Below are 98,329 nucleotides of genomic sequence, written 5' to 3'. Positions count from 1 at the left end.
GGATGGCGTTTCCGACACTGTACTTCCTTATAAGGTCAAGCGAATGATTGATGACGATGTGCGCCAGCCGTGGCAGCTATAAAGAGATTGCATTCGCAGAACAATCTCCGCATAGCGCGGGGATGCGGAGTGAAAATCCGCGGTGGATAAATTCTTGTAATTTCCACAAGACGTCCACCGGAACTCCACTGAACTTTCCACAACTGGTTTGCGGCTTTGACCGCGTATTCCACAGAGTTTTCCACAGCTGTGGAAAAAATCCACGTCGACTCACTGTGAAAAGTTATCCACATTTTATTTTTCACACTGTGGATAAAATTTTATTCCCAAAAAACATGCCACTACCTGCGGGAATGTAATTTTTGTGGAAAAACCGGTGGAAAAATAAAAAAGTTATCCACAGGTACGGTTTTTCACAGTATGTGATTTTTTCTCACAGGTAGTGTTACTCGGTTGTCTTTTTCGGTGTCCAACTTGTGAAAAATGCTACGTGGGGTGTGGGGGTGGCTGGGCATGATGTGCTGACTGCGAAAAACATCGATTTTTGTCATTTTGCTACCCGTGACCGGCCAACGTGAAGAAAACCAAAGGTGAAATTACATATTTGCGATTACAGGGGTAAGTGTGACTTATTGGTGTGTCGATTTGTTGAAGTGGGGCAAACTCACGTACTCTATTCGTTGTCTGTCACTGCAACGGGCGTACCATATACGTCAATCGCAAGTGCTTTAACGAGAGTGCCGCCAGGAACGAAGGGACTCAGCACACACATCGTGTTCATCGGTGTGACGCTGTTGAGATCAAGACTTTCATCGCTAGTGAGACTATGACTAGCGCGGCGTGTGACTCTCTATGTTTTGATAATCATCCAAATCAAGGGTGATACCGCGGCCGATATTCGGTGGCGATGTTGCCTTGTAACAACTTAGAGGAGTGTTCACCGTGGCTAAGGGTAAGCGGACGTTCCAGCCGAACAACCGTCGTCGCGCACGTAAGCACGGCTTCCGTATCCGTATGCGTACCCGTGCCGGTCGCGCAATCGTGGCTGCACGTCGTAACAAGGGTCGTAAGAGCTTGACCGCTTAAGGTCACTCTTACAAGCTCGAAAAGAACGACGGTGCTACCTTCACAGCACAAGCTCAGCAATTCCGAACAGTTCCGTGCAACGATTCGGAAGGGCAAGCGTGCTGGAAGGAGTACCGTCGTTCTTCATTTTTACGCTGAGGCAACTGCTGGTGAGCTGGCTACGGTTGGCGGTCCGCGGTTCGGTCTCGTTGTGTCCAAGGCTGTTGGAAATGCTGTGACGCGTCATAGGGTTTCTCGGCAGTTAAGGCATGTAGTAATCGCTATGAAAGATCAGTTCCCGGCGTCATCCCATGTTGTTGTGAGGGCGTTACCGCCGGCGGCAACAGCAAGTTCTGAGGAGTTGCGGGCAGATGTGCAGGCAGCACTCGACAAGCTCAGCCGCAAGTGATAGCGCGGTTACGCGCCCGCACGGGCTGGTCAGTCGCGCGTTGTTTGATTCGGTGCGGTTCTACCAAAAGTACTTATCACCCCTTAAAATGGGTTCCACCTGTCGTTTCGACCCAACCTGCAGTGCATATGCGCTGGGGGCTTTTTCACGCCATGGGGCTGTGAAAGGTCTGGTGTTGACGGTTGTGCGACTTGCCAAGTGCGGACCATGGCATCCCGGCGGCTACGATCCTGTGCCGGTACGGCGATCTGAGGTTCCACGTACCACTTCGACCACCAAGGAGTTCTGACTCACAGTGCTCAACTTCATTTATTGGCCAATCTCGGCCATCTTGTGGTTCTGGCATAAAGTTGTGAGCTTTGTGCTTGACCCAGGTTCTGGCCTGTCATGGGTCCTGGCCATCGTGTTGCTGACCTTCACCATCCGAGCTTTGTTGGTCAAGCCGATGCTCAACCAGATGCGTTCCATGCGCAAGATGCAGGAACTGCAGCCGTTGATGCAGGAGATCCGTAAAAAATATCCCAATGATCAGCAGAAGCTGATGGAAGAAACCCGCAAGCTGCAAAAAGAAATGGGAGTTAACCCCATTGCCGGTTGCTTGCCGGTTTTGGTTCAGATGCCAGTGTTTATTGGCCTGTTCCACGTGCTGCGTTCGTTTAACCGTACCGGTACGGGTACGGGTCAGCTGGGCCTGAGTCCAGAGGTTAACCGCGAAACCGCTAACTACATCTTTAGTGCTGCCGATGTGCAGTCCTTCTTGGATGCCCGCTTGTTTGGTGTGCCACTGTCGGCGTTTATTTCCATGCCGAAGGGAATGTATGAAGCATTCCAGCCGGTCGACTTCACCCGCACTGATATTGCGCTGGTGGCAGCACCACTTATTGTGATCATTGTGCTGGCTACACACTTCAACGCTCGGTTGTCTGTGGACCGTCAGAAGGCTCGTCGCGAGTCTGGCTTGCAGAAGCCACCGGCGAATGATCAGATGCAGATGCAGATGGACATGATGAACCGCATGATGTTGTGGTTCATGCCGTTGACTATTTTGTTCACTGGTGTGCTGTGGCACCTCGGCCTGTTGTTCTACATGGTGTCGAATAACATCTGGACGTTCTTCCAGCAGCGTTGGATCTTTGACAAGATCGACGCAGAGGAAGCTGCTGAGATTGAGGCTAAGAAAGCTGCCAAGCGTGCTACTGCCCCTCGCCCAGGTCAGCGTCCGCAGCAGGGTAAGAAGAAAAAGAAGTAACAGCTAATCTCCTGCTTATTAAGCCGCCTTCCAGTTTATCCGGGGGCGGCTTTGTGCTGCTGGGGGTAGGTGTTGGGTGCTCGTGCTAGCGTTATTGCGAAGTATATGAACACGCGTGAGTAGTGTGGGGATACACCGTAGGAAAAGGGATGGTTTCACGTGAAACATGAAGAAATTGAGTCGATAGCGAGCCAGGTGTTCGGAGAAAACGTCGATAAGGCGTATGTCTATCATGAGCTTTTGGCTACCGACGGCTCCACACGTGGCTTCATTGGCCCACGTGAGGTTCCCAAGCTATGGTCACGCCACCTCCTTAACTGTGCGGTGATCGGCGAGGCTATGGATGAAAACATTCGCGTTGCCGATATCGGCTCCGGTGCCGGGCTGCCAGGCATTCCCCTAGCTATCGCCCGCCCAGACCTCACCATCACTTTGATTGAGCCGCTTCTTAAGCGCTCGGCATTCCTCTGTGAAGTGAAGGAAAAACTTGAACTCGACAATGTCACCGTTATTCGTGGACGCGCCGAGGAAAAAGCGGTGCGCGAGCAGCTCGGGCTTGTCGACGTCGCAACATCTAGGGCGGTTGCGCCTCTCGGGAAACTTGCCGGGTGGTCACTTCCTCTCGTTCGTCTCGGCGGAAAAATGATCGCCATGAAGGGATCCTCTGTTCATGAGGAGCTCGAACGTGACGAAAAAATGATCTGGAAAGCTGGTGGCGGAAAAGTGAAAATCTTTAGTGTCGGTGAGGTTTTGGACGAGCCCACCACACTGATTTCCATTCGTAAGGTGCGCTAGCAACCGCATGTGGAACCGAGTGCGGTACACGCACTAAGGTAGAAACGTACACACTGTGGGGCTCTTTACTTATATAAAGACCGAAAAGGACCCCTTGAATAGTCTGAGAAGGGACGCATGGACGACCAGAGCTGGGACGACACCCCGATTGCTGCGGCGGCACGGCGAGCAGCCCAGGTGATGACGCCGAACACTCTTCACCTGCCGCGTCCAGAGCGCACCCGTCGCCTAACGGTTGCCAACCAAAAAGGCGGCGTAGGAAAAACCACATCCTCGGTAAACTTGGCGGCGGGGCTGGCTCTTGGAGGACTAAAAGTCCTCGTCGTAGACCTTGACCCACAGGGCAACGCCTCCACCGCATTGGGGGCGGATCACCGCGCGGGCACCCTATCAAGCTACGAGATGCTCATCGGTGAATGCACGGCAGAAGAAGCGCTCCAGCAGTCCACTGCCTCGGAAAACCTCTTCTGTATCCCCGCCACCATCGACCTAGCGGGCGCGGAAATTGAGCTGGTGAGTCTCGTGCGCCGCGAGTATCGTCTCGCCGACGCGCTCCACGATGACTTCATCAAAGAACACGGCTTTGACTACGTCTTTATTGACTGCCCACCATCGCTCGGTCTACTGACCATCAACGCCATGACCGCAGTAGACGAGGTCCTCATCCCTATCCAGTGCGAATACTACGCACTCGAAGGTGTGGGGCAGCTGCTCAACAACATTGGCATGATTCGACAGCACCTCAACCAAAACTTACACATATCCGCCATTTTGCTCACCATGTATGATGGCCGAACAAAGCTGTCGGAACAGGTTACCGAGGAAGTGCGTGGGCACTTCGGCGACGTGGTACTGCGCACCAAGATTCCACGCTCTGTGAAGGTGTCTGAGGCGCCAGGCTACGGCCAGACGGTATTGGACTATGATCCAGGTTCTCGGGGCGCTATGGCCTACCTTGACGCCGCTCGCGAGCTAGCTCAGCGCGGCGACTACCTCCCTATTGGGGCATCGGGTGCAGTCGGAATGTCTCCGGAATCGGCGCGACGCCTCCAGGAACAGCTCGATGCTCAAGACGGCGAAGGTGACCAACCGGACGTTGCTGACGTGATCAACCTAGAAACATCGAAGGAGTAATGCTTTATGGCTCAAGAAACTCGCAAAGGTGGACTAGGGCGCGGCCTTGCCTCACTGATTACTAGCAGCCCTTCTGCTGGCTCCCGCATCGGTGACACCGCCGCAGACGTAGTCTTTGGTGGCCCCACCACTACTCCCAAACCTGGGGAAAAGAAGAAGCCAGAAGCCCCCAAACCGGCACCCAAACGGCACCGCAGTGGTGGAAACATTAACCCCATCTTGGCTGATGTTGTAGAAAGCCACGAGCGGGAAGAAAGCGCCGTCCGCGAACGACGCTCCCAAGAACAACTCGAAGAGTTCGGCGCCACCTACCGTGAGATTCCCGTGGGCATGCTCGTACCCAATGAGAAAAACCCACGCAGTGTCTTCGATGAAGATGATCTCTCCGAGCTCGTCCACTCCATTAAGGAATTTGGACTCCTGCAGCCCATCGTTGTGCGTAGGGTCAAAGACGCCCCCGATGAGCGTTACGAGATCATCATGGGTGAACGCCGCTGGCGGGCATCGTCGAAAGCCGGTCTGCCCACGATTCCAGCAATCGTGCGACAAACCGACGACTCCGACATGCTGCGCGACGCCCTGCTGGAAAACATCCACCGCGTCCAACTCAACCCCCTCGAAGAGGCAGCAGCCTACCAGCAGCTGCTTGAAGAGTTCGGCGTCACCCAAAACGAGCTCGCCGATCGTCTCGGGCGCTCACGGCCAGTAATCACCAACATGATCCGCCTGCTCGGGCTGCCTATCGACGTGCAACGCAAAGTCGCCGCCGGAGTTCTTTCCGCAGGCCACGCCCGTGCACTACTCGGTGTGAAAGCCGGCGAAGATACCCAAGCGGAACTAGCACAGCGAATCATCGCCGAAGGGCTATCGGTACGCGCCACCGAAGAAGCCGTCACCCTGCTCAACCGTGGTGAGAAAACCGCACCGAAAAAGCGTGAGAAAACACCAACACCGGAGTTTCTTACCCACGCAGCTGATCGCCTCGCCGATGACCTCGACACCAAAGTGTCCGTCAGCATGGGCAAACGCAAAGGCAAAATCGTGGTGGAATTCGGAGGCCGTGAAGACTTCGAACGCATCATGGGCCTTTTAGGCGGCGAACACTAAAGCATACTAAAAGGGAGCCTCCTAGGAGAGGCTCCCTTTGCTATGTACTGTGCGGGGCTACAGTAAGCCTTGCTCTAGCATCTCAGAGAAACGATACGTGCCCGTGGGTTGGTCATCGTCGTCAAGCAAATAAAGGCGCTTAACAGCAACCACAATGGCTTCCGCGATAGCGTCACGCTGCTCAGGATCGGTCAAAATAGCCACGTCGTGAGGGTTGGTCAGATAGCCCAGCACAACCTCCACAGTAGGCATCTCTGTAATGCGGAGCAGATCCCATGTGCGACCATGATTACCGCAGTTAACCAGATCCGTGCGTGCGGAAATTTCGCGCTGAATAAAGCCAGACAACATCTCGCCCGTCAGGGAACTAGAACCCATCTCAGAACCGAAATAGAAGCTAGCAACGCCATTGGCCTTATCATTCGGGTACTTATCGCACTGCAAGGAGATCATCACATCAGCACCAAAAGCATTGGCAATGTCTGCGCGATCTTTCAGCGAAGGACTATCCTGGCGCGGACGCGACACGATAGTTTCCATACCAGCGGCAATCATGCGGCCCTCGATACGGCCCGCTAGATCCCAAATGATCTCTTCTTCCGTGATGTCGCCATAAGGACCACGAACAACCTGGCCCTTATCCGCTCCGCCAAAGCCTGGGTCGATGACCACACGCTTACCGGCGAGCATTGGGCCGGCATCACGAACACGCTCGCGCTCTCGCAGAGCGTGCGGTGAACCACCCGTGATACGGCGGCCTAGGCGACCGAACGCACGGATGGTTTCTGGGCCACAGATGCCATCGGGGTTAAGGCCGTAGTTGAGCTGGTAGTTTACTAGCGACGCGTACGTCAGCTCGCCGAAGCGGCCATCGACACGATCAGTGTAAAAACCCAGCTCTTGGAGCTGATGTTGCAGCTGAACAACATCATCGCCCACGAAAATGTTGTTGGGCTCAAAACTCAACACACGTGCACCGAGGCTATAGGAAGCTTCGCGTAGGAGCTTCAACGTGATCTCGTTGATCTCACCGCTGGCAATAATGCCACGAGCCTGCTGGAATCCCTGTAGCGTCAGCGCTAGGTCCTCATCAAACAGAGTTTCGCTATCGGTGAAAGTATCACTTTTGGTTTGCTCGAGGTTCTTGGTGGTTCCCTCAAGCAAACCAAGTCGCGTCAGTGCAGTTCTGACTTCGGCGATGCGTGGGCTACGGTCGCCGACTCTCAACGTGCCAGACACACTGCTCCTTTCCTTCGCTAAATGCATAACTTAGGAAAGTTTAGCAGTCATAGAAAAGAACGCAGCTTTGCCACGATTTCAGATTTCGGACGAACTCCCACGAATTCGGAAACCTTCTGGCCGTCCTTGAAGATCAAAACCGTGGGAATAGACATGATCTGGAACATTGCACCGAGATTGCGTTCCGCATCAACGTCAACCTTGGCTACCACGACTTCGTCGCCAAGCTCTTCCGCGATCTCGTCGATGATAGGACCGAGCTTCTTGCACGGCCCGCACCACTCTGCCCAAAAATCAACCAACACTGGCTTATCCGAGTCAATAACAGTGCTCTTGAACGTGTCCTGGGTTAAAGCAATAGCGTTTGACATGAGTAAATGCTCCTTTAAGAATTCAGTGCTGCCAGGTAGTGTTCGGCGTCGATGGCTCCGCGGCAACCGGAACCAGCCGCAGTGATTGCCTGCTGGTAGTGGTTGTCCACGAGGTCACCGACGGCGAACACACCTGGCACATTTGTCTTGGTGCTGGGGTGTTCCACTACGACGTAACCAGCGGCATCGGTGGTGACAACATCGCGGAACATTGCCGAACGTGGATCGTGTCCAATAGCAACGAACATGGCGGTGGCGTCGAGAACTGAAGTCTCGCCGGTGACGGTGTCAGTAAGCTCAAGACCACTAACAGTGGTATCTCCCAAAACCTTCGACACTGTTTTATTCGTAACAAACTCAATCTTTGGATTGTTCTTCGCGCGCTCCAACATAATGGCCGAGGCGCGGAACTCGTCACGACGGTGAACAATCGACACCTTAGAGCCGAACTTGGTCAAGAAGTCCGCCTCCTCCATCGCAGAGTCGCCGCCGCCAATCACAGCAATGTGGTGGTCACGGAAGAAGAACCCATCACAGGTTGCACATGCCGACACACCGCGACCCAACAAAGTCTGCTCCCCTTCCACGCCGAGATAACGCGGTGCAGAACCCGTGGCCAAGATGACGGCGCGAGCCTGGAACTCCTGATCATCCACCCAGATCTTTTTTATATCGCCTTCCAGTTCAACCTTGGTCACCAGCTCCATGCGCAGATCAGCACCGAACCTCTCAGCCTGCTCGCGCATATTCTGCATGAGCTCAGGACCCATGATGCCGTCGGGGAAACCTGGGAAGTTTTCTACCTCGGTGGTGGTCATCAGCGAACCACCGTATTCGATGCCCTCGAACACAATGGGCTTAAGTTCGGCGCGAGCTGCATAAAGCGCTGCGGTGTAGCCGGCTGGGCCTGATCCGATAATGGCAACGTCGTGGATTGTTCCAGCGGTGGTGTCAGTCATGGATGTGGTACTCCCTTTTGTCGGTGTTGATATATGACCACAGTGTAATCAGTAGTCGCTGTTTGATGAGCACAACGCCTGCTTGGTGGGATTCATTCCATATGTGAGGCAGAGCGCACTGATATGCGCTGCGTTGCCTAGCTGTCCGTCATAAGTGGCTCCAGCATGGCCTGCAGCTGGGTTTTCGCCCGTGCCCGCCGCGATTTAATAGTGCCAGGTTTGACCCCCGTGATCGCCGCGGCGAGGTTGATGTCGTAACCCATGAAGTCGACAAGCTCAATGGCGGTGCGCTGATCGGGTGCTAATTGCTGAACGGCGCGGGAGACGGACATGGTTGTTTCGTGGGCGTCGAGGGGATCGTGGGAGCTGGGGTGGCCGCTGGCGATGGCGGCTTCGTGGTAGTCGTCGACAAAGATGAAGTTGCGTTCACGACGGCGGTGAACATAGTCGTAGGCGGTGTTGGCAACAAGCTTGTAGAGCCACGTGCTCAGCGCCGCGTCACGACGATACCGGTGCAGGCTGTGGCTGGCTTTCAGCAAGGATTCCTGCATGATGTCGTCAGCATCCGTTGCTGATTGCGTGTACTTTTTAGCAAGCCACCACAGCTTTTTATAGTGGCGGCGTGTGATCTCGTGAAACGCTTGGCTATCGCCTTCAAGATAGAGCGTGACCAACTGGTCGTCGCTGTAACTGGCGTGTTCCACTATGCCGACGCAGGGGTCGGCTATCCCTCCCACCATGATCAATCCCCCTGTTATGAGTCATGTGCTTGGACAACATAGTGGACGGAGCATGGGAGGCCTTCGAGTTTTAGCTTCACAATGTATTGGGTGTGCTACATGCAAAAGGCCCCCGCCTTTCAGCGGGGGCCGCAATGCTGCGACAAGCAGCGGGTTTGCTAAGTTTTTGCCACCAGTTTCACGTCGTTGATTTCTGGGGACACACCATCTGGGACACCCACCACGCGGATACTCAACGAGGTGACCGCAGGAGCTGGCGTCACCGTGATCTTGGTGCGCGACTTGGTGACAGTGCCCGTGCCCACCACGGTGTCCCCGGCGCGAACCTCGACCGTCATGTCCTTCGTGGGGGAATCAAGAATCACGCGGCTAATCACGTAGGGCTGGGTGAAGTTAAGAACCAAGGTATCGCCCTTGGCTGGCTGCCACGCGCTTTCTAAGGCAGGGTCGATAGCCATAGGGGCGGTGTCCGGCATATCGGGATCAGCATTGCCTGCTGCATGGGAAGTTTCGGCACTGATAATCGGCACCACAATGCCTGGCATGGTGGAGTTCGCAGACTGGCTTTGGCCACCCGCAATCGAATTCTTCGTAATCGGAGCCTCCTGTTTATCCCCGCCGAGAACACTGGTCACATAGGCGGTGATAATGGCCAGTACCACCACAAGGAGCATCGCGGTGGCCGCAATAAATACGCGGCTACTGCGGCTAAATCCACGGCTACCAAAGCCTGGGGTGTTGGTTGGCTTCGGGGTTTCCTCCGCAGTGACGTTGAGGTGTTCCTCGTGTGCGTCGTCAGGGTCAGGGAGATCAGCGATAGCCTGTGGCAACTCGGCTGCGTCTTTTTGCAACAACGCGGTGATGGTCTTCGGCGCAGTGTCGACGTCGATAAGCGTGCCCAAGGCAGTACGCAGCGACCGCAGATCGCGCTCATAAGAAGAATCCGACAACACCGCAGGAAACGCCAAAACTGCCATACCATCGGTGTTAATGCGAATACGCGCATGGTTATCAATACCCAGCGGCGTGTGAGCCTGCTTCGCCGCCGCACTCGCCTGAGCCAACGGCTCAAACGCATACACCGCCGCATAAGGATTCACCGTAGAATCCGCCACCGCCGACAAATTAGAACCACGCACCCAGTCCGCCACCACAAGGCAACCATTGCGGTACGACAACACCTCAATATTCGGCGCAATCGCAGGATGCTTCAGACCCGCTAACGCACGCGTACGACGCGCAATCTCGGCGGCCTTACCCGCAGCCGCAGCAGGGCTTGCGGGGGCCTGTGGGGCGCTTCCCGACGTATCCACGAACACCAAGGCCACGTCCCTACCCGTGGCCTTTTCGCGGGCATGCCAGAAGCGGGCAGTCGAGACTGAACCGTGGTCGGCAAGCAGACGGAAACGACCATCCGACACCTGCGCACCCGGCACCAAACGCGGGCCACGAACAATACCAGCAGACATCGGCGCAGGGATCGGGGTGGCATTGAACGTGTCGTCGAAAGTAAGCGCCTGAGCCGCAAGAGCCTCGTTCGTAGGAACCGTATCGGCAGGCTGTTGCGCCTTCATCTTGATCACACGACGCATGCCAGGGATCCGCTGCAACGCGTAACCCAGGCTGACAACCTCTTCCAACCCAGAACGCGACAACACCAGCGCAGTGACCACAAGGAACACCACGCCCACAATCGCCAAATGAATCAGCATGCCCACGCTGCCGAAGAACTCAAAAAAGCCCCCAGCAACACGATCCATACCCATGCTGAGGCCCAAAGCAACCACAATGCCCACCAGCGATGAACCCAGCGCCCACACACTGGTCTTAGTCACTTCCCTGCTGCCCAAATTGCCCAACTTACGACGCAACAACATCGCACCAATCAGCGCACCGGACACAAAACCGAAACCATTGGCAGCACCCAGCAAAATAACCACACGGCTAGGATCCGACGCCACCAACGGAGCCAACATCGACAACACCACCTTGGTGCCTGTAATGCCAGCAATAATAAACGTAGGAGTCCACGCCTCCTCACGGGCATAGAACACACGCAAATGCAACAACACCAACGCATAAGGCAACAACGTAAAAGCCGAATAGGCCAGCGTTAAACCAAGGATAGAAGCGGACTCCACATCGAAACGTCGATAAGCAAACAACCCCACTCCAATGCGCTCACCATAAGCGCTAAAGAACACCACAATCGGAATCAGAGCAATAAACGTCAGCTTCGAGCCCACCACCAAATCGCGGACCACAGCTTTATCATCACCATCAGCCGCATTACGCGACAACCGCGGCATAATCGCCGTCAACAACGTCACGCCGATAATGCCATATGGCACCTGCAATAACAGCCAATGCTGCTGATAAATATTCGGCGCACCCGCATCCGCATGCGACGCAATACGCGTCGTAATGATGTAACCCCACTGCGAAATCGCCACATAAACGATAATCGCCAACGCCATGCCACCGAACTGCTTCAACCGGGCATCAATACCCCACAACGGCTTCAGCGACACCCCAGCACGACGAATCGGCGGAATCATAATCAGCAACTGCACCACAACACCCAGCGTTGTACCCAAACCCAGCAACAACACATGCGGATCCGTTACCTTCGACGGCGCATCTGGATCGATCTCCCCTGGCAGCAACATATAAGCAACCAACACCACAATGGTGATCACGTTGTTCGCCACGGGAGCCCATGCACCAGGCTTGAAAATCTGCTTAGTGTTCAGCACTGCCATCAGCAGCGCAAAAATGCCATAGAAATAAATCTGCGGCAACAATAGATATGCAAAACTCGTGGTCTGGAACAGGTTGACCTTGCCGTCGGAACGCAACATCAACCGGCTCAACCACGGTGCCGACACCACCGCAATGATCGTCACCGCGATCAGCAACGTGGACGCCAACGTGAACAACCGGCGAATAAACGCCTCACCACGATCGGGGTCTTCCTTCTCCGCGCGTACCAACACAGGTACCACCAGAGATGTCAACACCGCACCCAACACGATCTCTGTGATCAAGTTCGGCAACGTATTACCGGTGTTAAACGCCGACGCGATCGCACCACCTAGGGTGGTAGTAATCAACACCGTGCGCAAAAAGCCGGTAATACGAGACACCAACGTAGCAATCGCCATCGAGCCGGTAGAACGCACCACATCGCTATCGCTCGTCTCCTGAGTGTCGCTTTCCGACGTTGCAGTAGCCGTCGCAGTAGCCGCTGCCGTTGTAGCCTCCGCAGGCTCCTTCGTCGACTCCTCTGCTACTGCCACCGCAACCGACGTATCAACGGCAGCCACCGCAGCTTCTGGCTGCTTGTGACGAACCGGAACACGATCGAGCTTGGAGCGATCGTTCGATGTCTCCTTTGCTGCCTGTGGGCGGGCTGCCGGCACAGGTGCAGGGGCGGCAGGGGTAACAATGCGATGTCGCGTGCCACGCTGCGGATTGGGTGTGGGATTCGTGGGATTCAACGAAGTGTCCTACTTTGCAAAACTTGAGATACCTGAGGGAGCTGGGAACACAAAAGGGGCCGGAAATGACAGGCCCCCTCTTAGCGAATGCGCTGAGCATGTGGAACTACGGTGAGTCATCACTCAACCTATGTTGTGGACGGTGTCTACTGGTGTGTGGCACCGGCGTATCGATCACCGCCGTCGCATCGATATTCTCAGGCTCGACCTGAGCTAACTCCTGAGCTTCTCGGCGCTTCTTTTTAAAGAACCGCAAGAACAAAAACGCAAACAGCACCAAAATTGCTGCAGATACCGCACCACCCGTGCTCAACAAGCCGCGCCGGGTTTGCACACCAATGTCGACCGGATTAGAGATCGCAGCCCCAGAGGGTGTAGCGAGCCACAACTTGAGGTCGGTGCGGGAATCGTCGCTAGGCAGATTGGCTGTCATCTGAAGAGTGATGGAGCCCTTGGCCGGAATGACCACATGGTCGTCCAGCTTTAACGACGCTCCCTGCGGCCCCGTGAACCGGATGCGTGCATCCACGGGGAGCGGCAGACCGTTTTTCGCCGCGATCAAAAGCGGTGAGGAATCAGAAAAGCGGGTGTACACGTTGCCAGGTGGCAACAATGTGACCGATCTGCGCAGCTCCGTTAAGGTATCGCGGTTCTCGTTGGTAATTGTGTGGGAATCGGCTACGGATTTATCAAAGGTGACCATTGACCTGCGCGTTGTCATTCCAATTGCGCGCAATAGATCTTGTCTTAGTGGTGCGGTGAAATTATAAGGTGTCACCGCAATAGCAGGATCCGACACCATCAACCGCGTGAGATCATTGGTGTAATCCGACTGCTGACGCACACGAAGAATCTCCGTATCCGATACCACCGTCGGATCTCTATACGGCGCACCAAAGCCGGCAGCCTGCCCATTGCTGAAGTCGCGGGCGCGTGCCCCCAGCTCCTCTTCCTGCCGTGCAGACGTGGACACATAATCCTTCAACGTCATCGGCACCGCAGCATGACTATCCAACGCCGCTGCAGCAGACTCCAACCACGCGCGTGGTTGCGACTGTCCCGCTGGCAGCATCATAAGCAGTGGATCCGCTGATACCTCGTGGGACTGCTCAAGGGTGTCATCGCCGGTATCTACTGATTCGGCAGCAGGTGAAGGCAACTCTTGACGATTCGCTGCCACCGCCAGCGTTACTGCCGACGCAGCCGTCGCCGAACGAGTAGCGGCACTATCCAAGGAATAATTAAAACGCGCCGCCTCATTGCCATAACCCACCGTAATAGGACGTATAGCCGCCTGCGCCAACGTTGCCGCCAATGAACCCTGATAGGTCACCGAACGAATACCCGGCGCGAGCATGCCAAATCGGCCCGATTGCGGAACCTGCCACACCGTATTATCTGCTACGAGTACGGAAACTGGAACACTAGGCGTAGGTGCTGTTGCTGTGGGAGCGGAGCTGTTCACACTGTCCAAGGAAGCCTGTGAATCTGGGGTATTCGGTGAGGCGTCGACAGGAGATGGTCCTTGGGTGCTTGCTTCCCATGCGGCGTTGATGTCCCCGCCGGTTCCTTGCGATTGGTCCGCCCACCCTAAGCTTTTGGCTGCATCTGGTGATACATAGCCCGAGCCTGGGATGACGATATTGGGTTCTGGTTGGACACCGAGGACGCCTTCGAGCACCGCAGAGCCCCGCTGGACGGCCTCGCGCATAAGCCACGAGTTGTTCGTTTTAGCTACCGCATCGAGGTCCGCGTTGGCCCACGGCATGGCAACGATGCAGGTATCGCGGGCGAGGGCACGCACTTTGTCCAACCATTGCGTGGCATCCTGCACGCCCTGACCTGGAGTCAATGAGGCCTTCGTATCGTCCTTAGACCACGAATCGCGTAGTCGCCTTTTATCCGACACGGAACTCGGGCGATTATCGCCTACCGAATAACCATTGCTCATCCGGGAGGCGACGTCGATAAGCTGCGGGTCAAGCGCAACACACGTCGCACGACGCAGAGCCTCATTGTCGGTGGCCACGCTGAGGGCGTCGACAAGCTCGGCAAGCTCACCACCAGCACGCATCGACTCCGCCAGCTGCTCCGAACGCAAAATCAACGGCGCACGCTCCGGTGCCTCCCCCGTCTCACCGCCCACTATGTCCACATCTGCCGTCACCGGGGCCACAATGCTCAACGGGCTCGACGAACGCGTCACCGCCTCCGCATGCGGATCCTTGACATTCAACAAAAAGCGTTGCGAGGACAACTGCTCCCCCGATGCAGTAGTCAACCCAACCCACACCGGATAAATGCCAGACTGGCTAATCCGCAAACCATCCGCCGTCGTCGACGACACCGGAACCTGCACCTTAACCTGTATGGACTCCCCAGGCGCCAACGAAGAATCAATACGATCCACCAAGGCACTCGGGCCAAACGCACCAGAATCACCCGCCAACACCGTGCGTGCCGACGCCACATCCGCCACCGCAGCCGCATTACGCGCCGCAATAGATACCGACCCCGCCGACAACATATCAGTACTGTTATTGGTCACTGTTAGCGACAACTCAACCGCAGCGCCCAATTCCACCTGGGAATCCACGTGCGTGACCTCGAAGGTCACCGGCGCATTGCTATCCACCGTTCGCAACTCAGGGTTGACCCACTGATCCCGCCACGTATCATCCGACGGCGACGCGGGGAGGACGTCGGCACGCGCCTGCGGAGCAGAAACAACCGGCACCATCGCAGGAGCAGCCAACGCGGCGACACTCGCCGCAGCCAGACTCACTGTGCTCGTTGCCAAACGAAGGTTGCGGGACATCACCGTGGAGTAACCCTCCCTGCTTCCTTCTCCTTGATCGCATACTCAGGAAGCACATTATGGGCAATACGCGCCAATTTACGCTCATCCGCATACGCAAAATGCTCAATCAACTCATCCGCAGGAATCCACGCAACTTCCGTCACCTCAGGATCCTCATCATTGAGATAACCATCCACATAGCGCAGCAGATGATGATGCACCGTCTTGTGAATACGCACCCCCTCAGACACAAACCAATAATCAATCGTGCCCAGCTGCGTAATCACCTCACCATGGATGCCGGTCTCTTCCCACACCTCACGCTCAGCGGTGGCAGCAGTCTCCTCGCCGGGTTCCACATGGCCCTTCGGCATTGACCACAGCAATCGCCCGCGACGATCCAAGCGACCAATCAACGCGACGTAGATACGAGAAAGATCCACGTTGTTGTTCTCGTCCACGGCCTCCGCTAGGCCGGAGATAACAAGACCGCCTGCCGACGTCTCATCGCGGGTAGTGATCCGCGAGGACCTATTGTTTTGACGGCGCGATTGATTGCCACGGTTCTTACTGGCCATGTGCCGACGTCGCTTAGTGCCCGAGCTGGAATGAGACGAGTCCCCACCGCGGGAACCACGCTGGGTAGAACGGTGTGCTGGGCGACGTTTACGCCTCGTGTGCTTATTCTGCTTGTCTTTATCTTCCCCATGGCTGCCGCGCTCCCCGTGAGAACCGGAAGTGCTCGAACTGAGTGCAGCAGACTTTGAGGTGCCACCACCTTGATTAGAAGCACCTGAATTCATACGCCTGCGCGGCTTGCCACGACGGCGGCGCGTGCGCTGTGGCGACGCGGAAGCATGACCCGCATGAGCCCGTTCGTTTTCAGTCATCCCGCTGATCGTATCCCGTTCACGCTAAAGAAGGTATCTACGAACCACATTTGGAACAAGATTTGCATAAGATTGTGATCCCACGAATGAAATCTCTAGGTACTTCATCGGGCTTTAGCGCGTTGAAGAATGTAGACTCATGCGGGTGAACCCACAGAGTAACCATGATGTTTCCCCCGCCTCTTCCGGTGTGGCCTTAGACGTAGCCGATCCAGCACAGCTGTTGGTCCGCGCACAGAAAACCCTAGGCTTACTCTCTCCGCTATTGAGTCCACTGGCTCAAGCGTTCCACGATCGTGGGCACCGCCTCTACCTCGTAGGTGGTTCGGTGCGTGATGCCCTGCTTGATGAGCTTGGGCATGATCTGGACTTTACAACGGATGCCCGTCCCGACGTGGTATCTGCAATTTTGGAAGAGTACGCCCCCGTGGTCTGGGACACCGGTATCGAGTTTGGTACCGTTTCGGCAGAAAAAGATGGCCAACAAATCGAGATCACCACGTTCCGTTCGGATGTCTATGACGGGCAGTCCCGTAACCCCGAGGTGCAATTCGGCGACACTCTTGAAGGGGATCTAATTCGCCGCGACTTCACTGTCAACGCTATGGCAATGGAGATCCTGCCGGATGGCTCGATGCAGTTCTATGACCCTGTGGGTGGCATGGAAGATCTAGCTGCGGGTCTGTTAGACACTCCAGCGGCTCCCCAGCAAAGCTTTAACGACGACCCCCTGCGTATGCTGCGTGCTGCTCGTTTTGTTTCCCAGTTGGGCTTTGATCTTGCACCACGAGTGCGCCACGCCATAACGGAAATGGCGGATCAGATCATGCGGATTACCGCTGAGCGTGTGCAGGTGGAGCTGGACAAGATGATCTGCGGTAAAACCCCGTGGGATGGTATCGATGTGATGGTTGATACCGGATTGGCGGATATTATCTATCCGGAAATCTCTGCGCTGCGGCTTACCCAAGACGAACACCATCAACACAAGGATGTGTATGCTCACTCCCTGACGGTGTTGCGCCAGGCGATGGATCAAGAAGAAGACGGCCCTGATGTGGTGCTGCGCTGGGCTGCCCTCATGCACGACTGCGGTAAGCCAGATACGCGCGAGTTCTCCCCCGAGGGGCGCGTGAGCTTCCACCAGCATGAGATCGTGGGTGCCCGCCTCATGCGTCACCGCATGCGTGCGTTGAAGTACTCCAAGCACATGATCCGTGACGTTAGTGAGCTTATTCGCTTACACATGCGGTTCCATGGTTTTAGTGAGGGCGAGTGGACCGACTCGGCGGTGCGTCGATACGTCACCGATGCCGGCGACCTACTTCCCCGCCTACACAAGCTCGTGCGAGCTGACTGCACCACGCGAAACAAGAAGAAGGCGGAGTGCCTACAAAAAACCTACGATCACCTAGAAGATCGCATTGCAGATATTGCTGCGAAGGAAGACCTAGCCAAGGTGCGCCCCGACCTAGATGGTAACGAGATCATGGAGATTCTCGCCATCAAGGCAGGACCCCAAGTGGGACAAGCATGGAAGTTCTTAAAAGAACTGCGCTTAGAGCGCGGCCCCCTAGAACGTGAAGATGCGATTTTGGAATTGAAGAAATGGTGGTACGAGCAGTAAATGTTTGCCGATCGACTTTTTAACGCCATGGAGCGTAATGAACCCGCGCCGGGCATGGTGTTAGTTGCTGCTCCTTCGATGGAGTCGGAGGATTTTGCGCGCAGTGTCATTTTGATTATCGAGCACAGCGAATATGCCACCTTTGGCGTCAATCTTGCCTCACGTAGCGACCTCGCCGTGTTCAATGTGATGCCTGAGTGGGTGCCATGTGTGACTAAGCCACAGGCGCTGTACATCGGAGGTCCGTTAAACCAGCAGTCTGTGGTGGGTGTTGGTGTGACCTCGCAGGGCGTAGATGCTGTTCATGCGGAGAATCTGACTCGCCTTGCCAACCGGTTAGTGATGGTGAATTTGGGTGCAGATCCAGAAGAGATAAAACCGTTGGTATCGGGTATGCGCTTGTTTGCCGGCCATGCGGAATGGGCGCCTGGCCAGTTGGATCAGGAGATTGAGAACGGTGACTGGTTTGTGGCTCCGGCGCTCCCCTCGGACGTGACGGCTCCAGGAAGCGTTGACGTGTGGGGCGATGTGATGCGTCGTCAGCCCATGCCACTGCCGTTGTATTCAACGTTCCCGGCCAACGTGGGAGAAAACTAAGTGGTTTCACGTGAAACATTGAAAAAACGAACGGAGATTCTCGGCGGAATAAAAGACTCATGGGCGGTTGCCCTCGGTCTAGCCCCCCCCTCGGTCTTGCCTTCGGGCTCGTCGTAGGACAATCCGGTTTTGCATGGTGGTGGGCCCCCATTTTCTCCATCATTATCTACGCGGGGTCCATGGAGTTCCTCGCGTTGAACCTCATTCTTACCGGTGTTGGGCCGATCTCAGCAGCGATTACCGGCTTTATGGTGAACTTCCGTCATATCTTTTACGGACTTACCTATCCCCGCCATGTGGTTCGTTCCCGCCTCGGTCGCGCATATTCCACGTACGCACTCACCGATGAGTCTTATGCAATCGTCTCGGCGCGCCCCAACATGCAGCGTATCGATGGCTCTCGCGTGCTCGCCATCCAAGTGTTCTGTCACGCAATGTGGGTATTCTCCGGTATTCTCGGTGCCGTTGCTGGTAGTGTGATCCCCCAAGGTCTCAAGGGCATGGAGTTCGCGTTGACCGCACTGTTTATCGTGTTGGCGTGGGAATCCTTCCGTAACAACCAAGACTGGTCATTGGTATTTTTTGCCGTTGCTTTCTCACTCATCGGCCTAGGGCTGGTGCCACACCAGATGCTGATTTTTACTCTCGTGGCGTACTTCCTCTTGTTGCTGGTGCGTAACGCCTCCCCGCGTATCGACGCCCGATTGACATGGAAGATCGGAGATCGCCGGTGAACTGCCCTACCAACCCCTTAGTCCTCGCTGGCTCCGCAGGACTTCCAGATGGGGTAAGTCTTCTGTCGGTTTTTGCGGTGATTATCCCCGTCGCCATAGTGACCGTGCTGCTGCGGCAAATCCCTTTTGCTGCGGTGCGCCTCCTTAACGGAAGCCCTTTGATGGGACTGTTGGCTATGACCATGCCTGTGGGGGTTATGGTCGTGCTGGTGATGTACACCCTCTATGGTTCCCTTGAAGCTCCCGGCGGGCTTGTGGCGGCGTTGATTGCCTCTATTGGAACGTTGGTGTTGCACTGGTGGCGGCGAAACCCAGGGCTTTCCATCATGGGCGGAACGGCACTGTATATGGTGCTGGTAAACCTCGTCTGGTAGCTCGTTGTAAACGCACTAAAAAAGTGGGTAGTTCGGGACATGGTGTTGTCTCAAACTACCCACTTTTTCAGTGGTAGCGCTGTAGCACTGAGGTGCTGGGCTAGCGCAGTTCCGAGAACTTAGCTACGGCTTCTGCCCACAGCACTTCAAACTCTTCTTGGAGAAGATATGAGGCGGTGATGTCGGGGAAATGGGAGTAAGAGTTGGGATGCGGCACGGTACGCTCCGGTGCGGCGGCCATTCCGGCCACTGCCTTACCGTGCGCTGCTCCGCGGATCGTGTTGGAAGGATCGAGCTCAAGGATGCGGTGCAGAGTGCAGTGTGTTGCGCTTGTGGGCTCGAGCTCGGCGACGTGAATACTTGTGCCCACTCCTGGGATGGTCATCTCGGTGCGAACATAGAGGAGCTGTTTGTCAGTTGTGGTCATGCTGACATTTTAGATGCATGTTGTGCATAGTGGGATGCTAGCCAGGAGCACATCATGAGTTGGACTTGATGGAAGATCATGAGCGGAAGGATGAGCAAGCCGAGGTTGGAGCCGCCGAAAATCACTGCTGCCATGGGGAGTCCGGAGGCGAGGGATTTTTTGGTGCTGCAGAATTCGATGGCGATGACGTCGCCACGCGCAAAGCCGATTTTTTGGGCGCTCCAGCGGGTGAACCAGAGCATGAAACCCACCAAGATGATGGAGAATGCGACGAGAAAGATAATTTCGCCGAGGCTGACAGTGGACCAGATTCCGGCGACCATTCCGGCGGAAAAGGCAGAGTACACCACCATGGTGATGGATCCCCGGTCGACGATTTTAGTGGCTTTGTTGGCAGCGATGTCTTTAACCCAGCGACGGCAAAGTTGCCCTGCGATGAAGGGGAACAGCAGTCGGACGGCGATGTTGAGGAATACGCTGGTATCTACGTGGATGCTGCCGTTGTCGGTCATAAGGAGCATGGCGAGGACGGGGGTTGCTACCACTCCGATGAGGTTGGAAGCGGAGGCACTGACAATGGCTCCGGCGACGTTTCCGCCGGCTATTGACGTAAAAGCTATTGAGGATTGCACCGTTGATGGTACCAAGGTGAGGTACAAAATACCGAGGTAGAGAGTACTTGAAATCACCATTTCTAGTGGTTTGAGTGCGATACCGATCAGTGGGAATGCTACGAAGGTGAACACCAAAATGGTGAGGTGGAGTTTCCAGTTTTTGAGCCCTTCGAGGGCTTCGTGTGTGGAAAGCCGGGCACCGTAGAGGAAAAATAGGAGGCCGATGGCGATGTTGGTGGCCAAGGAGAAGTTGTGGGCGAAGGCTCCGCGGGCGGGCGCGATGATCGCGATGATCACCGCAAGGATGATCAACACGATCAAGGGGTCGAGGTTTTTGATTCTTCCTACCATTCCTCGAGTTTAAAGCAGAATTAGGAAGTAATGGTGGCGGTATCGCCTGCGACGTTCACGGTGGCGGTTTTAAGGGGGTCGCGGGCAAGTCCGCTGACCACGGAACCGTCTGTGATGTCGAATATGGATCCGTGTGCCGGGCAGATCACGTGGGAGCCGTCAACTTTGGTGATCTTGGCGCGCTGGTGGGTGCAGACTGCGGAGTAGGCTTTGTACTCCCCTGCGGTGGGTTGGGTGAGGATGAAGTCGCCGACGATGACGGCACTGCCGACGGGGACTTCGCGTACGGCTATTTCTTTCGCCTTGGAAGCATCTCCTCCGCAGGCAGCTAGGACTACTCCGGCGAGTGTGGTTGCCGACCCGAGAAGGAACATGCGGCGGGAACATGGATGTGTCATGCCTTCCAGTATCACACATCCATGTTCTGTCACAGTGACTTAATGGGTTGCGGCTTTCATGTCTTTAACAAACGCGAAAATTTCTTCGGTGAGTGCCTCAAGCTCTGTCACTTGGGCTGGTTCTGGGTGCGTGCCAACGGTGTGGCGCTCGATGATCGACGTGAGAGCAGAGCCCGTAATGGCACCGCTGGCTCCTGCCGCGATGGCGTCTCTCACGTGATCGGGTGTGGAGATACCGAAACCGAGCAGGATGGGTGCGCCACCGAAGCGTTTCACATTTGCCACCACTTGCTCTAGTCCCCTCGTGGAGGATTCCCGCTCGATGCCGGTGACACCGTCACGGGAGATGGCGTAGATGTATCCGCTGGAGTGTTGCGCTACCCCTTCCAAGGTTGCCTCTGCAGCTTGTGCGGGTGCGATGAATATGGGGTCGATCCCAGCTTTTTTGGCGGCTGCGATGAAGGGTTTGCCTTCGCGGACGGGTACGTCGGGAAGCAGTATGGAGTCTACGCCGGCGTCGGCGAATTCTTGATAGAACTCGGTGACCCCGCGGGTGAATGCGACGTTGCCGTAGATGAGCATGCCGATGGGAATTTTGGCGAATTCTTTGCGAATCTGTCGGATCAGTTCCAGTGAGCTGTCTACGGTGGCTCCGTTGTCGAGGGCGCGGAGGTGGGAATGCTGGATTGTTGGGCCGTCTGCTACTGGGTCTGAGAAGGGGACGCCGAGTTCGAGGGCGTCGGCACCCGCGGCAACGACGGTACGGATGATGGCTAACGACGCCTCTGGAGTGGGATCCCCCAGCATGATGAAGGGGACGAATGCTCCTTCGTTTTTGGCGCTGAGTGCGGAGAATAATTTGGTGTAGCGAGTCATGTTTTTAGTCCTTTATAGCCAGCTCTGGGTGGGCGGAAAGAGTACGGCGGATATGGTCGATGTCTTTGTCACCACGGCCAGACAGCGATACTACGATGGTGATATCTTCGTTGTTTTCTTCAGCGAGGGCGGCACGTTTGAGTGCATAGGCAAGAGCATGGCTGGACTCCAAGGCTGGGATGATGCCTTCCTCGCGGGAGAGCAATTGGAATGCTTCGAGTGCTTCCGCATCAGTGATGGCGACATAGCGGGCGCGCCCGGACTTTGCTAGATGGGCGTGTTGTGGGCCGACACCTGGGTAGTCGAGGCCGGCTGAAATGGAATAGGACTCCTCGACTTGGCCATCGGAGTTGCGCATGAGATAGCTTCTGGCGCCGTGCAAAATGCCGATTTGGCCGTTGTTGATGGTAGCGCCGTGCTTTCCGGAGCTTAGTCCCATTCCTCCTGGTTCGGCGCCGACGAGTTCTACTGAGGGGTTGTCGATAAAGTCGGCGAACATGCCGATGGCGTTGGATCCGCCGCCTACGCAGGCGACCACCACATCTGGCAGTGCGCCGGTTTGCTCAAGCATTTGGGTTTTGGTCTCTTCTGAGATTACGCGGTGGAATTCGCGTACAATCGTGGGAAATGGGTGTGGTCCGGCGGCGGTGCCGAGCAGATAGTGTGACTCGTGGAAGGTTGCGGTCCAATCGCGCAGTGCTTCGTTGACCGCATCTTTGAGGGTGCCGGACCCGGAGTCGACGGGGACAACCTTGGCGCCCATGAGTTCCATGCGGTACACGTTGGGTTGTTGGCGTTCCACGTCTTTAGCACCCATGTAAATCACGCAGTCGAGGTCCAGTAGTGCACATGCGAGTGCGGTGGCGGTTCCGTGCTGGCCAGCTCCGGTTTCGGCAATAATGCGGGTTTTGCCCATGCGCTTGGCTAGGAGTGCTTGGCCGATTACTTGGTTGGTTTTGTGTGCGCCACCGTGAACGAGGTCTTCTCTTTTGAGAAAAATCCGCGCGTGCCCCTTCCCTTTTCCGGCTTGGGGAAGTTTAGAACACAGCGTCAGTGGTGTGGGGCGACCGAGGTAATCCTTGAGATAGCCGGCGAGTTCGGCTCTAAACTCGGGGTCGTTTTGCACTTCGACGAAGGCCGCTTCTAATTGGTCAAGGGCTGGGATAAGGGATTCGGGTACGTATTGCCCGCCGAATTCTCCGAAGTATGCCGGTAGCAGTGTGTGTTTCATAAGGATATTCCCTGTGGTTGATTGTTGTTTCGGTTTGCGATTGGTTGAGCGTATCGCAGGGAATATACGAAAAAAGCCCGCGATACGCGGGCTTGTGTTTCCAAAAGTTGTGGTGGTGAATGCTCACACAAAAGGGGCCCGCCTGCTAGGCGCGCCACCAGAACTTGAAAGCTGCATTCATCATCGTTGGCTCACTATACCAGCATGAGGTTGTGATGGCTAGAGGGGATGGGCGATGTTTTTGGCGATGTTTCACGTGAAACCACCCCCTTGGGTGCCCGCGGGGCGACGTTGTTGATGGTCGCAGATTAGAGTAGTCGCAACTCTTGCTCAACTTTGTAACTACTGAAAGGTGCCGCTGTGACCCGTCCCATCCGACTGCAAGACTTGCGCGACTACAAAAAGAACAACCGTCCGTGGGCCATGCTGACCACCTACGACTACTCCACCACTCGCGCATTTGTGGACGCGGGTATCGAGGTTTTTCTCGTAGGAGATTCCGCGGCCAACACCATGCTGGGGTACTCCGGCACGAATCAGGTGAGCTTTGAGGAGATGGTCATGCTCACGGCGGCGGTGGTGCGCGGTGCGGGTCCTGCGATGGTGGTTGCCGACCTTCCGTTCGGCACCTATGAGGCGAGCGATGAGCAGGCGGTGCGCAGTGCCACGGAGATGGTGCGCCGAACTGGTGCTCACGTGGTCAAGCTTGAAGGTGGCGTTCGGATGGCGTCGCGAATTCGCGCTATTACCGACGCGGGGGTTCCGGTGTGCGCGCACCTAGGTTTTACTCCGCAGTCAATGAATCAGCTTTCTGGTTTTAAGGTGCAGCGCGGCGCGGAGAAGCTGACGGCTGATTTGGATGCTGTCGTGGAGGCGGGTGCGGAGATGGTGGTGTTTGAGATGGTTCCGGCGGATCTTGCGGCGGAGCTTACTGCCCGCTCCCCGATTCCGGTGATTGGAATTGGCGCCGGCAATGCTACCGACGCCCAGGTGCTGGTCTGGCACGATATCGCGAATCTTCCTAAGGGTGATCATCGTGCCCGTTTCGCTAAGACGTATGCGGAGGTTGGTTCGCAGCTTACTTGCGCGGCGCAGTTCTATCGGAAGGATGTAGAGGCGCGTCGCTTCCCCGCGGAGGAGCATACGTTCTAAGCGTTTGGCTTTTCGATGTTCACCGCCATGTTATCCAGCAGTCGGGTGTTTCCTACCTTGACGGCGGTGATAATTCGCGCATCGCCGTGGAGCGCATCGCCGGCTGTGGGTTCTTGGAAGTCGGGTGTGACAACATCGATATAGTCGATGTCCATTCCGGCCATTGCGTGGGTGGCGGCTGCAATAATGTCATGTTTCACGTGAAACATTGCGGCGTGGCGTAAGGCTGCTGAGATGCGTCGCGCTTCGACTCGTTCCGCTTCGCTGAGATAGGCGTTGCGGGAACTGAGGGCTACGCCATCGTGGTCGCGTATGAGAGGGCTGCCGTGCACGTGGACAGGAAGGTTGAAATCTGCCACCATCTGACGGATCAGGGCGAGCTGTTGGAAGTCCTTTTCGCCGAAGATGGCGTGCTGGCACTGTGTGATCTGGAAGAGCTTGTTCACCACGGTAAGGACACCCGCAAAGTGTGTGGGGCGAGTAGCACCCTCAAAACGAAGTGCTGCGGCACCTGGTGTGATGGTGGTGCGCGGCCCTAGCGGATACATCTCGGCTGGACTTGGTGCAAAGATGGCATGAACCTTGTGGGGATGGGCGGCAAGCTTTGCGGCGTCGGCATCAAGAGTGCGTGGGTAGGAATCCAAATCCTCCCCTGCCGCAAATTGGAGGGGGTTAACAAAGATGCTCATGACCACGAAGGGATTGTCGAGCTCTAAAGAATAGGCGGTATCCACGAGCGAAAGGTGGCCTTCGTGGAGGGCTCCCATGGTAGGAATTAAGACGACGGGGCGGCCGTCGGCAATAGCTTGATGAGTGAGCTTGTGGAGCTCGCTAATAGTGTGCGTGATCGAGGTCATTCCTCAACCATAGCGGGATTCATCCGCGAAATATGGAGAGTTGCTACACAAGCCATGAGAGGCAACACGATGGCGGGAATGATCGTCTCGAGGGTGATATAGGTGATCGTTGCGGAGCTCAACATGCTGACCCAGATAGCAGCTACTGTGCGCACTTTGTCTTTGTAGGTCATCTGGCGATTGCGCCAATTGTGAATGTACGGGCCTAGTATGCGGTGTTCCATGAGCCAGGTGTGGAACCGGTCGGAGCTTTTGGCAAAGCAGACCCCTGCGAGAAGAAGGAATGGTGTGGTGGGAACCAAGGGCAGAACCACTCCTGCGACACCGAGTGCTACGCTGACACAGCCGATGGCTAGTAGAAGTGGTTTGATCATGCTTTCTAGGATTCCTTATTCTCCGGCGGAACGCTATACCATATGCTACTTAGGTTAGCGTTAGTAATGAAACCCACGTATTTGAGTGAAAGTGGAGTGGATCGCAGCAGTGTCCTTGTGTGTTGCCCACCTCCCCGCTTCGGCTGGATACTCTAGGCCGGAGTTGAGATCGAGTCCCGCGCAGCCAACGGTGAGCGCTTCGGTGACATTGTCTGGTCCAATGCCACCGGCGAGAAGGGTCTTGCCTTTTACGGCTTCTGGGATGCTTGCCCAGTCGAAGGCGGTGCCGGTTCCGCCGTTGCCGGTATCGAGGACGAGTCTGTCTACCGTGGGTGCGAGTGCCTCGGCAATAAGTGGTCCGTCGACATGCGTCATGGAGACCGCACGCCAGATCTCTACTTTGTCCCCCACCTCGCTGCGGACGTGACTGATGAGTTCTTTTTCGGCCGCGATGGATCCTTGGTATGGGCTGTGGATCTGGGCTACCGCAATGTTGTGATCCATTAGTTCGGTCCAACCGGTGGTGCGCCGTGAGACGGCAACATAGGTGAGGTCAGGTTCCGTGCTCATGATTTTTTGTGATGTTTCACGTGAAACATTACGCGGGCTGGATTCCTCGAAGATCAATCCGCCGTAGATCGCACCCGATGCCCGAGCCGCCTGGGCCTCGGTTGGCGACTGCAAACCGCACACCTTATTGTGGCCATACACAAGCTCACGGGCCGCGCGGTCCACATCTAGCTGAGAAGTAAGTTGCGAGCCCACGAGGAACGCACTGGAGTGTCCACTGAGTTGGCGAACCGTCTCATTGTCCCGAATCCCCGACTCGGAGACAATCACCGCACTATCTGGAATCAGCTGCGCAAGACGTGCAGAACGGTTCAGATCAATGCTCAAGTCATGCAGATTACGGTGATTAATGCCAAAAATCTTGGCCCCTAGCCGAATAGCACGTTCCACCTCGGCTTCGTCGATAACCTCGGTGAGAACGTCGAGCCCCAAGCGTTCCGCCTCCTGGCTGAGCTCGGTGTAGGTGGCGTCGTCAAGCACGCTCAGCATGAGCAAAATCGCATCTGCCCCAAAATAACGGGCCGCATGAACCTGTGCGGGGTGGATAATAAAATCCTTGCACAACACCGGAAGATGCGTGGCAGCCGCCACCGTGGCCAGATGGTTGTAGTCGCCACCAAAGCGATCCGGTTCGCACAACACCGAAATGCCAGCCGCATAGCGGGAATACACCCGCGCGATGTCGCCAGGACGATAGTCCTCACGAATCATGCCAAGCGACGGCGAAGAGGACTTGCACTCCATGATGAAGCGCGCACTCCCCCGCAACGCCGGACTGCCATCGCTACGACCTCCCAGCGATTGAAACAGTGAGCGGGTGGAACGCGGCAGCCGCGCTGGATCCACGTGAGAAATCCGCGCCTGGATTTCGGGTAGGTGGGATCGTCGGCCCGAAACGATGGATTCTAGGACGGTGGCCATGGGGCTTGTCGACGAATCATTCTGCATAGTTTGCCTCCTCGTGGATAGCTAACCAGCGCTCCACGGAGCCGTCGGCAAGCATTGCTTGTGCCTTAGCGACTCCCTCGGCGATGGTGGGTACGTGATTCGCAGTGTAGAACATTGCACCGGCGGTGGCGCTAATAGCATCGCGGTGTGCGGCGGGACCGCGGCCGGCAAAGGTTTCGCGCATCAGGTGTGCGTTTTCTACACCGTCGCCACCGGCGAGCTCGCTTAGCGCGTAGCGCTCGATACCGATTTCTTCTGGGGTGATGGTGTAGGTGCTGATCTCGCCATCGCGAAGTTCCCACACCGTGGTGGGGCCATGGACTGCGATCTCGTCGGTGCCGGATCCGTGAACAACCAAGGCGTGGCTGCGGCCTAATTCGCGGAATACCTCGGCGATAATCTGACCGAGCTTGGGGTTGGCAACGCCCATGACCTGAAATTCGGGGCGGGCCGGCGCCAAGATCGGGCCGAGGGTGTTAAACAACGTGGGTACTTTGAGGGCCTTGCGCACTGGTTGCACGTGGGCCACTGCGGGGTTGTAGGCGGGCGCAAAGAGGAACGTGAAATTGGAGGCGTTGAATTGGCGTACGGCGCGGTCGGGGTTGAGATCTAGTGGGATGTTGAGTGCTTCGAGTACGTCGGCGGATCCGGATTTGGAGGATACGGATCGGTTGCCGCATTTGACCATCTTCACTCCCCCAGCGGCTGCAACAAGGGACGCCGCGGTGGTCACGTTGATGGTATTGGCGCCATCGCCGCCGGTTCCTGCGGAGTCCATGAGGCCTGCGCCGGTGATGGGAAATGGTCGTCCGGCGGCGAGGAATGCTTTAGCGGCACCGGCGATGTCGGCGTAGGTTTCGCCGCGGGTGCGGATGGTGGCGAGCAGTGCTGCGATGTGGACGTCGTCGTAGTCGCCGACGGTGAGTGGTGTGAATACTTCAATGGCTTGTTCGACGGTGGGGTGTGGGTTGTCGAGGTAGGCGATGAGGTTGTTGAGTGTTTTGTCGCTTGTCATGGTTGTGGTCTTTCTTATCTATTTGGCTAGCAGCTTATCGACGCATCGCTCAAGGATGATGGGCCCGCTGGGGCTTAGTACGGATTCTGGGTGGAATTGCAATCCGATACTGGTGGTCTTCCCCTCGCTGTCGTGGGTTTCGGCGGCCATGGTGACAGGTCCGATAGCGGAATCGCAGGTTCCTAGGCTCACCATGTTGTGCGGGATGTCGGTGCATCCTAAGGAGTGGTAGCGTGCGATTGGCACCTGTGTTCCGTGGAAATTGTTGTTGGGTGTGGCGTCGATGCTAAGTCCTGCGAACAGTGGATGGTCTGGGTCGGTGAGCGTCATAAGGTCGGTGGTGCCGTGGACGGGGCCGCAGGGGCGGACTTCCCCACCGTAGTATTCGAGGAGTGCTTGGAAGCCGAGGCAGATGCCGAGGATCGGGATGGTGCCTATCGACGCCCCGATGAGGTCCATCATGCAGCCGGCTTCGCGGGGGTGACCAGGTCCTGGGGAGAGGCAAATGAGGTCGGGTTCTAGGTCAAGAACTTCTGTCACTGTGACGCTATTGCGTAGGACTGTGCGGCGGTAGCCGGCGACGGCAAAAGCGTCCACCAGGTTATAAACAAACGAGTCATGGTTATCAAGGAGTACGACATGGGCTTGCCGAGCTTTCATTAGCGAATCACCTCCAGATCCTTTCCTGCCGCCAAAGCAATGGCATGCAAAACGGCATAGGCCTTATGGAGTGTTTCATCGGCCTCTGATTGTGGAATAGAATCCCGCACCACTCCGGCGCCGGCCTGCACTATCGCTACTCCATCCTGAATAAACGCCGAGCGAATCACGATGCAGGTGTCCATCGACCCATCGCCTTGAAGGTAACCAACCGCACCGCCATAGGAACCGCGACGTTTAGCTTCCACACCTCGCAGCAATTCCATTGCGCGCAATTTTGGTGCACCGGTTAGTGTTCCCATGTTCATACAGGCACGGTAGGCGTCAATGGCATCGAACTCTGGATCTAGGGTAGCCACCACGCGGCTAACGAGATGCATCACCCGGGAGTAGCGATCTACCTGCAATAACTCTGCAACGCGACGTGTTGTGGGCAATGAAACACGTGCAAGATCATTGCGCGCAAGATCAACCAGCATGGTATGTTCGGCGATTTCTTTGGCGTTAGTTCGCATATCCAGCTCGGCACGAATATCGAGTTCGTGATTAATGGTCCCATCGGGATTAAGTCCCCGCGGACGAGTACCGGCGATCGGATATAATTGTACCTCGCGTGTGCTGGAATCAAACTTGAGATTAGACTCCGGCGATGCTCCTATCAGCTCATATGTTTTATTTAAATTGCATGCAATTGGAGTAATGCCGCGCACGTAAAACATATAGGGACTAGGATTGGTTGCGCGCAAGTGTCTATAAGTAGCATAAGCACTTTTGCAGGGCGCGCTAAAGCTGCGTGCCGGAACCACCTGATAGATGTCTCCCGCCTGGATATTGTCCTGCAGAGCGCTTACGCTCTGACAAAAATCCACATCAGAAATATCGGCGCGCACAGTCAATGTCCCATTAGTTGCAGTGGTCGCGGGATCTTCCTCGGCTGTTTCATGGCTGTTAATCGTGGCTGCCAAAGTATCTAATCGCCTGTCCAGCTCGCTTGGATCAATGGACACGCCCTCGATAACCGCACTACGCTTGAGGTGATCGGTGGCCAACACCGTCTCTGCCACTATGAACTGATAATCGGGATAAGAATTATCCCCCACCGGCACAGAAGGTAATTGCTCAAACGTCTCCATGTAATCAAAGGCGAAACCGCCGGCAAGAAGTGGTAATTGCTCACCGGAATAGCCGGCCTCGCACTGTAGAAGGCGAAGAATTTCAGCATTATTGGTGTCAAGGAGGCGCTGGCGTTCGTCGTGAATCTCAGAGCGATGAAAGCTGAACTCCGTGCCGCTCGTGCCAAAGTGCTCCTGTAAGCGCGCCACCATTGCATGGCCTGTAGGTGTTAGGGGTGTGGCTGTCACGGTTTGCCCCATGCATGTCACGCGAACCGCTGCTTGAAGCACCGCCATGGACGTAGTGTTCTTCTTGGATTCAATGTCTGCGGACTCTAAAAGAACGGAGTCGCTAGCAGAGGTCCCTCCAAGATGATGGAAGAGGTCGGCGGCATCCTCGTGATAGCGCACGGGGCGGGCGGATATATGGAAATTTGCCATGTTTAGACTCCCTCTCGTGTGTTGGACTCAGCGATCATCGTGGCAAGGGTTTCGGCGATATGAGGATCCGTGATCGGCGAGGTTGCTGGATCCTCGGTAGCGAGGTCGCCCAAGATATTGCGAACATAGTCCACATCTTTATCGCCACGACCCGAAAGATTGACCACAATGTTAATGGGGGTATCGGTTTCCTCGGCATTTTCTGCCATCTTTAACGCATATGCTAGAGCGTGGCTAGACTCCAAAGCTGGAATAATTCCCTCGTAGCGACTGAGCATTCTGAATGCCTGAAGTGCCTCAGTGTCGGTAATTCCATAATATTGTGCACGACCAGATTCCATGAGGTGGGCGTGTTCTGGACCCACGCCTGGATAATCAAGACCAGCCGATACAGAATAAGAATGCAGCGGATTGCCCTGCTCATCAGCCAAGATGAACGACTTGAAACCGTGCTGCACACCAACCTTGCCACGCTGCAGCGGTGCACCATGTTTACCGGAATCAAGACCCTCGCCTGCTGGTTCCACACCAATCAAGCGCACGGACTCATTACCTGGCTTATCCGTGAGATAATCAGCAAACGCACCAATAGCATTCGAACCACCGCCCACGGCAGCAACCACTGCGTCGGGAAGCTTGTTGGTCAGCTCTAACATCTGTTCGCGAGATTCCCGCGAAATAACTGCCTGAAACTCTTTCACCAGCGTGGGGAATGGGTGCGGTCCCACCGCAGAGCCAATCAGGTAGTGCGTGGTATCTAGGTTTTCTACCCAGTCCATAAGCGCTACGTCGATAGCATTCGACATGGAATCACCATGCTCGTTGGTTACTGGCACCACCGTGGCGCCCATCAACCGCATGCGGTACACATTGGGCTGCTGGCGGGCCACATCTTTAGCACCCATATAAATAGTGCAGTCCATTCCCATCAAAGCCGCCACCATCGCAGTAGCGGTACCGTGCTGACCGGCACCGGTTTCAGCGATCAAACGGGTCTTGCCCAATCGGCGAGCAATCAGTGCTTGGGCAAGCACTTGGTTGCCCTTATGTGCGCCGCCGTGAACTAGATCCTCGCGTTTGAGGAAGATCCGCGCCTTGCCTCGCCCTTTGCCTGCTAGCGGGAGGTTGGCGCATTCGGTAATAGGGGTGGGACGACCAAGATAGTGCTTTTCTAGCCGAGCAAGTTCCTGCGAAAACTCTGGGTCGTTGAGCGCATCCACATAGGCTTGCTCTAGTTCATCGAGAACCGGCAGGAGCGCATCGGGAACGAACTGTCCGCCGTAGTTACCAAAGTAGGCGCTGATCAACGTCTTGCGGATGGTGGAGTCAGTCATGGGGTTTCTAACCTCTTTCGCTAAAAAACAAATGGTTGTTGTGTTTAAGCGGTGGGCCGAAACTCTGGTGAGCTTGTTGGTGGCTAACAAAAAGGCCCGCTGCTTGTTGGACAAGGCGAGCCTGTTGAAATGAATGCGTGAAAACGGCCCGCGATTAAGCGCGCCACCACCAATTATGTGCATTCATGTTCGTCATGGAAAACGAGAATACGCATCTTGAGTGGCACACGCAACAGCAGGCCGGCACATTATTTAAGAATCAGAGGTGTTATCAGCCGAATGCGCTGCACGGCGCATAGCATCCACATCGACTGCAGGTGCAGGGTTATTACCGCTTGAGCAGCACGTTGACTCGGCGGCATCCTCGACGTCTTGCTGGGCGTCGATAAGCGACGCGGCGCGTGCCCCCACGTTTGCCCCCACACTCACCAACAACAACCCCGCGATCACCGCAAGCGCTGCGACAGCATATAACCAACCGCTGCCTTTAATAAACAACATCGAACCCATCAACATGGCAACGCCACCAATGGTCCACAACGGCCCCGCCACCAAATGCGCCGACTGCCACACCTCTTGGGACTTGCGCACCTCCGGAACCCGAATGCCGATATAAGGATTGCCCGGCAATCGACGCGTCCACGCCAACGAACCCGACACGATCACAACCACAGCCACCGCAGCCAGCACAACACCAAGAACAGTCATGTACATCACTCTAGCTAATCCTAGGGGGGCGCTGAAAGACTCGACCATCCCACCCTATATATGTGTGTATGTGAAAAATATGAAATCTGCTGTTGACCGCGTAAGTTATTTCTCAACTCCTTGAATGGCCCAGCACCCAGTGGGACACGATCAAGGGCACCCCATAATTTGAACTACTAACGAAATATTTTAGGTAACCCCACATGGACATCAAGCGTCTCTCCTCGTCGCTGCTCTTCAGGATCATCGTCGCGATCATCCTCGGCATCGTATGCAGCTTTTTCTTCCCCGATGGGCTTGCCCGCGTCTTTGTCACCTTTAACGGACTCTTTGGCAACTTCCTCGGCTTCTTCATCCCAGTCCTGATCTTTGCCCTGATTACCCCAGCCATCGCAGGCCTTGGTCGCGGTGCCGGCAAATGGCTCGCCATCACCACTGGCATCGCCTACGGCTCAGCTCTGGTATCCGGCCTCATCTCCTGGGGCGTTGCCACCGCGTTGTACCCATGGTTGCTGGCAAGCCAAACTAGCGTTGCAGCTGCAGACATTGAGGAAGGCGCTCTGAGTCCTTACATCTCGGTAGACATGCCAGCCCCAATGCAGGTGATGACGGCCCTCATCCTCGCCTTCGTTGTAGGCGTGGCTATGACCACCGTTAAGTCCGACACCCTCTTCTCCGGCGTTGCCGACCTCCGCCGCGTGGTTATGAAGGTGATTTCCTCCTTTATCGTCCCCCTGCTACCGATCTACATCTTCGGCATGTTCCTCTCGCTCGGTATGAACGGTAACCTCGCATCGGTACTTACTGCCTTTGCCAAGGTTCTCCTCCTTGCCATCTTGATGAGCTTCGTGCTGCTGATCCTGCAGTTCCTGTTCGCCGGCACCCTAGCTACCCGCAACCCCTTCACCTCGCTGAAGAACATGATGCCCGCATACTTCACCGCACTGGGTACTTCTTCTTCCGCAGCAACCATCCCAGTGACCTACGAATGTGCACGTAAAAACGGTGTCAGCCAGTCTGTTGCTGGTTTCGTAATTCCATTGTGCGCCACCATCCACCTCTCCGGCTCGATGATGAAGATTACATTGTTCGCCTTCGCCATTATGTTTATGGACGGCATGGACATTCCACTTGCTACGGCACTTGGCTTTATCCTCATGCTCGGTGTGACCATGGTGGCAGCCCCAGGTGTTCCTGGTGGCGCAATCATGGCAGCTGTTGGCCTACTGTCCTCCAACCTCGGCTTCAATGACGACCAGGTGGCGCTGATGATCGCCGCTTACATCGCCATCGACTCCTTCGGTACCGCCTGCAACGTCACTGGCGACGGTGCTATCGCCATGGTGGTAGACAAGTTCGCCAAGGGCGCGATCTCTCGCCACGATCTTGATGATGCCGACGACCTCGGCCTTGCTACCGCAATCGCTGGTATTGACGACAAAGCCTAGCGCGATACATTTCTAACGCCCCCGCGAGGGGCGTTTTTTTGTTTAGCCGATGAGCAATTTTTGTACCCTAAGCCAGCAAACCCGCAGGACGCCCTTCCAAAAATCGGTCTTAAGGTACAAAAATTGCTCACTTTTGCCGTAGAGCAGCCCAAGCGTGCTACCTTGTGCGATTATGGGGGAATTTCGGGGAAATATTTCGTACGCAACGAGGACACGTCGCCTCAAAGCAGGATCGCTCATCCGTGTTATCAGCGGGATCTACTGGGAGGGTGAATTGGAAGGCCCCGCTGCGATCAAGGAACTTCTAGCGGCGTTAACGCGACATAGGTCGGTGTCGCTGTATCAGTTCTATGACTCCCAGCCGATCAGCCTTCCTGTGCATATCAGCACCGAACGCCGCATAGCATCCACTCACTATGTGGTTGCTCATCATGTAAAACGTTTGCGCGCGGTGGCGGTTCGCGGGGTGCTTACAGAGTGCGGAGTTGATGCGGTGAAACACCTGCCGGATAACCAGGCTATTGCCCTTTTGGATCTTGTCTATTCCGGCCGGCATGGCAGCGCGGTACTGCGACGGGAGTCTCCGATGCGGGTATCAGCGCGGGTGAAAACACTGGTGGATCGGGCGGCTGTTGGTGCGGATAGCGTGCCGGAGCGAATACTGGTCAGAGCTCTGCGGGAGGCGGGGCTCGAGTGTACGAGTAATTTTCGGGTCGGAGTATATTTTTGGGACGTTAAGCTGCGGGATTACAACATTGTGATCGAGGTTGACGGCTATTTTTATCACAATGCGGGTGCGGAGAATAAGAACACTTTTGTTAATGATCGTTGGAAGATGAACGATGCGGCGGTGCGGGGTTATTTGGTGCTGCGGTATCCAGCTTCGAGTGTTTTTGAGGAGCTGGACACCATCGTGGGGCAGGTGGTGTGTGCCACCAGTGTGGCGCGGGAGGAGTTGGTTGTGGTGGATTCTACGCGCCGGTGGCATCGGGGGCCGTGGGAGTGGTTGCCACTTGATAGTTGGTAGAAACAGGTGTTTCTAACTGGGGTTATAGCACTTTGTTGATGTTCGTTGCTATGCTGAAATTCCATGGTGAATACGATCGGTTTCGACCGCGAGAAGTACATTGAAATGCAGTCCCAGCACATTCGGGAACGCAGAGAAGCTTTGGGTGGGAAGCTCTACCTCGAAATGGGCGGCAAGCTCTTCGACGATATGCATGCATCTCGCGTATTGCCTGGTTTTACTCCAGACAACAAGATTGCGATGTTGGATCGCATCAAGGAAGAAGTAGAAATTCTTGTCTGCATCAACGCTAAGGATCTGGAACGTCACAAGATTCGTGCCGATCTAGGCATCTCCTACGAAGAAGATGTGTTGCGCCTTGTCGACGTCTTCCGCGACCGCGGTTTCCTCGTCGAGCACGTGGTGCTCACCCAACTGGAAAATGACAACCGACTGGCGCTCGCTTTTATCGAGCGCCTTCAACGTTTGGGCATCAAGGTATCACGCCACCGTGTGATTCCTGGCTACCCCACCGACATGGATCGCATTGTGTCGGATGAGGGCTTTGGCCTGAATGAGTATGCGGAAACCACCCGTGATTTGGTGGTTGTCACCGCGCCGGGCCCTGGTTCTGGCAAGTTGGCTACGTGTTTGTCGCAGGTGTACCACGAGCATAAGCGTGGTGTTGCTGCGGGGTATGCAAAGTTTGAGACGTTCCCTATTTGGAATTTGCCGCTGGAGCACCCTGTGAACTTGGCGTATGAGGCTGCCACGGTGGACCTCAATGACGCGAATGTGATCGATCATTTCCACTTGGCTGCTTATGGTGAGCAGACGGTGAACTACAACCGCGATGTGGAGGCATTCCCACTGCTCAAGACGCTTTTAGAGCGCTTGATGGGTGAGTCTCCGTACCAGTCCCCTACGGACATGGGTGTGAACATGGCGGGTAAGTGCATTTCCGATGATGCTGTGTGCCGTCATGCGTCGGAGCAGGAGATTATTCGCCGGTACTTCAAAGCATTGGTGGAAGAGGCTCGCACGGGTAAGGACTCCACACAGTCGGATCGTGCGGCTGTGGTGATGGCTAAGGCTGGGATCAAGGCGCTACAGCGCGTTGTGGTGGAGCCGGCACGTCAGGTTGAGGAGCGTACGTCGCTTCCTGGTTGTGCGATTGAGCTTGCCGACGGTTCCATCATTACGGGTGCTACCTCGGATTTGTTGGGTTGTTCTTCGTCTATGTTGCTGAATGCGTTGAAGCATTTGGCGGGTATCGACGATGCCATTCACTTGTTGTCACCAGAGTCGATTGAGCCGATTCAGACGCTGAAGACGGTGCATTTGGGTAGCTCGAACCCTCGGTTGCACACCGATGAGGTTTTGATTGCGTTGTCGGTGTCGGCGGCTACGGATAGCAATGCGCAAAAGGCGTTGGATCAGTTGAAGAACCTGCGCGGTTGCGACGTTCACACCACCACCATTTTGGGTTCGGTGGATGAGGGGATCTTCCGCAACCTTGGCGTGCTAGTGACTTCTGATCCGAAGTTCCAGAAGAACAAGCTGTACCAGAAGCGCTAGGTTCTCGTTATTGTAGTGGTCCCATGGCCATGAATTGATGCCACATGGACCACTCGGGATCGTTTGCTTGTCGACGCACCTCGGTGGGCGTGATCACCGTTCCATCGTCGAAGAATAAGCCCCCGTGGCCCGTTGCTCCGTAGCGGATCACGGGGGTTAAGTTCATGCCGTCGAAGGAGAGCTGTGCGTTGGGGCGAACGTCGTAACCTGCGATGGCTGCGAGGGTGGGTGCGATGTCGAGGGTGGAGACGAGTTCGTTGCAGGTGACAACGCCGTCGATAGTGTCGTGCGGCAGGTTGGTGTCGGTGACCCCTGGCCATAGCAGGGACATGCGTACGCGGTGGTCGTCGATAGTTGGGTGTCCAACGAAGAAGGTGGCCGCGCCGCTGTCGTGGGCTTGGGTGATCAGCTCTGGGGTGATCTCGGCGCGCTCGATGATGTGGACGTCGGCGGGGCTGAAGTCTTCTGCTACGGTGCCGATGAGGGAGGAGAAGCGTGTGGCCGGCTGGCGTTGGGGATACTGGCCTGTGAGGAGTCCGAGGCGGGCGGAACGGAAATCAGTGCTGGGCGCGTATGCGCGGGAAAAGTTCAGGCCCGGCAGGGTGCGCTCGGGGGCGATTCGACCGGATACGACAGCGATGTTCATGGTCAATTATTGTTCCACGTTGCGATGTTTCACGTGAAACGTCGCGGGTGGGCGGTCAAATTGCGGACGCGCTGCTCAATATCGTTCAAGATAAGTTCCATGTGGGGGCATCCCCCACTACCGTCTGCATGTGCGACCTCACCGCTGCACTCGATCTGCAACAGCCCACCGTATCCCATCGCCCGCACGTCGGGGCTATCCTTACAAGAATGAGCACCGTTGTAGATATGCCTGAGACTCGCGGACATTTGGTATCTGCGATCACTACCGCCAGCGATCCTGGCGAGATTCTTTACTTATCCAGTCGCGCGGATTTTTCCGAGGGTGGTTCGATCCGTGGCGGTGTCCCGATCATCGCACCGTGGTTTGGAAAGAACTTGGGGCACGATGAGTTGCAGCATGGTTGGGCGCGCCGGGTGGAGTGGGAGACGATCCCTACTAATGGCGGTATCGACGCCCGCACGAGCCACGATGATTGGGATCTGCGCCTTGGCACGCAGGTACTTCCTCATGGTTTTGCCATGATGTTAAAGGCCCGCAACGCTTCCCCACTGCGTCGTGATTTTCAATCCGCGTTCCACCCGTATTTCCGCGTTGCTGATGTGCGCACCACCACCGTAACGGTGGGCGATCACGAGTTTCGTTTCGACGGCACCGCCGTCGACCAAGCAGTTCCTCTGCCGGAATGGACGCCACTGGTTATCAAAGATTCCCAGCGCACTATTACCGTCACCTACCAGGGTGCCGATCATGCTGTGGTGTGGAATCCTGGCAGCGAGCTTGCCGCACAGATGACAGATGTGGGCGAAGGCGAATGGACCGAGTTCGTCTGTGTAGAACCAGCATTGTTGGGTGACCAAGCCCAAGGTATTTCCGTTCCCCCATGGGATTGGGTAGAGATCGGCATGACAGTGAAGGTCACACCGGCTCAGCAATCATAGGCACCTAGATACGTATCTCGGCGGTGCTTACCGCCTGCGCGTAGCGAGCATCGTGGCAGGTAAACAGCACCGCCGGGTGGTGACCTCCTAGGTCGAGGTCCGCCATGCGGTGGAATTCGCCTGCACAATAGCGGTGCATGAGGAGACTTAAGCGGCCGTGGTTGGGGGCGTCGAGGTTCACCGTGGGCTCGTCGAGAAGCAATAGGTGCGGTCCGCGAACGAGAGCTGCGGCGATGAGTACGAAGCGTCGCCACGCGGCCGGAACATCCAAGGGGTGCGTGTCTGCCCACTGCTCAAGCCCCATGAACTCGATTGCAGCGCGCGCCAGCTCTGGGGTAGCGCCCACGGTAAGCTCCGTCGCCACGGTGCGCCGCGACAACGCCGAATCCATATCGGCCGGCGCCCACCCCATGGTCACCCCATCAGCTACCTGCAGGGTGCCTGTCGACGCCACCAACCCCAGCGCAGCCAAGAAAAAACTCGTCTTCCCCGTACCATTTAACCCCGCCAGGTGGGTGACACTACCTGGGGAAACCTCAAAACTAATCGGTCCCACAGTCGTAGCACCACGCGGAATGCGCAGGTCCCTCGCACACAGCAACGGGTCATGATCGTGAGAAAGATCAACTGGGGTGAAGCGCACTGGGACGGTGGCCACGGGGTCCGGTGCGGGCTCGGGGACCAGATCACCGCTGCTTGTCAGACGCAGCTGCTCGGCGGCGGTGGTGGCAAGGGCCGTATGCATGCGGTCGTAGACGGTCACGTTACCTGGGAAAGAATCGACGATTCGGTGCAGGATCTCAATAGCTTCTGCGTCGAGCCCATCGGTGGGGCAATCCAACACGAGGGCTTCTGGGCGGGTAATCAACGCGCCTGCGATGGCAAGCCTGCGTGTTTGCCCGCTTGATAACGTCATGGGATCCTGCTCGGCTTGTCCGCGTAGCCCCCATGTGTCGATTGCCGTATCCACGGCCCGCTGCATGGTCGCCGCGTCCATTCCCGCTTGTTCCAAAGGGACGGCGAGTTCTTCGGCCACCGTGGAGCGCAGCAAGGAAATATGTGAGGAGGCATCGTTGCCGACCCACGCGGCCCCCGTGCTTTCCGACGTCGCCCACGCGTGCTCAGACAAACCGGTGCCGCTTGGCGACCAAATAAACTTAGTGATCGGCATACAACGCTTCTCCCCCTGTTAAAAAATCGACCAGATGCACACCGCGATCGTGGCACACACAGCAAGTAATTGGATAATCACATCGTGGGTCCTCACCGGCACCGGACGCAAGACCGTGCGTGGCCCAGGGTGACCAATGCCAGTGCGCTGCAGGGGACGTGCGCGTTGCGCCGCATTGTCTACCAGCCCCACGACGAGCGGCAGTACCAAACCCCAGCGGCCACGAATACTGTGCACATCGATTCCACGTGTGATGTGTGTTTGGCGGATGATCTCCAGTCGCGCCTTAGCCAGCGGGTACAACCGCAGCGTGGAGGCGATAACATACAACAACTTGGGGTTGACACGTGGCTGCACGGCACGCATCAACTCATCAGTATTAATAGTGCTGCCCACGCACAAAGCGGCGGCGGTCGCCCCCAGCAAGCGCATGCCGAGCAGAAGTGCAGTGTGGGTGCCGTCGATAGTAAAAAACCACCAACCGGGCACCTCGCCAAACGGTGCGTACATCACCATCAGGCCCGCAAACACCGGCACGGACAGCAGCGTAGTGGTGAGAAAAACGCGGCGTATCGACGCCCCCACCAGCGCGAGCACACCCGCGCACAGCCACGCGCCCACCGATACCTCTAGGCGATTAGCCACCAACACGGTCACGACCGCGCAGGCGGATATCACAAAGAGAGTGACCGGATTAAGACGTGCAGCCATAAAAACTAATCAGCAACCTTGTAGTCGGGGGAAAATGTGCGGCGGGTGCGCTCCGGCAATGAGCGGTACACAATCCAAATGACCGTAAACACAATCACCTTATCCAAAGGATCGGACGTCCACGACTGCAAGAACACCGCAAACAATGGATCCGCGCCCAAGGAACGGTAGAAAGACACCAACAAGCCCGTGCCAGTACCTGCGGTACCACCGAAAATGAAGGAAGCAATTGGTGCCGAGAGCAATGCCGTAATAAAACCAATCACCGCAGCGGATGCGCCAATACGCCACCAGCCCTTAGTCCAGTTTTTACCCAAAATGCCAGCCGAAAAACCCACGAAAGCATAAGCGGCAGCAAAAGGAACGACGGTGGGGTTAAAGGTTCCCCAGACCAGTGCGGACAAAATGCCCGTGGTCACACCCGCGGCAGGACCCGCCAGCGCACCCACCAACACGGTGCCGAGGGAGTCAATATAAAGCGGCAGCGGCAAGCCCATGGTGCCCACTATCTGCCCCAAGATGATGTTAAGTGCCAACGCAACCGGCATGAGGGCCAAAGTACGCACGGGAAGTTTAGGAAGAGTAACAGACAAAAGCATTAATGCCGGTACGCAGAAGCCCACGAGTGCAATGGTGGAGCTGCGAGAATCTGCGAGTTGGTTCCATTGGGAATCTTGCGGCTGCCACACCACGAGGGTGAGCCAAGTGGCTGCGATGATGGCAACGGCACAACCAATAATGATGTTGTTACGTGACAAATGCATAGGTATTCCTAGGAGTGTCGAAGGGGTACAAAGCAAAGCGCTGCAAAAGGGGCACTCCTCCTATGTCACCTCGGAGCAGTGCTGGCAAAAGCAGTTAGTACTCTAATACAACCCGTTCGAACTCTGCGAACACATCCTCCGATTGGAGGGTCGTGAGAATCTGAGCGTTGGCAGGATGATCGCCATAGTTGCTGTCCCAATCCACCACGGTGGTTCCGCGGGTCAGTTCTGCGTTTGCTTCCACATCCACAAATCCTGGGCGGGTGGTGTGCGGGACGCGATTGAGAAGTACCATCGCGGCGGCGAGATCATGGATTTGGGCCATGTACCCCACCCCAACCGATTCGTGAAATTCGAAGTAGAAGCGGAGGGCGTCGCTAAGTATCGGAAGGACTGGTTCCTGGCTGCGCTGGCACCATTGCTTAAGGCGTTGTGGGGTAAGGAGCACGGATTCCGTAACGTTGAGTGGGCATATCGTGGGCCGGACAGCGTGGCCGCGGTAATGTGTGAGCGCCTCTTTGAGTGCGTGTGGATCAACCCACGCATTCCACTCGGCGGTGGGTGTGGTGTTGCCTGGGTAGTGGAAAGCGCCCGTCATAAAGGTCACGTGCGGGATGGCGTTGAGAATATCAGGGGCGTTTTCCGCCGCCCACGCGACGTTGGTGGCAGGGCCCGCTACGAGGAGATAATCGGCGCCTTTCCACAGCTTAACGGCGGCCGCTGCGCTACCAGACTGCGGTATGGGCGCGTGGGTGGTGTGATAGCCCAAGCCTGTGGGGCCGTGGGTTTCTGGCGTGGTGGTTAGTGGCAGCACGCGCGGTTGTGGGGAACCGGACGTAATTGGTACGTCACTAAGCGTGAGTGAGTTCATGACCTCCGCTGAGTTGGCTGCGGCTTGCTCCGCGGTGCAATTGCCGGCCGAGGTGGTAATACGTAGCTCGATGAGGCCGTGTCGGTGCAGGTGGCCGAGGTATGTGATGGCGAGTGCGTCGTCAATGCCGGTATCAACGTCGGCAACAACCACTGGGCGATGTGCTGGGCTATTCATGGTTTCCAACATAGTGACTGGGGTGAATTTTACGTGAAACATTACGGTTTTGCTATCGAACCCATTAGGATTCTTTGCATGCGATTCCCCTCTATTTCTTCCAGCGTGCGCCGTGCCTGTGCCACAGCCACAGCAGTCATTGCGCTTGCCGGAGTGGCCGCACCTTCTGCCACCGCCCAGTCTTCAAACCCCATCGAGGCGGGTTCCTCCGCCCTTAACTACGGGGCTAACGCTCTGCTTGCGGAGTGGTCAAAAAACCCACACCTAGGTGAAGACATCAACTCCTTCTACCGTGGAATGCACATGTATTCTCCATGGGCACAATTCCCACTCTGGAACATGTGGGGATCCCCAACCCCCTACCCCATCGAAGCAGAGCGTGACTTTGCCGCACCACGCCTCGTTAAAGTAGAAAAAGACGAGCGTTTCGACGTCGACCGCCTCTTCATCGAGTCACCCGCTATGCGACGCATCGTGCAGGTGCAAGTGCAACACCCCAAAGACCGCACCACCCCAGCGCCCATGCTGTACCTTCTCGACGGTGTCTCCGCCCCATCCCAGTCCGGATGGTTGCGCAAGGGTGACGTGCAAGGAGCAATGGCCAACGAACATGTCACCGTGATCATGCCAACCGAGGCCGGCGGCACCAACTACACCGACTGGAACGAAACCGACCCATATATCGGCCGTTCTATGTGGGAAACGTTCCTTATCAAGGAACTGCCTGGTGTGCTAGTGCAGCCCGAGACAAAGATTGCGTACAATGGAAAATCCTATATCGGTGGACTCTCCATGGGTGGCTCCGCTGCCGTGCGCCTAGCAAACCTCTATCCGGAAAAATTTGTGGGCACCTTCGGAGTTTCCGGCTGCTACTCCCCCGTGAACACCAGTGGACGTGAACTGTTTAACCTCGCGGCCCGCGTGATGGGCGGCAACCCGGACCTCATGTGGGGACGCGACATCACCGAACAGCGTCGCCGTAATGACGTAGTAGCCAACCCCTCTGGTATCGCCTCTATGGATACCTATATCTATGTAGCCAACGGCGTGGCCACCCCATCTGATGTAAATGCACCAAAGGAAGACGGGCCATTCACCCTCTTTGGCAACATCGTATTGGAAAAAATGACCTACCGCTGCACCCAAGAGCTCGAAGCCTCTGTACGTGAAAAGATTGCCGACCCTTCCCGTATCACCTTTGACTACCATGATCAGGGTGTTCACGCATGGCCGTACTACCGCCAGCAGCTCCCCGTTGCATGGGCAAACGTAAGCAAGGGGCAGTATACCTATCACTAGGTTTGAGCTGACCTTAATGCACTATCCCGCACCCGAAGTCCTGTGACGTAGCTTCTGGGTGCGGGATTTTTGTTGGTTTGTGTGGGGTGGGGGTTTGAGATTGTTTTAATTGTGTGCAATGTTGTTAAGTGGTGGAGGTGTTAATCCCTAGACGTTCACAAACCCGATCCCCCATGAAAGAATTTTTAATGCTAACAGTTTGCAAATTCTTTTTTTAGGGATAGGGTAGCCGAATAAAAAACGTGCGATTCCAGTTGTTGTACTGTCGGCAGCGATGATCTTGTCGACTGCCCTTCCATTATCAGCGGAGGCTGAAACTAAAACAGCAGAATCGGTCATTGATGCGGGTGCTGCCGCTTTGTCCCCTTCGCCGCAAATCGAGCAAACCGTTGAACTTGAATCAGAATTTCTAGTGACCGTGGACGCTCCAGAAAAGAATGTTTCCATTCTTAGCGTTTTAAATGCACACTTTGAAAATCTAGATGGGGATGTGGTCGTATTTTTCAGAGACAGGAACTGTTATAGAGAACTTGTCAGCTACCATCAATTCTACTCTTGGCGCTAGTATCGAGATACTGAATGATAGTCAGGTCCGGACGACGATTGATCCGAATTAATTCCCAGAATTACAACTGAAGTGTGGAATATCTGCGCTTTCCGGCGGGGTCGCAGGATTGGTAGCGACAGGAATCGGTCTTGCTGATGCTGGTATGGATTCGTGATAGTTGCTGCAGCCAAACTCGGTGAGGTAGCGAACATTGGTGTGCATGGTTTAAGTGACTACTACGATTAGTCGGCCGGTGTCAGTGACGCGGTTATAGATCATTAAGTTTCATCGCTTGGGATGGAACTGTTTACAACGTAAACGGGGGAATTTAGACAAAGGTATAAGCCTTAAGACCGCTTAGGTTGCTGTATTTACTGGAAGGATTTTTTGTTAGAGAGATCCAGATTGTTCCAATAAATAATGTAACGATAGGAAAATCTACGCCGAGTATTTTCTTACAAGTCTCGCCTTTGCGTGGGCGTTGGGTACGAAATCCCCTGCGTTGAAGATCTAGGGTCGCTTCAGTTTCAAAAGAAACATCATTCTAAGCCCACATTTTGCAGTTTTATGCCAAATAGTTTCCGAAAATCTGCTCCGCCCATGACTCCCCTGTCATCTGCAATGTGTTCGATAACTTCGCTATCTGCATGACTGCCGGCAACTATGATTTGCCGCGAATACTCACCTTCCGGCACCGGGTTAGCAGGAGTCGCAGGTGAGGTAAACGAGACAATGGCCCCACGGGCAGCTGGTGCCACATCGGCGATAGTAGCCTTTACAAAGGGGGCCTCGACAAAGACCACGTTTGGGTCGTCGGTTGTATCCACGACCATCTCTAGTCATTTGGCCAGCTAAATCCGCCAACCCCTCGTCGGCGCGGTCAGCGCCTTAGACGCACGCAGAAACACCGTGCCCAACAGTGGACAACGTCTGTGCGGTGATCTTCAAAACATTCGCCGGGGTGGTGCTTAGGTCCACCGCGCCCTTATGTGCGGTCACGAAACCCGCAATGGTTTCCGTGACCACATCATGCGGAGTAGTACGTTTTCACAGCTGTGGTTGGCGGGCGTTGGCGGGCGTTGGCGGGCGGACCACCCCCGTTTACCCCTGAAAAGGCGGCACTTCACACCAAATCTGCATAAACGGCCGGTTTGGAAGTGATTTGGTGTGAAGTTCTGTGCAAAATGCCTCGGAATACCCCCGAACGGTGCTAGAAGGAGCCGTCGATGTCGGTAACCACCACGACTTTCTGATTCACGAACTCGTGGAGGCCGAGGTCGATGAGCTCGCGGCCGAATCCGGAGCGTTTTGTGCCACCGAATGGGATGTCGGCTTTCACACCGGTGGGCTGGTTGATGTAGACCATGCCGGTATCGAGGCGACGCGCGATGTCTTTGGCTTTTGCCTCATCTTGGCTGAATACGGAGCCGCCGAGTCCGAATGGTGAGGAGTTGGCGATCTCTATGGCGTGGTCGATGTCGCGGGCGCGGTAGATCTGGGAGACGGGGCCGAAGAATTCGGAGTGTGCGGTGTCGGAGTCGAGTGGGATGTCGGTGAGGATGGTGGGTTGGTAGAAGGCGCCATGCTCGGGGAGATTGATGCCGACTTCGGTGACGGTGGCACCTTCGGCGCGGGCTTTGTCGACAAGTTTGCCGAGGTCATCGGCTGCTGTTTGGGAGGACAGCGGTGCTAGTTGGGTGTTTGGATCCATGGGGTCGCCGGCTGTGAGAGCGGCAACTTTTTGGGTGTACTGGGCGAGGAAGGCGTCGTAAAGCGAGTCCTCTACGATGATGCGTTTCGACGAACAGCACACCTGCCCTGCGTTCCAATGGCGTCCGAAGACGGCCCAGTCGACGGCTTTGTCGAGTTCTGCGTCGCTGAGGACGATGAAGGCATCCGCGCCGCCGAGTTCGAGGGTGGACTTCTTGAGGTACTTTGAGGCGGTTGCAGAGACTGCGGCTCCTGCCCCTTCGGATCCGGTAAGAGCGACGCCACGCACGCGTGGATCGGAAAGGATCACCTCGGTGGCGTCGTGACCTGCGAAGACGTTGACTAGGAGGCCTTCGGGTGCGCCTGCCTCGCGGAAGAGTTCAACCATTTTGAGTGCCGACTGTGGCACGTTGGAGGCGTGCTTGAGCACGATGGTGTTGCCGGCGGTGAACTGCGGTGCGCCGATGCGAATGACCTGGTAGTAAGGGAAATTCCATGGTTCGACGGCGTAGAGAACACCCAACGGCTCGTTGATGAGTTGGACGTCGTGCTCGCCGAAGCCCTTCGCGGGTAGGTAGCGCGGTGCGAGCTGGGCCTCGCCGTTGGCGACGTAGTAGCGCAGTATATCGATGCAAATATCGATTTCCGATTCAGCTTCAGCGATGAGTTTGCCCATCTCAAGGGTGATAATTTCCGCGTATTCGCGCTTTTTTGTTTCCAAAATGTCGGCGGCGCGCGCGAGAACCTCCACACGGTCTGCTACCGGTTTGCGACTCCACTGTGTGAACGTGTTGTGTGCTTGAGTGATGGCTTGTTTAATTTCTTGAGCGGTTGCCGTGGGGAATTCCTTGACAACTTCGCCGGTATAGGGGTTTGTGGTTGCGTAGGCCATGAACGATTCCTTAGTGCTAGAGGTAAATAAACTATGCGCCGCCTACGCTACCTCGTTCTGACTACCCCCTCAATCCCCTATTAGGGTGGATAATCGTTCGGGTTAATTTGAGAATAAGGGGCAAACTCACCCCTATTTATGTCTCTCGACGTCTTAGGAGATAAAAAATAGGCCTCACCTCTCGAAGAGGTGAGGCCTATTTAGTGAGATCGATTTATATGCTATGAATTAGCGAATAAATAGGTGGCTGAACTTGGTCCACAGAGTCCACAGGGCGCCCAACCCACCCAGCACACTCAGACCAATGGTGAGGATGCGACCGATTTTAGTGCCGAGGAATTCTTTAGCTTTGGAGAAAGTGGTGTCACCAGCTGCTACCTCTGGAGAATCCACTTGTTCTTGATCGCTGATAACGGAATGTTCCTGGTCGGAATGCTCACCTGAAGTGTTGTCTTTATTTGAAGCTGGATTAGCCTGTTCTGCGGGCTTTTCTGCATTCAAAACCACGGTGAGAGGAAGTGGCTGCTTGGCAATATCATTGTTATTGCAAGTGTAAGACTCGAAAAATACTGATTTAAGACTGCCGAGCTCACTAATTAGGTCGTTGTGCCATGGTTTCCAAGTTCCAGTGGTGCATGTAGGAATTTTTGGCGTTACCGTAATAGTTTTGTCGGAAACTGAGTATTCTTGAACATCGAACAGTTTGATATTGGATTTTTCACCGACGGTAGCTTTAAGTTCTCCCATGTTGCCATTTTTGAGCATCAAATTGAGATCTTTGATGACTAATTCATCATCCCCAAACCCCAACTTCATAGTTACTTCCCCTGGCCAGTTGATCTGGTAGTTAGAATGATTTGTTTCGGTTTTTACTTCCCCGTTATGGAAAACTAAAATGCCGGATTTTTCCCTTCTGGTGTCAGGAAAAACGCCTTTTTTGAAAGTCTCTGCATATACCGAAGCAGCATCAATGTTTGTCAGTTCTGCGCCTTTGTCAGCTTTTTCAAATTTTGGACCGTTATGGTCGTACTTACTGTGGCTCGATCCGCTGAAGCCCCAGTAAAGGTCTGCATTTTTGATGTCGTCGGCGAGTGCTTGAGGTGCAACTACACCTCCGGCGATGATGGCGGTGGCTGTGATGCTGGTGAGGGCTCGGCGTCCGAGTTTTGGTAAAATGCTCATGATTGGTTCCTTTGAGGGAAGTGAGGGGAATTGGGTACCCTACCTTCAGACACTGTCTAAGGTTAGGCAAACCTATTTATATGGCATGGGGGTGTAGCCGTCAATATGATGGTTACCTAAGGGTGTTTGAAGATCGTTAGAAGGAAATCTAATCAAGCTGATGAGGTCTACTTTTTCTTGTTTCTAGCGGGGGTATTTTAGGGGCTATTTTGGGTACAATCTATCTATTGCTGGTCAAAATGCTGTGGAAGTAAAGCTGCACTTTAGTGTGTTTGTGGTGGGCGGTTAGGGGGGGGTCACTTGTTCCCTCTACCGCTTTGTGGACCTTAGTTTTGTATTGGGGGTTCAACTTTCCAGAACTATCGCCACCCCTTAAGTTTTGTTGTACAAAGAAAAACGACGATAATTATCCGGTCTAATTATTTCACCGGAGGAAACGATGTCTGAACCGACAACCCTGGCGGATACCCGCCATTTCAGCTGGAAGCGCCTGTGTGCGGTGCTGTTCTTGCTATTCCCTGTTCTTGTCTCTGTGGTCTACATGTGGGCTATGTGGGATCCTACAAAGAATTTGCGCTCTGTGGATTTGGCTGTGGTCAATGAGGATAAGGGTGCTACTCGCAATGGTGAGTTCAATCGTTATGGCGACAAGGTGGTCAAGGGGCTGCTCGATAAAGAATATCTGGCTTTTAAGCAGGTCAGTGGCGATGAGGCAGCCGAAGGGTTGGATAATGGCACCTACTTATTCACTGTGACGATCCCGGAGAATTTCTCGGAGAATGTGAATACTTTGTTGGCGGATCAGCCGACTAAGCCGGAGATCATTTTGTCGTATAACGACTTCAATGGCACGAATGGTTCGGTGTTGACGGGCGGTTTGGTTCCTAAGATCCAGCAGGCAGTGTCGGCATCGATTTCGGAGTCTTATGCCACCAAGTTGGTCAACGGTGTGAATAAGCTCGGCGGTGGTTTGGAGCGTGCCGCTGATGGTTCCGCGAAGTTGGATGAGGGTTCTGGCAAGTTGAAGGATGGTTTGGCCAAGGGCGTTGCGGGTTCGCAGAAGCTTAACGACGGCTCCCACCAGCTCGCCGAGGGCACCGCAAAGTTGGCTGATGGTACGGGTCAGCTTGCCGACGGTGCCAGCCGTCTTGCTGCAGGTACCGCAAAGCTGGGCAATGGTGCCGCTCAAATTGATGACGGCGTGGGCACCCTAGTGAACACCCTCATCCCAGTGCTGACGACCGCCCAGGCAGCTGCCCCACAGCTGCAGCAGGCTGCCGATGCACTTCGTGCCGTGGGCATGGTTGCGGAAGCCGATCGTATCCAGGAGTTGGCCACCAAGTTTGATGTCAACAACCCTGACAACCAGGTGAACAAGCTGAACAAGCTGAAAAACGGTACCGCTACCTTGCGTTATATGCTGAGCGATCCTTCTTCGGAGTACTACGGGGGTGTGCTGAAGCTCAGCGATGGTGTGGCTAAGGCTCATGATGGTGCAGTGAAGCTAAACGATGGCGCGCACCGTCTTGCGGATGGTACCGCGCAGTTGGCTAATGGCACGCAGCAGCTTTACGACGGTGCTGGCCGCCTCAACGAGGGTGCTAACACCTTGGCCACCAAGCTTGATGAGGGTGTAAAGAATGCCCCGAAGGTTCCTAACGCAGAGGCATCGGCTAAGCAGGTTTCGGTTCCAATTGTGTACAAGGAAAACAACGTTAACCCCGTGCAGACGGTGGTAGACAGCAAGGACCCAACGGCTAAGAAGCTCAACGGTGGCGCCTCCATGCTGATCGTCATGGTCTTTGGTTTCTTGCTCATGGCACTGGCTGCTATCTTGCTGCCACATGTGTTCGGTACTGATCGTCGTAACGCGTTTGTTGCCCCTACCTTGAAGTCCTTTGCTGGCCTGTTCAGTATCGGTGTGCTGACCCTGTTTGTCTTGGCTGGTTTTGCTACCACGATCGGTTGGCACCCGCGCTCGTGGGCGGGCATTGCGCTTGGTTTCGTATTCACTGCTTCTGCCATGGCTGCGGTAAACCAGTTGTTGCGTGCATTGTTTGGCCGTTTTGTCGGCGGCATTGCCATCCTTGCGGTTTTCGCTTTTGGAATGTTCTCCTTCGGCGGTGTGTGGCCACTGGCCACGGTGCCAGGGGTGTTCCGTGCGCTCCACCCGCTGTCCCCTATGAGTTACGCCCGCCAGGCATTCGTGGGGGCGTCGCAAGGCGAACTGGATGCTAGCTATGCGCTGGTCATCGCCGTGCTTGCCCTGTTTACCGCGGTGCCGTTGGCTATTACGCTGATGGTGCGTGCGGCGCGCGTGCGAAAGCTCAACAGCCAGTAGCGTTGTTGTGATTAAGCCCGAGGATCCTCCGCCTCGGGCTTTTTCGATGTTCACAAGTAGGTGTACTAGGAAGGATGTATGTGGCACGTACTCGCATGGCCTTGTGGTGTGGTTTGGGTGATCCTTCGCGTATCGCTCCGAATTAAATCAGACGCTGTTGGCGTGCTGCCGTGATGGCGGCGGTGCGGTTATCTACGCCGAGCTTGGAGTAGATGTGTACGAGGTGAGTCTTCACCGTTGCCTCGGAGATGAATAGTTTGGCTGCGAGTTGGCGGTTACTGAGTCCTTGTTCCAGGTTTTGGAGGATTTCAATCTCGCGAGCTGAGAGTGCTTGTCGGGGTTTGCTTACGCGTTGCATGAGGGCGTTGGCTACCTCGGGGGCGAGGGTGCGGCGACCTTCAAAGGTGGCGACCACTGCATCGTGTAGTGCTGATTCCGGTGCGTCTTTGAGCAGGTAGCCCATAGCGCCTGCTTCGACCGCTGCGAGGATGTCGGCCTCGGTGTCATAGGTGGTCAGGATGAGTACCGGTGGGCCGCCAGCGCTGGCGAGCGTGCGGGTTAAGGTGATGCCGTCGGTGCCTGGCATTTGGATGTCGGTAACAACAACGTCGATGCCTTCAGTGTTGACGTTGCTGCCGTCGCTAGCTTCGGCGACCACAGTGATGTCATCGAAGCTGTCCAAAATGGAGCGCAGTCCGGCACGGACTACGGGATGGTCGTCGATAAGCATGACGCGGATCATGAAATCTCCCGGCGGCTGGTGAGCGGAATGCGGCATGCGAGTGCAGTGCCGTATGTATCTGATTCAATCACGAGTGTGCCCCCAACGGTATTTACGCGCTTGCGGAGCCCATCGATTCCAAAGCCGGAGCTGGTGCCACGCTCGGTGGTGTCGGGGTTAAAACCGACTCCGTTGTCCACCACGTCGAGGCTGACCTCGTCCTCCCACACACCCAGTGTGACCACTGCTTTTGTTGCATGTGCATGTTTAACTACATTGTTGAGCCCTTCTTGAGCCACGCGAACCACAGTACGTGATACCGGCTCCGGCAGGCTTATCGACGTATCCCCCACGAGCTCCAAATGAACATCCAATGGAGCACCGAGAGCATCCTGTTTTGCACGCAGATTGTCAATCGTAGTTGTCAGTGCAATAGGTAGCGAGTCGCCCAGTGCTGGAGCGGCTAGATCGCGCACAAAGCGGCGTGCTTCTGCAAGGCTGTCAGAGGCTTGGGTTTCGATCACGCTGAGCTGCCGTGCCACATCGTCGAGCTCCCCTTTATCGAGTCGGCCATGCGCGGCGCGTGCCAAGATCACGATAGAGCTCAATCCTTGGGCGACTGTGTCGTGGATTTCACGAGAAAGTCGCTCGCGCTCCTCAAGCCTGCCTGCTTGGTGCTCAGAGGTGGCGAGATCCTGCTGGGCTGTAAGCAACTCTGCTGCTAGCTGGCGGTAATGCTGGGCATCATTGCGCAAGGTGGTGTAACTATAAAAAATCACCATGGAAAAAGCAGCCCCAATCGTTGGGCCCATGGCTTGCGCGGGCATCCACTCATCTGGGCGTGTGGCTAGGGGAATTGCGATGGCGATGGCAAGGAGTAAGGCAACGCCTAAGATGCCACGAATACCCTGCTTGAGATGCAATATCACAAATATGAGTGGGAACATTAGCCACAGAAAATAGCCGGAGGCACCTACAAGGAAAGCCCAGAGGGTAACAATAAGCACGAGCCATATAGGGCTGAGCGTGGTGGGATCTGGGATATCGTCGCCACGCGCGAAACGATTTTCCCATGCGGTGCCAAGCATATAGAAAATTCCCAGCGTGATTGCTGTGGCAATAGTAATATTGTTCGCATCGGTTGGGGCTGTTGGAAGCTCGAGATAATAACGTACGATCCCAAAAATGAGCAGACCAGCGAACATTACATGCAGGCTGACACGCATGACGGTGAGAATTTGAATCACATGAGGCTTCACACTAGTGAGCATAAAAGATCTCCTGCGCCTGTGATGGGCCGAAAGGAAAAGTTTGCTTAATTGAAGCCAATGTTGCATAGCGACAAAATAGGCCATAGTATTTAATGGAAATAAATACCGATAATTTCATGAAAGTGTGTTTGATGAAAATCCCTCACCGTCGATTAGTCGGAGCTGCGGCTACTTGTTTCCTTGTGACTGGTCTCGCCTCTCTCCCCCCTACTGCCCTAGCTGGACCAGACCAGAACAAACACACCGTTTATGGCACACATATGGATCTCTCACCTGAAGCTGCTGTAAATGAAGAAGATAATGTCACTGGCCTAGGGGTTGTTGTTGGTCTCGATTCTCATGGCAAAGATGACGAAGAAATAGAATTCAGTGGGCGCCCGGCGGAAGAAGCTGTAATGTGGGTGCCAGCATGGGGTCGTTTTCTGTTCACTTCAACTGAACAAACTCCATTTGTAGCTCCAAATGGATCTATTGTGTGGCAGGCTCCGCAAGACGTAGGAACAGATCAGCTTCCTATCTACTTTGGCTACAATAGTGGCGCCAAACTGCAAGAAGCGGCTGAAAGTGATGAGATTCAAGATCGCAATTACTCGCTAGATCTTTTGAAGGTAGAAGGTCCAGGAGAAGCTGAAGTATTTACTGCAACCTCGGCCGGTATAGTGCGTGTTTTTTCTAGTAAAGATAAGTCTTTACGTTCTTTGATTAAACCTCGTCACTCGCATTATCACACAACTTTTACAAAACCTGGTCGTTACGTATTTACTTATCAAGCGACAGCCTATGATAATGACGGTAAACCCATCAAAACGATGCCTATGGAACTTGCATGGCAAGTTGGTGGTAACAAACCTGATGAAGGAAAAATTAGAGATTTTAAGAAATCTTGGGAGAATGCAAAACAGGAGAATGGTTCTGGGAAAATATCTTTCCATCCATCTCAGAAAAACTCTGGAAAGAATACAGACATTCGCTTTGAGGGAAGTGGCGACGGTCGACTAATTTTGTTGATTGATGGGTATTTCTTAGATGAATTACCTGTAAAAAATGGCAAAGCTGAGACTACTAATTACCTTGGAGAAGGTGAATCACAGTATCAAGCTCTGTTTATTCCTGATGATTCTGATGAACCTGCTTGGTTGTCCTCTGCGTTTGGGTACAAAACTGGAGATACGAAAGACGTATCGGAAACAGCAGACGATATTGAAGAGCCTGATGAGATTGATGAGGAATTAGTCTGGCATCCAGAATCAATTTCGCTTGATAATAATGAGGTTGAGGTTAAGCTAACGCCGCAGAAAGATGGTAAACATTTACTCTCAATAATTGGCGATGAAAACTTGCAGGGATATGTAACTGTTAAGTTATTTGATAAGAAGAGAGATGATATATCTCCGTCATGTAGTATTGAAGGGCGCTTTGATAAAGACGGAAAGATTAACCAAGAATTTGATGTTTCAGCTTGTGTGAAGCTTAATCCTTGGTTGAAAGTAAACGTTACTCCTCATCCTTTGGCAGCGGTAAAACCAATAGATTCGGAACTAATTCAGCTTGATCTTTCCAAAGAAGTGGCACAGAAATTTGAATTTGAGGAGACTGAGGAAAAAGAGTCGCCGGAAGTCTCTGACACCTTTGGTTCCTACAAACGCAAAGTGCCTTCTGATGACTCTGCAGTTACGAGCGAAAGTAATAAAAAAACTGACTCTCTAAATGAACAACCAAAGGGACAGCAAACACAAAGTAGCTCACAAAATGTCTCTTCCACCAAGGAAGAAGCGCCTTCATCGAATAGTGCCGTGCATGAATTGACAGCAGGGCATATTGATATCCGATTGTCTGATGATGATGGGCTAGGTTTTAGCCTTGAGCATGAAAATGTCCAGCATCCTCTTGAAAGCACGGCTATCCGTGTTGGTGATAACGCCCGACAAGTACGCGAGAAGAAACTGTCCGATCCCAAATGGGATTTTTTGGGAGAAATAGATGAGAGCTTCTATTTATTGCCAAGTAGTGAAGAGCCTCAAAAACCGTGGCCAGGATTTAGTTCAGAAGAAGTAGACTACGGTGATTATCCAGAAGGGATTGACATCATTCTTGATGATGTAAAAACTCCTGAGGGTGGTCGCGCAGTCTTTTATCAAGCTGATGCCCTGACAGGGCAGGTTGAGAAAATTCTCGACTCAGTGGACTCCAAATATCGCATGCTTAGTACTAAAAAGCCGCTACACCTGCATGGCAACTGGTCGTTTAGTAAACCAGGTCAGTACACCTTGTACTTCAAGGCGATGAGTGGAGACAAAGAAATAGCAAAGCCACAACCGGTCACTTTCTTGGTGGGAAATGATACTGTAGCTAGCTCGGAGCAGGGTGTAGCCAATAAAAATGAAAAGGAGGCGAAAAAAGCTCACAAGGTTCCCCCTGTATCAGACCAAAAACACCTTGTTAACCATAACGGTAAAAAGAGCGAAAGCTCGGGTGGTAGTGATGAGAGTAAAAATACTCATCAACAAAACAAAACGGCCAAGAAGGAAGACCCGAACGTGAAGAAGTCTGCACTTAAGCAGAAACTCGCGGAGACGGGTTCCTACGCTGACCTGCTGTTTCCGGCCGCATTGGCGTTCTTTGGTATCGGTTTTGCGGTACTGGGCTTGGTGCGGATGCGTCGCCAGTAGGCGCTGTTTAGTAGAGCGCGCAATCTAACCTAGTGATGTCATATCAACCAGTTGGTTGACCGGAGTTTCACCACGGCAACTGATGGAATAGCTCCTTACTTTCACAACAATAGAAGTGAAAGTAAGGAGCACATCATGTTCTTAGGAATCCGCGACATCCGCGCCGCAGCAGGGCGTTTCACCCTGATCGCATCGGTCGTCGGCTTGATCACCCTGTTGATCGTCATGTTGACTGGCCTCACCCAAGGCCTAGGTAAACAAAACACCTCAGCTATCGAAGCACTCGCACCACACAGCGTGGTGTTCACCACAGCAGGTGACTCCTCCCCAGAGTTCACCTCCTCGGAAATCTCCGAGCAACAGATAGAACGTTGGAAGGACTCCACTCCCCTTGGCGTTTCCCAAACCCGTATCGAATCGGACCAAAACGCCAATACCACCGCAGTGATGGGCCTTCCCGAGGGAACTAAACTCCCCGACTCCGTGGGCGGCTCCATCGAACAAGGTGCACTGCTTCCCGCAGAGCTCGCCGACTCCCTGCACGTACGCGCAGGCGATCACATCACCCTTGGTGGTGCCACCGTCACCGTTGCCGGCACTGTAAAAACCGAGAACTACAGCCACACCCCCGTGGTCTGGGTGGACACCGCCACTTGGCAGATGGTCAGCCACACTAAGGCCGTGGGCACAGTACTGCTTCTCAACCAGGAGCCAACCACCCAGCCTCAAGATAATGAGGTAGTTACCGACCTCAAGGGCGCATTCCAAGCAATGCCCGCCTATAAGTCGGAGCGCTCTTCCCTAGTGAGCATGCAGGCGTTCTTGTACATCATTTCCGCACTGGTCACGGTGTCCTTCCTGACCGTTTGGACGCTGCAACGTACCCGCGACATCGCCGTGCTTGCCGCGCTGGGAGCGTCGAAACGCTACCTGCTTATCGACGCCCTCGGCCAGGCCGCCATCATCCTCGCCGCAGGAGTGGCCCTCGGCACCGGCATCGGCGCCCTCCTCGGATGGCTCATTGCAGGCAGCGTGCCATTCTCACTCGGATGGGTATCTGTACTCGGCCCGGCATTCGGCATCTGGATACTTGGCCTCATTGGAGCCACCATCGCCGTCCGCAACGTCACCAAAGTCGATCCTCAGATTGCATTAGGAGCAACAGCATGAGCGCCACACCAGTTCTCTCTATCACCAACGCCAGCGTTGTCTACCCCGACGGCACCTCGACAGTCGCCGCCCTCGACTCCGCCAACGTGGAAATATTCCCAGGCGAGCTCGTAGCCATCGTCGGCGAATCCGGCTCCGGAAAATCAACCCTGCTCTCCATCGCCGGCTTCCTCCAAGAACCCACCGCCGGAACCGTGACACTCCGCGGTGCGGAAGGCCTCGACGCTACGTCGACACGCCGTGAGCACATCGGATTCGTCTTCCAGCAGCCCAACCTCCTCGGATCGCTAACTGCCCGCGAACAGCTGCTCATTACCGACCACCTGCGCGGCACCAAACCCCGCAAAGACCGCGCCGACGAATTACTCGCCCGCGTCGGACTCGAAGGACTCGGCGGCCGACGCGTAGCCCAACTCTCCGGCGGCCAACGCCAGCGCGTCAACATCGCCCGCGCACTCATGGGTAACCCCCAACTCCTGCTTGCCGACGAGCCCACCTCGGCTCTCGACGCCCGTCTCTCCCAGGAGATCGTCGAGCTCCTCCGTGACATCACTAAAGAATTCGAGCTCGCAACCCTCATGGTCACCCATGACCGATCCCAACTGGCCTACGCTGACCGCTTCGTAGAAATGGCCGATGGAAAAGCCCTCTTAAAAGTTTGAGTGCTAATAGACAGAGTGTTTTCCGTTAGCCAGTGGGATTATAGTGACCCCGCCAGCCAACGGAAAACACTCTGTCTATTAGGTGTGGCTCTTAAATCAGAATTCCAAGAATGCCTAGAATAGGAGCGAGAATCTGAAGAACTGAGTTGATCGTAGATGCAGTATCCATGATGACTCCTTATATACATGTGAAGTGATTGATTACTTGCGGTGAATTATGCAACTGATTAGTTGCATTTCGAGATGCTGCCCTATATACTCAAAAATCGTGATCTGCTACAAAGGGAAACATCCTAGTTACCTGCATCGGGTTTTAAATTAAACCAAAGATGAGGCTGAAAAGTGGACCGAGTGCACTAATGATGGCGGTAATTGCGTTCAGTCCTGCTGCGGTTCCCATAATAACTCCTTTGTTTATGGAAGCTAATTACCGGATGGTAACTGCTTGTTTTCCTTTATACATCTTCCGAAACTAAATATTTAAGTTTTTTCTTAAAAGTTATGAAAATTTTATATTTCTAACTTAATGTAACTTAAATAAAGTACATTGTTTCAGGATGCTGAACCTAGATGTTTGAGCCTATTGGCTCCCAACTTTGGCTTTATTCTGTAGTAAATACAGATGGATTTAGAGTAGACCAGCAAGAATGCCAAAAATTGCTGCGAGTGTGTTCAAAATCGTTGGAACGACAGTAGCACCCATGATCTTCCCTCCTTTCTTCTGTAAAACGATTTATCTGCACTCTAACAGGTTAAGTAATCCTTATACAATACTGAGCTTGATTTTTTTCAACTTTTTTATCAAACCTTTACTAAACTAGGTCTCCATGACTAGTCCAAGTGGAAACCCCCCGGCAAGTTCAGTGAGTCCTACTTTTCGATATTCAGCCGTTCTAGCTGGAGAAATTGAGAAAAAGTGGCAGCAGTACTGGATTGATAACGGTACTTTTAACGCCCCCAACCCCGTGGGCGATTTAGCCGTCTCTGGAGACAAACTCCCTGAAGACAAGCTGTTTGTTCAGGATATGTTCCCGTACCCATCTGGTGCCGGCCTGCACGTTGGTCACCCACTGGGATACATTGCGACGGACGTTTTTGCTCGTTATAACCGCATGCTGGGCAAGAACGTGCTGCACACCTTGGGCTACGATGCCTTCGGTCTGCCAGCTGAGCAGTATGCGATTCAGACGGGTACACACCCTCGCACGACCACCATGGCTAACATTGCGAACATGCAGCGCCAGCTGGGTGCATTGGGCTTGGGTCATGATCCTCGCCGTAGCGTGGCTACCACTGATCCGGAGTTCTACAAGTGGACGCAGTGGATCTTCCTGCAGATCTTCAATGCTTGGTTTGATACCAAGCAGCAAAAGGCCCGCCCTATCTCTGAGCTGATTCCGCTTCTGGAGTCGGGTGAAGTGGCGTTGCCGGAGGGCTTCGAGGGCTCTGCTGACTCGTACTCTGAGTTGGATGCGGTGGAAAAGGCCAAGGTTGTTGATGAGTTCCGCCTGGTTTACCGCTCTCACTCGATGGTGAATTGGTGCCCTGGTTTGGGCACGGTGTTGGCTAACGAGGAGGTCACCGCCGATGGTCGTTCGGAGCGCGGTAACTTCCCAGTTTTCCGCAAGAAGTTGTCGCAGTGGATGATGCGCATTACGGCATATTCGGATCGTCTTATCGACGACCTTGACCTGCTGGATTGGCCAGACAAGGTCAAGAGTATGCAGCGTAACTGGGTTGGTCGTTCGCGTGGCGCTGAGGTGGACTTTGATGCCCTCGGCCACACGATCACCGTGTTCACCACCCGTCCAGACACACTGTTCGGCGCGTCCTACATGGTTCTCGCCCCTGAGCACGAGCTTGTCGACGCCCTCGTCGCCGCCAGCACGAACTCCTACGAAGGAATCGACCCACGTTGGACCTTCGGCCAAGCAACCCCTGCGGAAGCAGTCAAGGCCTACCGCGCTTCCATCGCAGCAAAGAGCGACCTTGAGCGCCAAGAAAACAAGGAAAAGACAGGTGTCTACCTCGGCGTAAACGCCGTCAACCCTGTCAACGGCGAGAGCATCCCAGTGTTCATAGGCGACTACGTTCTCACCGGCTATGGCACCGGCGCAATCATGGCTGTGCCTGCACACGACACCCGCGACTACGAATTCGCCACCGAGTTCGGCCTACCCATCCGCGAGGTCGTCGCTGGCGGCAATATTGCCGAAGAGCCCTACACCGAATCCGGCGTAGCCGTGAACTCCGCTAACGACCAAGGCCTCGACATCAATGGCCTGGACAAGCAGGAAGCTATTGCCCGGGTTATCGAGTGGCTCGTCGACAAGCAAAAAGGATCCGAAAAGATCCAATACAAGCTACGCGACTGGCTCTTCGCCCGGCAGCGCTACTGGGGCGAACCATTCCCAGTCGTTTACGACGAAAACGGCCTCGCCCACGCACTACCCGAGTCCATGCTGCCCGTCGAACTACCCGAGGTAGAAGACTACAAACCAGTCTCCTTCGACCCAGACGACGCCGACTCCGAACCACACCCACCACTGGCCAAAGCCACCGAGTGGACCCAAGTAGAACTCGACCTCGGCGACGGCCTGAAGAAGTACACCCGCGACACCAACGTCATGCCACAGTGGGCCGGCTCCTCCTGGTACCAACTGCGCTATATCGACCCCACCAACAGCGAGACGTTCTGCGACATCGAAAACGAACGCTACTGGACAGGCCCACGCAGCGCAGAAGACTCCGGCGGCGTTGACCTCTACGTCGGCGGTGTCGAGCACGCCGTGCTCCACCTTCTGTACTCCCGCTTCTGGCACAAAGTCCTCTTCGACCTCGGCTTTGTCACTTCCCGCGAACCCTACCGACGCCTCTTCAACCAGGGCTACATCCAGGCATTCGCCTACACCGACTCCCGTGGGGTGTACGTCCCAGCCGATGAAGTAGAAGAAAAAGACGGCAAATTCTACTACCAGGGCGAAGAAGTCAATCAGGAATACGGCAAGATGGGCAAGTCCCTCAAGAACGCCGTCGCACCTGACGACATCTGCCGCGACTTCGGCGCCGACACCCTCCGCGTTTACGAAATGGCCATGGGCCCACTGGACACCTCTCGCCCATGGTCCACCAAGGACGTCATCGGTGCTCACCGCTTCCTCCAAAGGCTCTGGCGCCTCGTCGTCTCCGAAGACGACGGATCCATCGTTGTCACCGACGCAGCACTCACCGACGACGACCTCAAGCAACTACACCGCACCATCGCCGGCATGCGTGACGACTACGAAGGCCTGCGCATCAATACCGTGGTAGCCAAGGCTATCGAATACGTCAACTACCTGACCAAGGCATACGGCTCCACCGGTGCACCACGCGCAGCCGTCGAACCACTGGTCATCATGGTTGCAGCCGTCGCACCACACATCGCCGAAGAGCTCTGGAAGCGCCTTGGGCACAACGACACCATCACCTTTGTCGCCTTCCCCGAGTACGAAGACAAGTGGCTCGTTGACGACGAAGTAGAAATGCCAGTCCAGATCAACGGCAAGGTCCGCGCCCGCATCATGGTGCCTGCCGACGCCACCCAAGACCAGATCTCTGAAATTGCACTTGCCTCCGATGCCGTGACACCACACATTGAAGGCAAGAACGTGATCAAGAAGATCGTCGTCCCAGGACGCATGGTCAACCTAGTGGTCAAGTAACCACAACACGAGAAATCGGCCCAGCGAGATCGTTGGGCCGATTTTTTGCTTGCTCACCGCGGGGCTGCGGTGGTCAGTATTAATTGTAGTTCATTCAATAGCTTCTAATCCCAGTTCCTCACATGCTTGAGATGTGAGCGCAAACGCCAAAGGCTTAGATCGACGTTTCACCACTAACCCTTTTTGGCAAAGAGTTTCTAGATCAGAACGCAGTGTTGCTTTTGTCTCCAAAAAATACTTTTCTAGAATGTCCAGATCGATAGATCTTTCTTCGCTAAACAACCACGCTTGTCCTAATAAAAATTGAATGTCGACATGGCGATCGGGAACTTTGTTGCCAGTTTTTCGCTTATCGACACTCCCGTTTAGTTTTTTGTAGCCATCGTGCCGGGCAGTCAGATCCGTAAGTGCTGCATTTTGTGCCTGCAAAAGTATTTTCAGCAATGTGGCAACAAAAAGTGTGAGGTCACCTTTATTTAATGGATGCTCGGTTTCTTCAAAGGCTTTATAGTAGTTGTTTCGTTTCTCAAATAAAGCAGGCGATAGAGCCATCACAGTAGGAGGTAAAAGAACCGTATAGAGTTTCTGCGCGAGCAGGAACCGTCCTGTGCGCCCGTTACCATCAAAAAATGGGTGGATATATTCAAACATAAAATGTGTGACCATGGCTGCTATGAGTGCTGGTATGTCATCATCATTTAATATATCCAGCATAATTTGGATCCGTGGTTCGATTTCTTCGACAGGAACAGCTTTGTGAATGACCTTTGTTCCACTGACTATCTGTGTAGTGTCAGAGCGAAAGAGACCGTCGTCGATACGGTCTTCTTCTGCTATCTCACCGGCTGTCACTGTGTCAAAGATATTTTTTATATCTTCACAGGTCGTTGGCACTGGTCGAGTCCCAGATCCTAACTCTCGATATATTCTTGCGATTTCTTCGAATCTATTTTTGGTTACTTCATTCCAAAACTTTCGTTGCAAAGCCGCTGAGATTTCATTCCGCGTAGAATGAACAGCCTCAATATCATTGGTTGCCTTTATTTCGTTTACCAGAAGTTTGTTCAAATAGCCTTTAGTGGCAACCGGCGGAAGTGCCTGCCAAATTTCTTGGATTTTTCGCTCCGTAATAAAAATTTGTTCGGATTGTGTCACTAGTTCTGGGGTCAATAGGCAGAATGCGGGGTTCTCTCCGATATTGAAATCCCACCTCAAAGCACTTTCTGACGTAATTCTCTGGGCGTACAACCGTGTAGAGGAATCACTATCTTGGTGGAAATGCGTTTTTAAAGATTTATATGTCATTCTCGGTCCTAAAATTCGAAAAACTGGCGGTTTTTGTAAAATTCCTCAAATGCTAGCAGCGGATATTTGTAAAAATCTATCATTTTTGCAAATATCGCTTTTGCTACCGATGGATGTCGATGGCCAGTAGGGGTAATCTCATAAACTCCCCTATCATTCCGCTAAACCCCTTGCTCCCCTGCCGCCCTTAAGCTCTAGGTGAGCAATTTTTGTACCTTAAGTGCCATTTTTTGGGGGGTGTCCTGCGGTTTTGCGGCCTTAGGGTGCAAAAATTGCTCACGGGCGCGCTGGGGTGGAATCGTGGAGTGTCATCCCGATCGGGCTCGGGAAATTGGGTCTGGCTAAATTATCTCAGTGATGCTAAAGTGCTTTTCAATACCAAAACACTATCTTTAATTGTCATTTCATAGTTTTATTCTATCGGGTGGCATAGTGGGATAGCTGATGAAATGAAAGGCTAACAATGAATACTCGTGCATTCTCTGCAACTTCCCCACGATCAAAAAAGTTCACAATGCTAGGTGCGGGATTTGTCGTAGCAGGTGTTTTATCCCTGACAGCTTGCGGTAACAGTGCTGAGAAAGCTGAAAATGCCTCGATGAGCGCATCGGCAAGTGAGACGTCGTCAGGCGAGATGGCAACCCCATTTGCTACCGCGAAGCTCGTCACGCAGAAGGGTGAAGACGCCGGCACAGTTACTTTTACAACCACACAGGCTGGGACTGAGATCAAAGTTGACGCAAAGGGGCTTGAGCCAGGGTTCCATGGTTTCCATGTGCACGATAAGGGTAAATGTGAAGGTGACTTCAAGTCCGCTGGAGGTCATTTAAGCGGGCCAAATCATGCACATGGTGCTGACCATTCCGCGGGATACCATCCGCACGCTGGTGATTTGCCCTCACTTTTGGCTGCTCAGGATGGCACTGCAAAGTTGACGGTCACGACCGACGCCCTGACCCCCGAGCTGCTTCTCAGCACCGATGGTGCCAGCCTTATTGTGCACGAAGGCCGAGATAACTTCGCCAACATCCCCGAGCGCTATGCGCCAGAAGGCCCTGATCAGGACACATTGAAGACCGGCGACGCTGGTGCTCGCTTTGCATGCGGTGTAATCACAGCAAAATAACCCCAGCGTGAGCAATTTTTGTACCTTAAGCGCTGTTTTGAGGGGGGCGTCCTGCGGTTTTGTAGCCTTAGGGTGCAAAAATTGCTTATGGGGTGGCTCAGATATGCGGTAGCATGCGGTGTTCTATGGGCACTTTATTTCAGCGGTTGAGCAGTTTAGATGGCAAGGGTTATGGCGCGTACAAGTCGATTGCAGGACGGCACGCCTTGGAGGGGCTTTCAGGGGCGGAGCTGTTCTTGGATAAGGTGCAGTCGGATCCATACGCGCCGGCGTCGTTAAGCCGTGTGCGGGTCCCGCTGGCCGTGCTGCCATTTTCAGGGAGCTTATCGACGCACCAACGTGACCTGCTTAATCGCCGAATCGCGGGGGAGTTCTGCCACGGTTTGGCCATTGATTGCCCCGGCCAGCAGGTGTTGTCGCGGGCGGCGGTGACGCAGCTAGATGATGCGCTGCAGATTTGTTTTGAGGTGCAGCTGCCGGCGCGGGGGCGGCGTATCCGTGGGCGTGAGGCGGCCCAACTGCTGTGCAACGCCTTGCCGCGGGCACTCGACCGTGCGCTGTGCATAACCGCTGGTGGGGATGCGCTACAGGTCGAGCTGGACGCGGCGGCGGAGCTGGAGCGCGATCAGGCTGCGCTGCGGGGTGCGCTCGCGGGTGCTGGGCTGGTGGCGTTCATTGCCGACGGTTCCATTTTGCCTCGTCAGGCGGGCAACAGTGACGAGCCGAAGTCCCATGCGATCCCGTTTTCTGCACCCGACTCCCTGGCCCATGAGTTTGCGCTGCCGTCGGGGCGGACCGTGCGCGGCATGGGAATCCCGCAGGGTGTGACCCTTATCGTCGGTGGCGGCTACCACGGCAAATCAACGCTGCTATCCGCTCTGGTCACCGGCGTTTATGACCATGTTGCCGGCGATGGCCGTGAGCTTGTCGTCGCCGACCCTACCGCCGTCGCCCTACGCGCCGAGGACGGCCGCGCGATCACGGGTGTTAACATCTCGCCATTTATCAACGGGCTGCCGTCGGGGGAGCGTACCACCTCCTTTTCCACCACCAACGCCTCAGGCTCCACATCGCAGTCCGCCGCCCTGATGGAAGCACTCGAAGCAGGTGCGCGCACACTCCTCATTGATGAGGACACCTCCGCCACCAACTTCATGATTCGCGACGCACGCATGCGCCGCCTCGTCCCCGCCGACCGCGAACCCATCACCCCGCTCGTCGACCGCGCCCGCGAACTATGGCGCGACCACGGCATTTCCACAGTCGTCGTCGCCGGCGGCTCAGGCGCCTTCATCGACATCGCCGACACCGTCATCGCCATGGACGCCTACACACCCCACGACGTAACCACCCAAGCGCAACAACTCATCAACACCACCCCAACAGTGCCTGCTCTCACGCCAATGACATGGCCCACTCCGCGGGTGGTCGCGCGCGTCCGCACCCAACGTGACCAGCGCGGACGCGCCCCCAAGCCGCCACGCGCCCGCGGAATCGACACCATCCAGCACGGTAGCTGCGACATCGACCTCCGCGCCATCAGTCAACTCGCCTGTACCTCCCAAACCCAAGCAATCGCCCGCATCATCGCAACCCTAGAAAAGCGTGCCGACGGCCACACGCCCATGATCACACTGGTCAACGACGTGCTCGCGGAGGTAGAAACCCACGGATGGGCAGCACTCAGCGGGCAGCGCGCAGGCTCTCACGCCGAGCGACACCCAGGGCGCGTGGCCATGCCCCGGCTGCAGGAAGTTATGGCGGCGCTCAACCGCTACCGCGGGCTTTCGCTTGTGGTGTGAGGGGTGCGTGAGGGGTGCGTGAGGGGTGCGTGAGCAATTTTTGCACCTTAAGCCCCGTTTTTGAGCAGCCGTCCTGCGGTTTGCAGCCTTAGGGTACAAAAATTGCTCACAGCGGCGGCGCAACCGGCCCGTGATCATGTTTGGATAACTGTTTTCCGTTGCTTCCACCCTGATTTCATGTTTGAATAACTGTTAAACAATCATGAAACAGGCTTTGGGGAATGGAAAGGCGTTAAACATGCCTCAATGGGTTACGCGTCATTGGATACCGGCTGACGGTAGTGGCATTTCTCGAAGAGATAGACAAGGCGGCAGCTATGAGGCATACATCCCTGACACACTTTCTGATGCCAGTTTCGTTATTCCTGTGGAATTGGCGCAAAAAGCTGCGGAAATCGAGAGAAGCATTATTGCTTTAGGGCGGCGAGATGGTGCGGGGCAACTGGAAAGCATTGCGCGCCTGCTGATGCGCTCGGAAGCGATTTCGTCGTCACGCATTGAAGGCATTGCGCCTAACGTTGACAAGGTTGTTCTTGCTGAATTGGCACAAGAAGAAGACGTTCGTGGCTTCAAGGAAAGTGCTGAAGCCGTGGCGAGAAACCTACAAGTGCTTCGTTCCGTAGAAAATTCCTTTGCTACTACACCAGAAATTACCCCAGAGCATCTTGGGCAGTTGCAATCTGAGCTCCTTGGCGCGCATCCAACGGTTCCTGTAGGGATACGAAAGATTCAAAACTGGATTGGCGGACCTGGTCGAACACCCATTGGGGCCGAATTTGTTCCGCCACCGCCTGAAGAAGTTCCCACCTTAATGACCGATTTCTGCCGGTACTTTAATGGTGCTGCACATGGAGCTTTGACCCAGGCTGCAATTATCCATGCCCAGTTTGAAACTATTCATCCGTTCGCGGATGGAAACGGCCGTGTTGGGCGTGCCTTGATCCATGGGACTCTATTGCGTCGTGGGTTAACGCATCAAACAATTCTGCCTATTAGTTTAATTTTGGGCACGTGGTCCAAACGCTATGTCGAAGGGCTTACGGCGTTTCGTCAAGGTGATGTTCCTCGTTGGCTCGATACCTTTTTTGATGCAGCACAGGAAGCCGTCACACAGGCGAATTTACTGGCTGATCAGTTATTAGGGATCCAACAGGATTGGGAGCAACACTTAGACGAGTACCGGAAAAGCCAAGGTAAAACCCGTGCGCTGCGTGCAGATTCGATAGATTTCAAACTGCTCACAGGTCTTGCTGCGCATCCGATTGTGACAGCTAAGACGCTAGAGCGGTTGTACGGTGTGACCTGGTCCAACGCGCGCCGGGCGCTTGAAGATTTGCAGGCTGCGGGCATTTTGCGTGGAAAAGTTATCGGTACTCGAGGCACGACTGGTTATTATGCCGACGACATCTTAAGCCTGATCACTCATGCGGATCGCCAGCTAGCAAGTAGTCAGTTTGATACTCGCTTGGCGCAGCCATCAGGACGCGCGGTTCCCACCCCACCAGTTTTGCCTCTTGGGTCTGCCTTGCTTGGTTAGGTTTGTGCTTAGCGACGAAACCAAGCGGGTTGTGTGTTTGATGCATAGCCTTGCAGAACGCGAAGAAATCCCCCGTCAGCTCAACCAAGCCCCGACGTTAACGGTCTCCCAAGTTTACCCGTACATCGAACATGCCTACTGTCGCCCCGCCGAAAACAACATCAAAAAATTTAGCTGCCCAACTACTAACCTAAAACAGGATTCCATCACCCCTGACTACCTGCACGATCTCACAAGTAATTGACAGCAGCCGAGAAGAAGCAGACGCTTTGAGCAATTCAGCCTGTAGCGCTGGATCAACGGCGTAGATGTAAACACCGTGGACACCGCGGGTCATAAGAACGTTGAGCTGATTACGTAAGAGATCTTCTGCAAAAGATTTCTTTGATCCATCCGATAGGGTTCTTTTTGCTCGGACGTTAGGGTTGCGGCTTTCTTCAGGTACGAAGACGATTTCGCCATCACGGTACTGGACTGATGGGCCGATGATAACCCCAGCGTAGTTGAGGTCAAAGCCTTGAATCGTGAAGATTGCCCCGACTTCATTGAAAGTGTGTGGTTTTTCTGCCCAGCTAAGTTCTTTATTTTTGGAACCGCGGGGAGTAGCAATCCACACCCCGTTTGGTGTACCGATAAATTCCCCCGGTCAGCGTGTTCATGTGCGATTATGAGGCGTTGGGGGTGTCGTAAATTGCGACACCAGCTAATGCGCGCTATCGTTCTAGATAACAGTTCCCGCAGCCGCCTCTCTCGGAAGCGTCCCGCTGTAGTGGCCCTGGTAAGCCCTAGAAACCCTCCGGTTTCTAGGGCTTATCCTCAATTAAGGAGCAAACTAAATGGCTAATAGGCCCCCCTTTCTTACCTTAGAAGAACGGGTGGATTACCTGTACAAAAAGGATTACTTTGCTCGGGATAGTTTCACTGACTGTGATATCGCCCGACTAGAATCGATGAATTTTCATTACTTCTTGGGATACGCCCGCAATTTTCGTGAGTTGCACTTCGATGGAAAATTGGGTGGTCAGAAAACTCCTGACCGTGTTTTTCGATTGATTGATATCGACGCGAGGGTTTCGGAAGTCCTTTATTCGGGTATCCGAAACGCTGAGTGGCTATTGCGGCATTATCTTGTGCAAGAGTATTGCGAGAAGTTTGACCCACGTGGTTCTTTTCTTGATTTCGAAAACTATTTGAATTTGGGTGGGGATTACACTAATGACCATTTAGTTCGTGGCTTAATGAACGACATTCTTGAATACAGTGAAACGTATGTCGTAGAACAACTCTCTGAAGCCGGTAAGGCGCTGAAGTGCGAACCTCCTAAGCGGTGTGATGTGAGTAATTGGGAGCATTGTAGAGCGCTATCGAAAGACTTGGCGTTATGGTCAGTCGTTGATAGCTTTTCGCTCGGTCGCTTGGTGAAGCTGATACAACGTTGTGACAACACACCGGATGATGGACAGCGTATTTGGCGTAAAATTGCCGCAGATATGGATATCCCCGCTGGGCGTTTCGATCCGGGAATGGAATCGTTACGGTCACTGAGAAACTTAGTATCGCACCAATCTAGACTTTGGCTAAGACCGACAACAAACACCGTGAAAAACAAGGCCAGTTTCGTAAGAAAATTGACCGTTGTCACAGAAAGTCAATGCTTCCGGCTTTTTATAATGTGGCTAGTTTTCAGGACGACGAAAAAAAGCGCTTTGATTTCGCGAAACGCCTTGAGTTAATAATCGACTTCGAACCAGACTATAAGTTTGGCGTAAGTGCATTTGGTTCGTCGACTAAAGATAGATAGACAAAGGCCACCGCCTCGGCGCTCTAGATGTTGAACTGGCCCCTGAAAGTTGATCTGGTCCGTTAATAAAGTATGGCCAAAAAATCGACAGCTGCGAGCACATAGTCGTCTTGCCATTCATTGTCTAGCCGCTATCACGTTTCCTATTGTCCGGATGCATGTTGAGCTTCGGAACATCAACCCGAGACACCCCCTCCTCAACAAGAAGAAAACGGGCAAATGCCCAGCAGATAGATGGGAACAAAGCTCTACTTTCAGCTATAAGCGATAATGCGCTGAAGTTAGGGCTAGCGTAGCTTAAGAGTTAATTCTCTATGCTAGAAGTGAAGTGCCCCAAATTTTCCCATCTACTCAAACGGAACAAAACCTGGGGCACTTCAGGTGGAGTATGTCACTGCTTTCGGCGACGTCACCCCCGGATCATTTTCTTAACAGGGACAGGAATAAGCCATACCGAAGCCGGCGACTAGTTCCATTGTCCTTTCGGACGGCGAGAACGGACATAAACATAGCCCGCCCACTCGGGTGGAACTGCTAACAACGTAATGAGCAGTTCAATCTCGTCGCCCACACTGAGTATTTCGCCGCAGCTATGCGGTGAAATAGGGGGTTAGAGGTCGGAATTTCTTTCGAAGTACTTGGTTTCTAGGTAAGGCTTTCAAAGACCATTGTCGCTTGGATGCGATCGCCACCCATTAGGCCTTTACTGCCTGATGAGGCAGTGGTGATGGTATGTAGGCGGTAGCCTTCGGCTGCTTTGCTGTTGATTACGTTTTCAAGCTGGGTGAGGTTTGCGGAGCCAGTACCTAGGAATTTTTCTTTGAGTACGACTTGCAGAACTTCATATTGTGGCATGAGTTTTCCTTCTCATCGAGTTTCGAGTTTTCCTCATGCTACAAACAAGAACCCTCATATATGTGTGGTTTCGTACTTTTTACCAAGTCTGGGGAGTTTCAAAAAGGGTGGAGTACTTGAGCCATCCTCAAGCAGGAATGTTGCATACAACACTACGCACAGTCATCATTACATGTTCGTTAAGGGTGCTTAACAGACACATGTAAAAAACGCTGATTAAAGTTCTCTATTATCAGATTTGATCGTTGGAGCAACCACGGCATGGGCGTTGAAAGTGAGGTAAGTGAAGATGAGCGCACTGTTGATCTCTATGCAAGGGATAGCGAACTTAGCAGAAGTAAAACGTCCAGCTGTTACGCAATGGCAGACGCGTTTTCCTTCTACCTCTGCGACTCCTTTTCCGAAGCCTGTAGAAACAGATCCTTCGATGAAATTTGATGCTCGTGAAGTAGCGCGGTGGCTTATTGACACGCATCACGGTAATAATGCAGAAGCTGTCGAGGATGTGGCCTTTCATAGCGATCTTTTCTTGGATGCTGTAAACCGCCCAGCGGTGTGGGCAGCATTGGCAGTGCATGCTTTAACTGGGGAGGAAGTAACGCCGCAGCTTGTCCGTGACCGCCTGTTCTTGGAACCGGTTGTTCCGGAGTCAGTCCTCAATGGTGAATTAGATGTGGCGGTCGCTATTGCTAATGAATTGGCAGAGGCAGGTTTCTCCGCGGTCAAAGTCTTGCAGAAGATAATCGGGTATCGTCGTAACGCATCTGCCGAAGGCATGATTGCTGGTGCTGAGCTGTGTCTCGATGCCGTGGGATCAGAAATTGCACAGATGCTAAGCATTGACGAGGGCAGTCGAGAAATCGTGGCCTTAGGTGCTGGCGGCGACACGTGGGCTCAACGAGTTTCCGGCGCAATGCCTGTACCTTCCCGTTTAGCTCTGCAGTATTCCCGATTCAGCCCGGAAATGTGTCTGAGCATCGGGCTGGGCATTCCGGTAGAGGTGGACACTGACGAATGGGATCCTTCTGCCGTAGTGTTAATGCGATGGTTGGCCGCTACGGCCGATAACTCTGAAGAGTTTTTCAATCAGGTGGATCTCGCTGTGACCGGTCTTGACCAGCGTGGATGCGTATTGGTAGTGGGGCCGGCTGATTTGCTCATTTCTTCTCAATCGGAGTACCTAAACACCGAGCGAAGGAACTGCCTGTGGCCGAGTCGAACCAGCTTGCAAACTTCACTTCGATTTGCTGCGCTGCTACCTAAAGGGTGGACTCGGCACTTGGGGCAAAAGCAACTTGCGTTGTGGGCTCTGCGGAATAGTGTCAATGCCGAAACCGCTGATGACGTGGTTGTTCTTGCGGATTATTCGGTGATGGATTTAGCCCCAGATTCAGTTCGTCATCTAGTCCGAGATGTATTAGCAGCTGTAGATAACCGGGTAAATCCGAGGTCGCATACTTTCTATAAAGCTGAGGTCATCCCGCAGCGTATCGCGCGGATGCGTGATTCTTTGATGCCGACATTGGAACGGCAAGCGTCGATTAGCGAGGACGTGTCGATGACACAGTTGCGTGAGAGTGCGTCATCGATAGGCATTACTCCTTTCAATAACGCGCCTTTTGCTCAAGCTGGAAATCCGTATGCTCCGCGACGGAAGCAACTGGTCAACTGGGCGCAGGCGACGAACGGGCCCGAAGCGGTGGTGAAGTTGCTGTCGGGGTTCAAACTTGCCGATATTGATGTAGCCAATCCTGATGGCACTGTGCCAGTGATTGGGCGAAGTGAATTGTTGGGGCTTGTCCAGGTCGGTGAGCGAAAAGTTGATTTGCTGGAGTTGGAGTTCAAGCTTCGGAACGCCCATTTGACCGAGCCGGGCGACGTTTTGTTTGCCTTTGATGGTAGGCCGCATGTGTTTGTGGACTCTTCCGGCGGTGCGCTCGTTGAGGCACCAGTGCAGGTTCTGCGGTGTAGGCAGACTCGGGGGAGGACGAAGGAGCTGTTGAAGAAGGTGACAACACCGCATTTGTTGGCGCAGCAGCTTAGCAAGGTGAAGGCGAAGAAGAAGGAATCGTGGTTGGTGCCGGTTGTGGATCGGAAGGACGCGGTTGCCTTTGAATCTGCTCTAGTGGAGGTCAATGCGAAGCGACAGGAGCTCCAGTCTCAGCTAGACCGGCTCGATAGTTTTCAAGCAGAGCTGGGAGAAGCGCTGGTTAGCGGCGCTATTAGGGCGGCGCCTAGTTAGCCCACGTGATAACTGTATGAAGCTCAGTGCTTCAACGAACTAGAAAATAGCGAAAAGCAAAGATAAGTGAGGAAAGAAAATGGTACGAAAGAAGAAGGAAGTGGCCAAGGTCCCTTCCACCCCTAAGGAAATCAAGGACACATTGTGGAAGTCCGCGGATAAGCTTCGCGGTTCTATGGATGCGTCGCAGTACAAGGATGTTGTTCTGGGGCTGGTGTTTTTGAAGTACGTATCGGATTCCTTTGATGAGCGTCAGAAGGAAATCCGCGCGGAGCTAGAAGGTAAGGGTTTCGATGAGGAAGACATCCTAGAAGATCTTGCCGACGTTGATGCTTACACCAGTGAGAATGTTTTTTGGGTAGCGCCTGTGGCTCATTGGAACTTTCTGAAGAAGAACTCCAAGGGCATGGAGTTGGAGGGTCAACATAAGTCCATCGGCAAGTTGATTGATGAGGCGATGCAGCAGCTCATGGCGGATAACGAATCGTTGCTGGGTACGCTGCCGCAGATTTACGGCAAGGACAATATCGACCAGCGTCGTCTCGGTGAATTGGTGGATCTGTTTAGCTCTACGTACTTTGCCAGCACTAGGGATAAAAAGGCCCGTGACCTGCTTGGGGAGGTCTACGAGTACTTCTTGGATAAATTCGCCAAGGCCGAGGGCAAGCGGGGCGGCGAGTTCTATACGCCGCAGCCGGTTGTTCGAACGTTGGTAGAAATCCTTGAGCCGACCGAGGGGCGTGTGTATGACCCTTGCTGTGGTTCGGGCGGCATGTTTGTGCAGGCGGAGAAGTTCTTGGAGGTTACTAAGCGCGACCGCAGCGCAATTGCCGTTTACGGCCAGGAACTCAATGAGCGTACTTGGCGTATGGCGAAGATGAACTTGGCTATTCACGCTATCAGCTCGTCCGGTTTGGGTGAGCGTTGGGGCGACACGTTTGCTCGCGATATTCACGCAGGCACCAAGATGGACTACATCATGGCTAATCCGCCGTTCAACATTAAGGATTGGATTCGCAATGATGAGGACGCCCGTTGGAAGTACGGTGTGCCTCCGGCGAAGAACGCGAACTTTGCGTGGATGCAGCATATCATTTCCAAGCTGAAGGATCACGGCGAAGCTGGCGTGGTGATGGCGAACGGCACTATGACGTCGCAAAGCTCTGGTGAGGGCGAGATCCGCAAGAACATGGTGGAAGATGACATTGTTTCGTGTGTGATTGCGCTGCCGGCGCAGTTGTTCCGTGGCACGGGCATTCCGGTGTGCGTGTGGTTTTTTGCTAAGGATAAGTCGGCGGGTGCTGGTGGCAGTGTTGATCGCCGTGGTGAGGTGTTGCTTATCGACGCCCGCCAGCTCGGCCACATGATCGATCGCACGGAGCGGGCGTTTAGTGATGAGGACATCGCCAAGATTGCTAATGCGTTCCGTACCTGGCGTGGGCGTAAGTCCGCGGAAGGGGAGTACGAGGACGAGGCGGGCTTCTGTAAGTCAGCGACGATTGAGGAGATCCGCGAAGCTGGCTATGCGCTAACGCCGGGCCGCTACGTGGGTATGCCTGAGGCCGAAGAAGATGATGAGCCTATCGACGAAAAGATCGCACGTCTAGCTGCAGAATTGACTGCTGCATTGGACGAATCCGCGCGTTTGGACGCTGTTGTTCGCGAGCAGCTGGGGAGGTTGAAGTGATGGTTAACTCTAAGAAGCTCGGGGATGTTCTAACAGTTTTGGACAGCGACCGTCGGCCAATCAAATCCAATGAACGAATCCCAGGAAAGACGCCCTACCTCGGAGCTTCAGGGGTGGTCGATTTCGTGGAAGGAAGAACCCATGAGGGGCCGCTGCTGTGTCTCGCTGAAGATGGGGAAAATCTTCAGTCGCGTTCATTGCCTGTCGCGTGGTGCCAAGACGGAGAGTTCTGGGCTAATAATCATGTTCACGTGCTTGGTGGCGTTTCTCGTAACCGACTCAAATTCTTTGAATATGCAATCCTCAACACTGATTTGTCGGGCTATATCACGGGGTCAGCCCAACCCAAATTGTCTCAACAAGCAATGAGAGATATTTCAGTTCCCGATTTTGGTTTTGATGAGGAGGAACGAATTGGTGAATTCTTTGGTGCCTTGGATGACAAGATTGCGGCGAATCAGCAGGTTATTAACGCCCAGGATGTATTAGTGCAGTCGTTAGTTCGCCGGGAAAATCAAGCAGGGGTATGTATTCGGCTGGATGATATCGCTAAATCCGTAAGCCGAGGAGTCGCACCAAAATATACAGATGACGGTTCATTGGTTGTAAACCAACGGTGCATCCGAAATCAGGCGGTTGACTTGACTGCGGCGAGAACTCTGTCGAATTTGCCAGAAAATAAGGCCAAACGGCTTGAGCCTTCGGATGTACTAATCAACTCGACTGGTGTAGGGACATTAGGTAGAGCGGCCAGGTGGATTGAGCGCATTCCCGATGCAACTGCGGATTCGCATGTCTCAATCGTGAAGTTCGATGAGCGAAAAGTTGATCCTGAATTTGCAGGAGTAGTCCTGACATCGATGGAAAAGCAGATTGAAGACCTCGCCGAGGGCACAACTGGGCAGACAGAGCTTCGACGAGACCTACTGAGTAGATTACCACTTCAATTACCCAGGATTAAAGTTCAACGTCAGGTTGGAGCTCAAATCCGACAATTTGACGCTTCTAAAAGAGCTTTGGAGAAAGAAAACCAAGTCCTCGCTGCAACCCGTGACGAACTATTGCCGCTGCTGATGAACGGGAAGATCACCGTTGCAGAGGCGAAGGAAGCGGCCGGGGACGTGGGCGTCGTAAAGCAAAACCAGCAGGAGGAAGGAGATAGCAGTGTTTAGTGAAGAAATGCTGGAGCAAACCGCTCTTGAGGTGCTCGTTGATAATGACTGGGAAAAGCTCACCGGTACAGCAGTCGCGCCGGGCTCTGGTGAGCGCCAAAACTGGAAAGAAATAGTTCTCCGGCAAACGCTGAATGAGGCTGTCTCCAAGCTGAACCCGGAAGTACCCGAGGAGTTTCTGCAGCAGGCCATCGGCGAACTGCTAACGCCAAAGTCCCAGGATCCCGTGGCGGAAAACCTGCGCGTGCATCAGATGCTGGTGCAGGGATACTCGGGAATTGAGTACTACGACCTCGACGGGCAGCGCCAAAATCCGACGATCTATTTTGTGTCGTCCAATGTGGATAAAAACGACTACAAAGTGGTCAACCAAGTCATCATCCGCAACGTGGAATATGAGCGTCGTTTCGACGTAGTGGCCTACATCAACGGTCTGCCGGTTGCATTCTTTGAGCTGAAGAAACCCGCTGGTAAATCCACAGCGGAAGAGGCATTCAACCAGCTACAAACCTATGTCCACGAGTTCCCCATGGCATTCCGCTTTGCCAACGTCGTGGTGGCAAGCGATGGACTCGACGCGCGATACGGCACCCCGTTTACTCCGCTGAACCACATGTCGCCGTGGAACGTCGACGACAGCGGCTTGCCAATTCAGATGGACCAACCAGACAGCTCCGGGCAGATTCCGCTCGGGTTGGAAAACGTGATCTGGGGTGTATTCAATCAGGTTCGGTTCCTGCAGCTCATGCGCGAATACACCGCGTTTGATGACACCGATCGCGGTCTGTACATGCGCATCGCCAAGCCGCACCAGTACTTTGCTGTGACCAAGGCTGCCGCCACCACCATTCAGGCTGTGCGAAGAGACGGCAGGGCTGGCGTCGTCTGGCACACTCAGGGCTCAGGCAAGTCCATGGAAATGGAAATGTACACAGCCAAAGTGATGCGCGCCCCAGAGCTGGAAAGCCCAACCATCATCGTGATTAACGACCGCACGGAACTCGACGGTCAGCTCTACAGCACCTTCCTCGCCAGCACCCTGTTGCCGGAAAAGCCCCGCCAGATTGAAGACCGCGATGACTTGCGCACCGCGTTGGCCACACGCACCTCGGGCGGTATTTACTTCACCACCTTGCAGAAATTCGGCCTGACCGCGGACGAGCGTAACGCCCACGCCAAGCACCCGGTGCTGTCGCAGCGACACAACATCATTGTTATTGCTGATGAAGCCCACCGGTCGCACTACGGCTTTTCCGCCCAGGGCAACAGAGACGGCTACGCAGCGCATCTGCGGGAGGCACTGCCGAATGCGACCATGATTGCCTTCACAGGCACGCCGATTTCTGAATTGGACCGCAACACTAGGGAAGTATTCGGCGATGACATTGACGTGTATGACCTGCAGCGCGCAGTCGACGACGGCGCGACCGTGCCCGTTTACTTCGAGCCACGGCTAATCCCGCTGGCCCGAGTCCAAGGCATCACCGACGAGTACATCGACGCCACCGCTGATGAGGCACTCGAAGGACTCAGCGAGTCTGAGCGTGCCCGAATCCAGCGCACCGCTGCTGCTCTCGAAGCCATGTATGGTGCCGACGATCGCTTGGACACGCTTGTCGACGACCTACTGCTGCGGTGGGAAGACCGCAAGACCGTCATGCAGGACTTCATCGGATGCCCAGGCAAAGCCATGATCGTCACATCTACCCGCAGTATCGCAATGAAGATGTACGACAAGATCGTCGCAAAGCGCCCTGACTGGCATAGCGATGCTGACGACAAGGGCAAGATCAAGGTTGTGTACTCCGCGAATCCGTCAGATAGCGCGGAGATTAAGAAGCATATGCGTCGGCCGAGCGCTATTAAGGCTGTCAAAGAACGTGTGAAGAATCCAGACGACGAGCTGGAAATCATCATCGTGAAAGACATGATGCTCACCGGTTTTGATGCGCCGCCACTGCACACATTGTTCATCGACCGGCCATTGCGCGGTGCATTGCTCATGCAAACACTTGCCCGCGTGAACAGAACCTTCCGAGGCAAGCAAGATGGTCTGCTCATCGCATACGCGCCCCTGACCGACAACCTGAAGGAAGCGCTCGATGAGTTCACCGTCGATGCAGAGAAAACCGGTGAAAAGGTAATCGGCCAGCATGCGGAAGAAACCCTGACTATCGCGCAGCAGTTCCTGGGACAAATCCACGAACTAGTGACGGTGGATTGGCACACAAAGCTGCAAAGCGGTGACGTGCGCGGGGCACTAGCAACGGTGGCGGGATTCTTACGTTCACCACAGACACCAGGGAACACTGACCCAGAAAACCCAATGGCTCGACCGGTAGCGAAGAAATTCCGAGAGCTTTCTAGCGCGCTAGCTCGGTCCTGGGCGATTGCTGTGACCGCTAACGGCGCTGATGAGATTCGATCGGAAGTGGAGTTCTACCTTGAGGCGCGCCAGTGGCTGATCAAGATAGAAGCGGCGGACAGAGCAAGTCGCGGTGAACCGATTTCTGATACCGCGCGACGTATTCTGGGCAAGCTCGTCGTCGATGCTGCTGAAAGCCGTGAGGTATTGGACATCTACGCGGAGATTGGGCAGGATGTACCGAATCTACAGGAGCTTGCTAGCCAAGGTTTCAGTGAAAAGAACGTCAAGTCCAACATTGAAATTGCGATCGAGGCGCTGAGGGCGAAGCTCCAACAGGGAGTACGTGACGCGACCGGAAATAACGAACTGCGCAGCCAACTATTTTCGGAGCGTATCCGAGAGGTGATGACGCGCTACACCAACCAACAGCTCACCGCTGCCGAAGTGATCGCGGAGCTGGTGGCGCTATCTAAGGAAGTGGTTGAAGAATCACGCCGTGGTGAGAAATTCGCTCCTGCTCTGTCCAACGACGAGCTGACGTTCTTCGACGTGGTCTCCCAGAACGAGTCAGCCGTCACTGTGTTGGGTGATTCCGTGCTTGCTGACATCGCCCGTGACTTGGTTGCCACCATGCGTCGCGACACCCGCACCGACTGGACCGTCCGCGACGACGTCAAAGCCAAGCTACGCCGCACCATCAAGTTGCTGCTGCGCAAGTACGGGTATCCACCAGACCGGCAAAAGGAAGCCACCCAGTTGGTGTATGAACAGATGGAAAAGTTCGCGCCACGGTATGCGAGTGGTTTTGGAGAGGATGAGAAGTAATAGAATTACGAGAATTTCTCTATTTGGACGAGGAACTGGTTAACCAGTTCGTAAGTCAGCTTGATTTCGGTTTGATTGATTACGAACAGGTCACTCAAGCTAACGAAAAGATGAAGGGCGGCGAGGTAGGCGGTCGCTTTGCAAAAAGGTGGCGTAGATGCCCAACTCCTCTGAAGAAGCCAGATCATTTGTTGCCCTAGATTGTGAAATTTTCATTCCTACAGCTGGAAAGCTGATCGCGCAGGTGGATGAAATCGCGAATCTACGTGATAGTTGAAGCTTGCGGGTAGTCAAGGAGCTCTGGAATCTCGGACTCTCGTAAAACTAAGTGGTGCTCGACCCAATAGCTAACGAAGTTACCTGTGTAGCCCCCTCACTCAACCCCGCTTCCCGACCAAGTGAGTAGTTCGTGCCAAATTAAACCATTTCTTATATCTCCGACCTGCGGAAACGCTGAACGCGTCAAAAAGTTTTGGCACGAACTACTCACTCGCCGTGTTCTGGGCCCCGTATCAGCCGCATCACATCGTCGATAGTGTCGGAGGTTACGGGGCCTACCCATTTCATGTCTGGTTGCACGCACATGACTGGGGCTCGGTTGCAGGGGTAGAGGCATGCGGAGCGTGTGACCAGCACGTGGGTGTCGAGGAAGTCAGCAGCATCAAGTGCGTCATGCAGTTCGCGCAGGGCTTCGTCGGCACCCTTGGCTAGGCAGCGCACCCCCTGGCAGACGATGACGTGCTTGGCTACCGGTGGAGGATCTTGCCATGCGGGGTTGGTCAGGGTTTCGGGGTTTGTGCAGGTGATGCGCTGACACTTAGAAACATCCGAACCCACTCCCGTGATGTAGAGTTCGCCACCCCAGTCGGTGGTGTGCATCCACCAACGCGCTACGCGCTTTACCCACGAGATACCCACGCTGTGGTCGTGGGTGCAAGGGATTAAGATGATGCGGTTGCTGTGTGCGCAGGCTGACAACACGGTAGTGAGGCCATGGTTGGGGTCGCCACCTTGGAGATAGGCCACATGTGCGTCGAGGCTGTGGGCGTGGGGTTCCCAGTCGATGGTGGCGTCCGCCCACGACATGCTGACAAGGATACGACTAGTGGTCAAAGTGCCAGGTCACCCGCCTGCGGTCGGTGTTGCTCACGGACGCTTTCACATTGAAGACGTCACGAATGAGCTCTTCGGTCAACGTGGAGTCAATGTCCCCGTGGACGACCACGCGTCCATCTGCCACCACCACAACGTAGTCGCAGAAGGCAGCCACCAGATCAAGATCGTGCATGACGGCTGTAGTGCAGATGTCAAGGGATTGCACGAGCTCAAGGAACGCAATCTGGTGTGCGATGTCGAGGTGGTTGATGGGTTCGTCGAGAAGCAAAAGGGAAGGCTGCTGTGCCAGTGCGCGGGCGAGCTGAACGCGTTGACGCTCACCACCGGAAAGCGTGAGCCAGCGGCGGTCGGCAAGCGTGTCCACGCTCACCCGCTGCATCACCGACTCCACAATCATGCGATCATCAGCCGCCTGGCCAAACGACCACGAACTACGAAACGGAATCCGGCCCAGCTCCACCACATCGCGCACCGACAAATCAAGCTGCGTTGCCGGCTGCTGCTCCATAAGCGCAATCTGCTGCGCCCGCTCCCGCGCCGGGATCGAACCCAACGCACGGCCCTGGAACATCACCTCGCCTGCCGACGGCCGCACAATGCCCGCCGCCATACGCAGCAATGACGTCTTACCAGCACCATTCGGGCCAATGATCGCCGTGAGCCCATGGCTCGGCAACTCTAATGACGTGGGATGAACAATGCGCTCGCCACCATCAGTGACCCACTCAGCGTTACTAAAAGAAATCATGACTGCGCCGCCTGACGTCGAAGCAAATAAATCAGCAACGGGGCACCCACCACAGCAGTGACCACGCCAATAGGAATCTCTGTATTTTCCCGCAACGTGCGTGCCAACGTATCAGCACCCACCATCAAAAACGCGCCAGTAAGCGCACTAAGCGGCAACAATGTAGCATGACGCGGCCCTACGATCAGGCGCACCACATGCGGAACCGTCAAACCTACAAAACCAATCGGGCCGGCAATAGCCACCGTGCATGCGGTAATCAACGAGGTAGCAATAAGCAGCAGCCACCGCGCGCGATTGACATTAATGCCCAAGGTAGCGGCAGCGTCTTCACCAAAGGAGAACGCATCGAGGATTCTCGACGCCCCCAGCATCACCACCAACGCAACCACAGTCACCGCAGCCAACAACGCTACCTGCGGCCAGCGGATACCCGCCAACGACCCCAACGTCCACGACAACACCGTATTAGCAGTGCCACGCTCACCAAACATCAAAATCGCCAACGACGTATAAGCACCACACAACTGCGCAACCGCCACACCAGCCAAAATCGTGCGACCTGGTGGCAAATAGCCCGACTTGCCTCGAGCCAACACTAGTACGATCACAGTCGCAGCAATCGCACCCACAAACGTTGCCGTGGGAATCGCTGCATACAACGCCACCGCGGGAAGCGACACCCCAAACACAATGACCGTCACCGCACCCACCGAAGCACCCGAAGAAATACCCAGCAAATACGGATCCGCCAACTCATTGCTCGTCAACGCCTGAAGCACCACACCGCAGATAGCTAAGCAGCAACCCACAGCAAGCGCACCCAGCACACGAGGCAACCGCAGCTGCCACACCACCTGATCCTCAAAAACAGTGACGTAGGAGCCGTCGATAAGCCCAAGCCTGCGGCCAATCACCGACAACGACTGCTCCACCGGAATCGACGCCGCCCCCACATGCAACGCCACCAGCGCCAACACCACCGTCAGCACACACAAAGCCACACCGAGCACAACCGCACGGCTCTTACGCTGCACCAACATAAAACTAGTTCAACTTAGCCAACTGATCAGCCAAATTCTCGGCACCATTAATCAACGACAAACCAGGCGTCGACTCCGAGAACTTCACCTTCAAAAACGCATCATTCTTCACCGCGCGCAATTGGCTCAACACCGGATCATTCTTCATATAATCAATCTTCTTCGCAGCGGTATCCCACGTAGGATCAGCCACCACAATGAAATCCGGATCAGCCTCAATCACAGACTCCCACGACAAATGAGCCCAGTTACCCTTCTCGGACTCAAAAATATTCTTGCCGCCCAGCACATTAATAATCATCTGTGGGCCGCCCTCACCAGCACCAATGTAAGGATCCTTATCGCCGGAGTCGTACCACACAAACTTCTTACCCTTCGCGGGAGCCTTCTTCTCAAGAGCCGCAAAACGATCCTTTTGCTCCTGAACAACCTTCTCGCCATGATCGGTGATGTTAAAGATCTTGGCAATAGTCATCGCCTCTTCCCACACCGGATCCATGCTTGCGCCACTAGGCCGATCCTTCTTCTCTGGGCAGCCATAAGGAATAATGCGCGTATTCACGCCACTTGCCTTCAACTGCTCACGGCTACCCAGATTCTTCTCCGTAAACGCAGAAGCATAAGCAGAGTAAGCAAAATCAGGATCTACCTCGAAAAACTTCTCCTTGGAGGGGTAGCTCTGATCGGAAAGTACAGGAATCTTGTCAAAAGCTTTTTGCAGCGAAGGGGTGACATGGTCATCTAGGTAGGCGGTGCCCACCATCTTGTCTTCCAGGCCGAGGCCCAGCATCATCTCTGTTGCGCCTTGGTTGGTGGTCACAGCGTGCTGCGGCACAGCGGTGAAGGTGGTTTCCACGCCACAGTTGGTCACGGTGACTGGCTGGTAGTCGCCGGCAGCCTCTGTCGATTTGTTCGACTCTGGTGCGCCGACGCAGCCCGATAGTAGTCCTACAGTTGCAAGCGCTGCCAAGCTGGCAAACCCACACTTTTTCATTATTAATCCCAATCATGAGAAACGAACGATGGAAAGCTGGACTTGCGCGACAGCATCCCTGCTAGGCGACATGCCAGCAAATAATTAAGTTAGCATGATTGAACAATGTCTGGGTGAGTAGTTCGTGCCAAATCTTTTTGCGGCCCGCAGCATTTCCGCAGGTCGGAGATATAAGAAAATCTTTAATTTGGCACGAACTACTCACAGACCCGCACAGAACATTCCCTCGCGTACCCCGGGTGTAGGCGTTGTGCTGCCACGGTCGCTGTTTTGTAGCCAAGGTTGTTAGCTTTTTAAGCGACAAACAGTGATCTATAAGGGATATGAAGTGCGCACGATCAGTTTCTTCAACAACAAGGGCGGCGTAGGCAAAATCACACTATCTACTAACGTGGCCCACTACTGCACTCGGGCGGCGCTTGCGATCGTACATTCCTAGCCATAGGGTGGCGGGAATGTTGGAGAAGATGGCATCGAAGCAGATAGTTATGGTCGCCCTCACTCTTGTGATAATGGTGGTGGTGTCGATGACGCTGCTCAAGAGTGAATTCTCGGTGGCAGGACTGTGGGAGCCATCGCAACACCAGGTGCGCAGGGTAGAGCTGCAGCCATTTCGGGGATGGAGTTACCAAGAATGGTGGCGGCCATGGGTGGATTCCCTCGGTAATGTGGCGCTGTTTGTTCCGTGGGGATACCTGTTGGCGCTGTTGGGGTGGCGATTGCGGTGGCCTGTAGCCGTGGCGACGCTGGCGTCGATAAGCCTGAGTGTCAGTATTGAGACATTGCAATTTATTTTTGCGCGGGGGTACTCCGACATTGACGACGTAGTGTTCAACTCACTCGGCGGCCTGCTGGGGGCGATGGTGGCGGCGCGTTCGTCGTGGGCGGGCAGTGGCCGTGCTGTGCTGGTGTTTTCTGTGCTCTCGGCCATCGTGTTGTCGGTGTTCGGAATGAGCGCGTTGCCGGCGTGAGGGGGCAAGCCCGTGTCTGACGCCACAGTGGCATAAGTTGTTGAAGTTGGGCGTGTTGCTTCTGTGACTTGTGTGAAAGTTGTGTATTGTGCGGGGCGTGAAGAAAAAGAGCCATTTGCTATCCGGAATTACCGGCGGAACTGTTGCAGTGCTGACGTCCGCGATGCTGGCCATCGCACCCGCGCACGCCCTTCCGCTGCCCATCCCCATCGGAGCGTCCTCGGGTGTCGACGTCTCCGGCCACCAACACCCAGGCGGAATTGCCATCGACTGGAAGAGCGTTCAACTCGACGGTCAAAGCTTCGCATTCGTCAAAGCCTCCGAAGGTGAAGGCTGGAGCAACGACTACCTCGCCCAAGACGCCAAACAGGCAGCCAACAGTGGCCTCAAAGTAGGCACCTACCACTACGCGCGCCCCTCCAAGGATGCCCGCACCCAGGCCCGCCACTACGCAGCAAAGGTCGCCCAAATCAACGACCACTCCCTGCCACCCGTACTCGATATCGAGGTCGCAGAAGGCAAAACCCCAGAACAGCTCGCAGCTTGGACCCGCACATTCCTCAATGAATTTGAGTCCCAATCCGGCCGCAAGCCAATGATCTACACCTACCGCTACTTCTGGACCCACGACATGGCTAACACCAAGCAGTTCGCGGAATACCCACTCTGGCTGGCGGCCTACCAAACCCAAGCCCCAGAACCAGTTGGCGGCTGGAACACCATCGACTTCTGGCAGCGCTCCGGAAGCGGACGTATCGGCGGCATCGTCGGCGACGTAGACCTCAACCTCTTCAATGGCGACAATGCACAACTCGACGCCTTCGCGGCGGGCAACTATGCCTCCGCTGGCGGCAAGTTTGCCTCCATCTCACTCCCCGGTATCGCAGACCTCGGTGGCGACTCTCAGGCTCTTGTCGGCGCAGTTGTAGCACTCGGTGCCGGCGCAGCCGCAGCGCCACAGGTAGCACAAGCAGCTGAAAACGCAGGCTTGAGCACCGAAGGTGCAGAAGAACTGGTCAAGGTCGTCCAAGACCTCATCAACTCTGGCGACCTCCCCGTCGACCAGCTCAAAGACTTTGCAGCTGGAAACTACTCCGTAGGTGACCTTGTGATCCTCCTCGACAACGCCCAACACCTCGCTGGTACCTCCAGCGAGCCACAGGCCCAAAACATCGACATCGACCAGCTCGTCGCCTTGGCGAAGAACTTTATCTAAATAAGGTTCCTGTTATCGCAGCTTCCCATCCTGCGATAACAACGCCGTGGCCCGAGGGATCGCGTTGGCAATGCGCAATGCGGACGTAGGGGCGAGTCCGTATTCCGTATGTGCCGACAACCACGCGGCCGTAGCATGCAAAGCAACACACAGCGCGATGCTGTCTAAACCATTGCACGCAATCCATGCACCCAGCAGGCCGGTGAGAACATCACCGCTGCCAGGGGTTGCAGCCCACGAATTACGGGCATCCACGCACGTTACGGTGTCGCCCACACATATCGTGGTGATACGCCCCTTGAGTAAGATGGCGCAGCCGGTTTCGCGGGCAAGTCGACGCACCGCAGCCACCCGATCAGCAGCGGGAATAGCGTCGCCATAACAGCTAGCTAGCCGCCAAAACTCGCCCTCGTGCGGGGTGAGAAGTGTGCTGCGACCACTCTTGTTGCGCGCATGCATAAGCTCGCGCAGTGCTGGTTCTTGGGCAAGCTGAGTAATACCATCGGCATCGATAACAAGCGGTTCTTCCCGCTCCAAAAGATCGCCCAACGCATCGGTGTCACCGGCACCTGGACCATACGCCCACGCTTGAACGCGGCCGGCGTCGATAAGCGTATCCGTGGCCACCACCTCCGGGCATGCGCGAACAACCTCGCGTGCGCACGGCCCCACGTAACGCACCATTGACGACGTAGCCCGCACCGCCGCAGTTGCGGTCAGCACCGCCGCGCCGGGATAGTGCGCGGAGCCGGCAACAACACCAACAACACCACCGGAGTACTTATTGTGAGAAGCGCCAGGCTCCAACGACTCGTGGATGTGCAGGCGCTCGGGGCGGCGGAAATGCTCGGGCCACGGGTAGCGCTCCCGTTCAATCGCGTGGTAAAGCTGCAGCTCAGGGGTGTGGGAAGCAATTGCTGTGGCAAGTGAACCACCCGCGTCAGGGACGTTAATATCAGCGACGAGCACCTCGCCACACTCGGTAGCCACCGCATGAGCGATACGGGCCGCACCAAAGGTGATGGTGGCATCGGCAACCACATGCTGCTCGCCTGCGGTGCCGGTGTCGGCAGCGATCCCAGAGGGGACGTCGACAGCCAAAACCAGCGGATCGCCCGCGGTGGCCGCTTGCCAGGTCTGCCAGGCGGCGTCGCGAAGCCCCGGCGTGCCCCCAAGGCCAAGAATCGCATCAATCACTAGGTCAGCGCGCGGCGCACGCTTATCGACGCACCCACCCGCCTGCACAAAAGCCGCCAACGCGGGCTCATGCGCAGACTCCCCAGTCAACACAGCATGAACCCGATAACCCAACTGTGCAAGAATCGCACCAGCATAGAGGCCATCCCCACCATTACCGCCCGTACCAGCAACAACCGTGATTGCAGCCGACGCAGACGGCACTATACACACAGCAGCCTCCGCCACCGCTTGAGCGGCCTGCTTCATCAACGCATCCGGCTGCGCTGCCGCAATCATAGGGTTTTCCGACAGGCGAATCGCCTCAGTGCTGTACGCGAACATGACCACCAGCGTAGCCAGTTGCTAATCAGGTTGGCAGGTGGGACACCAAAAAAGGTTACGACCCTCCATCGTGCGCTCAAGGATCGGCGTGCCGCACACATAACATGGCTGACCATAGCGACGATACACATACACCTCGCCGCCGTGGTCGTCCTTGCGTGGTGGTCGCCCCATCGCCTCTGGTGTGTGCTCTGGTCGAACGGTATCAATCCGACCCCTGTTCACCCCCTCGCGCATGAGAAAACGCAGGTCCTGCCAGATGAGGTCAAGCTCTGCTACATTTTTTCCGGGGATAAAGGGGCTAATACCTAGGCGGAAAAGCGTTTCGGCACGGTAGATATTGCCCACTCCGGCAAAGAGTTTCTGATCCATCAGTAGGGAGCCGATACTGCGACGCGAGCGGCTCACTTTTGTTTTGATCGCCAGGAAGTCGGCGTCGTCGCGTAGCGGATCAGCGCCGAGCTTTGCGGTGGCGGTGGACATTTCTGCCTCCGTAATCAACCTGCACCACTGTGGGCCGCGTAGGTTTGCTGCTACCGCGCTGGTGGTGGGCTGTTCTGGGTCTTCGATCCGGAACCGAATCTGCCCCCACACGTTGGTTGGGTCTTCTAGACGCATGCTTCCGATAAGCCCGAGGTGGATGTGGACGATGTGGGCTGGGTTGTCGCTATCAAAACAGAGGAAAAGGTGTTTGCCCCAGGCTTCTGCGTGGTCGAGTGAATGACCGTTGAGTTGGGCGGCTTCTGTGGTAAAGCGGCCTTGTGGGGAGGTGACCAGTAGTGGGCGGTGGGGTTGTGTGTCCTGTGTTGCCTGTGTGCTGGCGAAATGCTGGTTGAGTTGGTCTGCGAGGCGATGGATGACGTGACCTTCGGGCATGGTTGTTAAGGATAGGCCACCCCAAGAATAAATAGGTAATTGTAAACAATAGTTGCACAATTAAAGGATTGGCGTATCATGGGGGCCATGAAGAACTTTACAGTCCCAGGAATCAAAGAAGCAGACGCCAAGCAGCTCATCGACCATCTGCAAGAGCGTCTTACCGATTACAACGATCTCCACCTGATCTTGAAGCACGCGCACTGGAACGTGCACGGCCGCAACTTTATCGCCGTCCACGAAATGATCGACCCCCAAGTTGATCTCGTCCGCGGATACGCCGATGAAATAGCAGAACGCATCGCCACACTCGGTGGAACCCCCATCGGCACCCCAGCCGGCCATGTAGAAAACCGCACCCCACTGGAGTACAACGTCAATTCCGGCTCCACTGAGGACCACCTCAAGGAACTCAATAAGGTGTACACCAAGGTGCTAGAAGGCGTGCGTGAGGCCATGGCCAACGCCGGCGACCTCGACTCCGTCACGGAGGACATTTACATCGGCCAAGCAGCCGAACTGGAGAAATTCCAGTGGTTTATCCGCGAACACATTGTCGACGAAAACGGCAACCTCTAATAAGGCTAGTGAGACGCTAAGTGAGTAGTTCGTGCCAAATTAAATCTTTTCTAATATCTCCGACCTGCGGAAACGTAGCGAAGGTGAAAAAGTTTTGGCACGAACTACTCACAGTGATGTGTCAACAGAATATATTCGTAGGTATTAAAGCTCTCCCTGTTCCACAGTGCGCACCGGCTTTTGCTTCTTTACAAACTGCAGAGCCACCGGCAGAACCGATACCACGATCACGCCGATAAGAATTGCCTCGATGTTGTCGCGCACGAATGGGATACCACCAAGCAGATAGCCCAGAACTGGCACACCCATGCCCCAGGCCAAAGCGCCCACCAAGTTATAAATGGAGAACTTGCGGTAGTTCATGCTGTTCATGCCAGCGAGCACTGGGACGAGGGTGCGCACGATTGGGATAAAGCGACCCAAGAACACTGCCGATGCGCCGTGTTTAACAAAGAATTCCTCGGCGGCGCGAACCCGCTCAATACCGATCTTGCGGCCCGCCCAGCTATTAATAATGGCAGGGCCTACTTTTTTGCCCAAGAAGTAGCCCACTTCGTTGCCCACAAAGGCGCAAATGCCCACGGTGAGGCACACCAGCCACAATGGGGCGATGGGGTTTTCGGCGGCGGCAAGCATGCCCGCCATAAATAGTAGGGAGTCTCCCGGCAGGAAGAATCCAATCAGGATGCCGGTCTCAGCGAAGACGATCAGGCCAAGGCCGACGAGCCCAACACTGGTGAGCAAGCCTTGGGTGTCGTGCAGCATGTGCAGGAAATCGGTCACGAGGAACCTCTCAAAAAGGCGACCCTCCGCACATGGTGTGGAGTGCGGGGTGGTCGCTAAAAGTATCAGACTTACCAAACTTTAAACCCTTTTGTTCGCTAAAGCCACGTAAAAAGCTGTTAAACCCCTGTGATTGCAGGTCACGTGGGTTTCAACTAGCAGATGTAGCGGGGTAGCATACTAGTCGTGGCTCAGAGCAAAATCCTTCTATATTACAAGTTCACCCCCATTGCCGATCCGAAAGCGATGATGCTGTGGCAGCGCGATATGTGCGAACTGCTAGGCCTCAAAGGTCGTATCCTCATTTCGGAGCACGGTATTAATGGAACCGTCGGCGGCGACATGGATGCCTGCAAGCGGTATGTGCGCAAGATGCGCGAGTACCCAGGTTTCCGCGGCACCGAATTCAAGTGGTCCGATGGTGGCGCGGAGGACTTCCCGAAGCTGAGCGTGAAGGTGCGCGACGAAATCGTGGCTTTTGGCGCGCCGGGCGAGTTGAAGGTGGATGAGAAGGGCGTGATCGGCGGTGGCGTTCACTTGAAGCCTGAGGAAGTGAACAAGCTCGTCGAAGAGCGTGGCGACGACGTTGTCTTCTTTGATGGTCGCAACGCTATGGAAGCTCAGATTGGTAAGTTCAAAAACGCTGTGGTGCCTGACGTGCGCACTACACATGACTTCATCCGTGAGCTTGAGTCTGGCAAATATGACTGGATGAAAGACAAGCCAGTTGTTTCCTACTGCACTGGCGGTATCCGCTGCGAGATCCTTTCCTCCCTAATGAAGAACCGCGGCTTCAAAGAGATTTACCAAATCGATGGTGGCATTGTTCGCTACGGCGAAAAGTACGGAAACGACGGCTTGTGGGAGGGCTCGCTGTACGTATTCGATCGTCGCATGCACATGGAATTTGGTAATGGCGTGCAAGACCCAGGCTTTATTCAACTGGGACACTGCGTACAGTGCGGAGCCCCAACCAACAAGTTCGAGCACTGCATCAATGAGGATGAGTGCCGCGAGCTCGTTCTCATGTGCCCAGATTGCTACGAAAACCCAGCAACTCGTAACTGTGGTCGGGAGCACTGCAAAGAAGTAGCCGCCGAGGCAGCTGCGAAATGACAAAAATATTGAAGAATATTGAAATTTTATTAAACAACGAAGCGGTAGGGATTAAATGCTAAAAATTGATGCAACTATTGGATATAATAATTCGTTAACCACAATAAAAAAAAGTTTTTCTAAAGGCGAAATTGTTGGGATACAGGGAAGAAACGGCTCGGGAAAGTCAACTACTCTTTCTACCATTGCTGGAGAAATTAGTCCATTATCCGGCGTGATTACCTTCGATGGTGTCAGTGTGCATAATATCGAAAGCGCAAAAAAAATCGTGCGAGTTTCAGAAGCAGACTTTTATCCGGATCTTTCTGTCGGAGAGCACTTGAAACTTCTTCAGCGATATGGATCATTTGATTATGATTTTGCGGTTGAAAGCTGGGATCTTGAGGGATTACTGCAAGAATCACCAAGCAGAATGTCTAGCGGACAACAACAAAGATTCCATTTGGCTATGAATTTTGGCAGGTCTCACCAACTTTTGCTTTTGGATGAACCGGAACGGCATTTAGATAAAGAGTGGATTAAAGTTCTAATTACGCAGATTAGGAGGAAAGCTTCAAAAGGTGCAATCGTTATTATGGCAAGTCATTCCTCGATGCTGTTGGGAAGTTGTGAAACTATTTTGGATTTATAGCCATAAAAGCAGAGGAGATATTTTTCTATAATTTTATAATACTGCGGCATATCAATGTAGACTTGGAGAAGTATGGAAAATTTTATTTCTATCTTTTTGATGGCAATATTAGCGGAACAGTTTTTTCCAATCAAATCTATTTCTTATCGAGAATGGAATTTTCGAATCCGATCATCTGGTACGTTCAGATTCTCTAAAAAAGAACTGTTGACTCAGTTAGGATTTTTTTCTCGTTGTAGGTTTATTGTTAGGAGCCATAAACAATAATTTAATTTTTTAACTTTATTTTCAATAATATCACGAATTTCTATGGGATTTATTGAAAATAAAGTTAAAATCTAAACTTTATATAACGGAAGAAAAGATTACTATCTGAGGCTTCCTTTCAGATTCTCGATTCGGATATGGTTGCCAAGGGGTAACTTCTGCCCATTTAATATGGTTCCGATTTAGGCCCACAAGTAGTCTTAGCTTGCTTTTCTTAAGGAGAATTGCTAGGCAGCCTTATATTCTAATTTTTACTGCAGAAATTTATTTTTTAACTCTATCATTGAAGTTTTCCTCTCCTCAATATTCGGTCATTTTATTTTTTTCTACTGTGGTCGATAGCCTCAGGAATTATCGGCAGAATGGCTAGCTTTGGTTTCGTAAAAGTAAACTATTGTTTCAAATACTTTGTTTTAACGGTATGGAGTTTTTTGGGAATGGTTATTTTTCCATTCATGGATTCCGTGCCTCTTTTTCTCTCTGCTATTTTAATCACTGTTTCCACGGTTTGGTCTGGAACTCGCAGAAGTCGACCTAGGAAGGTTGAACGCGTTACTTTTGTTGATACAGGCTTTATTGGTGTGGTATCCCCTGAATTGCTTTATTTCTATTTATCAGGAATGGGAATTCCTATAAGCTCTGCAATTTTTACATTTTCACTTTAATGCCTTAATGTAGTTGTTGAATTTTTATTAATTTAATAATGCATAAATTTTTAGCACTTGAGAGTTTTTAACAGATTACACTTGTGATAATTATTAATGATGGATACTAGTCATAAAAAATCGATCAGATAAAGCGTCTATTGTCGAAATTAACTTCTTCGCCAATTTGGCGGTATTGGTTAAAGTTTCTGTGTCAAAATCAAAAGAATAAGTATGTATTTTCTCATTATTTATTGCAAGCTCTCCGCGGTAGCGCTGGCTATCAAGTCTAGGACAACGATCGAATATGAATGCATTTTCAACCGTTTGGCTGGAGACCAAATCTGAGCTTCTGGCACTATGGCGCTACTGGGCACAGGACATTACCTAGGGTAATTTCTCAGATACGTTCGAGGGATTCATATCCCATAATTACAGTATTAGTAAGTTTGATACTGGCCGGTATGTATGTTGGGAACTGTGCTATTGATGAATCGTCGCCAGTAAGTAGCTAGTGAAGACCGCTTCACGCCGGCTACTGTAGCATACATGCTTGGTGTTATTGTTTTTGTGCTGTTGAGAGATGACCTTAGAATCTAGGATATAAAATTCTAGTTTGCCTAAAGACTTGGCGAATATTAAGTTCATAGGCTATAGGCGCCTAAAGGAGTAGACCGGAATTTTACGGGGAGAATCCCGTTTTTATAGATAGCATTACTACGAATTAGAATTAAATATGTTACCGATGTACTCCGGCATTTCCGTATGTTCGCTTGCCTCCACCTCGTTGGAAGGGTTATTATGAACCTTCACCCATGATAATCACCTCGGCCTTGGGTATACTATTTATCTATATGATGCGTCGTTTCCCTTCAAAGCTTGAGTATTGATAACTATTTGTGAAACTTCGTACTCCACTGCCCGATTCCTGCGGTTCGCATATTGGATGCCTAAATATCGTGGCTCACCGCAAAGTTAGGTTTCTTGTGCCTTGGCGAGGTGTTTTCTCATTAATGTCAAAACTAGTTGACAACTGAATTATTTAGACTATTGTGCATTCTTTAATTAATAAATAATTTAAATAAATATGTGGGATTGATCGCACCCTAGTAAAATTAGTTCAGGACTTATATGCATCTTGAGCCATGTGTTACATGGCGTTTTGATTATTAGAATGTAGTCGCGGGTGACGTCATCTTCGAATCTAAACATTACCTTGAGAATGGGAAAAATCTCCTATTCCGGTTTGCTACATGCAGAGATCTATAACATTCACGTTATATTTGTATGGAATGAGGGATAATCATTCTCGGTGTCTGTTTTTGAAGCATCTTGGATATTAATCAACCATTTTACTCCGAGTGAGAATTAGCTAGTATTCCACTTGGCAACTTTGACGAAGGATGATCCATAAAGAAAAGATACAGGCGGAGTTGGACATACCTAAGAGGGAAGGTCCTTGGCCGTGGCGTTTTCGAGATCGCCAAACAGCTTGCTGTGTTCTAAATTAGTTCGCGGTACCATTTTGTAAATACATGTTAAGTATGCAGGGACGATCGTATTTTTGTCGATAATGTTACTGACGTGGTCATATTTATAATTTGATCCCCTAGGAACGAAAGGATTAATTGATCATCCAATTCAGTACTCGTTGGTATCCGGTTCGTTTAAGCCTCTGTGACCAATTGCATCGAATCAACGAGTACAATTAGTGTACTCTAACTGCAAGGAATCGTTCGAGGCTTGGGTAAATCTGGTGAAGATTCTGTGCAGCCGGTTGACGGTTCGGGTGCAGTCGCGAGTGATGCTGTCATCGAGGGACGGATATCATTTTTAACACGGAAAGTATCTCGTTATTTCGGTCTACCTTCCGTGACGTGTGTGGCATAGTACGGGGATTATCGGCGATAATGAAAGCATCGCATTTGTCTATTTTTACGTTTCGGATACAAAGTCGACTGTTTTGCATATGGTGAGGCCTGCAAGATATCCGACTTTACATCCTCAATGACGGGCTACAGCAATGGTGGAGAACTCCGATTATGTTGGGGTGATCGACAACAATGAGCATTACGTCATACTCCCGAAGTTGGTGGAAAGGGCTTGCTAGTTCGGATTTGAGTTGTGTCCACGGCTTGTCGAAAACCCTGTTGTGGTCACGTACTAGGGCGCAAGCGTGGTGTTCACATTTGAATATATCGATGGAGTGTGCCGGTGACATGGTGAGCTGTTAGAAAACGAGATAAATATGTCGTTGTTCCAGTCGCTGGTGCCATGACATTTGTTGTAGGCACTCACGTTGCAAAGGGGCCTAATTTTAGAAACTGACAATCTCTCTACCGGCTGTTATAGCCGCAGCAACCTTCTCGGATGGTGGAAGCTACAGGGCAGATCAGGCATGCCGGAACCAGTGAATACCCCGTATCTGGGATGTTCGCAAAGTAACGGGCGGCGACGAATAGCATTGAGGTGTGAATGCTGAAGAGAAGCGACAGGAGACTCCCGAAGAAAGAAACGGAATCCTACGTATGGGCCGAAATATAAATTCAGGAGCAAATAACCCTACGACAATCGAGACGAATACTAGTTGTTTCTCCCATCTGGAAATATGACGCGGTTTCTGCTTCTGCGTATATGCCGTTAAAACTTGGCGAGAACGGGGGTATTTCTAGAAAAGGTATTAACAAAAGGCTGTAACGGGCATACAATCCAAGCAGAAGTTGAAACACAACTTCATTAACTAAATATCCACTTAGGAGGGTCGAAATGATTGATATCAATCGCTACACAACGTCTCGCGAGATTTTAAATGAATCAGGAGCGAGCGATCAAGGAAAAACAACACCAACTGTTTCAAGTATTGTTTGTGCTGAAACTATTTCTTACACTGTAACCGCAACTGCTTCCTTAGGGTGCTAAAAGAGAAATTGAGTGCAATCCTTATCCGAATTGGGACTGATAATAATGCAACTGACATCATGGGAAAACCTTAGTGACCATGAACTTCATGAACACTTCGGAAAGGATTGTAAAATCCAGTCAATAAATCGGGTTGGGCGTAGTGACTTTTTTTTAGTCGAAAAAGAAACCGATATCTTTGTAAAAGCGATATTTAATAACCCAAGTTATCATGACGCAGCTCGACGTGCACAAGGGGAAAAACTGGCTTCATCGCTAGTTCTTCCAGCAGTACGGCCTTTTCAAGGTCGCACGGCCTCTGAAGTTATTTCCTCATCTTTTTACAATCAAGATTTCTTCGTAATTTCAGATTATATTAAAGATGTAGAAACGCTAAGTGTGAATACCGATTTTAACGAAGAAAGCATTTTAAAATTACTGGGATCTTTTGTATATAAACTATCTAAAGTTCAGCTGCCAGTGAACTTTCAAAATCGAAAAGCGAACGATTCTGTCGTTCTGCTGGAGAACATATTAAAAAATACCACGGCGATTTCCTCAAAATCACGAGGAGTGTTTACATTCTTAAAAGTAATCGAAAAGACAAAGATACATTATTAGAAATAATTAACAAATTAAATAATCTGAATAAAATATATTTTTTCTCACGGCGATTTAAAACTGGGGCAATTTTAAAGGACAGCTCTAAAAAACATATTTATTTATGTGACTGGGAAGAATGTGGATTTGCCTCGGAACTTAATGATGTTTGCGCATTAGGTGCAGACATATTCTATACTTATATCACATCGAACGCCTATTCAAAACTTACGGAAATTAAAGACCATCGCGACGTGAATAAAGTTTATGATTTGCTCGTTCAACAAGCCACTATATTCCTTAAAACATTTTTAAAAGGATTTTGTAGCGAACGAGGAGAAAAATATTCAGATAGAGAAAAGAAATTATCCGATTACGCCTTGGAATTATGGGTCTATATAGGTTATATACCTCTAGCATAAATTCCAATCAATTAAATCATAAAGAGCTTGCCGGCGCATCAATAGGAATGCATGTAGCACTAAACGGAATTGATTGTTTTTAATAAATAATTACAAATATGAAAAATGGATATTGAAAAAAAGCTTACTCAAACATAGAACTAGTAGTTTCTCAACTAGAGACAAGGAATGGCGAATGGATAATCCCTGAATATACAGCATCTCCACAACAATTTGCTAAGATTGATTTATCGACGGAAAAATCGATTGCTCCACTGGCCGAATTTATCTACTGTAATTTTCATGCCTGTATCGTAGAAATTCCTATCACTACTAGCCGATTCGATATATTCCGATATTTTAGATCGAGTGAAGACCTCAGCGGTGAAGCCCATTGGGGAACTACTCCGATTCCTATACTATCTTTTGATAGATCTCCAGGTTTCATACACGTATTTTCTAAAAGAATGTTCTACTTCAATTAGCTTTGATAAGCGAATTTACATATCAGAGAACAGTGTTCGCAGGCGTGTTGAATCTTTCCTATTATGTAATCAATTATTTAATTCAAAAAATTTATCCTTTCAAGGTAAAATTAGTTGGAATACGTCGGTAAAAGATCTGACGATATTGTGTTTTATTTTCAAAATGAAGAACATTATACCATCGCGAAAAAATTAGTGGTGAATGCCGATACAAAGATTGGCAGTAATGATAAAAATTCAATTTTTACGGAATCTATACGTGGGGGTATCAGCTGTGCTGTTGATGATTTACGGCAAGAGCGAGACGATCTGAGTTTTGGTCAAAAAAAATCTCGTGAACTGGCAGAGAAAGTTATCCATTTTCTACAAGACTTTAGGGGAAATTAATCAGAATGAATATTTCGTGGCTTGTTACAGGGGCGTTATCTTCTGCTTCAATTCCGGGCATAATTTATCAACTTAAAGAACTCAATAATGATCTAGATATATCGCCATATATTTCATCAAGTGCTGAAAAGATAGTCTCTTTGACTTTGATGAATGCGCTTTCTGGTAAAAAGTCACATGTTGACAAGTGGCCCCTGGAACCGGAAGTGAAACCTTTGCATGTAGCTATCGAAAACAGCAGCGATATTTTTATAATAGCCCCAGCTTCTTTAGCATTTTTGACGAGATTTACGAGCTTTGATTGCTCTACTCCATTCACTTTAGCCTTACAGTGCACAAAAAAACCCATTCTAATTGCTCCTTGCATTCCCCCAGGTGCTATTGACTCCCCAGCTTACATAAATGTAATGAAAAAGTTGTCTCTGTGGAGAAACTTAGAATTGCTGGATCCTGTAGCTACTTTAAGCGTCGGTAGCAAAGGAGAAGAGTCTTTTGGATTTGGTACAGCAACCCGTTTGATATCATTTGTTATCGATAACACTTCTGAAATGAAAAATGACTCAAGTTTTTAGAAATAGGTTTAGAGAAGTTTGGATCTCCGAATCTGGAAAACAAACGGCTTTAAAAGAAAAAAGAAGGTATTTCCTAGATCCGAAAAAATTCGAAAACGAAAAAGACAGGTTATTTTCGGATGTACCTTTTTATAAAGTCGGAATCATGGATAATTATTTTTTCATTTCTGATGAAATTAAGGTAAATCTTTGGGAATTCATTATTAAAAACTTTAGAAGTGATCAAGTTTCGGAGTTAGATTTCTTTCTCAGTGAACGGATCGAACAGTTAGGAAAGTATATTGGCAATATGCCGTATTTCCGTTCGGAGATTAATAGAAGACTTCCTCGCGATATAGATGAATTGCGGATTGCATTAGATATTGAATTAGTAGCTAAGTTTTTTAGAAATAGCGGCATTTCAACTGTATCTATGAAGAATATGATCCATTTAATGGAAACTGATATAGAACAATCATCATCTTTAGTTCATGGATGTCTGCGTTTGCGAAATTTGGGGTTAACTGTAGATGATAGGCTGGTCATTATATTTGGTGACGATGTGGTTTTTGGGTCGATTTTGGTTACTACATCTTCTTTGATCGCTGATTTATATGATCTGAAAGTTATATATCAAAGGTGGGATTTCGATCCTTTTACTTTTGTATTGAATAGATTTTCGATTTCATTGAATGAGGAACATATAAAAAAATTAAAAGTTTTTGTTTTTTTTATATGTTGCAGCGCATGTAGCTCAGTACATAGTTAGTTATGAGCCTAAACATTTAGATTTATCCAAATTAATGAAGTTGTATCGTAGCCTTTGATTTTTAAGCTCTTAGTGCCCTACGATCGACATCTGGAATACGGTAACCATCCATAGCATCATCCACGGGATGAGCGTCCAAAAGGTGCCCATCCACGGCCGCCAGCGGGTGTAGGTGACGTATTTTCGCCACATGATCACACCGCAGAGTACTGCGCCGGCAAGGGGGACAATGCTGGTCAGTAGGGGCCACCAGATTTCTGCTGAGCGGCTGCAGATCCAGGTGGCGTCGCCACTTTCGCATAGGGGTCCGCCGATAGAGCGGGAGACAATGGCGAGAAGGAAAGCGACAATGCCGGTAACAACCGGAACACCGAATGCCCAAGCGATGGCTTGCTTAGTGGACTGGCGGTTGCGTTTGGCTTGGATGAGCGGATCGGGATAATCGGCTAGGTCATCGAAGGATTGCGGGAGCGGGCGCAACCTGTTCGCTGAGTCGGCATCCGAGCGGAGGTCGTTTTCTGGGTGCTCCAAATGTTTGGGCATAGTGACTGATTTTACATCCGTGGCCGGATGACAACCTCAGGGATGATGGCATCAGAACCAACGCTGAGGCTGTGGAGAACACTGTGAGCCACAGTGGTGGGAGCAATGAAGTTCTCAGGATTGTAACTGTTGCCTTCGTACTCAACGATGGATTTTTGCATGTCAGTGGCGATCCGACCTGGGAAGATCGAGGTCACAGTGATCTCTGGTTCTTCTTGGCGCAGCGCATCACACCATGCGCGAGCGGCGAACTTGCTTGCTGCATAGGCTCCCCACTGTGGGTTAGCTCGCTTGCCGGCACCTGAGTTGATGTACACCACGTGAGCGTGGTTTGCCCGAAGTTGGGGGAGAAGCTGGCGGGTTAGCTGCGCTGGGCTGTGAAGATTGACAGCCATGTGACGTTCCCATTCGTCACGCGCCACACTGGCACAGGAGCCCAGGGTGGCTACGCCGGCGCAGTGGATGAGGGCGTCGATACGCGGAAGTTGTGGGAAGCCACTCGCCTGTGCCGTGGGAAGGCCCTGAGTGAAGTCTGCTTGCCACCACGTGAGTCGATCGTGGGTGATGTCGGCGGGTTGGGTGCGATAGTGGGCATGGACGCGCCAGCCAGCCTCGAGGAGCGTGCGAACCACGCTGAGCCCAACGCCCCTGCTTCCACCAGTGACAACTGCAACGCGATCCATATGCTCCCCTTCTACTTCTTGGATTTTTTGTCCACCTTAGTAGTTGCGGGGATCATCAGCACGGGCACGCTGACGTAGGGGAGGATCTCGGTGGCCTGAGATCCGATGAAGACGCGTTCGAAAGCGCCCAACGGGGTTGAGCCGAAGCAGAGCAGGTCGCCCTTTTTCCATTTCAACGACTCAATGGCCCCTGACCAGCCGTTTCCGGAACCGATTTCCGTTTCGACGATCACATCTGGGTGCGCCTTGTGGACGGTGTCGCGGGAGCGGTCCAGAACCGCGAACGTGTTTTCGCGCCACTCGAGGGCTAAATCTTTGGGCAGCTCGAGGGTGTCGGAAATCGGGGGAACACCGAAGCCTTCCGGCGATAGTGCAAGCACCCGTAGTGGCACATCCCAAGCAGCCGCAAGGCGAGCCGTGCGAATCAAGGAGGCGCTGTCGGTTGCGTCGCCAGTGTAGGCGAAGTTCACCCGTGTCACCCCGCGCTTAGATAGCTTTGGTTTGCGCGGCGTCAGCCCCAGCGGCTGCGGGGAAGAGTGCAAGAGGGCGTCGGCCGTGGAACCAGCCAGAAAACGACCCTTGGGGGCGGCGGCCTCCGAGCCGAGCAAGACGATGTCGGCGCCGAAATCATGGGCGGCTTCGGAAAGCAGAGCCGCCTCGTTGGTGCCGTCGCAGAACACGGAAACGGTGTCTGCCCACATGGCAGGGGGGATCTCTGCGCGACTAAATTCCGCTTTGACGGCATCTTCGCAGGCAGAGGCCTCCTTTTTGAACCACTTTTTGTATTTCGAGCCCAGTTTATTGCCGCTACTCGACGGCCACGGGCGCAGAAAGGCCGTGACGCACTGCACGGTGACGTTTGTGGTACGTGCTAACCATGCAGCGCATTCGATGGCCTCAGCACCATGGGAACTGGGGTTCCACGCAACGAGTACGCGGACGGGATCATGATCGAAGCCGGTGGACTTCTTCGCCATAGTTTCCGATTAGTCCTCGAGTTTTTCGGGAGTGTACTCCGTGGCCAAAACATTAATAATGTCGATGACCTTCTCCAGATCGTCGAGCTTCTCCTCAGGCAATGTGGCGAACATCTTGGCAAGGTTGCGGGTACGCTCCTCGCTTACACGCTGCAATTCCTCACGACCAAAGTCAGTCAGTTGCACTTTCACACCACGACGATCCGACTCATCGCGAAGGCGCTCGATGATTCCGCGCTCCTCCAGCAGGTGGAGTGCATTTGAGGCGGTAGGCATGCGAATGCCCTCTGCCTGTGCGATGTGGCTGATGCGCGCAGCGCCTTCTAGGTTGAGGCGGTTCATGATCGTCAACTGTGGTTGAGTGAGATCAGATTGTGCCGCGAGACGGAAGTACAGCACATAGAGCTGTGTTAATCCGGGGCGGACTTTTTCCGCTAGTTGATACGTACGTGACGGCGTCATAGTCGCAATTCTAACGGCATCATCTAAGAAATGTATTTTTGCTGCATATTATCGGATGCGGGGGTGTTTTGTTGCCTTACCCCCTGTGCATGCTCAGAGGCGTAGAATGTTGCGATGGTGGAATTTCGGAACGAGGTGTCTCATCAGTGGACACGCAGGCACACATTGCGGCAGTTTCGTGCAGGCTTACTCAGCCGCGACACGCTTTG

General features: G+C 53.5%; 86 protein-coding genes and 4 pseudogenes (1 of these 90 cut by a window edge). 45 read left to right on the top strand and 45 right to left on the bottom strand.

The genetic code is table 11. From position 1 onward, the window contains the following. Nucleotides 1–942: 942 nt before the first annotated feature. The 7 genes from rpmH (at nt 943) to CIP100161_RS11870 (ending at nt 5,759) form a co-directional block, all read left to right on the top strand. The gene (rpmH, locus tag CIP100161_RS11900) at nt 943–1,086 is read left to right on the top strand and encodes a 50S ribosomal protein L34 (RefSeq protein ID WP_003853304.1); all 144 of its coding nucleotides are present in this window, start codon (nt 943–945) and stop codon (nt 1,084–1,086) included. A gap of 31 nt (nt 1,087–1,117) precedes the next feature. After that, a complete protein-coding gene (gene rnpA / locus CIP100161_RS11895) occupies nt 1,118–1,474 on the top strand; it encodes a ribonuclease P protein component (protein WP_155874476.1) in 357 nt (118 codons plus the stop codon). Next, a complete protein-coding gene (yidD, locus tag CIP100161_RS11890) occupies nt 1,437–1,763 on the top strand; it encodes a membrane protein insertion efficiency factor YidD (protein WP_155874475.1) in 327 nt (108 codons plus the stop codon). The genes rnpA and yidD overlap by 38 nt, the downstream gene beginning before the upstream one ends. Nucleotides 1,764–1,769: 6 nt before the next feature. Next, nucleotides 1,770–2,723, top strand: a complete 954-nt coding sequence (gene yidC, locus CIP100161_RS11885; protein ID WP_155874474.1) for a membrane protein insertase YidC — start codon at nt 1,770–1,772, stop codon at nt 2,721–2,723. A gap of 159 nt (nt 2,724–2,882) precedes the next feature. Then, on the top strand, nt 2,883–3,518 hold the full coding sequence (gene rsmG / locus CIP100161_RS11880) for a 16S rRNA (guanine(527)-N(7))-methyltransferase RsmG (RefSeq protein ID WP_155874473.1): 636 nt from the start codon (nt 2,883–2,885) through the stop codon (nt 3,516–3,518). A gap of 117 nt (nt 3,519–3,635) precedes the next feature. Next, nucleotides 3,636–4,652 carry a ParA family protein gene (locus tag CIP100161_RS11875; protein ID WP_155874472.1) on the top strand — a complete coding sequence of 339 codons (1,017 nt, stop codon included), beginning with the start codon at nt 3,636–3,638 and terminating at the stop codon, nt 4,650–4,652. A gap of 6 nt (nt 4,653–4,658) precedes the next feature. Then, on the top strand, nt 4,659–5,759 hold the full coding sequence (locus CIP100161_RS11870) for a ParB/RepB/Spo0J family partition protein (protein ID WP_155874471.1): 1,101 nt from the start codon (nt 4,659–4,661) through the stop codon (nt 5,757–5,759). 57 nt (nt 5,760–5,816) lie between these two features. Here CIP100161_RS11870 and CIP100161_RS11865 read toward each other — a convergent pair whose 3' ends face one another. The 7 genes from CIP100161_RS11865 to CIP100161_RS11835 all read right to left on the bottom strand — a co-directional run bounded on the left by CIP100161_RS11865 (nt 5,817) and on the right by CIP100161_RS11835 (nt 16,258). Next, nucleotides 5,817–6,998 carry an N-acetylmuramoyl-L-alanine amidase gene (locus tag CIP100161_RS11865; protein ID WP_155874470.1) on the bottom strand — a complete coding sequence of 394 codons (1,182 nt, stop codon included), beginning with the start codon at nt 6,996–6,998 and terminating at the stop codon, nt 5,817–5,819. A 47-nt stretch (nt 6,999–7,045) separates the two neighbouring features. Continuing rightward, complete coding sequence (gene trxA / locus CIP100161_RS11860; RefSeq protein WP_155874469.1) at nt 7,046–7,369, bottom strand: thioredoxin; 324 nt, start codon at nt 7,367–7,369, stop codon at nt 7,046–7,048. 14 nt (nt 7,370–7,383) lie between these two features. Further along, nucleotides 7,384–8,328: a thioredoxin-disulfide reductase gene (trxB, locus tag CIP100161_RS11855; RefSeq protein WP_155874468.1), complete on the bottom strand. Its 945-nt coding sequence runs from the start codon at nt 8,326–8,328 to the stop codon at nt 7,384–7,386. Between the two features lie 137 nt (nt 8,329–8,465). Then, nucleotides 8,466–9,068, bottom strand: a complete 603-nt coding sequence (locus tag CIP100161_RS11850) for an RNA polymerase sigma factor (protein WP_155874467.1) — start codon at nt 9,066–9,068, stop codon at nt 8,466–8,468. 158 nt (nt 9,069–9,226) lie between these two features. After that, a complete protein-coding gene (gene murJ / locus CIP100161_RS11845; protein ID WP_155874466.1) occupies nt 9,227–12,568 on the bottom strand; it encodes a murein biosynthesis integral membrane protein MurJ in 3,342 nt (1,113 codons plus the stop codon). A gap of 106 nt (nt 12,569–12,674) precedes the next feature. Further along, on the bottom strand, nt 12,675–15,386 hold the full coding sequence (locus tag CIP100161_RS11840) for a DUF6049 family protein (protein WP_155874597.1): 2,712 nt from the start codon (nt 15,384–15,386) through the stop codon (nt 12,675–12,677). Beyond that, nucleotides 15,386–16,258 (bottom strand): NUDIX hydrolase, encoded by an 873-nt coding sequence (locus tag CIP100161_RS11835; RefSeq protein WP_155874465.1) that lies wholly within the window; start codon nt 16,256–16,258, stop codon nt 15,386–15,388. Before CIP100161_RS11835 ends, CIP100161_RS11840 begins: the two co-directional genes overlap by 1 nt. Nucleotides 16,259–16,397: 139 nt before the next feature. On the opposite strand from CIP100161_RS11835, the gene CIP100161_RS11830 reads away from it, so the two are divergent. From CIP100161_RS11830 to CIP100161_RS11815, 4 genes and pseudogenes are all read left to right on the top strand, one after another. Beyond that, nucleotides 16,398–17,885, top strand: a complete 1,488-nt coding sequence (locus CIP100161_RS11830; RefSeq protein ID WP_155874464.1) for a CCA tRNA nucleotidyltransferase — start codon at nt 16,398–16,400, stop codon at nt 17,883–17,885. Beyond that, nucleotides 17,886–18,482, top strand: a complete 597-nt coding sequence (locus CIP100161_RS11825; protein WP_155874463.1) for a YqgE/AlgH family protein — start codon at nt 17,886–17,888, stop codon at nt 18,480–18,482. It begins immediately after the preceding gene. After that, nucleotides 18,483–19,216, top strand: a pseudogene (locus tag CIP100161_RS11820) (AzlC family ABC transporter permease). Further along, a complete protein-coding gene (locus CIP100161_RS11815; RefSeq protein WP_232053173.1) occupies nt 19,213–19,590 on the top strand; it encodes a branched-chain amino acid transporter permease in 378 nt (125 codons plus the stop codon). The pseudogene CIP100161_RS11820 and the gene CIP100161_RS11815 overlap by 4 nt, the downstream one beginning before the upstream one ends. 100 nt (nt 19,591–19,690) lie before the next feature. On the opposite strand, the gene CIP100161_RS11810 is transcribed toward CIP100161_RS11815, so the two are convergent. From CIP100161_RS11810 to trpB (CIP100161_RS11790), 5 genes are read right to left on the bottom strand one after another with little or no spacing between them, the layout of a single operon-like run. Further along, nucleotides 19,691–20,017, bottom strand: a complete 327-nt coding sequence (locus CIP100161_RS11810; RefSeq protein ID WP_155874461.1) for a hypothetical protein — start codon at nt 20,015–20,017, stop codon at nt 19,691–19,693. Further along, nucleotides 20,014–20,982, bottom strand: coding sequence for a bile acid:sodium symporter family protein (locus CIP100161_RS11805; protein WP_155874460.1), 969 nt, complete (start codon nt 20,980–20,982; stop codon nt 20,014–20,016). Before CIP100161_RS11805 ends, CIP100161_RS11810 begins: the two co-directional genes overlap by 4 nt. 20 nt (nt 20,983–21,002) lie before the next feature. Beyond that, nucleotides 21,003–21,380: a Rieske (2Fe-2S) protein gene (locus tag CIP100161_RS11800; protein WP_155874459.1), complete on the bottom strand. Its 378-nt coding sequence runs from the start codon at nt 21,378–21,380 to the stop codon at nt 21,003–21,005. A gap of 39 nt (nt 21,381–21,419) precedes the next feature. Next, entirely contained in the window at nt 21,420–22,256 is an 837-nt protein-coding gene (gene trpA, locus CIP100161_RS11795; protein WP_155874458.1) for a tryptophan synthase subunit alpha, read from the bottom strand. Between the two features lie 4 nt (nt 22,257–22,260). Further along, nucleotides 22,261–23,487, bottom strand: a complete 1,227-nt coding sequence (gene trpB, locus CIP100161_RS11790; protein WP_155874457.1) for a tryptophan synthase subunit beta — start codon at nt 23,485–23,487, stop codon at nt 22,261–22,263. Nucleotides 23,488–23,847: 360 nt separating this feature from the next. Between trpB (CIP100161_RS11790) and panB the strand changes: the two genes are divergently transcribed. Next, on the top strand, nt 23,848–24,639 hold the full coding sequence (gene panB, locus CIP100161_RS11785; RefSeq protein ID WP_155874456.1) for a 3-methyl-2-oxobutanoate hydroxymethyltransferase: 792 nt from the start codon (nt 23,848–23,850) through the stop codon (nt 24,637–24,639). Here panB and panC read toward each other — a convergent pair. The 8 genes from panC to CIP100161_RS11745 form a co-directional block, all read right to left on the bottom strand. Next, nucleotides 24,636–25,496, bottom strand: a complete 861-nt coding sequence (panC, locus tag CIP100161_RS11780; protein WP_155874455.1) for a pantoate--beta-alanine ligase — start codon at nt 25,494–25,496, stop codon at nt 24,636–24,638. The genes panB and panC overlap by 4 nt on opposite strands. Further along, a complete protein-coding gene (locus CIP100161_RS11775) occupies nt 25,493–25,870 on the bottom strand; it encodes a YbaN family protein (protein ID WP_155874454.1) in 378 nt (125 codons plus the stop codon). Before CIP100161_RS11775 ends, panC begins: the two co-directional genes overlap by 4 nt. Nucleotides 25,871–25,930: 60 nt before the next feature. Next, on the bottom strand, nt 25,931–27,388 hold the full coding sequence (gene trpCF / locus CIP100161_RS11770) for a bifunctional indole-3-glycerol-phosphate synthase TrpC/phosphoribosylanthranilate isomerase TrpF (RefSeq protein ID WP_155874453.1): 1,458 nt from the start codon (nt 27,386–27,388) through the stop codon (nt 25,931–25,933). Further along, nucleotides 27,378–28,403 (bottom strand): anthranilate phosphoribosyltransferase, encoded by a 1,026-nt coding sequence (gene trpD, locus CIP100161_RS11765; protein WP_155874452.1) that lies wholly within the window; start codon nt 28,401–28,403, stop codon nt 27,378–27,380. The genes trpCF and trpD overlap by 11 nt, the downstream gene beginning before the upstream one ends. 18 nt (nt 28,404–28,421) lie before the next feature. After that, nucleotides 28,422–29,063: an anthranilate synthase component II gene (locus CIP100161_RS11760; protein WP_155874451.1), complete on the bottom strand. Its 642-nt coding sequence runs from the start codon at nt 29,061–29,063 to the stop codon at nt 28,422–28,424. Beyond that, nucleotides 29,063–30,616, bottom strand: coding sequence for an anthranilate synthase component 1 (locus CIP100161_RS11755; RefSeq protein ID WP_155874450.1), 1,554 nt, complete (start codon nt 30,614–30,616; stop codon nt 29,063–29,065). The genes CIP100161_RS11760 and CIP100161_RS11755 overlap by 1 nt, the downstream gene beginning before the upstream one ends. A gap of 2 nt (nt 30,617–30,618) precedes the next feature. Next, nucleotides 30,619–31,950 carry a tryptophan synthase subunit beta gene (gene trpB, locus CIP100161_RS11750; RefSeq protein WP_155874449.1) on the bottom strand — a complete coding sequence of 444 codons (1,332 nt, stop codon included), beginning with the start codon at nt 31,948–31,950 and terminating at the stop codon, nt 30,619–30,621. 252 nt (nt 31,951–32,202) lie between these two features. After that, complete coding sequence (locus tag CIP100161_RS11745) at nt 32,203–32,658, bottom strand: SdpI family protein (RefSeq protein WP_155874448.1); 456 nt, start codon at nt 32,656–32,658, stop codon at nt 32,203–32,205. Nucleotides 32,659–32,861: 203 nt separating this feature from the next. Between CIP100161_RS11745 and CIP100161_RS11740 the strand changes: the two genes are divergently transcribed. The 3 genes from CIP100161_RS11740 to CIP100161_RS11730 all read left to right on the top strand — a co-directional run bounded on the left by CIP100161_RS11740 (nt 32,862) and on the right by CIP100161_RS11730 (nt 36,690). After that, complete coding sequence (locus CIP100161_RS11740) at nt 32,862–34,106, top strand: dicarboxylate/amino acid:cation symporter (RefSeq protein ID WP_155874447.1); 1,245 nt, start codon at nt 32,862–32,864, stop codon at nt 34,104–34,106. Between the two features lie 172 nt (nt 34,107–34,278). Next, a complete protein-coding gene (locus CIP100161_RS11735) occupies nt 34,279–35,133 on the top strand; it encodes a hypothetical protein (RefSeq protein ID WP_155874446.1) in 855 nt (284 codons plus the stop codon). 63 nt (nt 35,134–35,196) lie between these two features. Then, nucleotides 35,197–36,690, top strand: coding sequence for a DUF1846 domain-containing protein (locus CIP100161_RS11730; RefSeq protein ID WP_155874445.1), 1,494 nt, complete (start codon nt 35,197–35,199; stop codon nt 36,688–36,690). A gap of 7 nt (nt 36,691–36,697) precedes the next feature. Here CIP100161_RS11730 and CIP100161_RS11725 read toward each other — a convergent pair whose 3' ends face one another. Beyond that, the gene (locus CIP100161_RS11725; protein WP_155874444.1) at nt 36,698–37,336 is read right to left on the bottom strand and encodes an alkaline phosphatase family protein; all 639 of its coding nucleotides are present in this window, start codon (nt 37,334–37,336) and stop codon (nt 36,698–36,700) included. 209 nt (nt 37,337–37,545) lie between these two features. Between CIP100161_RS11725 and CIP100161_RS11720 the strand changes: the two genes are divergently transcribed. Continuing rightward, entirely contained in the window at nt 37,546–38,277 is a 732-nt protein-coding gene (locus tag CIP100161_RS11720) for an aldose epimerase family protein (protein ID WP_155874596.1), read from the top strand. Between the two features lie 4 nt (nt 38,278–38,281). Here the strand turns inward: CIP100161_RS11720 and CIP100161_RS11715 are convergent, their stop codons facing one another. The 4 genes from CIP100161_RS11715 to CIP100161_RS11700 form a co-directional block, all read right to left on the bottom strand. Continuing rightward, on the bottom strand, nt 38,282–39,448 hold the full coding sequence (locus CIP100161_RS11715) for an ATP-binding cassette domain-containing protein (protein ID WP_155874443.1): 1,167 nt from the start codon (nt 39,446–39,448) through the stop codon (nt 38,282–38,284). Nucleotides 39,449–39,466: 18 nt separating this feature from the next. Further along, nucleotides 39,467–40,159, bottom strand: a complete 693-nt coding sequence (locus tag CIP100161_RS11710; RefSeq protein ID WP_155874442.1) for an energy-coupling factor transporter transmembrane component T family protein — start codon at nt 40,157–40,159, stop codon at nt 39,467–39,469. Between the two features lie 5 nt (nt 40,160–40,164). Continuing rightward, nucleotides 40,165–40,923 carry an ECF transporter S component family protein gene (locus tag CIP100161_RS11705; protein WP_155874441.1) on the bottom strand — a complete coding sequence of 253 codons (759 nt, stop codon included), beginning with the start codon at nt 40,921–40,923 and terminating at the stop codon, nt 40,165–40,167. A 94-nt stretch (nt 40,924–41,017) separates the two neighbouring features. Beyond that, nucleotides 41,018–42,013, bottom strand: coding sequence for a nucleoside hydrolase (locus CIP100161_RS11700; protein ID WP_155874440.1), 996 nt, complete (start codon nt 42,011–42,013; stop codon nt 41,018–41,020). 36 nt (nt 42,014–42,049) lie between these two features. Between CIP100161_RS11700 and CIP100161_RS11695 the strand changes: the two genes are divergently transcribed. Both CIP100161_RS11695 and CIP100161_RS12305 read left to right on the top strand, forming a co-directional pair. Next, nucleotides 42,050–43,270 (top strand): alpha/beta hydrolase, encoded by a 1,221-nt coding sequence (locus tag CIP100161_RS11695; protein WP_155874439.1) that lies wholly within the window; start codon nt 42,050–42,052, stop codon nt 43,268–43,270. A 274-nt stretch (nt 43,271–43,544) separates the two neighbouring features. Next, complete coding sequence (locus tag CIP100161_RS12305) at nt 43,545–43,835, top strand: hypothetical protein (protein WP_155874438.1); 291 nt, start codon at nt 43,545–43,547, stop codon at nt 43,833–43,835. A 521-nt stretch (nt 43,836–44,356) separates the two neighbouring features. Here CIP100161_RS12305 and CIP100161_RS12300 read toward each other — a convergent pair. From CIP100161_RS12300 to CIP100161_RS11670, 4 genes are all read right to left on the bottom strand, one after another. Then, on the bottom strand, nt 44,357–44,644 hold the full coding sequence (locus CIP100161_RS12300; protein ID WP_232053172.1) for a hypothetical protein: 288 nt from the start codon (nt 44,642–44,644) through the stop codon (nt 44,357–44,359). A 61-nt stretch (nt 44,645–44,705) separates the two neighbouring features. Beyond that, the gene (locus CIP100161_RS12295) at nt 44,706–44,843 is read right to left on the bottom strand and encodes a hypothetical protein (RefSeq protein ID WP_232053171.1); all 138 of its coding nucleotides are present in this window, start codon (nt 44,841–44,843) and stop codon (nt 44,706–44,708) included. 184 nt (nt 44,844–45,027) lie between these two features. Next, the gene (locus CIP100161_RS11675; RefSeq protein WP_155874437.1) at nt 45,028–46,419 is read right to left on the bottom strand and encodes an NAD-dependent succinate-semialdehyde dehydrogenase; all 1,392 of its coding nucleotides are present in this window, start codon (nt 46,417–46,419) and stop codon (nt 45,028–45,030) included. Nucleotides 46,420–46,647: 228 nt separating this feature from the next. Then, entirely contained in the window at nt 46,648–47,601 is a 954-nt protein-coding gene (locus tag CIP100161_RS11670) for a hypothetical protein (RefSeq protein WP_155874436.1), read from the bottom strand. A gap of 439 nt (nt 47,602–48,040) precedes the next feature. Between CIP100161_RS11670 and CIP100161_RS11665 the strand changes: the two genes are divergently transcribed. Further along, the gene (locus CIP100161_RS11665) at nt 48,041–49,942 is read left to right on the top strand and encodes a YhgE/Pip family protein (protein ID WP_155874435.1); all 1,902 of its coding nucleotides are present in this window, start codon (nt 48,041–48,043) and stop codon (nt 49,940–49,942) included. 142 nt (nt 49,943–50,084) lie between these two features. Here the strand turns inward: CIP100161_RS11665 and chrA are convergent, their stop codons facing one another. Both chrA and CIP100161_RS11655 read right to left on the bottom strand, forming a co-directional pair. Further along, nucleotides 50,085–50,684, bottom strand: coding sequence for a heme-responsive two-component system response regulator ChrA (chrA, locus tag CIP100161_RS11660; protein ID WP_155874434.1), 600 nt, complete (start codon nt 50,682–50,684; stop codon nt 50,085–50,087). Next, entirely contained in the window at nt 50,681–51,934 is a 1,254-nt protein-coding gene (locus tag CIP100161_RS11655) for a sensor histidine kinase (protein WP_085713804.1), read from the bottom strand. Before CIP100161_RS11655 ends, chrA begins: the two co-directional genes overlap by 4 nt. A gap of 260 nt (nt 51,935–52,194) precedes the next feature. Here CIP100161_RS11655 and CIP100161_RS11650 point away from each other — a divergent pair, with 260 nt between their 5' ends. The 4 genes from CIP100161_RS11650 (at nt 52,195) to leuS (ending at nt 60,139) form a co-directional block, all read left to right on the top strand. Beyond that, nucleotides 52,195–54,603, top strand: coding sequence for a choice-of-anchor M domain-containing protein (locus CIP100161_RS11650; protein ID WP_232053170.1), 2,409 nt, complete (start codon nt 52,195–52,197; stop codon nt 54,601–54,603). Nucleotides 54,604–54,738: 135 nt separating this feature from the next. Then, nucleotides 54,739–55,773: an ABC transporter permease gene (locus tag CIP100161_RS11645; protein WP_155874432.1), complete on the top strand. Its 1,035-nt coding sequence runs from the start codon at nt 54,739–54,741 to the stop codon at nt 55,771–55,773. After that, entirely contained in the window at nt 55,770–56,435 is a 666-nt protein-coding gene (locus CIP100161_RS11640; protein WP_155874431.1) for an ABC transporter ATP-binding protein, read from the top strand. The genes CIP100161_RS11645 and CIP100161_RS11640 overlap by 4 nt, the downstream gene beginning before the upstream one ends. A gap of 827 nt (nt 56,436–57,262) precedes the next feature. Next, nucleotides 57,263–60,139, top strand: a complete 2,877-nt coding sequence (leuS, locus tag CIP100161_RS11635) for a leucine--tRNA ligase (protein ID WP_155874430.1) — start codon at nt 57,263–57,265, stop codon at nt 60,137–60,139. Nucleotides 60,140–60,229: 90 nt separating this feature from the next. On the opposite strand, the gene CIP100161_RS11630 is transcribed toward leuS, so the two are convergent. After that, nucleotides 60,230–61,444, bottom strand: a complete 1,215-nt coding sequence (locus CIP100161_RS11630) for a Fic family protein (protein ID WP_155874429.1) — start codon at nt 61,442–61,444, stop codon at nt 60,230–60,232. Nucleotides 61,445–61,907: 463 nt separating this feature from the next. Between CIP100161_RS11630 and CIP100161_RS11625 the strand changes: the two genes are divergently transcribed. From CIP100161_RS11625 to CIP100161_RS11615, 3 genes are all read left to right on the top strand, one after another. After that, nucleotides 61,908–62,570: a superoxide dismutase family protein gene (locus tag CIP100161_RS11625; RefSeq protein WP_155874428.1), complete on the top strand. Its 663-nt coding sequence runs from the start codon at nt 61,908–61,910 to the stop codon at nt 62,568–62,570. Nucleotides 62,571–62,683: 113 nt separating this feature from the next. Beyond that, nucleotides 62,684–64,372 (top strand): ABC-ATPase domain-containing protein, encoded by a 1,689-nt coding sequence (locus tag CIP100161_RS11620; RefSeq protein ID WP_155874427.1) that lies wholly within the window; start codon nt 62,684–62,686, stop codon nt 64,370–64,372. Nucleotides 64,373–64,610: 238 nt separating this feature from the next. Beyond that, on the top strand, nt 64,611–65,909 hold the full coding sequence (locus CIP100161_RS11615; protein ID WP_155874426.1) for a Fic family protein: 1,299 nt from the start codon (nt 64,611–64,613) through the stop codon (nt 65,907–65,909). Nucleotides 65,910–66,099: 190 nt separating this feature from the next. Here the strand turns inward: CIP100161_RS11615 and CIP100161_RS11610 are convergent, their stop codons facing one another. Further along, nucleotides 66,100–66,525, bottom strand: coding sequence for a DNA/RNA helicase domain-containing protein (locus CIP100161_RS11610; protein ID WP_232053169.1), 426 nt, complete (start codon nt 66,523–66,525; stop codon nt 66,100–66,102). 220 nt (nt 66,526–66,745) lie between these two features. Here CIP100161_RS11610 and CIP100161_RS11605 point away from each other — a divergent pair. After that, nucleotides 66,746–67,710: pseudogene (locus tag CIP100161_RS11605) on the top strand (Abi family protein). A gap of 645 nt (nt 67,711–68,355) precedes the next feature. On the opposite strand, the gene CIP100161_RS11600 reads toward CIP100161_RS11605, so the two are convergent. Further along, complete coding sequence (locus CIP100161_RS11600; protein WP_155874424.1) at nt 68,356–68,565, bottom strand: DUF4177 domain-containing protein; 210 nt, start codon at nt 68,563–68,565, stop codon at nt 68,356–68,358. A gap of 289 nt (nt 68,566–68,854) precedes the next feature. Here CIP100161_RS11600 and CIP100161_RS11595 point away from each other — a divergent pair, with 289 nt between their 5' ends. The 5 genes from CIP100161_RS11595 (at nt 68,855) to CIP100161_RS12655 (ending at nt 77,059) form a co-directional block, all read left to right on the top strand. After that, entirely contained in the window at nt 68,855–70,807 is a 1,953-nt protein-coding gene (locus CIP100161_RS11595) for a DNA-binding protein (protein ID WP_155874423.1), read from the top strand. A 79-nt stretch (nt 70,808–70,886) separates the two neighbouring features. Further along, nucleotides 70,887–72,494: a class I SAM-dependent DNA methyltransferase gene (locus CIP100161_RS11590; RefSeq protein ID WP_155874422.1), complete on the top strand. Its 1,608-nt coding sequence runs from the start codon at nt 70,887–70,889 to the stop codon at nt 72,492–72,494. Further along, nucleotides 72,494–73,666, top strand: coding sequence for a restriction endonuclease subunit S (locus tag CIP100161_RS11585; RefSeq protein ID WP_155874421.1), 1,173 nt, complete (start codon nt 72,494–72,496; stop codon nt 73,664–73,666). The genes CIP100161_RS11590 and CIP100161_RS11585 overlap by 1 nt, the downstream gene beginning before the upstream one ends. After that, a complete protein-coding gene (locus CIP100161_RS11580; protein ID WP_155874420.1) occupies nt 73,659–76,859 on the top strand; it encodes a type I restriction endonuclease subunit R in 3,201 nt (1,066 codons plus the stop codon). The genes CIP100161_RS11585 and CIP100161_RS11580 overlap by 8 nt, the downstream gene beginning before the upstream one ends. Next, nucleotides 76,859–77,059: a DUF6414 family protein gene (locus tag CIP100161_RS12655; protein WP_456298357.1), complete on the top strand. Its 201-nt coding sequence runs from the start codon at nt 76,859–76,861 to the stop codon at nt 77,057–77,059. The genes CIP100161_RS11580 and CIP100161_RS12655 overlap by 1 nt, the downstream gene beginning before the upstream one ends. 286 nt (nt 77,060–77,345) lie before the next feature. On the opposite strand, the gene CIP100161_RS11570 is transcribed toward CIP100161_RS12655, so the two are convergent. Genes CIP100161_RS11570 through CIP100161_RS11555 form a run of 4 tightly spaced genes read right to left on the bottom strand, consistent with a single transcriptional unit; the run spans nt 77,346 to nt 80,760 of the window. Further along, nucleotides 77,346–77,945 carry a (2Fe-2S) ferredoxin domain-containing protein gene (locus tag CIP100161_RS11570; RefSeq protein WP_155874419.1) on the bottom strand — a complete coding sequence of 200 codons (600 nt, stop codon included), beginning with the start codon at nt 77,943–77,945 and terminating at the stop codon, nt 77,346–77,348. A 16-nt stretch (nt 77,946–77,961) separates the two neighbouring features. After that, nucleotides 77,962–78,723 carry an ABC transporter ATP-binding protein gene (locus CIP100161_RS11565; protein ID WP_155874418.1) on the bottom strand — a complete coding sequence of 254 codons (762 nt, stop codon included), beginning with the start codon at nt 78,721–78,723 and terminating at the stop codon, nt 77,962–77,964. Continuing rightward, nucleotides 78,720–79,766, bottom strand: a complete 1,047-nt coding sequence (locus CIP100161_RS11560) for a FecCD family ABC transporter permease (RefSeq protein ID WP_155874417.1) — start codon at nt 79,764–79,766, stop codon at nt 78,720–78,722. Before CIP100161_RS11560 ends, CIP100161_RS11565 begins: the two co-directional genes overlap by 4 nt. 4 nt (nt 79,767–79,770) lie before the next feature. Continuing rightward, nucleotides 79,771–80,760, bottom strand: a complete 990-nt coding sequence (locus tag CIP100161_RS11555) for an ABC transporter substrate-binding protein (RefSeq protein WP_155874416.1) — start codon at nt 80,758–80,760, stop codon at nt 79,771–79,773. Between the two features lie 328 nt (nt 80,761–81,088). Between CIP100161_RS11555 and CIP100161_RS12290 the strand changes: the two are divergent. The 3 genes and pseudogenes from CIP100161_RS12290 to CIP100161_RS11540 form a co-directional block, all read left to right on the top strand. After that, nucleotides 81,089–81,163, top strand: a pseudogene (locus tag CIP100161_RS12290) (ParA family protein); the annotation flags it as partial. Nucleotides 81,164–81,167: 4 nt separating this feature from the next. Continuing rightward, nucleotides 81,168–81,731 (top strand): annotated as a pseudogene (locus CIP100161_RS11545) (VanZ family protein); the annotation flags it as partial. 88 nt (nt 81,732–81,819) lie between these two features. Beyond that, nucleotides 81,820–82,947, top strand: a complete 1,128-nt coding sequence (locus CIP100161_RS11540) for a glycoside hydrolase family 25 protein (RefSeq protein WP_155874414.1) — start codon at nt 81,820–81,822, stop codon at nt 82,945–82,947. Between the two features lie 12 nt (nt 82,948–82,959). Here the strand turns inward: CIP100161_RS11540 and CIP100161_RS11535 are convergent, their stop codons facing one another. Together CIP100161_RS11535 and CIP100161_RS11530 are read right to left on the bottom strand one after the other, a co-directional pair. Then, a complete protein-coding gene (locus CIP100161_RS11535; protein ID WP_155874413.1) occupies nt 82,960–84,468 on the bottom strand; it encodes a bifunctional ADP-dependent NAD(P)H-hydrate dehydratase/NAD(P)H-hydrate epimerase in 1,509 nt (502 codons plus the stop codon). A gap of 21 nt (nt 84,469–84,489) precedes the next feature. After that, nucleotides 84,490–85,344 (bottom strand): Fpg/Nei family DNA glycosylase, encoded by an 855-nt coding sequence (locus CIP100161_RS11530; RefSeq protein WP_155874412.1) that lies wholly within the window; start codon nt 85,342–85,344, stop codon nt 84,490–84,492. A gap of 87 nt (nt 85,345–85,431) precedes the next feature. On the opposite strand from CIP100161_RS11530, the gene dps reads away from it, so the two are divergent. Continuing rightward, a complete protein-coding gene (gene dps, locus CIP100161_RS11525; protein WP_155874411.1) occupies nt 85,432–85,923 on the top strand; it encodes a DNA starvation/stationary phase protection protein Dps in 492 nt (163 codons plus the stop codon). Between the two features lie 144 nt (nt 85,924–86,067). Here dps and CIP100161_RS11515 read toward each other — a convergent pair whose 3' ends face one another. After that, a complete protein-coding gene (locus CIP100161_RS11515) occupies nt 86,068–86,706 on the bottom strand; it encodes a DedA family protein (RefSeq protein WP_155874410.1) in 639 nt (212 codons plus the stop codon). A 186-nt stretch (nt 86,707–86,892) separates the two neighbouring features. Here CIP100161_RS11515 and trhO point away from each other — a divergent pair, with 186 nt between their 5' ends. From trhO to CIP100161_RS11475, 8 genes are all read left to right on the top strand, one after another. Next, nucleotides 86,893–87,822, top strand: a complete 930-nt coding sequence (gene trhO / locus CIP100161_RS11510; protein WP_155874409.1) for an oxygen-dependent tRNA uridine(34) hydroxylase TrhO — start codon at nt 86,893–86,895, stop codon at nt 87,820–87,822. A gap of 55 nt (nt 87,823–87,877) precedes the next feature. Further along, nucleotides 87,878–88,453 carry an ABC transporter ATP-binding protein gene (locus CIP100161_RS11505; protein ID WP_155874408.1) on the top strand — a complete coding sequence of 192 codons (576 nt, stop codon included), beginning with the start codon at nt 87,878–87,880 and terminating at the stop codon, nt 88,451–88,453. A 629-nt stretch (nt 88,454–89,082) separates the two neighbouring features. Beyond that, on the top strand, nt 89,083–89,385 hold the full coding sequence (locus CIP100161_RS11500; RefSeq protein WP_155874407.1) for a hypothetical protein: 303 nt from the start codon (nt 89,083–89,085) through the stop codon (nt 89,383–89,385). A 2,745-nt stretch (nt 89,386–92,130) separates the two neighbouring features. Further along, entirely contained in the window at nt 92,131–92,283 is a 153-nt protein-coding gene (locus CIP100161_RS11495; RefSeq protein WP_155874406.1) for a hypothetical protein, read from the top strand. Nucleotides 92,284–92,328: 45 nt separating this feature from the next. Beyond that, nucleotides 92,329–92,883 (top strand): hypothetical protein, encoded by a 555-nt coding sequence (locus CIP100161_RS11490; RefSeq protein WP_155874405.1) that lies wholly within the window; start codon nt 92,329–92,331, stop codon nt 92,881–92,883. Between the two features lie 979 nt (nt 92,884–93,862). Next, the gene (locus CIP100161_RS11485; RefSeq protein ID WP_155874404.1) at nt 93,863–94,135 is read left to right on the top strand and encodes a T3SS effector HopA1 family protein; all 273 of its coding nucleotides are present in this window, start codon (nt 93,863–93,865) and stop codon (nt 94,133–94,135) included. Nucleotides 94,136–94,140: 5 nt separating this feature from the next. Next, on the top strand, nt 94,141–94,707 hold the full coding sequence (locus CIP100161_RS11480) for a flavoprotein (protein ID WP_155874403.1): 567 nt from the start codon (nt 94,141–94,143) through the stop codon (nt 94,705–94,707). Further along, entirely contained in the window at nt 94,691–95,455 is a 765-nt protein-coding gene (locus CIP100161_RS11475; RefSeq protein ID WP_155874402.1) for a hypothetical protein, read from the top strand. Before CIP100161_RS11480 ends, CIP100161_RS11475 begins: the two co-directional genes overlap by 17 nt. A gap of 69 nt (nt 95,456–95,524) precedes the next feature. On the opposite strand, the gene CIP100161_RS11470 is transcribed toward CIP100161_RS11475, so the two are convergent. From CIP100161_RS11470 to CIP100161_RS11455, 4 genes are read right to left on the bottom strand one after another with little or no spacing between them, the layout of a single operon-like run. Continuing rightward, on the bottom strand, nt 95,525–95,998 hold the full coding sequence (locus CIP100161_RS11470; RefSeq protein ID WP_155874401.1) for a hypothetical protein: 474 nt from the start codon (nt 95,996–95,998) through the stop codon (nt 95,525–95,527). Between the two features lie 11 nt (nt 95,999–96,009). Beyond that, nucleotides 96,010–96,681: an SDR family oxidoreductase gene (locus CIP100161_RS11465; RefSeq protein WP_155874400.1), complete on the bottom strand. Its 672-nt coding sequence runs from the start codon at nt 96,679–96,681 to the stop codon at nt 96,010–96,012. 11 nt (nt 96,682–96,692) lie between these two features. Next, the gene (locus tag CIP100161_RS11460) at nt 96,693–97,658 is read right to left on the bottom strand and encodes a universal stress protein (RefSeq protein WP_155874399.1); all 966 of its coding nucleotides are present in this window, start codon (nt 97,656–97,658) and stop codon (nt 96,693–96,695) included. 9 nt (nt 97,659–97,667) lie between these two features. Next, complete coding sequence (locus tag CIP100161_RS11455; protein WP_155874398.1) at nt 97,668–98,120, bottom strand: MarR family winged helix-turn-helix transcriptional regulator; 453 nt, start codon at nt 98,118–98,120, stop codon at nt 97,668–97,670. Nucleotides 98,121–98,234: 114 nt separating this feature from the next. On the opposite strand from CIP100161_RS11455, the gene CIP100161_RS11450 reads away from it, so the two are divergent. Then, nucleotides 98,235–98,329 carry the 5' end (the start) of a DUF5318 family protein gene (locus CIP100161_RS11450; protein ID WP_155874397.1) on the top strand. 268 nt of this gene lie beyond the right edge of the window, so the window shows 95 of its 363 coding nt (coding positions 1–95); its start codon is at nt 98,235–98,237; its stop codon lies off the right edge, out of view.

It is taken from the genome of Corynebacterium rouxii (assembly GCF_902702935.1).
Classification (GTDB): domain Bacteria; phylum Actinomycetota; class Actinomycetes; order Mycobacteriales; family Mycobacteriaceae; genus Corynebacterium; species Corynebacterium rouxii.
Note: the sequence above shows the minus strand (reverse complement) of the source record. Positions and strands in the feature narration are given on the sequence as shown.

What these genes read in the sequence shown, in the direction of transcription:
- yidD (WP_155874475.1), top strand. Translation starts at nt 1,437, where the DNA reads ATGTGCAGGCAGCACTCGACAAGCTCAGCCGCAAGTGATAGCGCGGTT.
- trpB (WP_155874457.1), bottom strand. Translation starts at nt 23,487, where the DNA reads ATGAAACACACACTGCTACCGGCATACTTCGGAGAATTCGGCGGGCAA.
- CIP100161_RS11595 (WP_155874423.1), top strand. Translation starts at nt 68,855, where the DNA reads ATGAGCGCACTGTTGATCTCTATGCAAGGGATAGCGAACTTAGCAGAA.
- CIP100161_RS11630 (WP_155874429.1), bottom strand. Translation starts at nt 61,444, where the DNA reads ATGACATATAAATCTTTAAAAACGCATTTCCACCAAGATAGTGATTCC.
- CIP100161_RS11460 (WP_155874399.1), bottom strand. Translation starts at nt 97,658, where the DNA reads ATGGCGAAGAAGTCCACCGGCTTCGATCATGATCCCGTCCGCGTACTC.
- CIP100161_RS11810 (WP_155874461.1), bottom strand. Translation starts at nt 20,017, where the DNA reads ATGACCACAACTGACAAACAGCTCCTCTATGTTCGCACCGAGATGACC.
- CIP100161_RS11695 (WP_155874439.1), top strand. Translation starts at nt 42,050, where the DNA reads ATGCGATTCCCCTCTATTTCTTCCAGCGTGCGCCGTGCCTGTGCCACA.
- CIP100161_RS11715 (WP_155874443.1), bottom strand. Translation starts at nt 39,448, where the DNA reads ATGCCGATCACTAAGTTTATTTGGTCGCCAAGCGGCACCGGTTTGTCT.
- chrA (WP_155874434.1), bottom strand. Translation starts at nt 50,684, where the DNA reads ATGATCCGCGTCATGCTTATCGACGACCATCCCGTAGTCCGTGCCGGA.
- CIP100161_RS11475 (WP_155874402.1), top strand. Translation starts at nt 94,691, where the DNA reads ATGACTCAAGTTTTTAGAAATAGGTTTAGAGAAGTTTGGATCTCCGAA.
- trpB (WP_155874449.1), bottom strand. Translation starts at nt 31,950, where the DNA reads ATGACTGACTCCACCATCCGCAAGACGTTGATCAGCGCCTACTTTGGT.
- CIP100161_RS11465 (WP_155874400.1), bottom strand. Translation starts at nt 96,681, where the DNA reads ATGGATCGCGTTGCAGTTGTCACTGGTGGAAGCAGGGGCGTTGGGCTC.
- CIP100161_RS11600 (WP_155874424.1), bottom strand. Translation starts at nt 68,565, where the DNA reads ATGCCACAATATGAAGTTCTGCAAGTCGTACTCAAAGAAAAATTCCTA.
- CIP100161_RS11805 (WP_155874460.1), bottom strand. Translation starts at nt 20,982, where the DNA reads ATGGTAGGAAGAATCAAAAACCTCGACCCCTTGATCGTGTTGATCATC.
- CIP100161_RS11675 (WP_155874437.1), bottom strand. Translation starts at nt 46,419, where the DNA reads ATGGCCTACGCAACCACAAACCCCTATACCGGCGAAGTTGTCAAGGAA.
- CIP100161_RS11645 (WP_155874432.1), top strand. Translation starts at nt 54,739, where the DNA reads ATGTTCTTAGGAATCCGCGACATCCGCGCCGCAGCAGGGCGTTTCACC.
- CIP100161_RS11505 (WP_155874408.1), top strand. Translation starts at nt 87,878, where the DNA reads ATGCTAAAAATTGATGCAACTATTGGATATAATAATTCGTTAACCACA.
- CIP100161_RS11555 (WP_155874416.1), bottom strand. Translation starts at nt 80,760, where the DNA reads ATGAAAAAGTGTGGGTTTGCCAGCTTGGCAGCGCTTGCAACTGTAGGA.
- CIP100161_RS11850 (WP_155874467.1), bottom strand. Translation starts at nt 9,068, where the DNA reads ATGGTGGGAGGGATAGCCGACCCCTGCGTCGGCATAGTGGAACACGCC.
- CIP100161_RS11760 (WP_155874451.1), bottom strand. Translation starts at nt 29,063, where the DNA reads ATGAAAGCTCGGCAAGCCCATGTCGTACTCCTTGATAACCATGACTCG.
- CIP100161_RS11620 (WP_155874427.1), top strand. Translation starts at nt 62,684, where the DNA reads ATGCGGTGTTCTATGGGCACTTTATTTCAGCGGTTGAGCAGTTTAGAT.
- CIP100161_RS11745 (WP_155874448.1), bottom strand. Translation starts at nt 32,658, where the DNA reads ATGACTGTTCTTGGTGTTGTGCTGGCTGCGGTGGCTGTGGTTGTGATC.
- CIP100161_RS11650 (WP_232053170.1), top strand. Translation starts at nt 52,195, where the DNA reads ATGGATCTCTCACCTGAAGCTGCTGTAAATGAAGAAGATAATGTCACT.
- CIP100161_RS11570 (WP_155874419.1), bottom strand. Translation starts at nt 77,945, where the DNA reads ATGTCGTGGGCGGACGCCACCATCGACTGGGAACCCCACGCCCACAGC.
- CIP100161_RS11470 (WP_155874401.1), bottom strand. Translation starts at nt 95,998, where the DNA reads ATGCCCAAACATTTGGAGCACCCAGAAAACGACCTCCGCTCGGATGCC.
- CIP100161_RS11585 (WP_155874421.1), top strand. Translation starts at nt 72,494, where the DNA reads ATGGTTAACTCTAAGAAGCTCGGGGATGTTCTAACAGTTTTGGACAGC.
- CIP100161_RS11535 (WP_155874413.1), bottom strand. Translation starts at nt 84,468, where the DNA reads ATGTTCGCGTACAGCACTGAGGCGATTCGCCTGTCGGAAAACCCTATG.
- CIP100161_RS11835 (WP_155874465.1), bottom strand. Translation starts at nt 16,258, where the DNA reads ATGACTGAAAACGAACGGGCTCATGCGGGTCATGCTTCCGCGTCGCCA.
- trxA (WP_155874469.1), bottom strand. Translation starts at nt 7,369, where the DNA reads ATGTCAAACGCTATTGCTTTAACCCAGGACACGTTCAAGAGCACTGTT.
- CIP100161_RS11800 (WP_155874459.1), bottom strand. Translation starts at nt 21,380, where the DNA reads ATGACACATCCATGTTCCCGCCGCATGTTCCTTCTCGGGTCGGCAACC.
- trpCF (WP_155874453.1), bottom strand. Translation starts at nt 27,388, where the DNA reads ATGCAGAATGATTCGTCGACAAGCCCCATGGCCACCGTCCTAGAATCC.
- CIP100161_RS11665 (WP_155874435.1), top strand. Translation starts at nt 48,041, where the DNA reads ATGTCTGAACCGACAACCCTGGCGGATACCCGCCATTTCAGCTGGAAG.
- CIP100161_RS11740 (WP_155874447.1), top strand. Translation starts at nt 32,862, where the DNA reads ATGGACATCAAGCGTCTCTCCTCGTCGCTGCTCTTCAGGATCATCGTC.
- dps (WP_155874411.1), top strand. Translation starts at nt 85,432, where the DNA reads ATGAAGAACTTTACAGTCCCAGGAATCAAAGAAGCAGACGCCAAGCAG.
- CIP100161_RS11625 (WP_155874428.1), top strand. Translation starts at nt 61,908, where the DNA reads ATGAATACTCGTGCATTCTCTGCAACTTCCCCACGATCAAAAAAGTTC.
- CIP100161_RS11670 (WP_155874436.1), bottom strand. Translation starts at nt 47,601, where the DNA reads ATGAGCATTTTACCAAAACTCGGACGCCGAGCCCTCACCAGCATCACA.
- trxB (WP_155874468.1), bottom strand. Translation starts at nt 8,328, where the DNA reads ATGACTGACACCACCGCTGGAACAATCCACGACGTTGCCATTATCGGA.
- CIP100161_RS11500 (WP_155874407.1), top strand. Translation starts at nt 89,083, where the DNA reads ATGGCTAGCTTTGGTTTCGTAAAAGTAAACTATTGTTTCAAATACTTT.
- leuS (WP_155874430.1), top strand. Translation starts at nt 57,263, where the DNA reads ATGACTAGTCCAAGTGGAAACCCCCCGGCAAGTTCAGTGAGTCCTACT.
- CIP100161_RS11840 (WP_155874597.1), bottom strand. Translation starts at nt 15,386, where the DNA reads ATGTCCCGCAACCTTCGTTTGGCAACGAGCACAGTGAGTCTGGCTGCG.
- CIP100161_RS11700 (WP_155874440.1), bottom strand. Translation starts at nt 42,013, where the DNA reads ATGTTTCACGTAAAATTCACCCCAGTCACTATGTTGGAAACCATGAAT.
- trpD (WP_155874452.1), bottom strand. Translation starts at nt 28,403, where the DNA reads ATGACAAGCGACAAAACACTCAACAACCTCATCGCCTACCTCGACAAC.
- CIP100161_RS12305 (WP_155874438.1), top strand. Translation starts at nt 43,545, where the DNA reads ATGATCTTGTCGACTGCCCTTCCATTATCAGCGGAGGCTGAAACTAAA.
- CIP100161_RS11655 (WP_085713804.1), bottom strand. Translation starts at nt 51,934, where the DNA reads ATGCTCACTAGTGTGAAGCCTCATGTGATTCAAATTCTCACCGTCATG.
- CIP100161_RS11735 (WP_155874446.1), top strand. Translation starts at nt 34,279, where the DNA reads ATGGGGGAATTTCGGGGAAATATTTCGTACGCAACGAGGACACGTCGC.
- CIP100161_RS11830 (WP_155874464.1), top strand. Translation starts at nt 16,398, where the DNA reads ATGCGGGTGAACCCACAGAGTAACCATGATGTTTCCCCCGCCTCTTCC.
- CIP100161_RS11530 (WP_155874412.1), bottom strand. Translation starts at nt 85,344, where the DNA reads ATGCCCGAAGGTCACGTCATCCATCGCCTCGCAGACCAACTCAACCAG.
- CIP100161_RS11495 (WP_155874406.1), top strand. Translation starts at nt 92,131, where the DNA reads ATGATTGATATCAATCGCTACACAACGTCTCGCGAGATTTTAAATGAA.
- CIP100161_RS11455 (WP_155874398.1), bottom strand. Translation starts at nt 98,120, where the DNA reads ATGACGCCGTCACGTACGTATCAACTAGCGGAAAAAGTCCGCCCCGGA.
- CIP100161_RS11870 (WP_155874471.1), top strand. Translation starts at nt 4,659, where the DNA reads ATGGCTCAAGAAACTCGCAAAGGTGGACTAGGGCGCGGCCTTGCCTCA.
- CIP100161_RS11755 (WP_155874450.1), bottom strand. Translation starts at nt 30,616, where the DNA reads ATGGCAAATTTCCATATATCCGCCCGCCCCGTGCGCTATCACGAGGAT.
- panC (WP_155874455.1), bottom strand. Translation starts at nt 25,496, where the DNA reads ATGACCTCGATCACGCACACTATTAGCGAGCTCCACAAGCTCACTCAT.
- CIP100161_RS11720 (WP_155874596.1), top strand. Translation starts at nt 37,546, where the DNA reads ATGAGCACCGTTGTAGATATGCCTGAGACTCGCGGACATTTGGTATCT.
- CIP100161_RS11590 (WP_155874422.1), top strand. Translation starts at nt 70,887, where the DNA reads ATGGTACGAAAGAAGAAGGAAGTGGCCAAGGTCCCTTCCACCCCTAAG.
- CIP100161_RS11565 (WP_155874418.1), bottom strand. Translation starts at nt 78,723, where the DNA reads ATGATTTCTTTTAGTAACGCTGAGTGGGTCACTGATGGTGGCGAGCGC.
- CIP100161_RS11705 (WP_155874441.1), bottom strand. Translation starts at nt 40,923, where the DNA reads ATGCATTTGTCACGTAACAACATCATTATTGGTTGTGCCGTTGCCATC.
- CIP100161_RS11615 (WP_155874426.1), top strand. Translation starts at nt 64,611, where the DNA reads ATGCCTCAATGGGTTACGCGTCATTGGATACCGGCTGACGGTAGTGGC.
- trpA (WP_155874458.1), bottom strand. Translation starts at nt 22,256, where the DNA reads ATGACTCGCTACACCAAATTATTCTCCGCACTCAGCGCCAAAAACGAA.
- CIP100161_RS11730 (WP_155874445.1), top strand. Translation starts at nt 35,197, where the DNA reads ATGGTGAATACGATCGGTTTCGACCGCGAGAAGTACATTGAAATGCAG.
- CIP100161_RS11640 (WP_155874431.1), top strand. Translation starts at nt 55,770, where the DNA reads ATGAGCGCCACACCAGTTCTCTCTATCACCAACGCCAGCGTTGTCTAC.
- CIP100161_RS11725 (WP_155874444.1), bottom strand. Translation starts at nt 37,336, where the DNA reads ATGAACATCGCTGTCGTATCCGGTCGAATCGCCCCCGAGCGCACCCTG.
- CIP100161_RS11560 (WP_155874417.1), bottom strand. Translation starts at nt 79,766, where the DNA reads ATGTTGGTGCAGCGTAAGAGCCGTGCGGTTGTGCTCGGTGTGGCTTTG.
- CIP100161_RS11875 (WP_155874472.1), top strand. Translation starts at nt 3,636, where the DNA reads ATGGACGACCAGAGCTGGGACGACACCCCGATTGCTGCGGCGGCACGG.
- CIP100161_RS11490 (WP_155874405.1), top strand. Translation starts at nt 92,329, where the DNA reads ATGCAACTGACATCATGGGAAAACCTTAGTGACCATGAACTTCATGAA.
- CIP100161_RS11775 (WP_155874454.1), bottom strand. Translation starts at nt 25,870, where the DNA reads ATGATCAAACCACTTCTACTAGCCATCGGCTGTGTCAGCGTAGCACTC.
- CIP100161_RS11825 (WP_155874463.1), top strand. Translation starts at nt 17,886, where the DNA reads ATGTTTGCCGATCGACTTTTTAACGCCATGGAGCGTAATGAACCCGCG.
- CIP100161_RS11710 (WP_155874442.1), bottom strand. Translation starts at nt 40,159, where the DNA reads ATGGCTGCACGTCTTAATCCGGTCACTCTCTTTGTGATATCCGCCTGC.
- CIP100161_RS11480 (WP_155874403.1), top strand. Translation starts at nt 94,141, where the DNA reads ATGAATATTTCGTGGCTTGTTACAGGGGCGTTATCTTCTGCTTCAATT.